Origin of the sequence: Clostridium sp. 1001283B150210_160208_E6 (assembly GCF_015669365.1) — a bacterium.
In the GTDB taxonomy this organism is placed as follows: Bacteria; Bacillota; Clostridia; order Clostridiales; family Clostridiaceae; genus Clostridium; species Clostridium paraputrificum.
The window spans coordinates 230,686-346,028 of record NZ_JADPAA010000001.1; the positions used below are offsets into that span (position 1 = coordinate 230,686).

At 29.7% G+C, this 115,343-nt stretch carries 109 protein-coding genes and 1 tRNA gene (1 of these 110 running past the window's edge); 15 read left to right on the top strand and 95 right to left on the bottom strand.

The genetic code is table 11. From position 1 onward, the window contains the following. Positions 1-5 precede the first annotated feature (5 nt). Both I4V16_RS01260 and I4V16_RS01265 read left to right on the top strand, forming a co-directional pair. A tRNA-Met gene (locus I4V16_RS01260) sits at positions 6-81 on the top strand. A gap of 112 nt (positions 82-193) precedes the next feature. Then, on the top strand, positions 194-1,222 hold the full coding sequence (locus tag I4V16_RS01265; RefSeq protein WP_195966371.1) for a glycoside hydrolase family 18 protein: 1,029 nt from the start codon (positions 194-196) through the stop codon (positions 1,220-1,222). Positions 1,223-2,019: 797 nt separating this feature from the next. On the opposite strand, the gene I4V16_RS01270 is transcribed toward I4V16_RS01265, so the two are convergent. The 10 genes from I4V16_RS01270 to I4V16_RS01315 all read right to left on the bottom strand — a co-directional run bounded on the left by I4V16_RS01270 (position 2,020) and on the right by I4V16_RS01315 (position 12,805). Further along, positions 2,020-2,901, bottom strand: a complete 882-nt coding sequence (locus tag I4V16_RS01270; protein ID WP_111937855.1) for a DMT family transporter — start codon at positions 2,899-2,901, stop codon at positions 2,020-2,022. Positions 2,902-3,027: 126 nt separating this feature from the next. Continuing rightward, positions 3,028-5,139 (bottom strand): cellulose biosynthesis cyclic di-GMP-binding regulatory protein BcsB, encoded by a 2,112-nt coding sequence (locus tag I4V16_RS01275; protein ID WP_195966373.1) that lies wholly within the window; start codon positions 5,137-5,139, stop codon positions 3,028-3,030. A 16-nt stretch (positions 5,140-5,155) separates the two neighbouring features. Beyond that, positions 5,156-6,409 carry a glycosyltransferase family 2 protein gene (locus I4V16_RS01280; protein ID WP_195966375.1) on the bottom strand — a complete coding sequence of 418 codons (1,254 nt, stop codon included), beginning with the start codon at positions 6,407-6,409 and terminating at the stop codon, positions 5,156-5,158. 14 nt (positions 6,410-6,423) lie between these two features. Then, the gene (locus tag I4V16_RS01285) at positions 6,424-7,713 is read right to left on the bottom strand and encodes a DUF2334 domain-containing protein (protein ID WP_195966377.1); all 1,290 of its coding nucleotides are present in this window, start codon (positions 7,711-7,713) and stop codon (positions 6,424-6,426) included. After that, on the bottom strand, positions 7,706-8,554 hold the full coding sequence (locus I4V16_RS01290; protein WP_195572704.1) for a diguanylate cyclase: 849 nt from the start codon (positions 8,552-8,554) through the stop codon (positions 7,706-7,708). The genes I4V16_RS01285 and I4V16_RS01290 overlap by 8 nt, the downstream gene beginning before the upstream one ends. Continuing rightward, positions 8,547-10,022 (bottom strand): hypothetical protein, encoded by a 1,476-nt coding sequence (locus I4V16_RS01295; protein WP_243282778.1) that lies wholly within the window; start codon positions 10,020-10,022, stop codon positions 8,547-8,549. The genes I4V16_RS01290 and I4V16_RS01295 overlap by 8 nt, the downstream gene beginning before the upstream one ends. Positions 10,023-10,061: 39 nt before the next feature. Beyond that, positions 10,062-11,201, bottom strand: coding sequence for a hypothetical protein (locus I4V16_RS01300; protein WP_099329042.1), 1,140 nt, complete (start codon positions 11,199-11,201; stop codon positions 10,062-10,064). Positions 11,202-11,329: 128 nt separating this feature from the next. Next, positions 11,330-12,292 carry an aromatic acid exporter family protein gene (locus tag I4V16_RS01305; protein WP_195542279.1) on the bottom strand — a complete coding sequence of 321 codons (963 nt, stop codon included), beginning with the start codon at positions 12,290-12,292 and terminating at the stop codon, positions 11,330-11,332. 12 nt (positions 12,293-12,304) lie between these two features. Then, positions 12,305-12,571: an iron-sulfur cluster biosynthesis family protein gene (locus tag I4V16_RS01310; protein ID WP_049178668.1), complete on the bottom strand. Its 267-nt coding sequence runs from the start codon at positions 12,569-12,571 to the stop codon at positions 12,305-12,307. A gap of 3 nt (positions 12,572-12,574) precedes the next feature. After that, entirely contained in the window at positions 12,575-12,805 is a 231-nt protein-coding gene (locus tag I4V16_RS01315; protein ID WP_049178666.1) for a DUF1653 domain-containing protein, read from the bottom strand. Positions 12,806-12,976: 171 nt separating this feature from the next. Between I4V16_RS01315 and I4V16_RS01320 the strand changes: the two genes are divergently transcribed. Beyond that, positions 12,977-13,255, top strand: a complete 279-nt coding sequence (locus I4V16_RS01320; protein ID WP_111937850.1) for a hypothetical protein — start codon at positions 12,977-12,979, stop codon at positions 13,253-13,255. 59 nt (positions 13,256-13,314) lie between these two features. Continuing rightward, on the top strand, positions 13,315-13,875 hold the full coding sequence (locus tag I4V16_RS01325) for a hypothetical protein (protein ID WP_099329046.1): 561 nt from the start codon (positions 13,315-13,317) through the stop codon (positions 13,873-13,875). A gap of 43 nt (positions 13,876-13,918) precedes the next feature. On the opposite strand, the gene I4V16_RS01330 is transcribed toward I4V16_RS01325, so the two are convergent. The 4 genes from I4V16_RS01330 to I4V16_RS01345 form a co-directional block, all read right to left on the bottom strand. Next, a complete protein-coding gene (locus I4V16_RS01330; RefSeq protein WP_027097917.1) occupies positions 13,919-14,149 on the bottom strand; it encodes a hypothetical protein in 231 nt (76 codons plus the stop codon). Positions 14,150-14,237: 88 nt separating this feature from the next. Next, entirely contained in the window at positions 14,238-14,660 is a 423-nt protein-coding gene (locus tag I4V16_RS01335; protein ID WP_099329047.1) for a PPC domain-containing DNA-binding protein, read from the bottom strand. 80 nt (positions 14,661-14,740) lie between these two features. Then, positions 14,741-15,148, bottom strand: coding sequence for a PH domain-containing protein (locus I4V16_RS01340; RefSeq protein ID WP_049178658.1), 408 nt, complete (start codon positions 15,146-15,148; stop codon positions 14,741-14,743). Positions 15,149-15,207: 59 nt separating this feature from the next. Then, entirely contained in the window at positions 15,208-15,504 is a 297-nt protein-coding gene (locus tag I4V16_RS01345; RefSeq protein WP_049178657.1) for a hypothetical protein, read from the bottom strand. 141 nt (positions 15,505-15,645) lie between these two features. On the opposite strand from I4V16_RS01345, the gene I4V16_RS01350 reads away from it, so the two are divergent. Beyond that, the gene (locus I4V16_RS01350) at positions 15,646-16,587 is read left to right on the top strand and encodes a hypothetical protein (protein ID WP_111937848.1); all 942 of its coding nucleotides are present in this window, start codon (positions 15,646-15,648) and stop codon (positions 16,585-16,587) included. Positions 16,588-16,634: 47 nt separating this feature from the next. Here the strand turns inward: I4V16_RS01350 and I4V16_RS01355 are convergent, their stop codons facing one another. The 8 genes from I4V16_RS01355 to I4V16_RS01390 form a co-directional block, all read right to left on the bottom strand. Continuing rightward, positions 16,635-18,044, bottom strand: a complete 1,410-nt coding sequence (locus I4V16_RS01355; RefSeq protein ID WP_195966379.1) for a glycoside hydrolase family 1 protein — start codon at positions 18,042-18,044, stop codon at positions 16,635-16,637. A 68-nt stretch (positions 18,045-18,112) separates the two neighbouring features. Beyond that, on the bottom strand, positions 18,113-18,427 hold the full coding sequence (locus I4V16_RS01360; protein WP_099329050.1) for a PTS lactose/cellobiose transporter subunit IIA: 315 nt from the start codon (positions 18,425-18,427) through the stop codon (positions 18,113-18,115). A 21-nt stretch (positions 18,428-18,448) separates the two neighbouring features. Then, positions 18,449-19,810 carry a PTS sugar transporter subunit IIC gene (locus I4V16_RS01365; protein WP_099329051.1) on the bottom strand — a complete coding sequence of 454 codons (1,362 nt, stop codon included), beginning with the start codon at positions 19,808-19,810 and terminating at the stop codon, positions 18,449-18,451. A gap of 42 nt (positions 19,811-19,852) precedes the next feature. Then, positions 19,853-20,155, bottom strand: coding sequence for a PTS sugar transporter subunit IIB (locus I4V16_RS01370; RefSeq protein ID WP_195572713.1), 303 nt, complete (start codon positions 20,153-20,155; stop codon positions 19,853-19,855). 42 nt (positions 20,156-20,197) lie between these two features. Next, on the bottom strand, positions 20,198-21,637 hold the full coding sequence (locus tag I4V16_RS01375; RefSeq protein WP_049178681.1) for a glycoside hydrolase family 1 protein: 1,440 nt from the start codon (positions 21,635-21,637) through the stop codon (positions 20,198-20,200). 206 nt (positions 21,638-21,843) lie between these two features. After that, positions 21,844-22,575 (bottom strand): MurR/RpiR family transcriptional regulator, encoded by a 732-nt coding sequence (locus I4V16_RS01380; protein ID WP_049178645.1) that lies wholly within the window; start codon positions 22,573-22,575, stop codon positions 21,844-21,846. Between the two features lie 85 nt (positions 22,576-22,660). Beyond that, positions 22,661-23,554 (bottom strand): ROK family protein, encoded by an 894-nt coding sequence (locus I4V16_RS01385; RefSeq protein WP_099329053.1) that lies wholly within the window; start codon positions 23,552-23,554, stop codon positions 22,661-22,663. A 195-nt stretch (positions 23,555-23,749) separates the two neighbouring features. After that, a complete protein-coding gene (locus I4V16_RS01390) occupies positions 23,750-28,042 on the bottom strand; it encodes a 2-hydroxyacyl-CoA dehydratase (protein ID WP_111937846.1) in 4,293 nt (1,430 codons plus the stop codon). A gap of 228 nt (positions 28,043-28,270) precedes the next feature. Here I4V16_RS01390 and I4V16_RS01395 point away from each other — a divergent pair, with 228 nt between their 5' ends. Beyond that, positions 28,271-28,624, top strand: coding sequence for a tetratricopeptide repeat protein (locus tag I4V16_RS01395; protein ID WP_049178639.1), 354 nt, complete (start codon positions 28,271-28,273; stop codon positions 28,622-28,624). Positions 28,625-28,754: 130 nt separating this feature from the next. On the opposite strand, the gene I4V16_RS01400 is transcribed toward I4V16_RS01395, so the two are convergent. From I4V16_RS01400 to I4V16_RS01410, 3 genes are read right to left on the bottom strand one after another with little or no spacing between them, the layout of a single operon-like run. Continuing rightward, entirely contained in the window at positions 28,755-29,825 is a 1,071-nt protein-coding gene (locus I4V16_RS01400) for a transglutaminase domain-containing protein (RefSeq protein WP_111937845.1), read from the bottom strand. A gap of 10 nt (positions 29,826-29,835) precedes the next feature. Continuing rightward, complete coding sequence (gene recX / locus I4V16_RS01405; protein ID WP_049178637.1) at positions 29,836-30,474, bottom strand: recombination regulator RecX; 639 nt, start codon at positions 30,472-30,474, stop codon at positions 29,836-29,838. A gap of 7 nt (positions 30,475-30,481) precedes the next feature. Then, positions 30,482-31,729, bottom strand: a complete 1,248-nt coding sequence (locus tag I4V16_RS01410) for a pitrilysin family protein (RefSeq protein ID WP_049178636.1) — start codon at positions 31,727-31,729, stop codon at positions 30,482-30,484. Positions 31,730-31,908: 179 nt separating this feature from the next. On the opposite strand from I4V16_RS01410, the gene I4V16_RS01415 reads away from it, so the two are divergent. The 3 genes from I4V16_RS01415 to I4V16_RS01425 all read left to right on the top strand — a co-directional run bounded on the left by I4V16_RS01415 (position 31,909) and on the right by I4V16_RS01425 (position 36,042). Continuing rightward, positions 31,909-32,580, top strand: a complete 672-nt coding sequence (locus I4V16_RS01415; RefSeq protein WP_049178634.1) for a response regulator transcription factor — start codon at positions 31,909-31,911, stop codon at positions 32,578-32,580. Continuing rightward, positions 32,580-34,076, top strand: coding sequence for a HAMP domain-containing sensor histidine kinase (locus I4V16_RS01420; protein ID WP_049178633.1), 1,497 nt, complete (start codon positions 32,580-32,582; stop codon positions 34,074-34,076). The genes I4V16_RS01415 and I4V16_RS01420 overlap by 1 nt, the downstream gene beginning before the upstream one ends. 358 nt (positions 34,077-34,434) lie before the next feature. Further along, entirely contained in the window at positions 34,435-36,042 is a 1,608-nt protein-coding gene (locus I4V16_RS01425; protein ID WP_099329056.1) for a Na/Pi cotransporter family protein, read from the top strand. Positions 36,043-36,670: 628 nt separating this feature from the next. On the opposite strand, the gene I4V16_RS01430 is transcribed toward I4V16_RS01425, so the two are convergent. From I4V16_RS01430 to nrdD, 7 genes are all read right to left on the bottom strand, one after another. Beyond that, entirely contained in the window at positions 36,671-36,967 is a 297-nt protein-coding gene (locus tag I4V16_RS01430) for a hypothetical protein (RefSeq protein ID WP_049178630.1), read from the bottom strand. Positions 36,968-37,023: 56 nt separating this feature from the next. Next, positions 37,024-37,212 (bottom strand): hypothetical protein, encoded by a 189-nt coding sequence (locus I4V16_RS01435; protein WP_049178628.1) that lies wholly within the window; start codon positions 37,210-37,212, stop codon positions 37,024-37,026. Position 37,213: 1 nt separating this feature from the next. Continuing rightward, on the bottom strand, positions 37,214-37,954 hold the full coding sequence (locus tag I4V16_RS01440) for an SDR family oxidoreductase (protein ID WP_049178622.1): 741 nt from the start codon (positions 37,952-37,954) through the stop codon (positions 37,214-37,216). Positions 37,955-37,970: 16 nt separating this feature from the next. Next, positions 37,971-38,906: a dipeptidase gene (locus I4V16_RS01445; protein ID WP_099327618.1), complete on the bottom strand. Its 936-nt coding sequence runs from the start codon at positions 38,904-38,906 to the stop codon at positions 37,971-37,973. Positions 38,907-38,927: 21 nt separating this feature from the next. Then, positions 38,928-39,839, bottom strand: coding sequence for a metallophosphoesterase (locus tag I4V16_RS01450; protein ID WP_195617440.1), 912 nt, complete (start codon positions 39,837-39,839; stop codon positions 38,928-38,930). Positions 39,840-39,953: 114 nt separating this feature from the next. Then, entirely contained in the window at positions 39,954-40,460 is a 507-nt protein-coding gene (gene nrdG, locus I4V16_RS01455) for an anaerobic ribonucleoside-triphosphate reductase activating protein (RefSeq protein WP_049178617.1), read from the bottom strand. Between the two features lie 12 nt (positions 40,461-40,472). After that, positions 40,473-42,593, bottom strand: a complete 2,121-nt coding sequence (nrdD, locus tag I4V16_RS01460; protein WP_049178615.1) for an anaerobic ribonucleoside-triphosphate reductase — start codon at positions 42,591-42,593, stop codon at positions 40,473-40,475. Positions 42,594-42,964: 371 nt separating this feature from the next. Here nrdD and I4V16_RS01465 point away from each other — a divergent pair, with 371 nt between their 5' ends. Continuing rightward, entirely contained in the window at positions 42,965-43,498 is a 534-nt protein-coding gene (locus I4V16_RS01465; RefSeq protein WP_027097941.1) for a hypothetical protein, read from the top strand. 162 nt (positions 43,499-43,660) lie between these two features. Here I4V16_RS01465 and I4V16_RS01470 read toward each other — a convergent pair whose 3' ends face one another. The 30 genes from I4V16_RS01470 to I4V16_RS01615 form a co-directional block, all read right to left on the bottom strand. Then, positions 43,661-46,048, bottom strand: coding sequence for a DUF2207 domain-containing protein (locus tag I4V16_RS01470; RefSeq protein WP_195259497.1), 2,388 nt, complete (start codon positions 46,046-46,048; stop codon positions 43,661-43,663). A 287-nt stretch (positions 46,049-46,335) separates the two neighbouring features. After that, on the bottom strand, positions 46,336-46,875 hold the full coding sequence (gene rbr / locus I4V16_RS01475; RefSeq protein ID WP_027097943.1) for a rubrerythrin: 540 nt from the start codon (positions 46,873-46,875) through the stop codon (positions 46,336-46,338). Between the two features lie 21 nt (positions 46,876-46,896). Continuing rightward, complete coding sequence (locus I4V16_RS01480) at positions 46,897-47,277, bottom strand: desulfoferrodoxin family protein (protein ID WP_027097944.1); 381 nt, start codon at positions 47,275-47,277, stop codon at positions 46,897-46,899. 142 nt (positions 47,278-47,419) lie between these two features. Beyond that, positions 47,420-47,560 (bottom strand): hypothetical protein, encoded by a 141-nt coding sequence (locus tag I4V16_RS01485; protein ID WP_155849292.1) that lies wholly within the window; start codon positions 47,558-47,560, stop codon positions 47,420-47,422. A 45-nt stretch (positions 47,561-47,605) separates the two neighbouring features. Next, the gene (locus I4V16_RS01490; protein WP_195966381.1) at positions 47,606-47,971 is read right to left on the bottom strand and encodes a DUF116 domain-containing protein; all 366 of its coding nucleotides are present in this window, start codon (positions 47,969-47,971) and stop codon (positions 47,606-47,608) included. Beyond that, positions 47,972-48,736: a hypothetical protein gene (locus I4V16_RS01495; protein WP_195966383.1), complete on the bottom strand. Its 765-nt coding sequence runs from the start codon at positions 48,734-48,736 to the stop codon at positions 47,972-47,974. Positions 48,737-49,263: 527 nt separating this feature from the next. After that, a complete protein-coding gene (gene eutM / locus I4V16_RS01500) occupies positions 49,264-49,551 on the bottom strand; it encodes an ethanolamine utilization microcompartment protein EutM (protein ID WP_027097946.1) in 288 nt (95 codons plus the stop codon). A 60-nt stretch (positions 49,552-49,611) separates the two neighbouring features. Further along, the gene (locus I4V16_RS01505; RefSeq protein ID WP_027097947.1) at positions 49,612-50,265 is read right to left on the bottom strand and encodes a phosphate propanoyltransferase; all 654 of its coding nucleotides are present in this window, start codon (positions 50,263-50,265) and stop codon (positions 49,612-49,614) included. Beyond that, a complete protein-coding gene (locus tag I4V16_RS01510) occupies positions 50,266-51,852 on the bottom strand; it encodes an acetaldehyde dehydrogenase (acetylating) (protein WP_027097948.1) in 1,587 nt (528 codons plus the stop codon). A gap of 30 nt (positions 51,853-51,882) precedes the next feature. Next, positions 51,883-52,524, bottom strand: coding sequence for a BMC domain-containing protein (locus I4V16_RS01515; protein ID WP_027097949.1), 642 nt, complete (start codon positions 52,522-52,524; stop codon positions 51,883-51,885). 24 nt (positions 52,525-52,548) lie between these two features. Beyond that, positions 52,549-53,208, bottom strand: coding sequence for a cupin domain-containing protein (locus I4V16_RS01520; RefSeq protein ID WP_055183788.1), 660 nt, complete (start codon positions 53,206-53,208; stop codon positions 52,549-52,551). A gap of 32 nt (positions 53,209-53,240) precedes the next feature. Then, on the bottom strand, positions 53,241-53,504 hold the full coding sequence (locus I4V16_RS01525; RefSeq protein ID WP_027097951.1) for a EutN/CcmL family microcompartment protein: 264 nt from the start codon (positions 53,502-53,504) through the stop codon (positions 53,241-53,243). Next, the gene (locus I4V16_RS01530) at positions 53,501-53,803 is read right to left on the bottom strand and encodes a BMC domain-containing protein (protein ID WP_027097952.1); all 303 of its coding nucleotides are present in this window, start codon (positions 53,801-53,803) and stop codon (positions 53,501-53,503) included. Before I4V16_RS01530 ends, I4V16_RS01525 begins: the two co-directional genes overlap by 4 nt. A gap of 15 nt (positions 53,804-53,818) precedes the next feature. Beyond that, positions 53,819-54,664 carry an ethanolamine utilization protein EutJ gene (gene eutJ, locus I4V16_RS01535; RefSeq protein ID WP_195966385.1) on the bottom strand — a complete coding sequence of 282 codons (846 nt, stop codon included), beginning with the start codon at positions 54,662-54,664 and terminating at the stop codon, positions 53,819-53,821. After that, positions 54,646-55,320, bottom strand: a complete 675-nt coding sequence (locus I4V16_RS01540; protein ID WP_027097954.1) for an ATP--cob(I)alamin adenosyltransferase — start codon at positions 55,318-55,320, stop codon at positions 54,646-54,648. The genes eutJ and I4V16_RS01540 overlap by 19 nt, the downstream gene beginning before the upstream one ends. A gap of 7 nt (positions 55,321-55,327) precedes the next feature. Next, positions 55,328-55,774 carry a EutP/PduV family microcompartment system protein gene (locus tag I4V16_RS01545; protein WP_027097955.1) on the bottom strand — a complete coding sequence of 149 codons (447 nt, stop codon included), beginning with the start codon at positions 55,772-55,774 and terminating at the stop codon, positions 55,328-55,330. Further along, positions 55,771-56,124, bottom strand: a complete 354-nt coding sequence (locus tag I4V16_RS01550; RefSeq protein ID WP_027097956.1) for a BMC domain-containing protein — start codon at positions 56,122-56,124, stop codon at positions 55,771-55,773. Before I4V16_RS01550 ends, I4V16_RS01545 begins: the two co-directional genes overlap by 4 nt. 38 nt (positions 56,125-56,162) lie before the next feature. Continuing rightward, a complete protein-coding gene (gene cutD, locus I4V16_RS01555; protein WP_027097957.1) occupies positions 56,163-57,116 on the bottom strand; it encodes a choline TMA-lyase-activating enzyme in 954 nt (317 codons plus the stop codon). Between the two features lie 86 nt (positions 57,117-57,202). Continuing rightward, the gene (gene cutC / locus I4V16_RS01560; RefSeq protein ID WP_027097958.1) at positions 57,203-59,743 is read right to left on the bottom strand and encodes a choline trimethylamine-lyase; all 2,541 of its coding nucleotides are present in this window, start codon (positions 59,741-59,743) and stop codon (positions 57,203-57,205) included. Positions 59,744-59,779: 36 nt separating this feature from the next. Then, positions 59,780-61,267, bottom strand: coding sequence for an aldehyde dehydrogenase family protein (locus I4V16_RS01565; protein WP_051195931.1), 1,488 nt, complete (start codon positions 61,265-61,267; stop codon positions 59,780-59,782). A 31-nt stretch (positions 61,268-61,298) separates the two neighbouring features. Further along, positions 61,299-61,613: a BMC domain-containing protein gene (locus I4V16_RS01570; protein WP_027097959.1), complete on the bottom strand. Its 315-nt coding sequence runs from the start codon at positions 61,611-61,613 to the stop codon at positions 61,299-61,301. Between the two features lie 21 nt (positions 61,614-61,634). After that, positions 61,635-61,931: a BMC domain-containing protein gene (locus I4V16_RS01575; protein WP_027097960.1), complete on the bottom strand. Its 297-nt coding sequence runs from the start codon at positions 61,929-61,931 to the stop codon at positions 61,635-61,637. A gap of 271 nt (positions 61,932-62,202) precedes the next feature. Continuing rightward, positions 62,203-62,469: a hypothetical protein gene (locus I4V16_RS01580; protein ID WP_027097961.1), complete on the bottom strand. Its 267-nt coding sequence runs from the start codon at positions 62,467-62,469 to the stop codon at positions 62,203-62,205. After that, complete coding sequence (locus tag I4V16_RS01585; RefSeq protein ID WP_049179076.1) at positions 62,456-63,583, bottom strand: membrane protein; 1,128 nt, start codon at positions 63,581-63,583, stop codon at positions 62,456-62,458. Before I4V16_RS01585 ends, I4V16_RS01580 begins: the two co-directional genes overlap by 14 nt. A 592-nt stretch (positions 63,584-64,175) precedes the next feature. Next, positions 64,176-65,000: a GyrI-like domain-containing protein gene (locus tag I4V16_RS01590; RefSeq protein ID WP_027097963.1), complete on the bottom strand. Its 825-nt coding sequence runs from the start codon at positions 64,998-65,000 to the stop codon at positions 64,176-64,178. A gap of 111 nt (positions 65,001-65,111) precedes the next feature. Next, the gene (locus tag I4V16_RS01595; RefSeq protein WP_027097964.1) at positions 65,112-66,251 is read right to left on the bottom strand and encodes a 1-propanol dehydrogenase PduQ; all 1,140 of its coding nucleotides are present in this window, start codon (positions 66,249-66,251) and stop codon (positions 65,112-65,114) included. 256 nt (positions 66,252-66,507) lie between these two features. Continuing rightward, positions 66,508-67,644 (bottom strand): glycerate kinase, encoded by a 1,137-nt coding sequence (locus I4V16_RS01600; RefSeq protein ID WP_027097965.1) that lies wholly within the window; start codon positions 67,642-67,644, stop codon positions 66,508-66,510. A gap of 65 nt (positions 67,645-67,709) precedes the next feature. Next, a complete protein-coding gene (mngB, locus tag I4V16_RS01605; protein ID WP_055183786.1) occupies positions 67,710-70,313 on the bottom strand; it encodes a mannosylglycerate hydrolase in 2,604 nt (867 codons plus the stop codon). Positions 70,314-70,393: 80 nt separating this feature from the next. Then, the gene (gene mngA / locus I4V16_RS01610) at positions 70,394-72,301 is read right to left on the bottom strand and encodes a PTS 2-O-a-mannosyl-D-glycerate transporter subunit IIABC (protein ID WP_027097967.1); all 1,908 of its coding nucleotides are present in this window, start codon (positions 72,299-72,301) and stop codon (positions 70,394-70,396) included. 137 nt (positions 72,302-72,438) lie between these two features. Then, positions 72,439-73,197 carry a MurR/RpiR family transcriptional regulator gene (locus I4V16_RS01615; protein WP_027097968.1) on the bottom strand — a complete coding sequence of 253 codons (759 nt, stop codon included), beginning with the start codon at positions 73,195-73,197 and terminating at the stop codon, positions 72,439-72,441. An 804-nt stretch (positions 73,198-74,001) separates the two neighbouring features. On the opposite strand from I4V16_RS01615, the gene I4V16_RS01620 reads away from it, so the two are divergent. Next, positions 74,002-74,481, top strand: a complete 480-nt coding sequence (locus I4V16_RS01620; RefSeq protein WP_027097971.1) for a hypothetical protein — start codon at positions 74,002-74,004, stop codon at positions 74,479-74,481. Between the two features lie 117 nt (positions 74,482-74,598). On the opposite strand, the gene I4V16_RS01625 is transcribed toward I4V16_RS01620, so the two are convergent. The 22 genes from I4V16_RS01625 to I4V16_RS01730 all read right to left on the bottom strand — a co-directional run bounded on the left by I4V16_RS01625 (position 74,599) and on the right by I4V16_RS01730 (position 98,265). After that, positions 74,599-75,408, bottom strand: coding sequence for a hypothetical protein (locus tag I4V16_RS01625; protein ID WP_055183784.1), 810 nt, complete (start codon positions 75,406-75,408; stop codon positions 74,599-74,601). 120 nt (positions 75,409-75,528) lie between these two features. Then, on the bottom strand, positions 75,529-76,770 hold the full coding sequence (locus I4V16_RS01630) for a glycoside hydrolase family 3 protein (protein WP_195271181.1): 1,242 nt from the start codon (positions 76,768-76,770) through the stop codon (positions 75,529-75,531). Between the two features lie 192 nt (positions 76,771-76,962). After that, on the bottom strand, positions 76,963-77,553 hold the full coding sequence (locus I4V16_RS01635; RefSeq protein WP_195966387.1) for a thiamine phosphate synthase: 591 nt from the start codon (positions 77,551-77,553) through the stop codon (positions 76,963-76,965). Further along, complete coding sequence (thiH, locus tag I4V16_RS01640; RefSeq protein WP_195966389.1) at positions 77,546-78,697, bottom strand: 2-iminoacetate synthase ThiH; 1,152 nt, start codon at positions 78,695-78,697, stop codon at positions 77,546-77,548. Before thiH ends, I4V16_RS01635 begins: the two co-directional genes overlap by 8 nt. A 12-nt stretch (positions 78,698-78,709) precedes the next feature. Beyond that, complete coding sequence (locus I4V16_RS01645; RefSeq protein ID WP_195966391.1) at positions 78,710-79,486, bottom strand: thiazole synthase; 777 nt, start codon at positions 79,484-79,486, stop codon at positions 78,710-78,712. Between the two features lie 5 nt (positions 79,487-79,491). Further along, a complete protein-coding gene (gene thiF / locus I4V16_RS01650) occupies positions 79,492-80,301 on the bottom strand; it encodes a thiamine biosynthesis protein ThiF (protein WP_195966393.1) in 810 nt (269 codons plus the stop codon). Between the two features lie 2 nt (positions 80,302-80,303). Then, positions 80,304-80,501: a sulfur carrier protein ThiS gene (thiS, locus tag I4V16_RS01655; RefSeq protein WP_195572747.1), complete on the bottom strand. Its 198-nt coding sequence runs from the start codon at positions 80,499-80,501 to the stop codon at positions 80,304-80,306. A 133-nt stretch (positions 80,502-80,634) separates the two neighbouring features. Continuing rightward, on the bottom strand, positions 80,635-82,146 hold the full coding sequence (locus I4V16_RS01660; protein ID WP_195966395.1) for a bifunctional UDP-sugar hydrolase/5'-nucleotidase: 1,512 nt from the start codon (positions 82,144-82,146) through the stop codon (positions 80,635-80,637). A 56-nt stretch (positions 82,147-82,202) separates the two neighbouring features. Further along, positions 82,203-83,468 (bottom strand): ABC transporter substrate-binding protein, encoded by a 1,266-nt coding sequence (locus tag I4V16_RS01665; protein WP_027097978.1) that lies wholly within the window; start codon positions 83,466-83,468, stop codon positions 82,203-82,205. A gap of 18 nt (positions 83,469-83,486) precedes the next feature. Next, complete coding sequence (locus tag I4V16_RS01670; RefSeq protein ID WP_055254291.1) at positions 83,487-84,782, bottom strand: MBL fold metallo-hydrolase; 1,296 nt, start codon at positions 84,780-84,782, stop codon at positions 83,487-83,489. Continuing rightward, complete coding sequence (locus I4V16_RS01675) at positions 84,766-85,584, bottom strand: carbohydrate ABC transporter permease (protein WP_027097980.1); 819 nt, start codon at positions 85,582-85,584, stop codon at positions 84,766-84,768. Before I4V16_RS01675 ends, I4V16_RS01670 begins: the two co-directional genes overlap by 17 nt. Before the next feature lie 8 nt (positions 85,585-85,592). Then, positions 85,593-86,474, bottom strand: coding sequence for a sugar ABC transporter permease (locus I4V16_RS01680; protein WP_027097981.1), 882 nt, complete (start codon positions 86,472-86,474; stop codon positions 85,593-85,595). A 1-nt stretch (position 86,475) separates the two neighbouring features. After that, complete coding sequence (locus tag I4V16_RS01685; RefSeq protein ID WP_027097982.1) at positions 86,476-87,546, bottom strand: ABC transporter ATP-binding protein; 1,071 nt, start codon at positions 87,544-87,546, stop codon at positions 86,476-86,478. Between the two features lie 476 nt (positions 87,547-88,022). Further along, complete coding sequence (locus I4V16_RS01690; RefSeq protein ID WP_055183776.1) at positions 88,023-88,487, bottom strand: hypothetical protein; 465 nt, start codon at positions 88,485-88,487, stop codon at positions 88,023-88,025. Between the two features lie 355 nt (positions 88,488-88,842). Continuing rightward, positions 88,843-89,649, bottom strand: coding sequence for a MurR/RpiR family transcriptional regulator (locus I4V16_RS01695; protein ID WP_055254294.1), 807 nt, complete (start codon positions 89,647-89,649; stop codon positions 88,843-88,845). A 91-nt stretch (positions 89,650-89,740) separates the two neighbouring features. Beyond that, positions 89,741-91,300, bottom strand: coding sequence for a PTS transporter subunit EIIC (locus I4V16_RS01700; protein WP_027097985.1), 1,560 nt, complete (start codon positions 91,298-91,300; stop codon positions 89,741-89,743). Positions 91,301-91,325: 25 nt separating this feature from the next. Next, positions 91,326-92,654: a 6-phospho-alpha-glucosidase gene (locus tag I4V16_RS01705; RefSeq protein WP_027097986.1), complete on the bottom strand. Its 1,329-nt coding sequence runs from the start codon at positions 92,652-92,654 to the stop codon at positions 91,326-91,328. A 181-nt stretch (positions 92,655-92,835) separates the two neighbouring features. Further along, positions 92,836-93,246: a universal stress protein gene (locus tag I4V16_RS01710; protein ID WP_027097987.1), complete on the bottom strand. Its 411-nt coding sequence runs from the start codon at positions 93,244-93,246 to the stop codon at positions 92,836-92,838. 231 nt (positions 93,247-93,477) lie between these two features. Further along, the gene (locus I4V16_RS01715; protein ID WP_027097988.1) at positions 93,478-94,167 is read right to left on the bottom strand and encodes a membrane protein; all 690 of its coding nucleotides are present in this window, start codon (positions 94,165-94,167) and stop codon (positions 93,478-93,480) included. 1 nt (position 94,168) lies between these two features. After that, on the bottom strand, positions 94,169-94,624 hold the full coding sequence (locus tag I4V16_RS01720; RefSeq protein ID WP_055254296.1) for a LytTR family DNA-binding domain-containing protein: 456 nt from the start codon (positions 94,622-94,624) through the stop codon (positions 94,169-94,171). A gap of 198 nt (positions 94,625-94,822) precedes the next feature. Next, positions 94,823-95,536 carry a DUF5131 family protein gene (locus tag I4V16_RS01725; RefSeq protein ID WP_055254298.1) on the bottom strand — a complete coding sequence of 238 codons (714 nt, stop codon included), beginning with the start codon at positions 95,534-95,536 and terminating at the stop codon, positions 94,823-94,825. Positions 95,537-95,553: 17 nt separating this feature from the next. After that, positions 95,554-98,265, bottom strand: coding sequence for an AAA domain-containing protein (locus I4V16_RS01730; RefSeq protein ID WP_195966397.1), 2,712 nt, complete (start codon positions 98,263-98,265; stop codon positions 95,554-95,556). A 223-nt stretch (positions 98,266-98,488) separates the two neighbouring features. Here I4V16_RS01730 and asrA point away from each other — a divergent pair, with 223 nt between their 5' ends. The 3 genes from asrA to asrC are packed head-to-tail and all read left to right on the top strand — an operon-like array spanning position 98,489 to position 101,378. Next, entirely contained in the window at positions 98,489-99,520 is a 1,032-nt protein-coding gene (asrA, locus tag I4V16_RS01735) for an anaerobic sulfite reductase subunit AsrA (RefSeq protein WP_195966399.1), read from the top strand. Position 99,521: 1 nt separating this feature from the next. Beyond that, on the top strand, positions 99,522-100,316 hold the full coding sequence (asrB, locus tag I4V16_RS01740) for an anaerobic sulfite reductase subunit AsrB (RefSeq protein ID WP_195966401.1): 795 nt from the start codon (positions 99,522-99,524) through the stop codon (positions 100,314-100,316). A gap of 12 nt (positions 100,317-100,328) precedes the next feature. Further along, complete coding sequence (gene asrC, locus I4V16_RS01745; RefSeq protein ID WP_099327640.1) at positions 100,329-101,378, top strand: sulfite reductase subunit C; 1,050 nt, start codon at positions 100,329-100,331, stop codon at positions 101,376-101,378. Positions 101,379-101,697: 319 nt separating this feature from the next. On the opposite strand, the gene I4V16_RS01750 is transcribed toward asrC, so the two are convergent. The 6 genes from I4V16_RS01750 to I4V16_RS01775 form a co-directional block, all read right to left on the bottom strand. Continuing rightward, positions 101,698-101,988: an HRDC domain-containing protein gene (locus tag I4V16_RS01750; protein WP_195966403.1), complete on the bottom strand. Its 291-nt coding sequence runs from the start codon at positions 101,986-101,988 to the stop codon at positions 101,698-101,700. A 21-nt stretch (positions 101,989-102,009) separates the two neighbouring features. Beyond that, positions 102,010-102,996, bottom strand: coding sequence for a hypothetical protein (locus tag I4V16_RS01755; protein WP_153061837.1), 987 nt, complete (start codon positions 102,994-102,996; stop codon positions 102,010-102,012). A 138-nt stretch (positions 102,997-103,134) separates the two neighbouring features. After that, positions 103,135-105,000, bottom strand: a complete 1,866-nt coding sequence (locus I4V16_RS01760; RefSeq protein WP_065254681.1) for an ATP-binding protein — start codon at positions 104,998-105,000, stop codon at positions 103,135-103,137. A 1-nt stretch (position 105,001) separates the two neighbouring features. Then, a complete protein-coding gene (locus tag I4V16_RS01765) occupies positions 105,002-105,967 on the bottom strand; it encodes an SIR2 family protein (RefSeq protein WP_207745399.1) in 966 nt (321 codons plus the stop codon). Between the two features lie 243 nt (positions 105,968-106,210). Further along, positions 106,211-106,411: a hypothetical protein gene (locus I4V16_RS01770; protein ID WP_065254683.1), complete on the bottom strand. Its 201-nt coding sequence runs from the start codon at positions 106,409-106,411 to the stop codon at positions 106,211-106,213. Positions 106,412-106,567: 156 nt separating this feature from the next. Next, positions 106,568-109,729, bottom strand: coding sequence for a DEAD/DEAH box helicase (locus I4V16_RS01775; RefSeq protein ID WP_195966407.1), 3,162 nt, complete (start codon positions 109,727-109,729; stop codon positions 106,568-106,570). A 193-nt stretch (positions 109,730-109,922) separates the two neighbouring features. On the opposite strand from I4V16_RS01775, the gene I4V16_RS01780 reads away from it, so the two are divergent. Beyond that, positions 109,923-110,093 (top strand): hypothetical protein, encoded by a 171-nt coding sequence (locus I4V16_RS01780; protein WP_195966409.1) that lies wholly within the window; start codon positions 109,923-109,925, stop codon positions 110,091-110,093. A gap of 174 nt (positions 110,094-110,267) precedes the next feature. Here I4V16_RS01780 and I4V16_RS01785 read toward each other — a convergent pair whose 3' ends face one another. The 5 genes in view from I4V16_RS01785 to I4V16_RS01805 are tightly spaced (at most 36 nt apart) and all read right to left on the bottom strand, a layout consistent with a single transcriptional unit that may run on beyond the window. Further along, positions 110,268-110,555 carry a S24 family peptidase gene (locus I4V16_RS01785; RefSeq protein WP_195966411.1) on the bottom strand — a complete coding sequence of 96 codons (288 nt, stop codon included), beginning with the start codon at positions 110,553-110,555 and terminating at the stop codon, positions 110,268-110,270. Between the two features lie 36 nt (positions 110,556-110,591). Then, positions 110,592-112,739, bottom strand: a complete 2,148-nt coding sequence (locus I4V16_RS01790) for a DUF262 domain-containing protein (protein WP_195966412.1) — start codon at positions 112,737-112,739, stop codon at positions 110,592-110,594. 23 nt (positions 112,740-112,762) lie between these two features. Further along, entirely contained in the window at positions 112,763-113,293 is a 531-nt protein-coding gene (locus tag I4V16_RS01795) for a hypothetical protein (protein WP_195966414.1), read from the bottom strand. Beyond that, entirely contained in the window at positions 113,293-115,281 is a 1,989-nt protein-coding gene (locus I4V16_RS01800) for an AAA family ATPase (protein ID WP_195966416.1), read from the bottom strand. The genes I4V16_RS01795 and I4V16_RS01800 overlap by 1 nt, the downstream gene beginning before the upstream one ends. Further along, positions 115,272-115,343, bottom strand: partial view of a hypothetical protein gene (locus I4V16_RS01805; RefSeq protein WP_195631716.1) — the 3' end only. It continues 90 nt past the right edge of the window; 72 of the gene's 162 nt are visible here — the last part of the coding sequence; the start codon falls outside the window, past its right edge — the gene reads right to left on this strand; the stop codon is at positions 115,272-115,274. The genes I4V16_RS01800 and I4V16_RS01805 overlap by 10 nt, the downstream gene beginning before the upstream one ends.

The following is a 115,343-nucleotide window of genomic DNA, read 5'->3' on the forward strand; positions in this document are numbered from 1 at the left end:
AATAACGCGGGATGGAGCAGTTGGTAGCTCGTTGGGCTCATAACCCAAAGGTCGTAGGTTCAAGTCCTGCTCCCGCAACCATATAAAAGAACTTCTAGAATAACTAGAAGTTCTTTTTTCATTTATAAATACCTATTATTCTCCATAACTGTTATAATAATTACGTATTCTATAAATGGGGAGAGGATTCAATATGAAGAAAAGATATGTAATAGCTTATATGAGAGATGGTGGACTAGAAACAATTACTGAAGAAGATGCTAAGAAACTTACTCATGTTAACTTAGCCTTTGGTAAAATCGATTCTGAAGGAAAAATTTATACTAAATTAAAGAACTTTAATGAATTAGAAAGAATAAGAAAATATAATCCTGAAATTAAATTTCTTATTTCTCTAGGTGGATGGGGAAATGGTGGTTTCTCTGAAGCTGCTATGACAAAAGAAAGTAGAAAATTTTTCAATGAAGAAGCTATAAGATTTATGAAAGAACATAAGTTAGATGGTATTGATATAGATTGGGAATATCCTACTTCATCAATCTCTGGAATTACATCTAGCCCTAAAGATAAAGAGAACTTCACTCTTCTATTAAAAGATTTAAGGGAAGCTTTAGACCAAGAGGGAAAGAAAGATAACAAACACTATCTGTTAACTATAGCAGCAGGTGCTGATGAATATTTTATTAAATTCACTAATATGAAAAAAGCTCAAAAGTACTTAGATTACGTTATGCTTATGACTTATGATTTTAGAGGTGGTTTTCAAATATTAACTGGCCATCACACTAACCTTGGTCCAACATCAGGAGATATATTCCCAAGCAGTATTATGAATTCAGTTAAACTATTCAAGGATGCTGGAGTACCATCAGAAAAATTATTAATAGGTTCTGCCTTCTACTCTAGATCTTGGACAGGAGTTCCTAATGTAAACAATGGATATCTTCAAATGGCTCAATCAACAGGTAATATATCTCAAGACTTTACTGATTTAGATAGAGATTATATTAATAAAAATGGTTATACAAGATATTGGGATGATGAAGCAAAAGCCCCTTACCTATTTAATGGTGATAATTTTATATCCTATGATGATGAGGAATCTATTTCTCATAAATCAAAATATGTTAAGGATAATAATTTAAGAGGAATTATGTTCTGGCTTTATGATGCTGATAAAACTGGTAAACTATTAAATGCAATTCATGAAGGACTTAAATAGGATAATCAAGATAATATAGATAACTAAGATAAGAAAATTAAGGTAAAAGAGCTGTCTCAATAGATAATAAATTTTCCCTATTGAGACAGCTCCTTTTCTTATTAAAATTTAAAACTTCCAATAAGATTTGTTGTTTCTTCAATATATTCATTTTTAGAATTTATTTTAAAAAGTCCTTTCAACCCCGCATGTTTACTATATATTTATATATTTATTTCTTTATATATTTAAAACAATATTTATTTTTGCATATATAATTTATAAAAAAGGTGGGGTGGATATTTATTTTGCTTGTTCCGTCGCAATCTCCAAGTCACATCAAAACAAATATCCACCCCACGCGTACTAAAGGTAAGGAAATTATAAAATTACTATCCTTTATTTTATATTTTTTAATATGAAAATGTAATAAGACCTTTGATTTATAGCTAATTGAAATTTTATACTTTCCTAGACAGTAAGAAATGATTTAGAGATCTGAGATGGCAAGAAGAGAAAAAATATTCAGGCATCTCAATTAACTCTCCTTACCTTCTTACCTCCTTATCTTTATTATCCTTATTCTCTCTTTTAACTCTTTTATCTTAGAATACAATCCTAAGGGATTGCATAAGTTCATCTACCCAAAATATATTTTGGAGATTCACTTAAGAAACTCTAGTGCCAGCAAAGTTTCCTCCTCATCTCATTCCCCCTTTTAACTCTCTTACCTTGTACCTTGTCTCTCTCTTATCCTTCTTATCCCGATTATCCTGATTAACTCTTCTTATCTTTTTACCTTGCCTCTCCTTACCTTCTTACCTTCTTACCTTCTTATCTAGTTTCTTATTATATAAAAACATAAACAACGATGCTCCAAATATTATTAGATATCCAATAACACTTAAGTAATCTGGTAATGCTCCAAAGATAACAAAACTAATTAATGCTGAGAAAATTATATTTGAATAATCAAAAATAGAAATCTCTTTAGCAGGAGCATATTTATATGCTAAGGTTATTCCAAACTGTCCAACGCTTGCAAAGACACCAGCTAATAATAAATATATAAGCTGAGTCATTGTCATAGATTTATATACTGCCATCATAAATGGGAATATTGCCACTAATGAAAAGGCAGAAAAATAAAATACTATTGTATAATGTTTTTCTTTGCCTCCTAAGACTCTAAGGCAAGTGTAAGCTGCTGCTGCAAAAATTGCTCCACCTATACCAGCTAAAGCAGGAATCATTTCAAAATTAAAACTTGGTTTTATAATGAATAAAGCTCCTGAGAAAGCTATAACTAAAGCTAATCCCTGTTTAAAATTAATCTTCTCTTTTAAAAACAAAGCAGAAAATATTATTACAAAGAATGGACTTAATTTATTTAACATATTAGCATCTGATAGAATAAGTCTATCTATAGCATAATAATTTAGCACTATTCCTAATGTACCAAAGGTTGATCTCATTATTAAAGTCTTTTGGTTTTCTTTTTTCCCAAACAAACTTTCCTTATGTTTTAGAATTAAAATTAAAGCAACTATTGCAGATACTAGATTTCTAAAGAAAGTTTTTTGGAAGGATGGTAAATCCCCGGCTAACTTAACAAAGGCAGACATCATAGCAAAGCCAAAGGCTGATAGTATTATGAATATTATTCCTTTTGTTCTATCACTTAAATTATTAAAATTCATCTGTTCCTCCTCATATGACTTTTCAAATTAAAATTCAATATACATTATACTTATTTATTAGTCACTGCACCATACTAAAAGTAAAAAAGCACTTGGAAAAATCCAAGTACTTTTTCATATTTCTATTTACTTTTTCTTACCTTTTAAAGTATCTCTATTCTTATTCAAATACAATACTACAGCTACAATTATAAAGATAAAGATTAATCCTAATATAATCAATAATGTTTTTTCTCCATCTTCTAATCCTTTTATTTGTTCATACATAGGTGCATCTTCTGACTCTTTATACTTAAAACTTCTTACATTACCATCTATATCAACAACTGCTCCATCTCCATGCAACTTATATACCTCTGTTTCTTTTCCTAGATACACCAAGCTTTTAGTTAATAGTTCTTCATTTGGAGATGTTAGAACTAACATAAACTTTCCACTACTGTAGCTAGAGTAATCTAACTGAAAGGTTGCAATGTTTTTAGCGTAGTCATCCATTAAATATAATTTTTCATTAGATAAGAATTTACTCCAATCTTTATCATACTTAAACCATAATGAATTATTTAGATCCTTTATAAGCTTATTATTATTAGGCGTACCATAAACTATAATATTATTATCCTTATGTTCATCCTTTAAATTACCTATACTTAAGGCTCCTATTTTACCAAGATTGTATCTCATACTTTTTCCCATAAGGTTAGCCATATTTCCTAAAGCAGTTAAATCCTTAGATGGAAGGTTATCTGGAATAATAAACAATGTATCATTTATATCCCAATCCTGAACAAATGGCGTAGGATAATTATTAAAATAAAATTCATTTGTGTTTCTACTATTAATTTGTATATATGAATCTCCAGTTACTAATGCCCATGGTTGTTCATACTGATTCTTCTTACAATCTACATCTTTTAAATTTAAATCATAGGCTAATTTTACTTCTACATAGGACGTATTTAAAACATCTTTAGGAATAACTATTGATATATTATCATTATTAGCTTTTTCCCTCTCTAACTTTTTACTACCTATTGGAGTATTATTTATATATACAGTAAATAAAGACCTATCAAAATCGAGATTTTCAGAGTATCTTAGATTTAATTCAAGCTTATCTCCTGGAGATAACTTTCTATTCTTAGGTAAGGCATATCCAATCTTAACTTCTTTTCTGAAAAGTCCTTCTACCTTCATTTCACTTACCCCTAATTCTTCTAGGGTAATTATCGAACTAAGTGGCTTTATCTCTTTATCTAAATTCAGCTTACTATTCACAAAAATTGAACTTGATGAAACTTGACCATATATATCCTTTTTCATCAAAAACTTAATAGCACTTTCTAATTCACTTTCACTATTAGAAATTATAGAAATTAGCTTTAAATCACTTCTTGTAGAAAAAGGTGAATTATTTACTCCTATATAAGCTTCCTTATCTAATTCTAAATCTTTTATATCATTATTTATTATTGAGAGGCTACTTTCTCCTTCTAATTTTGAACCTATAAATATAACATTACTTTTAGATAAGTCCCCCTTATCACTCCATTTTACAATTTCCCCACTACCATTAATCTCTCCTAAAAGAGTTTGGAATTTTAGAGCAGATGATAGTTCACCATCTGTATATTTATCAGGAATTATTATCTTATTATTAGAATCATAGCTTTCTGATAATCCATATGGGAATTCCATAATTTCATTTCCATATATTTTAGCCTTTTCTACTAATTCTATATTGGATTTTCCCCTTAAAACTAGCCAGTTTGCAGTATTATAATCATCAGTGCAGGATTCACTGCTAATTCTTAAATATCCCTCTACTTTAACTTCATTAGATCCCTCTTTTAATAAATAACTAGGTAAATTTACAGTAAGAGCTTGTGGCTCTCCATTTTTCTTTTTTATCTCCATAGAGTAAAATTGAGACCCATTAAGTGAAAATGTTAAATAGCTTTTTATTTTATCACTTAATACATCTGTTACTTCTATCTCTAAGTTTAAAGTTGCTCTTTCAGTTCCTTCTTTACTATTAGAATTAAAAATCCATCTATAACTATCAAATACTCCATCAAAGGAAATATTACTATTTAACTCAATCTTATTTGTATAAGTTTCATTTGTATATGTATAACTCTTTTTAGGAAAAGCTGTAGCAATATTTACTGGTATAATAAAACTTACAACTAAAATCAAACTAATTACCTTTAAAAGTTCTTTTATCTTCTTCTTCATTAGTACCTCCTAGTCCTTATTCAAACCTTTCAGTTTTATACCATTTAACCTCTTGCTTTAAAATTGTGTCCTTTATAAAACTATAAAAACCAAATCCAGCTACTATCCCCCAAAGCTTACAATATGTAAAATACATTATGGCTATAGTAAAGAAATTCTTTAAAGTTAATTCTCCTTTTTCTGTAGATATACACACAAGCAATGATAATATAAAAACAGATACTGCCATAATCCATAGTGTAATACCATATCCCTCAATATTTAATGTAATAAGCTCCATCATGGATAAAATAAATAATAAATCCGAAATAATATTTGCACTTAAAAAGAAGAAATATACCATAACATAATAAGCAATATCAAAGCGTGTTGCTCCTGAATCCCTTGCAAAAATATACTTAACATTCTTTAAAACCACATATATGTTTCCTTTTGCCCATCTTGTCCTTTGCTTAAACCAAACCTTTAAGGTTTGAGGTTCTTGCTCCCAGGTTACAGCAAGCGGCATAAATTTAATTTTATACCCCATTCTATATAATCTAAAACTTATTTCAGTATCTTCTGTAACTGCTTTTGTGTCCCATCCACCCATTTCTTCTATTAAAGACCTTCTTATAATAAAGTTTGTGCCAGGAATGGTACATAAATTAAAGAACTGCCATCTTCCAGCCTGTGACATCCACTGGAAAGCTAAGGTTTCAATATTTATAAAAGCTGTTAGCATATTTACTTTCTTATTTCTACATCTAAACTTCCCAATAACAGCACCTAATTGTTTATCCTCTTCTATGGTTTGAACTAGGTATTTTAATGCTTTAGACTCTGGTGTATTATCAGCATCATATATTGCTAAGTATTCCCCCTTACTTAAGTCTAAGGCAATATTTAATGCATTAGATTTTCCCTTACCACCTGTTATATTATCTGTATTTATTACAATAAAATTTCTATTTGTATACCTATTCTTTACATTTTCTAATATTTCAGCTGAATTATCAGATGAATTATCATTTATAATTATGACTTCATATCTATCCTCTGGATAATCTAAATTTAGCAATGATACTGCAGTCTTCTCTATTACAATTCCTTCATTATGTGCAGGTACCATAATACTTACAAATGGATAATGCTCAAGTTCCTCTTTCATTTTCTTGTCATTTGTTTTTGTATAGTAAATATACCCTCCAATTACTAGGACAATATTTACAGTTATAACAATCCATATGGTCCCTAGGGAGTATAATAAAAGATAGTCAAAAACATTCATATTACTCTTCCCACCTACTTGAAATACTTCTTTTTATCAATTCTTCTACTATTAAAAAAGAAAATTATAAAAATACATATTGCTAATAATGTAATAGTAAATACTCCTTTATTGAAGGCACTTAAACTCACCTTATTTTTTTCTTCTGTTTCTTCATTTACAAAGGCCTTACTATATTCTTTATTAGATATAAACCTTTCAATATATACACTTTTACCATTTAGAAATGTCCCTTTATAATTCCCCTCAATTTTATAGTTACCAAAAGAAATATCCATATCCATTATTTTAGTAGGATTTGAAAAAAACATTCCTGATGATAATATTCCTTCTACTGTTTTTTTGAACAAATCATTTTTTGTGTTTCCATCAATGGCTAGAGCTACTCCATGGTAATATTCCTTATCTAGTTTTTTCCAGTCCTCTTCCACAAGAACATTTTTTATTCCTTTAATATTAAGACTTCTTATATTTAAATTTCCTATATCACTATTATTCCAAAGTATAATTGTATTACTTTTATGTATAAAGTTTTCTTTTTCATAACTATATATCCACTCATTTGGCACTGTAAGTCCCACTGGATATAGCCAATAATTAACAAGTCCTTCATATGCTAAGGTCATTTTATTAATAAGTTCACTATCCTCAATATATTGAGACTGATATATGTATGGTGATGATAGAAATATTGTTCCTCCATTTGTAGCACAATATCTTAAGGCTTCAGTATACCTTTTCATAGATTCAAAATTTTGATTATTAAACACTGGCATAACATCTACAATAAAGTTAACTCCTCTTTCATTTAGATACTTCACTTTTTTAATCAAGTCTTCTAAATTATCATAGGGATAAACATTTTTCAAAACAAGATAAGTACCTTTTTTAGAATTATCTATATTAAATTCCCTCTCTATATATCTTTTTAAAGCAAGCTCATTACCACTATGTAGCATATCTAAATTACTTTTATTAAATGTAACTACATTTGAATTACTTTCTTTTATACTATTAATCTTATTATTTAGCTCATCTTCAATAGCTAAAACTACAACCCCTGAGGCATTAGCTACATCTTCATTTGTATATTCATCCCACTTCTTTATTTTTAAGTCAGAGCCACTTGTTAACATAACTCTTACCAATTTATTTAACAAATTTTCATTAGCTGTAAACTCCTTATAGCTATCAAATATAATAAGGAAATACTTATTTTCACTATCTGCTTTTATAGTTCTAACAGAAAAAGTCATAAATAGCATTATACATAAAAGAAATACTAAGCTCCTTTTTTTAAACATCGTACTCTAATTCCTTCTCTGCTCTTTCAATGAATTCCATGGCGTCATTTATTGATTCATTTATAGTGTAAGAACCTATTTGAACTTCTATATTTAAATCATTATATAGGGTCTCTTTTCCCATCTTTAATTCACCTATAGATTTTTTCAATCTATTTTTTACAATACTAGCTCCATCCTTATCTGAAATTATAATAAAAGCAAATGTATCATCATCTACAATATATTTTCTATCTTCAAACCTTAAGGAATCACTTAATTCCTCTGAACACTTAACTAAAACCTTATTAAAATATTCTTTTCCTACAATTTTTAAAATCCTATTTCCATACTTAATTCTCACAAGTATTAAACTTACATGAACGTTATATCTTTTATAAAGTTTAATATATACAGGCATTTCTTCCATAAAAGCACTTATATTTCTTAAACCAGTTGATACATCTACCTTTATAAACTTTTCATTATATGAGATTATCTTTGTATAACTATTTTCAAGATTATTAATTTCTTCTGATAAGAAAGATACAATAAAAGCAGTTACAGGGATTATAACTATCCAGAAAAAAACTCCTTCTCCTATTTTCACATCAGAAACCACTGAAATAAAAAAGTTATATGAGGTATAGACAAAGTCTATTATTAAGATTATTACTAAAACAAAAGTTCTATTTAAATAATAACTTGCCAAGGCTACAATCATTACAAGTGTAACCATTATATAATTCTCAATGTCAGAACCTAAGTTTAAGTAACTAAAAGAAATGGATAATATTAAAAAATATGCAATAAGTAAGCTTATACATATATCTATTTTGTTATTTGCTTTATACTCATTCATCCTTAGTTAACTTCCTTTCACTATTATTTATCATTTGTATAATAAAATTTATCAACATCAAATCAAAGGTTAAATTAAATAGAAATACATGCTTTGATAAATCTGCATCTCCTGCTCCTATTACAGATGTGAATATTTGAGATAATCCAGCCAAATACACATATATAAAACAATCTTCAATAAGAATTGATTTCTTATCCTTGTTATTAAAAGCATTTTGGTATCTTTTAAAGGAATAAAGAAAATATACTCCTGAATACAATATTGCAAATAAAAGTCCTTTAGGCATTATAAACTTCTTTAATGTACTCCATAATACAAAGAAATTACTCTTTGCTCCAAATTCTTTACCTTCTATCTTTTCAAAGTTTCCCATTGCCTCTGGTCTTATTTCATAAGCCTTACTAAAGCCCATATCTAATACTTTTTTCAAAGCAGATGGGTGAGTTACATAATATTTTATTATTGATCCAACAGAGTATTTATTATAGAAATTTTCCAATAACCTTTCATCATATGGAGAAATTGATGGTGTTTCCTCATAGAATATTTCCCCCCCTAATAAGGAATAACTCCCCTCTATTCCAAAGTACTCTAATATTTTTTCAGGATCATTTTCATATAATAATATTCCTCTATTCATAGCATGAAATCTATTTATAAAATCAAAATCTCCTTTTATAGATTTATAAAAAAACAATGCAGATACTACAAATATTATGGATAATACTATAGAACCTGCTCTTAGGATTTTATCTTTAGTAGAAAATGCTACCCTTAAAATAAGTATTGCTATTAATATACCAATAGGTGCTAATTGTTGTTTAGCCCCAAAAAACAAGAAAGCAATACATGAAAACAAAATAAGATTTAACAGGTTTATTTTATTAAATCTTATAATATATAGGATTATTCCTATACTTAATAAAAACGTAGGGACTACCACTCCTTCTCCATAGAAAGAATTGAAGTAGGATATATATCCAGTATCACAAAATATCACAACATATAATAAAGAAATTAAATATTTTAATCTTTCTTTACTTAAATATGATGTAAATACTTTTACTAATAAATATCCCCCTATGGAGTGTATAAAGAGTAGTAATCCCCCTAAAAATCTTATATCAAATATTTTATTACTATAGAATATTTTATTTATTCCTAAAGCAAGTTGTATAAAAAATGATTGAGTAGATACTAATAAAGTTTCTGATTCATTATTATACTCATAAATGCCATAATCCTTATTAAAATATCCAAGAATTTTATCCTTTTCTTCTATTGGCAAATGATATAAATCGTTTTTGCTCATTATTCTAAAATAATCTCCATTGTCAGCAACACCAATTATAGGTCTAATAAAAAGTGTACTGCCTCCAATAATTAATATCAGAAAAAATGTTAATAATTGCGGACTTATCCTCTGCCTCAAAGGAAATAAAGCTTTTCTAATTATTTTTATCATTTGTAATCACCTAATTATCTTTAGTTGTTTAATTATGTCTTATTTTATATTTGCCCTATTATCATCAACAATATCTAAAGATTTATCAATAATATTAGATAGCATATATACATATTTCATAAATACTTCCTTAAAATCACCAATGGTTGTATCTTGTTTAAAATAGAATTCAGTATAGGCTATGCTATTTGTACCTTCATACTTTTTAATATGAGGGTCCCCTAGTTTATCAATCTCATTATGTACAACTTTTAATACTAAATTTCTTCTTTTTTCAAACTCATTAACATTTTTACTATTTGCAACATTCTTAAGTTTATATCTTGTAATATATGGATTAGGCTCATAATGTACATATAATACCAATTTCTCATTAGTAACATGGAATTCTGCTTCAATATGAATTTCATAAGTTTCTTCTCCAACTTCATACAATCCATATTCCCACTTTGCTTCTTCTCCTATCCACCTATTCTTTACAAGCTTAGATATAAAGCTTAGTTCATCTCTACCTGATCCTTTTCCAAAGAACCTTACAGATAAATTATCTGGGTAATCTAATGAAAGCATCATTGTCCTAAAGTGTATAAACATCCTTTCCTTTTCATTACTATCAAGCAGGATATTTATAGACTGTGTGTTAGCAGGAAGGTCTTTAATGCTATAATATCTAATCATATTAGCTCCAAAGTCTTTATATAGCCTATTTAATCCTTCATCTTCTATTTCTACCCATACATCATTTATTAAATCCTTAAAAGTTTTATTAATATACCTATCATCTTCCTTAAGCTCGTCCTCAATCAATGTTAAATAGATACATTGAAATTTAACCTTCTTTTCATTATTATATCCTTGAATAAGCTCCTCTTTAGCTACTTCTTCAGTATAAATAAAGGTTTGATTATGACCTTCATTTGCTTTTAATTTCTCCTCAATAACAGATATAATAATTTCATCTGCATTTTCAGCAATTACAATAATATCTGGTATCCCTCTTGATGTAGCATTTTTAGTATAAGCTTCTACTTCAAAGTTAGCTATATTAGGTACCTCCAGTATATGTTTACCGAATGCATTTTTGAAATTATTAGAATTATTGATTAAACCCACTATCATATTACCTATTATTTCTTCATTAAAGGTAACTCCTAATAAATCCATAGTATTAATTGGCATTATCTCATCCCCTTTTACCCCATAATATTTTTATCATATTAAGTCTTATTTTACATCATTCTTCTATATTTTGTAAACTTATATCGATTATGGTAAAAACTAGCCATAAAAATACTATACTAAAGTAGTTATCTCTGCATTAATAGGTAATAATCCCTTTTAATTTGCAAGAACTCCTCTAAATCATTTAGGAATTGAAATAATAATGCTCTATTCTCAAATTCATCTCTGCTCTTTGGTAAATCCATTTGTTTATATACATCCCTTAAAAAATTAACCTTATTAATTAACTCAAGGCAGTCATTTTCTTCAGATAAATTATTTGCTACCTCTTTAGTTAAGTCTGAAAGCATTTTAGTTTGCTCATACTTCATATAAAACCTTTGAAAATGCTTCTTCATTCTTTTCATTGTGTCCATCTGCATAATTCTCATATCTATATACTTAATAAATTGTGTCTTTTCCTTAAAAAGATAGTTATTATTTATCTCTAAAGCTAATGCTTTTGTGGCAGCAATATTTTCTTCTATCTCTTCTAAAACCCTCTGTTCATCTATTGGTACAGCATGAGTAATTAAAGTTTCCCCCATGGAATAAAGTATTTTTCTATATCCCTCTTCAATATTTAACTTATTCTCTTCAAACTTATGCTCTAAAGACTCAGTAAATAAATTAAATATAAGAGCTACTCCTATACCAATTAAGGTTAATCCAAACTCATTTATTATCCAATAAATATCTATGGGATTACTAACTAATAGATGGGTAGATAAAACAGACCCAACTACCATCCCCTCTTGCAATGAAAATCTTTTTGTTATTGGAACAAATATTAAAAGAAATAGTCCAAAAACTATTGGATTAGTACCAAGAAGTAAATATAAGAAATAAGATAATAATATTGCTATAGATACTGCAATAAATCTTTTTATTGCAACTAATATAGATTCTACCCTAGTACTTTGTATGCTTAATATTGATATGATTCCTGCAGTAACACTAAATTCTAAGCCTAACTTTGTAGCTATGATAATTGAAATTGTAGCTGATAGTACAATTTTCACTGTATTAGAGTATAGTGTTTTCTTCATAAAACTTTTCCCCTATTTTATATAAAACCCATTTATATAAGTTTCTTTATCATACTTTATTTCTATTCCATCCACCATTTTTTGATCCTCTTTATTATATACAAAAGGAATATCATTAATTTCTGCTAACATATCCTCTTCACCTTTATAACTTGGATAAATTTCATATGCAGGTCTTCCACACCCTCTAAAAACCTTTATTCTTATGTAATTTTCACTACTATTTTTTATTATATCTTCTAAAGCTTTTTTAGTTTTTTCATCAAATGTTATATTCATATTTTAATTCTCCCTTACATATTCAAATCTATATTTTTGTTTAACTTCTGGATATTTGTCATGGTCTACTTCACTTGCAAACATATCTAAAGGTCTTACAAAAGTTCTAAACTCTCCATATAGAGCCTTATATACAACAAACATTTCACCAGTTTCTGTATGCTCTGCTATATCAATTACTTCATATTCATTTCCCTTAAAGTGTCTGTAGATACCAGGTACTATTTTATTCATTTCCTTCACCTCAAATACAATTATACAAACTTTTGCATATAATTAAATACTTTTTCTTCTTTATTTAATTATGATTCTAGTATTTATAATTTTTAAAATTTTATTAATATTTACTTTATAGTATTTATCTATTCTTGTTTAATGGTATCATTAATATAGGAGGTGAAAGATATGACATTATCCAGTAGTGATAACGACTTTAGTGAAGACATAGATTTATACAAAATCATCTTATCTGATGATTTCATGAGTAAGTTTAGTAAATTTGACTCTATAGACGATTTTTTTAACTCTAGTAATTTTGACATTACAACAGAAGAAGATTTAAAAAATATTGATATTGATGAGTTTAACACCTATGTACAAAAAAATACTAAGTTTGGATCTTGGAACGATATGATAGAAACAGCAAGAATTGCATTTAGCAAATATAAACTTGGTTTACTATAAATAATTATATATATTTCTCCACATACTAGATTTGAATTCTACATAAGGAGGAATGAACAATGAAATACGGAAAAATATTAGCAGCAGTTCTTATTGGATCTACATTCTTTATTGGATGTGGTAAAGATACAACTACTGAAAATCCACCAGCTACTTCTCAAAATCCAGCAGACTCAACAGGTACAGAAAGTCCAGATACAATAACTTCACCATCTAAGGTTACTGATGAAATTACTTTAATAGAAGCCTTAAATGAAAAGGGTCCTTGGATTGTTATACCTCAAAACGATATCAAAACTGATAAGGACATAGTTGTTTCAAAACTTACAGCTACTCCTGAAGGAAAAGTAGGACGTAACATTTCACTTTATGCAACTGACGAAAATCAAAAGGTAGTTAAAGAATATACTCTAACTGCACCTAGATTAACAATTGCAGCTGACGACGTTGAATTAAAACGTGGTACTTTTGTTGGAGATATATACGTTCAAGGAAAGAACTTTAAAATATCTAATACAAAGGTACAAGGAAACATATACTTCCAAAACCAAGAAGCTAAAGACACATTTAAATTAGATGGAGATGCTTCAGTTTCAGGTGTACAAGAATTAAAAAAATAAAATAAAAATCACAGAGCATAATCCTCTGTGATTTTTATTTAAATTAATTATTTAAAAGATCGAACATTTCCTTTACTGTTCTCTTTACATTATCAGGTAACTTATCCAAGGCCTTTTTTCTCTTCTTTTCATCTAATTGCATTATTCTCATAACTTCCTGTTGAAGTCCAGGTATGTTATTTAAATCTTGAGTAAGTTGAGCAAATTTTTGTGCGAAAGCAGGATCTTGCTGCATTCTTTGTTGAACCTTTACTATTAGTTCATAAGGATTCATACTAATCCCCCCATAAATTATTTAAATCATATTTTATCTTATTCATTTTTACTTTAAAGGTTCTTAATTTTTGCTCTTTACATACCTTCTAATTAAACTCTATTACATTCAATCCTATTTCATCATCAAATTTTCTACCAATAACTCCATTTATTCTATGTATGATTATTTCACAAGTAGCACTAATTACAGCTTTATTTAAATGACCACCAACTACGCTTCCATCTTCTCTACCAAAGTTTGCATGGAAGTGTAAATAAGGTTCATTATCCTTTACTGATATATTACCTGTAAGGCTTGTCATCTCCATTTCCTCTTTATACTCACTAGAATAATATTTCTTTTCCTTTACTTTATACAAGCCTAAAATCACATTATCTACTGCACCTATAGCTGATACAGAACCTGCACTTATAGCTTTTTCTTTGCATAATTCCGTAATTGCAGAAATTATTTCTTCTCCCTTTTCTAATCTCATTACAATTGTGTCTCCAAATACTTTATAAATCATTATAATCATTCCCTTTCTAGATATAAAGTTGTAGATATACAAAAGAATCCTCTGCCTATTACGGTAAAGGATTCTAATTTTTACTTACATAAATAATTTTGTTTTACTAATTTAATTATTTCTTTAGCTTCATTTGCTTGCTTTTTAGGCACCTTAAAAGAAATAGGCGCACTATAAAAAGCTCCACTTGTAGCCATTACTGTATTTCCATCAACACCAATTTTAACATCAACATCAAGATCAAAATCACCTGCTGTTTCATAAGTAACACTTTTTATATTCTTCGCTGGGAAAAATTTAACCTCTACTTTTTTACCAGTTACACCTTGTACATCAACTAAATATAATCCTAAGTTAGTTAGAATTATAGAATCTCTTATAAATTGAAATGAAGCTAATATTTCCTCTCCATCTAAAATATGATCATTAACATATTTTAAATCTGCTCCCATAGTAGCATTACCAACTAGCTTATCATAAATACCCATTTCATTCCCTCCAAATCATTTATTAATATAATAATATCATATTTTTCTGTAAACCTATACTAATTTATAATATAATCTTCTAAATATTCATTGGCAATATATGAGATTTCACTTCTTAAATTGTTTAGCATATTTAGTTCTCCACTTTTTAAATCTCTTACTTCATTAACTATGGAATTTATATTATTATAAAACTCTTCTATTTCATTTTCACCTAATAAATTCATTTTATCTTCTATAGGCTTAGGTAAATATATCTCTTCATCTATTCCTGAGATCTCATACACCTCAATTTGCTCTATCATAGCCATTACTATAGTAATTATTTCATTTAAAGTAAACTTTACTTTCTCCATTTTCTTCTCCTATTGCTTTATGATAAATCATTATATCCTTAAGATAACCTTATATCAACATTAAATTTATCTCATTTATTGGAAATTAATCTTTATATTGCTATATAATTGTAATGTAATATTATTATTTTGGGGGTAAATATGAAAGATAAATTTCTTAATAATCTAATGGACAAAATAACTCTTAATCCTTTGGATAACAAAAAGGCTGTTATTGGTTCTGTAGAGGGCTATAGTTTTACTATATCTGCTAGCAATAATACCTATATACTTGTATTGCCAGTAAAGCTTTCAGAGAGTTACACAAAGATGAAGTTATTATTCTTCTTAGATAACTTAAAAATTGATTATGACAAAATAAATGATGCACTTTACTCTAACTCAAACATTATTGTTAGTTATACACCTAAAAAGAAAAATGACCTTTTTGCAGATGAATTTCTTGAGATACTAAGTAAAATTACTCATGAACTATCATTTAACAACCTTTCAAGCTGTTGTGGTTTATGTGGGGAAGTTGTTAGTATTTCTCCCTTTGCAATTGATGGCACACTAGTACTATGCTGTGATAACTGCAAAAATAATGTACATGCTGATATTGCTTATAAACAAGAATCTATAAAAGATCTTCCAAACAACATTCCTCTAGGAATAATTGGTGGCTTGCTTGGTTCTTTAATAGGTGTTGCAGCATGGATGTTTGTAAACTATTTAGGATATATCTCTGTACTATGTGCAATACTACTTGTATTTTGTTGTATAGGTGGATATAAGAAGTTTGGAGGTAGGATTAACATTTCAGGGGTTGTAATAACTTCAGTTATTATAATAATTATGGTTTTCCTTGCAAATTACCTTTCTCTTGGAATTTCATTATATTCAGAATTTAAAGATATAGGGGCTTCTTTACTTGATTGTTTATCAGACGTTCCAGCATTGCTACAAGTTGCTGAAATAAAAAGTGCTTTCTTAAAAGACTTAGGTATAAGCTATTTATTCACAGTAATTTCTGCAATATCAATTTTCTCAAAAACTTATAAAGAAGATAATTACAAAATCAATACTGAAGAAATAACTTATTAAAATACAAATAAAGATACTAGATTTATATAAAACCTAGTATCTTTATTTTAAAAACCATTATTTTTACTAACATCCCCATACCAATATCCACTTTTTTTCAATGATCTCTTCAATCCATTTTCTCTATCTACATATACAAATCCATACTTGTTCTTGAAAGCATTAGACATAGACCAGTTATCCATAAGTGACCACATGTGATATCCATAAACATTTGAGCCTTCATTTTGAGCCTTCCAAATCCACTTTAAATGTTCCTTTAGAAATTCAATTCTAGCATCATCATGAATAAAACCTGTATCATCCATATCCTCAATATCACCTTTATATCTTCCAATTCCATTTTCTGAAATATATACTGGAATATTATCATATTCATCCCTTAACATTATTAAAATATCATAAATACCCTTAGGATAAATTTCCCATCTCCTGTCCTTGTTAAAGATTCTATTAGGCATTTCATAATGATCAAAGAAATATTCAGGAGTTTCTACTTCTCCTCCACTTATATGTTCTTTAGCCTTTACCCTTCTTGGAAAATAGTAATTGAATCCTAAAGTTTCTATGGTGTTATTTTTTATTAGCTCCAATTCTTCTTGTGTATAAAACTCTTCTAATAAATTATATTTTTTTAGTAATTCTACTAATTCCCTATTAAATTCTCCCTTTACCATAGGATCAAGGAAGCTATTTGTAAAGAATAGTTTGCAAATCTCTGATGCCTTAACATCTTCCTTATTATTATAATCTCTAGGATATACTGGTGACATACTTAATATTGTTCCAATAGTACTATCACTTTTTAAAACTCCATCTCTTCTAAGTCTTTTGAATACTTCTACAGCTTTAGCACTAGACAATATAGTATAGTATGTAGCTTTCACACCTCTTTTTAAATCTTTTATTATTGGATAATGAAATCCATAAATATATGAACCTTCTATAGGTACTATAGGTTCATTATGAGTAAACCACTTCTTTACTCTATCTCCAAACAATCTAAAAGCGATTTCAGCATACTCTTTATATTTATTAACAACTTCTAGGGACTCCCAGCCACCTTTTTCTTGCATAATCCATGGCATATCAAAATGAAACAAGCAAACAAAAGGTTCTATTCCATTACTTAATAGCTTATTAATTAGATCATTATAATATTTAACTGCTTTTTCATTAACTATTCCATCTCCGTTTGGTATTAACCTTGACCATGCTATAGAAAACCTAAAGGAGTTATGATTCATTTTTTTCATCATCTTTATATCTTCATCATACATATGATAAAAATCTACTGCTACTTTATTTCCCTCTCCACCAAAAAATCTTTCTGGTTCCTTCTTAAACCATACATCAAAAGTAGTATCACTTTTCCCATCACCTTCATGGGTTCCTTCCGTTTGAAGCGCTGAAATAGCAGTTCCCCAATAAAATCCATCATTAAACTTATATTTCATTTATATCCTCCATATCTTCTACTAAAATGACAGGTAGCCTAATATTATAAATCAGGCTACCCTTTTAATTAAGCTTTCTTTAAATCCTTATACATTTCTATCATTTCTTCTGCTAAACTTCTTATAATTTCTGCACTCATCATTTGATCTTCTGCATGCATTAGTATTAGTGAAAAATCCACCTTTTCTCCTGCTGCTTCTTGCTGAATTAATGATGCATGTGCATGATGGCCCTCAGTTAAATACTGACTAGCTCTTTTCAAATTTTCATCAGCATTCTCATAACTGCCTTTTCTAGCTTCTCTAATTGCCTCTATAGATAATGACTTTGACATTCCTACATTACTTATTATTTCAAATGATATAAGTTCTAATCCTTCCATTACTCTTCTCCTGCTTCTACTCTATACGTTTGCCATTTTTGGTTCTAGCTTACCTTCTTCTTCAGCTTGCTTTAGAGCAGATTTACTAGCAGCTATAACGAATGGAGCATAAATTAAAGTACTAACAGCTAAACATATAAATCCACATACAAGTGACATTATATTTGAACCACCTGTTCCTAAGAATGGTATTAATGGTCCTGGAGTTGTCCAAGGCACACCATATGCTACCGGTGGCATTATTTCCAGTACGACGACAAACATATAACCCAGTAATACGTTTACAACTGGAGTAATAATAAATGGAATTATATATATTGGATTTAATACTATTGGTAAACCAAAGATTATAGATTCATTTATATTGAATAATCCTGGAGCTAAAGATAATTTTGCAATACCTCTTTGATCTTGTGCCTTACTAAATAAAAATATAGCTATAATTAAACCTAGAGTACATCCTGATCCTCCATAGTTTGCAAAGGCATCATTCAATCCTCCCCAAGTTACTGGGAATGGAGCTCCCCATGAAGTACCATGTTCTGCAACATATGCTAAGTTTGCATTATTTGCTTCTGCAAACATAGTATCTCTAACTGCTGCAACTGTATTTGGTCCATGAATTCCCATAACCCATAGTAATTGTGATACTAAAGCAAATACAACAACTGAACCAACATTATTTCCAAGTTTAGTTAAAGGTCCTTGAAGAACATCATATACAATTTCATGTACCCCACCTGGAGCAATTTTCATAATAATAAAGTTGATAATAGCAAAGGAAATTGTTACAATCATAATAGGTAGTAAAACTTTAAAAGTTCTTGCTACTGCTGGTGGAACTTGTGGTGGCATTTTAATTTCTAATTTGCTTGTTTTTGATAATCTAGACATTAATTCACCAACAAGTAAACCTACTATAATAGCTACGAATAAACCTTGTGCACCCATATATTTTGTTGCTAAGTGGTTAGCGCCTTCTATAGAAACATAATTTGGGTAGATTATAAAGAATACTGATATAGCAGTTAATCCTGTTAATAAGTCATCAGCTTTCATTAATCTTGCAAGGTTTCTAGCTACTAGGAATACAATTAATACAGCTAGTATGTCTACTGACCCCTTTAATACTGGACTAAATATTGCTTGATAATCAGCTAAATTAGGGAATATTTCTCCTAGCTTAAATATCTTAGCAATAAATCCGTCTGGTGATAACAAAACAAAGTTAAGTAATATCATCAGGGATCCTGCCATGGTAAGAGGGAATGTTAAAATAAATGCATCTCTTACCGCACAAATATGTCTTTGTGCATTTAGTTTTGTAGCGATTGGTACAAGAGCTTTTTCAATTCCTGCTTGGAACTTGTCCATAAAACTCATTTCTTTTCCTCCTTAAATATTATTTATATCATTAAGCTAAGATTAAGAAATCTTAGCCAATGCACCCTCTAATATTGCCTTTCCATTCATTGTTCCATATAACCTCATATCTATTACTTCTACTGGAACTCTTCCTGCAACTAAAGCATCTACTTGTGGCTTTTGGAAACGTACTTGAGGCCCTAATAATACAATGTCAACACTATCTATCACTGCTGAGCATTCTGATATTGGTAATGCTTCTATATCTATTTCTATACCTTTTTCTATTGCAGATTCTTTCATTTTATTAACTAATAAACTTGTTGACATTCCTGCTGCACACACTAATAATATTTTTTTCATAAAAACTCACTCCTTAATTTTAATTTTTTAATTTAGAATTATTTAAATGTCTTTACCATTGTTTTTTATTACATCCTTATACCAATAAAAGCTTTTCTTCTTAATTCTTCTTAAATCCTTTATATCATTTTCATCTCTATTTACATAAACAAAGCCATATCTCTTTTGATATCCATTTAGCCAACTTAATAAATCTGTAAATGACCAAGTACAATATCCCAAAAGTTCTACTCCATCAGTAACAGCTTCTTTACAAGCTTTTATATGATTTCTTAAATACTCTATTCTATAATCATCATTTATAACATCACCCTCTTGAAGCTTATCAAACTCTCCAAGGCCATTTTCAGTAATTAAGATTGGTAATCCATATTTACTTGTTAATCTTCTTAATCCAATTCTTAACCCAGTAGAATCAATTTCCCAATCCCAATTTGTACTATCAAGATGTGGATTTCTTTTATTTCTATATACTCCTGGTATTCCACCCTCTTCTTGAGTTCCTTTTTCACCTGAATTATTCATCTTATAATTTCCAGTTACTCCATCTATGGAATTCATTGCAACTGTAGATGATCTGTAATAATTTATTCCTATAAAGTCTGCCTTACCCTTTTCTAAAAGTTCTAACTCCTCATCTTCAATAACAGGAGCAATTCCTAATTTTTCATAGTTTTTAAGTGCAAATGATGGATAAGTACCCTTACAATAAACATCTAACCACCAACTACAATTTATGTCCTCAGCATCTTCCGCTGCTAAGATGTCTTCTGGATTACAACTATATGGGTATGTTGGTGAAAAAGCAAAGCTTGGCCCTATCATACCATTAGGTACAAATAACCTAAATGACTCTATAGCTTTTGCATTTGCAAGATTAGCTATATGATTAGCTTGGAGCATTCTTTTGATATCCTTTACACCAGGTGGATGCAAACCTTCTTTATAGCCTAATCCTATAAATACATTCTGTTCATTTAAAGTTACCCAATATTTTACCCTATCTCCATATCTCTTATATAAAGTTATACAATAATTATTAAAGTCTTCTATGATATTCTTAGATTCCCATCCTCCATATAAATCTTGAAGTGCTTTAGGTAAATCCCAATGATATATTGTTATTATTGGTTTTATATTATTTTTTAATAATTCATCAATTAAGTCATCGTAAAACTTTAAGCCCTCTTCATTTACTTCTCCTCTTCCTTCTGGATATATACGACTCCATGATATTGAAAATCGATATGCCTTCAACCCCATTTCAGCCATTAAAGCTACATCCTCTTTATATCTGTTATAGTGGTCTACTGCTATATCTCCATTAGTTCCCTTAAATGTTGTACCAGGAATTTTAGTATATATATCCCATATACTTTCTCCTTTGCCACCTTCATTCCAAGCTCCTTCTACTTGATAAGCAGCTGATGCTGATCCCCATAAAAAATCATCTCTGAAAGCATCCAATTTAGTATATATCATTATTTCAACTCCCTTCATTCTGCTTTATAAGCTTATTATACCCCCCTAAAAAAATCTTTGTAACCCAATTAGGTCCTTAAAAAACATGTCCCACTCTTTAATAAATTGATACCAAAAAATAACATCTTGTTTTTTATTTATCTGTCTTTTCTAAAGAAAAAAATAAGGTTCCTTACATGATAGTTCATGTAAGGAACCTTAATATTTTAAATTCTATATTCATTATATAATTTTTTACCTATTCTCTCTATTATATATAATACAGGTAACTGTGTTGTAATATCGCTTTCCCCAACCTTTACTTGTTGAACATAATATGTAAGGTTTAAGTCCGACATTTTGGCAAGAGTGCAATTCTCTGTGTTGGTAATACTAGCAACTGTGCAACCTTCTTTTTTAATTTTGGCAACATGATCAATAGTAGTTGGGGTCTCTCCACAAACAGATAGCGCTATAACCAAAGCATTAGTAGAGTAATATCTAAAATCTGTAGGGAAAAATGGATCATCTATATGCACTGCAAATTTCCCTATGGAAGAAAGATACCTAGCTGCATACTTACCTAATATTCCGGAAGAACCTATTCCAATAAAAATTATTGTATTTGCATTTTTAACCATATTACATAGCCTGTCCAATTTATAGTCTAAATCACTATTATCTATACCCTTAAGGAAGTTTATTATTTCTGAGGCATCATCACTTACTTTTTTTATATTTTCTTCTTCTATATACATTTTAAATCTAACTTTAAACTCAGAAAAGCCTTCACATTTTAGTTTCTTGCAGAATCTTAGAATTGTAGTAGTTGATACATGAGCTTCATCTGCTAACTCTCTAATTCTCATATACATAACTTTTTTTCTATTCATCATTATATAACTGTATAATGAAAGCTCTAACTCATTTAAACTTTGTATAACCTCATAATTAAACATATTATTGTCAACCCCATTCCCAATCAATCGTTTACATAAATATTATAACCAATTATTGTTTGGCATTCCAGTTTTTTATAGGAAATTAGGATTTAACATTTATTATTGCTCCAAATATATTAGCATCGTTATTATATTTGCATGCTCTTATATCAGTAGTAATAACATCTGAGCTTAAAAACTCAATACATTTCTCCTTGTATTTATCTTTTAATAAATTAATAAACCAATCCTCCTCAGAAATACCTCCACCTATGCATATTACTTCTGGATTATAAAATGTCGTTATGGTAAGTAACTGAACAATTATATTATTCATCCAATCTTCAACTGATTCAATTGCCCTCTCCTCACCATTTTTATATTTAGAGGTAACTTCATTTCCAAAATCAACTTTATCTTTTTCATCTACTTTTGAATTATATATTGAAACTAATGCAGTTATTGAGGCATAATCACCTAATCTATCTATTTGTTTAGTCTCTAAGTTCATAAATGCTAAATGATGAAATTCTCCTGCAAAAGAATCTTTTCCATAAACAACTCCATTACTGTCACATACACATCCACCAGTGCCTGTCCCTATAATGAGAAATGCAGATGAGCTACTTCCTTTAGCATTACCAATTTTGAATTCACAAAGCCCTGCTGACTTTGCATCATTTATTGATGCTACAATTTTTCCTGTTCTTTTATTAACTTCATTATTAATATTAGTGCCATACATAATGCGAACGTTAGGTGCCGCATAAGATTTCACATTAGAATTTTTATCTATAAGTCCTGGGGCACTTATCCCAATACTTTCAATTCCATTTAAATCTCCCATATTGGAACAAAGATAATCATAAAATCCATCCTTCTCATTAAACTCAACAGACTTTACCTTCCACTTATTAATAATATTAAAATCTTCATCCACCTTAGCATACTTTATAAAAGTTCCACCTATATCTACCCCTAAATAATGTTTCTTCATCATAAATCCCCCTTTGTACTTCTATTAATATTATTAATGATACTTACTTAAAAATACTACATATTATAGAAAATTAAACCCAATATATTACTTTAGTTACAAACTAATCATATTAGTAATTTGTTTTTTATTAAAAACATCCTGTTTTTTACACACAAAAAAAGGGATTAGATATGTATCTACCCCTTTTTTGTTTTATTCTACTGTTATTAAAGTCTCTTCTGTTATACTAGCTTCTTTATGTGCTGGTAAGTCTATAAACATCTCACCTTCAAGCTTCTTAAATGCTACAGAAAGCATTAACTTAATTCTGTTTAATTGATTTACCTCTGAAGCTCCTGGGTCATAATCTACTGCTACTATATTTGATTCAGGATACTTTTCCTTAAGTGCCTTTATCATTCCTTTACCTGTTACGTGATTTGGTAAACAAGCAAATGGTTGCATACAAATTATATTAGATGTACCACTTTCAATAAGTTCTATCATCTCTCCTGTAAGGAACCATCCTTCACCAGTTTGATTTCCTAAGGAAAGTATTTGTGATGCCATCTTTCCTAAATCTTTAATATGAGATGGAGCATGGAATCTCTTAGAGTCATTTAAAGCCTTCTTCATTGCTTTTCTATAGCTTTCTAAGAACCCTATAGCCATCATATATATATTTCTCTTAATCTTACTGTCACCAAGATATCTATACTTAAATTCTTGATCATATGCTGTGTAGAAGAAGAAGTCCATTAAATCTGGCATCACTGCTTCTGCTCCATTTTCTTCAATTATATCAACAACATTATTATTAGCTGTTGGATGGAACTTAACAAGAATTTCTCCTACTAAACCAACCTTAGGTTTCTTTATATTTAATAACTCTAACTCATCAAATTCTTTAACTATTTGTTCTATATTTTTATTAAATGTCCTCTTGCTACCACTCTTAACATTTTCTTTAGCTATTTCATTCCACTTTTTATATAAAGCATTAGCAGAGCCCTTTACTTTTTCATAAGGTCTTGTAGCATATAAAACTCTCATGAATAAGTCTCCATAAATCAGTCCCATAATAGTTCTGTTTAATAAAGGTAAAGTAATTTTAAACCCTGGTTGTTTTTCAAGTCCTACAGCATTTAAAGATAATATGGGTACTTGAGGAAATCCTGCTTCCTTTAATGCTTTCTTTAAGAACCCAACGTAATTTGTTGCTCTACATCCTCCCCCTGTTTGAGTAATAATTACAGAGGTATTATTAACATCATATTTTCCTGATTTTAAGCCATGTATTATTTGTCCTACAACTATTATTGATGGATAACAAGCATCATTATTAACATACTTTAACCCTTCTTCTACAGCCTCACTATCTATAGCAGGAAGTACTTCTAAATTATATCCACATGACCTTACTGCTTGCTCTATTATATCAAAATGAATTGGAGACATTTGTGGAGCGATAATAGTATGTCTTTTCCTCATTTCTTTTGTAAATGTAGGATTTTTAAACTCTATTTTTTCCTCTACAGGCACATATCCATTTCTTTCTCTTTCTTCCATAGCAGCCTTTAAAGATCTTATTCTTATTTTAGCAGCTCCTAAATTGTTACCTTCATCAATTTTTAGGCATGTATATATCTTTCCTTTAGAAGAAAGAATTTCTGAAACTTGGTCTGTTGTAACCGCATCAAGACCACATCCAAATGAATTAAGTTGAATTAATTCTAAGGAATCATTCTTAGACACAAAACTCGCAGCCCTATATAACCTTGAATGATACATCCACTGGTCAACAACCCTTAAAGGCGAATCTAATTCTCCTAAATGTGCCACACTATCCTCAGTTAATACAGCCATATCAAAGGAGTTAATTATATCAGGTATTCCATGATTAATTTCTGGGTCAATATGGTATGGTCTTCCTGCTAAAACTATACCCTTCTTTCCAGTTTCCTTTAAATAATCTAATACTTCTTGAGCTTTATTTCTTATATCATTATCAAAGTTTTCTCTTTCTTTATAGGCTTCTTCAACTGCCTTTCTTGCTTCATCTATAGTTACATTAAAGTCCTTAAATTCTTCTACAATTCTTTCTGGTAATACATTTCTTTCTTCCAAATTTAAAAATGGTTGAATAAATTTAATATTCTTCTCTTTTAAAACATCCATATTGTTTCTTATTACTTCTGGATATGATGTTACCATTGGACAATTATAGTGATTATTAGCATCCTTAAACTCTATTCTCTCATAAGGAATACATGGGTAGAATATATTTTTTATTCCCCTATTAACTAATGCCATAATGTGTCCATGAGCAATTTTTGCTGGATAACAAGCAGATTCAGATGGTATTGTTTCTATTCCAAGCTCGTATATACTCTTACTTGAAACTGGAGAAAGCTCTACTCTAAATCCTAAATTAGTTAAAAGTGTAAACCAAAATGGGTAGTTTTCATACATATTAAGAACTCTTGGTAATCCTAAAGTTCCCCTTTTTGCTTCATCTTTCTTTAATGGAATATAATTAAAGGTTCTTTTAAATTTATATTTGTACATATTAGGAACTTCTTCTTTAACCTTATCTATTCCTAATCCTTTTTCACATCTGTTTCCAGAAATAAATTCTTCATCTGTAGAGAATTTATTTATTGTTAAAAGGCAATTATTTCCACAACGGCCACATCTTCTAAAGTCAGAAGTCATTTGGAAGCTATCAACCTTTTCCCTTGAAAGAATAGTAGATTTTTCCCCTTCTACATATCTTTCCTTAGAAATAAGAGCTGCTCCAAAAGCTCCCATAAGTCCAGCTATATCTGGTCTTACTGCTTCTCTTCCTGATATAAGTTCAAAACTTCTAAGAACGGCATCATTATAGAATGTACCACCTTGAACTATTATCTTTTCTCCCATTTCTTTTTCATCACGTATTTTAATAACCTTAAACAATGCATTTTTTATTACTGAATATGAAAGTCCAGCTGAAATATCTGCTATTTCTGCACCCTCTTTTTGGGCTTGTTTAACTCTGGAATTCATGAACACAGTACATCTTGATCCTAAATCAACTGGTGATTTTGACTTAATTGCTTCCTTAGCAAAATCCTCTACCTTCATATTTAGCGATTTACCAAAGGTTTCAATAAAAGAACCACATCCTGATGAACATGCTTCATTAAGTAAAATTGAGTCTATAACTCCATTTTTTATTCTAAGGCATTTCATATCTTGTCCACCAATGTCTAGTATAAAGTCAACTCCTGGCAAGAAGTAATCTGCTGCCTTATAATGTGCAATTGTTTCAATTTCTCCTATATCTATATGTAATGCAGCTTTAATTAAAGCTTCACCGTATCCTGTTACTGTTGAGTTAATAATTTCTACTCCCTGTGGCAACTTGGAATATAGGTCTTTTAATATCTCTATAACCTTCTTTAAAGGATTTCCTCCATTACCACCATAAAAATCATAAACTATTTCTCCATCTTTATTAATTAACACCACTTTTGTTGTAGTAGATCCTGCATCTATTCCTAAGAATACACCACCTCTACAATCCTCTAGTTTGCCTCTTTTGGCTTTTGCTTTAGAGTGCCTCTTGTCAAATTCATCATAATCACTTTGTGATTTAAACAGTGGTGATAATCTATCTACTTCTTCTTCATTTATATTTGATATATTTTCAACTCTCTTATGTAATTCTTTAAAGCTAACAACTTCTTTATTTCTTGATAAAAGTGCAGCACCTATAGCTACAAAAAGTTGAGGGTTTTCAGGAAAAATCACTTCATCATCTTTTAATCCTAAAGTTTCAATAAATCTTTCTCTTAATTCAGATAAAAAGTATAGTGGTCCTCCTAAAAATGCTACATTTCCTTTTATAGGTTTTCCACAAGCTAGTCCACTAATAGTTTGATTAACAACAGCTTGAAGTATTGATGCAGCTATATCTTCTGCTTTAGCCCCTTCATTAATTAATGGTTGAACATCAGTTTTAGCAAAAACTCCACATCTAGAAGCTATTGGGTATATAACACTATGTTCCTTTGACAATTTATTTAACCCCATTGCATCTGTGTTCAATAGGGTTGCCATTTGATCTATAAATGCACCTGTACCACCTGCACAAGTACCATTCATTCTCTGTTCTATTCCGCCTTTAAAGTATGTAATTTTGGCATCTTCCCCACCTAATTCGATTGCCACATCTGTTTCTGGTATAACTTCTTCTACTGTTTTAGTACATGCTATTACCTCTTGAATAAAGTCTACACCTAACCACTTTGATACAGAAAGTCCTCCAGAACCTGTTACACCTACTGTAATTTTGCACTCCCCAACAACATCATAAGCCTCTTTAATTAAATTAATTATTGTGCTTCTAATATCGGAAAAATGCCTCCTGTACTCACTGTAAACAATATTCTCATCACCATCTAATACTATTAATTTTACTGTAGTTGATCCCACATCTAGCCCCATATTATATTTCTTCATAAATACACCTACTTTAGTAAATTTTGCCCCAAACTATATTATAAACCCATTGAATCTAATTTCAAGAAAAGCAACGAAAATTTAATAATGATTTAAAGATTTGTAACATTTGTATACTATTGTAATTATTTATTTATATTATGAATATTGATAGAAAAATATGTATATATTATATTGCCAATGTCTATAATCATAATGAACTTTTATTTTATACTTATGGAGGAAACTATGAATTTTTTTAGCGAAGGTAATAAACTTTACAATTCTCAAGATTATTTAAGAGCTATAGATTGTTATAAAAGAGCTGTTTCTAAAAAAGAAAATGAAGCTTGCTCCTACTATAATGCTGGAGTTTGTTTCATTAAGCTTAAAGATTATGATAATGCTATTTCCATGATACAAAATGCTTTAGCTCTTCAAAAAGATAGCAAGTATTACTTTAATTTAGGGTATTGCTATGCCATGAAAGAGGATTCTAATAAAGCTTTAGTTAACTTTAATATGGCTTGGGCATTAAATAATGATGATGATGACTGTGAAAAAGCAATTAAACTAATAACATCTAAAATTAGAAAGAAGTAAATAATATTTCACATAGCTTTAAAGTAAGTATTTATCTTGCTTTAAAGCCATTTTTATATTAACCTACTTAATATTGGGTAAAACAAAAGACACTAAGTTTCTTAAACTTGGTGTCTTGTAATTTTTTAGTTTAAAATTCTCCTGCTATATTTTTAGTTTTGTGTGTTTCCTCAAAGTTTGATGAATCAAAGTAATTACCTGAGATATAAAAAGTTGGATCTACATTTATCCACTTGCCTTCATCTTCAAGATATACCTGATTCCATGAATGACTTACAAACTCGCTTCCATTGTAAGCATCACCTACAATAATTCTATTTTTTAATCCTATAGCATTACACATAGCTGTATAAAGACAAGCATAATCAAAACAAATTCCTCTTTTATCTCTAAAAGTTGGTATTGCTCCACTTTCAAAAGATGATGTATTTTCCATTATGGACTCTGCCTTTTCATCATCATAAATCACATTGCTTCCAACCCATCTATAAAGGCTTCTAGCTTTTGCCCTATCACTAGTATCTCTAGAAACTAATGATTTTGCTTTATTATCTATGCTTTCATTAGATTTAACCCCTTCATCTAAAGTAATACCATTATAATAAATTATTTTATTGCTAGATATATTCTCCTTTAGTCCATTTGAAATAACTTGAACCTTTTTGCTATCTACCATTTCCTCTAGTGCATCATAAGGCTTAAGTCCATCTAATATACCTACCCTATAGTTTGAACTTACTAAATTATTATATAAAACTAAAGGAATACATATTAAAACAATACAAATAATTCCCCTTATAAATCCAAATATAACAGAAAAGATTATAATAAAAGGGCTATTGTGTCTTAGTTTATTTAAAGCAGAATTTAGTGAAAATGAGTGAACTAATTTAAGTATTGAATATATAATAAATTTAACTACAGCAAATATTCCCACTAACAAAACAACATGAACTATTCCATTATCTCTTATTGAATTTTGAAATACTTGAGCTAATAAGTTACCAACCATAACATCAAACTTTTCATAATAATAAAGAATTATAAAAAATGTAACTATAGTTGAACACCCTGATAAAATTGGGTCTACTGCTTCATTTATATCTCTACTATAAACTACTTTTCTAACACATATAATTATAGAAAATATAATTATACCTAAACAGACTAGCTGTTGAATATTTAAGTTAAATAAATCCATAGGCTCACCCTTACTCTAATTCTTCTACATTGACAACTTCCTTAACTATCTCTTTTACTAAAGAATAGTCGTATCCCCTACCTACTAAAAATCTACATAGTTTATTCCAAACTTTATATTTATCACTTTCTCTTTTAGAAATTACTAGGTATCTTTTTCTAGCTAACTCTAATGCTGCTTCTTTTTCTTCATCTTTATCTATTGTTTCTAAAGCACTTTCTATGTCCTCTTGGTCTACTCCTTTTTTCATAAGGGCATATTTTATTTTCCCTCTACCTTGGGTTTTAGACCTATCCTTAACGTACATTTTTGTATAAGCTTCATCATTTATAAACTTGTATTCCCTTAAAAATTCTAAGGTTTTATCTATCTCATCTTTTTCATAGCCTTTTTCAAAAAGCTTTTCTATAATTTCTTTTTCAGTTTTGTAGCTTCTTTCTACTATTCTTAAAGCTGTATTCTTACACTTTATTATATTGTCTTCTTTAACTACTTCTTTTAGCTTTTCTTCATTTATTTCTAAGTCTTTCCTTAATCCCTCTCTATATACAAGTTCTGCACTTACAGAAAAGGCATAGGATTCATCAATATAAATGTTAACTCTATCTTTTGTTCTTTTTTGAGCTTCTATCTTAGTTATTTTGCTCATTTTTAATCTACTCCTTTGGAGATGTTAAAATATGAATTGTAGGATCTTTTAATACCAGCTTTGATACTTTATAAATTTTATCCCTATTTAAATTATTTAAACCTTCCATATCTTTAACAAACTCATAAATATCTTCACCTTCAAGTTCCTGATGTAATATATAGTTACAAAGTTCAGCAGAATCCTCTAAAGTTGATATTACAGCAGTTTTATGGACCTTTTTCATTATAGCTAAGTCCTTATTACCTATTTCTATCTTTCCATTAACCACCTTATCTAATGTTTCATCTATTGCCCTTATAGCCTCTTCCACATCTTCATCAGAAACTGCAGTGTATACATATAAAGTCTTAACATTCTTTGTCATATCTAAATGTGTATAGATATCATAAGCAAGTCCCTTTTTTTCTCTTACCTCTCTAAAAAGTAATGAATTAGAACTTTCACCTAACCTATGATTTAATATTCTAAGTGCTAACTCATCATTCTTATCTAAATGATAAAATGTATATAAATAAACTATAGTACTTTGCTCCATATCATTTTTATAGCTTACTTTCTTTAGTGGAATATTATCTTCACTAATTACAGGATGTTCTACTTCCTCTTCCCCCTGCCAATTAGAAAATTCTCTATTAATTAACTCCTTAGCTTCTTCATGTTCCATAGATGATACCATTGTTATTAAGCTGTTTTTAGGAGTGTAATACTTATTATAAAACCTTTTAATATCATCCCTTTTAAATCCTTTAACAACTTCTTCTAACCCTGTAACATCATATCTTAATGGACTACTATTAAAAGCCACTTCATTTACTCTTTTAAAACTTAAATCTTCTATATCATCCTTGCTTGTTCTCATTTCTGCAAGAATTACTCCTCTTTCCCTCTCTATCTCTTCCTCTGGGAAATTAGATGAAGTAATCATATCTCCTAATAATATACAAGCATTCTCTAATTCTTCACTTAAGCAACTTATTGTATATACTGTGGAATTATAATCTGTGTATGCATTATATTCTCCACCTAGGGCTTCAAGCTCATCATTAAGCTCTTCATTATTTCTTTTATTTGTCCCCTTAAAAAGCATATGCTCGATAAAATGACTTATTCCCTTTTCTTCTAGGGACTCATATATTGAACCCACTTTAACTCCTAAATTTATAGAAGCTATTTGGGTATCCTTCTTTATAGTTAATATTTCTAAACCATTATCTAAATAGTGTTTTTTTACATCAAAATTCAGCTTAAGCATCAATTATCTCCTTATCAATCATTGTATCTATATAATATAAGCTTTTTTACCTAACTTTACAATATATAATTACATTATTCTATTTTATATCCTTGGAATTTTCTATATAATGTACATAAGGTGTATGATAATAACTTTAACTTCTTATAAAGTGAAGAACGAAAGGAGTTTTTTATACTATGAGAAAAAATATTTTAATTGTAGAAGATGAAATAAGAATAAGATTTCTATTAAGAGATTATTTCCAAAAGGAAGGGTTTTTAGTATATGAAGCTGAAAACGGCAAAGAAGCTTTAGAAATCTTTAAGAATAATAAAATTGACCTTATAATTTTAGACATAATGATGCCTGTAATGGATGGATTAACTACCTTAGAGAAAATAAGAGAGGTATCAACAATTCCTGTCATTCTACTTACTGCTAAGGGACAAGAAGAAGATAAACTTCAAGGATATGACTTTGGTGCTGATGATTACATTACAAAGCCATTTAGTCCTAAGGTTTTAGTTGCAAAGGTAAAGGCCTTGTTAAAAAGGACTAGTGAAAAAGTAGATTCAAGTACCCAAGATTTTAATGGATTAGTTATAAATAAACTTTCTAGAGAAGTAAAAATAGATGAAAATATACTTTCATTATCCCCAAAAGAATATGAACTTCTTATATATTTAACCTCTAATGAAGGTATCGCTTTAAGTAGAGATAATATATTAGATAACGTTTGGGGAATTGATTACTATGGGGATATTAGAACAGTAGATACCAATGTTAAAAGATTAAGAGAAAAATTAGGAGATAAAGCTAACTATATAGTTACTGTTAGAGGTAGCGGATATAAATTTGAGGTGAAATAATGAAGCATAACTTATCAAAAAAAATATTCGTCATTACTCTTGGCCTTTTACTTGGGTTAATGATTGTTATATTTATATTTCAAACCTTCTTTTTTCAAAGTTTTTATGAATTGAAGAAAAAGAATAATTTAGTTAAGGATATTAATAGGTTTACTTCCTTATATGCTAATCAAACTCAAGATTATAATAACATTGGCAAAGCATTAATTGTATTAGAAAATGAAACAAATTCAAGAATAGGTATTTTCTCTTCCATTACTGGAGATACACTTTATATCTCTGATCCTTACAGTGAAGATACAGCCTATGTTAGAACACTAAAACAACTATTGAAAAACAATAATTTAAGAAATGAGATTATTGCATCCGGAAAAGCTCAAACAATAGATTTTATAGATCCTAATAGTAACAGTACGAAAATTGGTGTTTTGGCTCCTATGAGTTTATATTCTACTAATGATTCAATATTAATTTCAGTTACATCTATTCAACCTATTGAAGAAGCTTCTGATGTTATAAGAGAATTTTATTCCTACATATTTATAGGTTTCATATTTATATCAATATTACTTTCTACTGTATACACTAATCTTATATCTAAGCCACTTATAAAAATTAATAATGTTGCTAAAAAGATGTCCCAAATGAACTTTAATGAAAAATGTAAAATTGACAGAGAAGATGAAATTGGAAATCTTGCTAGTACCTTAAACTTTTTATCAAGTAACCTAGATGGTGCACTTCAAGATTTAAAAGAAAAGAATAAGAAGCTTGAAGAAGATATAGAAAAGGAAAGAAATCTAGAGATTATGAGAAAAGACTTCGTTGATTCTGTTAGTCATGAACTAAAAACTCCAATAGGTATAATAGAAGGATATGCTGAAGGTCTTAAAGATGGTATTGTTTCTGGGGATAATGCCCTAGAATACCTAGAAACAATAATTGATGAATCAAAAAAAATGAGCATTCTAGTTACAAATATGCTTGAGATATCTAGACTTGAATCAGGTGTTATAAAACCAAACTTAGAAATTTTTAATATTAATAGATTAATTAAAAACTTAGTAAATAAATTTACTATTGAAGCAAATGAGAATGGATTAAGAATAATTTTTGATGAAAAGACTAACTTCTCCTATGTAAAAGCAGATAGATTTAAGATGGAACAGGTTTTAACAAACCTTATAACCAATGCAATAAAATATACCCCTGAAAATAACGATATTGTTGTATCTATCTCCATGAAAGATAGTTTTTATGAAATATCTGTAATAAACTACGGTATTCAAATAGATAAAAATGATATAGATAAACTTTTCAATAAGTTTTATAGAATAGATAAGGCTCGTAGTAGAAATAAAAATAGCACAGGTCTTGGCTTGTCTATAGTAAAAAACATACTAGATATTCACAACTTTAATTACTCTTTAAATAATATTGAAAATGCTGTAGAATTTAAATTCTCATTACCTGTAGAAAATCCACCTGAAGAATAGGTATATAGTAACTTAGTCCCTATTTTAGGGAAAAAGGTCCTAATTTAATCACATTCTGTTGATTTATGTAACTTGGTTATATATACTTGTATTGTAAGATTATTCCTAGCAGATATGGAAGTTTACAAATCGTCACAACTCCCCAATAACCCTATATCAAAAAGATACTACTTTCCCAGGTAGTATCTTTTTTCGTTATTTTTTAAATTCTATGTTATTTGACATAATTTTTGTAACATTTTATTATACGTATTGTTAAATGTAGGTTAAAGCCCTTAGAATTGTTAACTTTTAATTATAAAATAGTGTTGTACATTAAAACTATGTAAAAATTTATAGATTTGAAGGAGCGAAAATTTTGGACACGTTTAATATTTTTATCGAAGTATTTGGTGGTTTAGGTTTATTCCTTTTTGGAATGAAACTTATGGGAGACGGATTAGAAAATGCCGCAGGAGAAAAACTTAAAAGTATACTAGAAAGAGTTACTAGCAATAAATATATTGGAGTACTTGTAGGTACTATTGTAACAGCAGTTATTCAAAGTTCTAGCGCTACTACAGTTATGGTTGTTAGTTTTGTAAATGCTGGACTAATGACATTAATGCAAGCTGCTGGTGTTATAATGGGTGCTAACATTGGGACAACCATTACAGCTCAAATGGTTTCCTTAGATTTAGATAAAATAGCCCCAATATTTATAGGACTAGGTGCTATTGGTTTACTAGCCCTAAAGAAAAAAAGAGCTAGGGATATTTCATCTATAGCCTTAGGTTTTGGTATTTTATTTATGGGAATGGGAGTTATGTCATCTTCATTAAATCCTCTTACCCAATCAGATGCCTTTAGAAATGTAATTTATATAATTGGAAACAATAGATTCTTAGGTGTTTTAGCTGGACTTGGAATGACTGCAATAGTTCAAAGTTCCTCTGCTACTACTGGTATTTTAGTTGCTTTAGCAACAACTGGTTCTATAGATATGAATGTAGCACTTCCAATAATTTTAGGATGTAATATAGGTACTTGTGTAACAGCTTTACTTGCTTCAGCTGGTGCTAATAGAACTGCAAAAAAAGCAGCTCTTATTCACTTATTCTTTAATGTTATTGGTGTAGTTATTTTCATTCCATTTATGACACCATTAATTTCTTTAATTGAAAGTATAGATCCAGGTAATGTTGCTAGACAAGTTGCAAATGCACATACTATATTTAATATTTCTGTAACTATAGTTCTATTACCTTTAGCTAAATACCTAGTTTTACTTGCTAATAAGCTTTTACCAGGTGATGAAATTATCGAAAAAGATGGTGCTATCTATTTAGATAAAAACTTACTTGAAACACCTGTTGTAGCAAGTTCCCAAGTTTTTAAAGAAACTATAAGAATGGGTGAAATAGCTAAGAAAAATATAGAAGAAGCAATGGATGCCTTCTTAAATAATAATGACAAGAATATAGAACAAGTCTATAGAAGAGAAAAAATAATAAATAGCCTAGAGAGAGAAATAACAGACTACTTAGTTGAATTATCATCTTATGACTTACCTGTAACAGATAGCAAGAACTTAAGTGCCACTTTCCATGTTATAAATGACATTGAAAGAATTGGTGATCATGCTGAAAATATAGTTGAATTGGCTACTGATAAAATAAACAATAATATTTCTATTGGTACTGATGCAAAAAATGAATTAATAGCTATGTACGAGAAGACTTTAGAAGCTTTAACTTTAGCCATTGAAAGCTATAAGAATGAAGATAATAAAGAAGCATTAAATATTAAAGAGATAGAAGAATCCATAGATAAATACGAAAAAGATCTTAGAGAAAATAATATTAGAAGATTAAATGAACACTCTTGCTCTGCAAACTCAAGTACAATTTTCCTTGATTTAATAAGTAACTTAGAGAGAATTGGAGACCATTCAAATAATATTGCAGATGCAGTGAGTAAAAGATAGAGAAAAGGGAAGAAGGTAATTGGGTTAATCAAGATAATAGAGATAATCAGGTGAATTAGGTTAATAGAGATAACCAGGATAATCAAGATAATAGAGATTAGGAGGAGAAATTGCTTTGCAATTTCTCTTTTTTTAGGTAAGAGAAGGTACAAGCAGTGCTTCCCACAGTTTGGGTAAGAGAAGGTACTAGGTAAAAAGGTAAGAAGATAATTAAGATAATCAGGATAATCAGGTTAATCAATATAATAGAGATAATCAGGTGAATTAGGTTAATAGAGATAACCAGGTTAATCAGGATAATAGAGATTAGGAGGAGAAATTGCTTTGCAATTTCTCTTTTTTTTAGGTAAGAGAAGGTACAAGCAGTGCTTACCACAGTTTAGGTAAGAGAAGGTACTAGGTAAAAAGATAAGAAGATAATTAAGATAATCAGGATAATTAGGTTAATCAAGATAATAGAGATAATCAGGATAATCAGGTGAATTAGGTTAATTAAGATAATCTGGATAATCAAGATAATTAGGTTAATTAAGATAATTAAGTTAAACGGGTGAATACGGAGGAGGAGGAAACTTTGCTATAGCAAAGTTTCAGACCTCTAAATCCTAATTTTTTAAAATTGTTTACTTTAAGTTAGATAGATTATTCTAGGAATAATATCAAATATTAAAGATGTTGATAATAAAATTATTCCACTTATAATTTGATATTTATAATATTCAGGATACTTATTTTTCATACCAATTCCTCCTAGGATGGCTAAAATGCAAACTATACTAAACATTAGTGTATTAGAAAAACTACCGTTGCTTAAATTTGCTATAAAGCTTTCACCTCTAAAGCTTAAAAACACTATAACTAATGAAGCTATAATTGAAAAGGCCAAAATAAACTTTCCTAAATTCTTATAAGATTTCTGTTCCATATACTCCCCCATTTTAGAATATTCAACAATAAATTATAATACCATTGCTCAATTCTTTATATTCTTATTATACACGCCTCATGGATATTAATTCCAGCAAAAAAAAGAACTTTGCCATAAGCAAAGTTCATCCCTATCTTTATTATCATTATTCTCTCTTTTAACTTTCTTACCTCTCTTATCCCTCTTACCTCTGTTATCTTTATTCTCTCTTCATAAAATAATTTTGCCTTAAGCAAAGTCATTTTAAATATATCCTCCATCCACTCTAAGGATTTGTCCTGTAATATAGCTTGAATCATCTGAACATAAAAATACTGCTGTCTTTCCTATTTCTTCAGGTAGTCCAAACCTTCCAACTGGGATCTCATTTTCTAGTTCTTCTCTTTCCTCTTGACTTAAAAATGAATTCATCTTTGTATCTATAACACCTGGTGCTATAGCATTAACTCTTATATTAGATGGAGCCATTTCCTTTGCTAAGGCTTTTGTGAATAAATTTAATCCACCCTTTGATGTAGAATATAAAACTTCACAGGAAGCTCCTACTTCTCCCCACATAGAAGAAATATTTAAAACTGCCCCACCTTTACCAAGCATATGAGGTATTGCTAACTTTGTAAGATACATTGCTCCTAAAAGATTTGTGCTAATTAATCCTTCAATATCTTCTCTTGTAGCATCCATAAATAATCCTAATGTACTTCTTGCTGCATTATTTACAACTATATCAACCTTACCAAAATGCTCTAAAGTTTTATTAATTATCTCCTCTGCTCCTTCAAAAGAAGAAACATCCCTCTTTATGGCATATGCTACTACCCCTAGTTCTCTTAAAACTTCTAGTGTTTCCTTTGCCCCTTCTTCATCTTTAGAGTAATTAATTACAACGCTAGCTCCCTCTTTTCCTAATTCAATAGCTATAGCTCTTCCTATTCCTCTTGAGGCACCAGTAATAATGGCTACCTTACCTAATAACTTTGACATCTTTCTTTACCCATCCTTACTTTAATGTATCTATTAAAAATCTTAATGCATTCTTATAGTATATTTTTTCTATTTCATCTATTGTAAAACCTTCTTTTTCTAAGGCTTGTGCTAATTTCCCCATTTCAGAAGCATCTTTAATTTCCACTTCATTTCCTATACCATCAAAATCACTACCTAATGATATAACATCTATTCCACCAACATTTTTTATGTGCTTAATATGTGAAACCAAGTCCTTTATTTGAGTAACTTTTTCATAGCCAACAAAGTCTGCACAGAAGTTAATTCCCATAACTCCACCTTTTTCTGATAACTTTTTAATCATATCATCAGTTAAATTTCTTGGGTGTCTTTTTATACTTCTGCTATTTGAATGTGTTACTATAAATGGTTTCTTACAATTTTCCACTAGATCATAGAATCCTCTATCTGAAAGATGCGATGCATCAGGAACTATTCCTAACCTCTCCATCTCCTCCACCATTTCTATACCTTTAGGTGTAAGGCCCTTATCCTTATATAAAAATTCATAGTTAGGGTATCCTAAACTATTTTTATAGTTCCATGTTAATGTAATAAATCTAACTCCATAATCATAGACCTTTTGAAGATTATCTATATTTCCTTCAAGAGTTTCTCCCTCTTCTATTGAAAGAAATGCTCCTATCTTTTTATCCTTTTCAGCCTTTGATAATTCCTCTACATTCCTAACTAAAGTTATATCCTTTTTATTCTTGGCTAACTCTTTTTCTAGGTTTCTATACATAATTTGAAACTCTAAAAATGGATTTTTAACTTCTCCTATGTCTATAAAAAATGCAAATACTTGAGCTAAGGCTCCACCCTTTTTCATCTTTTCAATATCAATTTTAAAACTATTACTTTTTAGTCCACCATTTTCATATAGCATTCTACCAGCTGTATCACAATGTAAATCAATATACTTCATAGCTATTTCCCCTTTTTTTGTTTACTCTTCTACATATTTTAGGTATTCCTCAACTCTTTCTGGACCTCCTAAAATATTTCTTCTTATGTATAAGGTGTTATCATCTCTAACATCTATTATCCATTTAACTAATGCAATAAGTCCACTATTAATTTCTATTGTACTTATAGAATAGGGTAAAACGCAACAGCCATCATTAAAATACAAGCCTTTTCCTAACTTAGGAAACCTACTTTCATGAGTATGTCCACAAATAATAAATTTATTATACTCTTTACTCCACTCCGCTAATTTCTTATCTACTTTACCACCTTTTTTATAGTTATTAGCTGGACTAGTTGGAGCTTTAAACCCTGCAATACCCTCCATATATTTCCAAAGGTGCCTTACTAAAAACTTGCTTACAGGTGCAAATTCATAATTCATAAAATCTAGCTGATGTCCATGGGTTATAAATATCTCCTTCTTACTTGGTTCATGTCTTAAAACTATACTTTCTTTAAATTTAATATTATCCAATAAATATATTAAGTCTTCACCAAAAGCCCTATCTATTTTATGGAGATTTCTTTTTTGCTTTTCTAAATATTCTTTAGATGCTTTCTTACTATCATGGTTCCCATAGAGCATATGAAGTCTCCCAAGTTTATTAAATTTATTTAATATCTGAAAAACATCCCTATAATTATAAGAAATATCTCTATACCATTTATTTTTCCATAGTTCATCTCCATCTCCTGCTTCAATAAGTGTGTATCCTTCTTTATAATAGTAATTTAATGCTGCTACATATATATTTTTATTGTTCATTAATGAATCAGCATAGCTTCCATCTCCTCTATGAACATCGCTAATAACAACTATTTTGGATTCCCTATCAAAGGGTATTCTACCACTTATATTGTATAGCTTTAACAATTTATTAGGAGTCATACTATCCCTTCTTATAATTACTCATTATAGCATTATATGAAAAAACATATAAAGAGTGAGTGTCCATAATGCAAAAGGAGAAACTGCAAAGCAATTTCTCCTTTAAATATTTAACTATTCATCCTTTATTATTAAGCTTATTTCTCCAGTTTCAAGGGTCTTTTTAACATCAATAACTCTTTGATTACTTGATCCTCTGTATTTTAGTTTTATGTCCCTATTTTCTAACTGAAAGCGTCCATCAATAAGAACATCAACTTCCTCAAGAATTCTTCTCTTCTTTTCATCATTAATTATATTTTCATAAATATAACCTGACCAAAGCCAAATATCTTTCCCTGTTTCTTCTTTAACTCTTTTTAAAAGATTTACTAAAGAATCATCCATAATTTGTTCCATTGGCTCTCCACCTAGAATGTTTACTCCCTTAATATTAGGATTTTTAACATAGGATAAAAACTCATCTTCTATCTCTTTTGTCCAAAGCTCTCCACTATTAAAATCTTGAAGATCTCTGTTAAAACATCCTTCACAGTTATTTGTACATCCTGTAACAAAAAGAGTTGTTCTTATATCTGGTCCATTTGCCACATCAAATTTTCTTATCTTTGCATATCTCATGAAAACACCTTCTTATAAATGAAGTACTCTATCTCCTATTTCAGCCGTTCTTCCTTTATTCCAGAAATTGGTACCTATGTAACCACAAGTTCTTCTCATTACTTGCATTTCGCTTTCTTCTCTATTTCCACATGATGGACAGTACCACTCTAAGTTTTCATCCAACTTAATTTCTCCTGTATATCCACAACTATAGCATATATCAGGTTTTGTATTGATTTCGGCATATTGAATATTGTGATAAATGAAGTTAATTAAGCTTTCTACAGCTTCTACATTTCTTGTTAAATCAGGTACTTCAACATATGAAATACAACCACCTAAACTAATACCATGGAATTGAGATTCAAACTTAAGCTTAGAGAAAGCATCTATTTCCTCACATACATGAACATGATATGAGTTTGTATAATAAAGTCTGTCTGTTACATTCTTTATTTCTCCAAATCTAGCTTTATCTAATCTACAGAATCTATAAATTAAGTTTTCTGCTGGTGTTCCATATAAACCAAAACCTAATCCTGTTTCATTCTTCCACTCATCACATGCATCCTTCATATGATTCATAACTTCAAGTGCAAACTCTTCTCCTTCTGGAGTTGTATGGCTTACCCCTAACATTGCTTGAACCATTTCATGGATTCCTACATATCCAAGTGATAATGTTGAATATCCTTCATTAAGAAGCTTGTCTATAGCTTCACCCTTCTCAAGTCTAGCAATTGCACCATGTTGCCAGTGAATTGGTGAAACATCTGAAACTGTACCTAATAACATATTATGTCTTGTTATTAATGCTTCCTTACATAAAGCCAATCTTTGGTCTAAAAGTTCCCAGAATAACTCCATATCACCATTTGCTATAATACCTATTTGTGGAAGGTTAAGGCTTATAACACCTTGATTGAATCTTCCATACCACTTATAATCTCCATTTCCATCCTTCCAAGGACTTAAGTGAGATCTACATCCCATTGGTGGGAATGTATTTCCTTCATAGTTCATTCTCATAATCTTAGCTGATTGATAATCAGGTACTAATCTCTTTGCAGTACATTCTGCAGCAAGCTTAGTTATGTAATCATACTTTCCACCTTCTAGGCAGTTATGCTCATCTAAAAGATATACTAATTTAGGGAAGGCTTCACCTATTTCTTGTCCCTTATAGTTCTTCATACCTTCAAGTCTTTGTTTAATCATTTCTTCACATATTAATGCCATTTCCTCTTCATATTCATTACCTTCTTCAATTTCAAGGTAAATTGTACTAAATGGCGCTTGTCCGTTAGTTGTTTGAAGAGTTGAAAGTTGATATCTTATAGTTTGTACTCCATCTCTTAAGTCTTTCATCTTCATGTCATTAGCTAAATCTTTTGCTAATTCTTCATTATTGTATTTTTCCATATAGAATTTATAATACTTGTCGTATGTAACTCTTAAGAACTTAGCTAAATGCTTAATTGTTATACTTTGACCACCATATTGGTTAGATGCAACTTGAGCAATAATTTGTGTAGTTACTGTACAAGCTGTACCAAATGATTTTGGTGATTCTACTAATTTATCATTTATAACTGTACCATTGTTTAGCATGTCCTCAAGATTTATAAGACAACAATTGAATATTGGTGATAGAGTATAATCCATATCATGCCAGTGAATTGCACCTTCATCATGAGCTTGTACTAGATGTGGTGGAATTAATCTTCTTCTTGATATATCCTTAGATACTTCCCCTGCAATTAAATCTCTTTGAGTTGCAGCTATTACAGAATTCTTATTGGAATTTTCCTTTAGTACATCCTCATTTGTCTTTTGAATTAACCCTAATATACTTTCATCTGTTGTATTAATATTTCTCTTAAATGATTGAACAGCTCTATACCCCTCATATGATTTAGCTGTTATTGATTGACCATAATGCACTAGTCTTTCATAAACATAAGATTCAATTTTATAAATTGTTGGAGTCTCATTTTCATCCTTAAAATAATTCTCTGCATCATTTGCTATTAATTTTGCTATATCTGGTAAATAAATACCACTTCCATGTTTCATAGCCTTTAAAATAGCCTCTCTAATCTTGTGTTTGTTGAATTCAACTATGCTTCCATCTCTTTTTATTACTTCCATGTACATTCCCCTTACAATAAATTACCTCTTATGGTTTAATATGTTTATTTTTATAAATTAACTAAAGCTATTATAACTTATAAAAAAATAGTTTTCAGAAATTAAATTAATAGATATTTATAACTATTTTCATCTTTCTTCGTTTTTCTATTATTTTTGCTAATTATTGCACTATATCGTCATTTGCACAAAATATCGGGTTATGATACGAAAAATTCACTATATATTGTGGTATCCCCTAAACCAGCACTATACATTGGGGGTGAACTAAAAACCTCTATTTTTACCCAATCCTTTAACATAGTTGACTACATTATTTATAGTAGTATAATGTTCTACATTGACTATTTATCATTATGGAGGGATGGCATATGAATTCATTTATAATAATATTACTTGGAATTGTTTTTTTAATGACACTAGGATACTACATAAGCTCTTTATATTCTGTTCATTATAAAACTGTATGGAAAAACAAATCAAATATTAAATATAGAGTAAAAACTAGTTCAATAACTTCTTACGCTCCTTTATTTGGTTTAATCCTAGCAACAATAATATTTGCTTTCTATTTTAGAAATTCTGGGTACAGTCCTATAATTACTGGAGCAATGGTTATAATTACTATTGTAGTTGGACTACTAATAAGATTAAGTATTAAAGAACTTTACTTTTTTGATACTTACTTAGTTTTTAAAAATAACTATATTGAATACTCAGAAATGGTCAACTTATTATTAAAAAGGAATCCTAAAAATGGAGCATATGAAATGGAAGTAACAACTAAGACTGACCTTGTATCTTGTAAGATAAATGTAGAAGATAGTAAATCTACTATTAAAGACATTAAGGTTATACTACCTAAAAACATAAAAATTAAAGAAGTAGATTGTAAAAATAAATAGAAAAAAGCGTCGCATTTTTTGCGACGCTTTTTTAAGTAGGATGAAACACGAAACCAAAGAAATTTTATCAATTGCTTGCTACAACCTTATGATAACATAGCATTGTTAAATCAAATTACATCTTTGTAAACTAATTGTAATATTGAGGTTAAATCCTATAGCCTACCAGCTTGATCCACTTCCACCACCAGTTCCTCCTCCTGAGAAACCTCCACCCGAGAAACCTCCATCAGAAGAACTTGTATTATGAGATCCCACAGTATCAGATACTGAATTCATATTAGTACTAATTATCCTAAGCATACTATAGCTATTTAAATCTGTATACCCTGTATAATATGGTGATTTATCTACTTCTATGCCCTCAAATTTATCAGCCCATTTATCTGTTATATTTAGTACTTGAGCATAAGGAAGTATATTATAAAAATAATTTGGATTTTCTTCTAGTAAGGCTTCTAACCTTTCTTTTTCTGCTGTTTCTAAAAATTTTCTGAATCCTAATATTTTTTCTAATATCTTTCTTCCATATTCACTTCTCTTTGGTAAAAGTCCTGCCATAATAATTATTGAAAAAATACATATAGCTACTACAATATCAGTTATAGCATAGGATCCTATCTTAAAGATTAATACTATAATAAAGGCTGATAATAAATATATAAATAAAGCAATAAAAAATCCTAATTTAGCTTTATTAGTAACAATTCTATTTAAATTATTTACGTTTAAAGCATAAATTATAATATACACAATACTTATTATTCCAGCTGATATTAAAGATAATCCAATTACATCTCCATTAGTTAAATTGCTTGTATACTTGGCAGAGATATAGAACAATACCATTGGAATAAATGATATGAATAATAACAACACTGAAATCTTTCTTGATTTTGCATCTGTTAGCTTCTTTCTTTTACCTTTAAATACTGATTGAACTGAATTAATAGCTGAGGAGATTTTATTTTCTAACTCTCCATTCCTTAGCTTAGCTTCTGTTACCTCATTACTTTTCTTAAATAGCCCTTTAAACAAAGTATGTTCATACTTTTTATGCTCACTATCTAGTTCACTGATTTTTATCAATTTAAACTCATTATTCTCATCAAAATTGATTTCTAAATGACCTTCACTTGCCCAAAGATAAATTAATGAAGTAATATCCTTAGGTGTACAACTATTTTTATAGGCATAAGCCAATTCTGCACTATTCATTCCATCTGGAGGATAAAACTCTAACTCTAGTTCGTATCTCCTTTTTTCTTTAAATACTAAAAATAAAATTCCTGAAATTATTACTACTATAAATGATAAAATAATAGTTTTTATTTCTGACTTATCCATCTCTCTTGTAAATAAACTATTATCACAGTCTATTGATATAAATACCTTTTCTCTTGGATGAATAGTATTTGTATTATTAAATGTAACCTTATTATTCTCTCTAGCTAGGGTATATCTATCCTTATTACTACCAATGCCTCTATCTAAAAAGTTTACCAAAGCATTTTCTATAGGAACCTCTGATTCTACATTTACAATAAGATTATCAACCTTACCTTCGTAATTATTACTCTTTAAACCTAAATAGATATCATCTGCAAGTCTTGGCCTAACCTTATAAGATACCTTAACCTTATATACTCCAACTTCTTTAGGAACATAAATTGAAGAGTATTTTTCTGACACTTTAAATTGGGAATTATCACAGCTTAATTCACTTATCTTATTATATTTATTATCATCCCATATCTTTATTTCATTTGATCCAAAATCATAGTTTTGTGATGTAACCTTTATTTCAAATTCTCTTTCTACCAAGTATTCCTTTTCTTTTGTAATCTTAATATTAACTATTTCATCATTTATATTGAAGGGATATTTTCTTTCTTTTACATTTTTAAATGTCCCTTCTTCTAACCTTGCATTTATAGTTATCCCATTATTTTCTTTAATTTCTTTTGTAGATTCAATTATAATTTCGTTATCTTTAACTGTATATTTAGAAAGCTTATTTTCTTTACTTCCATATTCCCCATCTGTTAAGGTAATATTCTCTAGCTTTCCTCCTTTAGGATACGTTATATTTGATCTAAAGCTTTCAACTCTTGTATCCCAAGTTGGCAATAGATTTAAATAAATATAGTCTCCATCAACTTCTTCATCATCATAATAATTTAGGGTATATTTTATTATATATCTTTTGTCTCCATCTATAGTTTCATCTTCATCACCTATTTTTAAACTTACATTCCCTGATTCCTTAGTTGATTCATAGGGTGCCCCTATTACAGAAATATCTGAAATACTACATTCCTCTGTACCTGATGAAGTAGTTATATCTCTTTTAATGCCATGTCTGTCTTCATTAAAGTAAACATCTATTGTTTCTGTTATAAAAAACTGTCTCTTATCATTAACCTCCACATCCACTTGCATATTTTTTATATAATATCCTTCATCTTCTGCTTTGGGCCTTACTTCTACAATGTTAATGATAAAAATACTAATTAAAACTGATATTATTACCCCTTTTAGCTTTTTCATATCAATCCCCACTTTTTATTATTTTTGACTATATTTTACCACAAAAAAGGTGGAGTGGATATTTATTTCCCTTGTTCCGTCGCAAGCTCCAAGTCACATGGAAACAAATATCCACCCCACGTGTACTAAAGGTAAGGAAATTATAAAATTACTATCCTTGATTTTATATTTTTTTAATATGAAATTATAATAATACCTTTGAGTTATAGTCAATTGAAATTTTATACTTTCCTAGACATCAAAAAAAGAGGAATTGCTTTGCAACTCCCCTCCATTAATTATTTATATTAATAATTTTCTGCTTTTACTTGGAAATATGATTGTGGATGAGCACATACTGGGCATACATCTGGAGCCTTCTTCCCAATACAGATATGTCCACAATTTGAGCATTGCCAAATTACATCTTCATCCTTAGAGAATACTAAATCTCCTTCTATATTAGCTAAAAGCTTTCTATATCTTTCTTCATGTTCCTTTTCAATTGCAGCAACGCCTTCAAAAAGCTTAGCTATATGTTCAAAGCCTTCTTCTCTTGCTTCTTTAGCAAATTTATCATACATGTCTGTCCATTCGTAGTTTTCTCCATCAGCTGCATCACTTAAATTAGTAGTAGTTTGTCCAATTCCATCATGTAATAACTTAAACCAAAGCTTTGCATGTTCCTTTTCATTTTTTGCAGTTTCTTCAAAAATAGATGCTATTTGAACATAACCATCTTTCTTAGCTTTAGATGCATAATACATATACTTATTAGTTGCCATTGATTCGCCTGCAAAGGCTTCCATTAAATTAGCTTCTGTTTTTGTACCTTTTAAATCCTTCATTAAAATCACCTCGTTAATTATTTAAATTTCTTTTTTCCAAAGACCATGTAAATTACAGTATTCATATGCTTCAATTACTTTTTCATCATCACCTATAACAAACTCTGCTTTTGGTTCATCACTTGGTGATAAATATTTCTTTTGAACACCCTTATCAGTTTTTAGATATATCCATTGTATATAATGAGCTTCCACCATTGGATGTAAAGTGCTTCCTACAACTACCTCTACTTTATTACCATCAATATTGACAACAGGAACATGTTTTTCTACTGCACCATCTGTTGTGTTAGCCTTTAACTCACTCATCTTTTCACCACAACAAACTATAGATACTCCTGATTCTCTTATTACTTCAACGATATTACCACAATGTTTGCAAATTAAAAATTTTGTTTCCATAATCTTTCCTCCTTTTTTCTCTATTTCTACTTTATATTACTAATTTTAACACAAAATTCTGAATATTTTATTAATATACTGTTAATTATATTATTCAAGACATAAAAAAATACCTATAGAATTCCTCCATAGGTATTTTTGACTAGATAGTTCCTATTTTAATTGCATCCTTTTGAACCTTATCTGGATCTGTTGGCTTTAAGTTTTCATGTACCTCATCCATTCTAAGTTCCGTCTTAACCACATCTTGAATTTCTTTGTTATACACATTCTTATCATTCATAATTTAATCCCTCCCTAAGGATAGGATGTCCATTTATTTATTCCTTTATCCTTTAAGTATATAACTTAATCTTTTTTCATTTATAGCTGTCATTTTGCTTTCTTTAAGCCAGTGATTATTACAGCCACACTCCTCTAAGATAACACACTGAGGAATAAATCCTAACCTTAATGCCTTCCATCCTCCAGAGATTAAATTTAGCACACAAGCTATTCCTATTATTCCTATCTTATCATTTTTTTCTCTTTTTGCATTTAATAAATTTGTTTCATGTGATATAATATATACCTTAAAATCTAAACTTTTTCCTAAGATTGTTAACTTATTTATATTGCATTCTTTTGAGCATCTTTTACATACATCTCCAAGTTTTTCTTTTGAACTAGGGCATGGCTTTAAAGTTTGTTTCATTCAAGCTGGTGCAAAGACAATTTTTTCTTCACATCTTAAAAATTTTTCTTTATATACCTTATTTAATATTTCAGCACAAACCATATTAAAAATGTACTGTATTTCTCCCTTGCCACAATAAATTATATCCTCTTTGTTTCTATGTATTAATTCATATGTACTTAAATAACTCTTTACACCTGATATATACTCTCCTAAATAATACTGACCTTCCTTTAGAAGATATTCCCCTTCCTTTAAAGCAAACATTAAAACTTTTCCTACATAATTAGAATCTTTTTCACATAAAAAATCCATCCATATGTTAAGCCTAAAGACTTCTTCTTTAAAATCACCTGTACATTCCAACCAAGATAGGATCTTCTTAAATAAATCTAAATCTAATTCTTTAATTTTTTTCTTTTTTAATAAATTCTTAAGTATTGCTCTACCTTTTATAATATCTACTTTTTCTTTTATTCTTTCTTTATCCCTTAAGGAATTTAACCATTTAAAAATTCCACTCCACTTAGGATTGAAACCATAGGCATATTCACTATACTCCATAAGAATTACACCAATAAATAATAATTCTACTGCATATTCCTCTTTAGTCCTTAAAGCTTCTACTTTGTTTTTCACTATATACTCCATAAAGTCTTGTAGATATTCCTTTCCATTTTGAAAAACATCTAAAATTACTTTCTTGCTTAACCTTTCAGCTTTTTCGTAATAGTTATTTGAAGCAGCTTGTCCCCCTTTCAATGAATATGTTATGGAACTCATGATACACCTTCCTTTATATAATATTTAAACTATGTCCTTTAACATATATTACTCTTTTTGAAAACACCCCATGAACTACAGTGATAACCTCCCCCCTCTGTTATAGATAAATAATTTGCTTTAACAAAAAACTTTATTTCACGTTTATTATTAAAACCAGTAGCATATACTGTAAATCTAGTAAATTGATGTTCAGTTTCAACAGTTGCTATCCCTGAACAAACACCTGTTAGACTTGTTTCTATACCAAATAAACATTCAATAAAAAATAATGATATTAAGTAGATAGCATAATATGCGCTTATTCTTCTACATCTTATGATAAACCTTGTTTCCTCGTGAGGAGAAAACCAAATTTTAAATCTCCAATAAAATTAATCTACCAATTTTTTTAATTTCTCTTCTCTACCATATTAATAATCACCCCTTATTTCTAATTAATTCTATAATTAAAAATAAATACCTTTAACTCTAAATATAAAAAAGCCACACTAGTTTACTAGCATGGCTCTTATCTTACAATAATATTATTTTGCTTCTTTTGAAGCAGGTAATATTACTTCTACTTCCACATGTGGTCTTGGAATTACATGTACTGAAATTAATTCTCCAACACGTTGTGCTGCAGCTGCACCTGCATCTGTAGCAGCCTTAACAGCTCCAACATCTCCTCTAACCATTACAGTTACTAATCCTCCACCAACATATTCTTTTCCTATTAAATATACGTTTGCAGCCTTAACCATTGCATCTGCTGCTTCTATTGATCCTACTAATCCTTTTGTTTCAATCATTCCTAATGCATCATATTTCATTTTTAAATCCTCCTAAAATATTAATAAATTTATTTATTATAATTTTTTTATTATAATCTACTAATGTTTAACAATTTCAACCTTTGATTTAGAATTAATTCCCATAGCATTTACTTCTTCAATATCCAAGTGACACTCAAGCTTTGAAGCATCATTGGCTCTTATTGCTACATTATTGAAAATTCCACCTCTTATTGTGTCAAACTTTATTGATACAATTTCGCCATCATGAACTCCTAGTTCTCTTGCATCGCATGGAGTCATGTGTATATGTCTTTGAGCTACTATTAATCCCTCTTTAATTTGTGTTGCTCCCTTTGGTCCTACTAAGGTTACTCCAGGAGTATTTGCTAGGTCTCCAGATAATCTTGGATAAGCAGCTGTTCCTAACTTAACACAATCTCCTGCTAAAACTTCTACTTGTGTTTTGCTCCTTATTGGTCCAAGAATCCTAACTTTCTCTATAGCTCCTTTAGGGCCACAAATAGTAATAGTTTCTTTGCAAGCATATTGACCTGGTTGAGATAAATCTTTAATTTTAGTTAACTTATATCCTTTACCAAATAACATATCTAAGTCTTCTTGAGATAAGTGAGCATGTCTATTAGATACTCCAACAGGTATCTCAAATGCCTTAGGCTCTATTACTTCTTTTCCTTGGTTATTCTGTATAGCTTCAACTAAAAGCTTTAATACAGCCTCGTATTTATCCATCTATTTTGCCCCTTTCATAGCGGCAACGATTTGATTAACTAAATTTCTTATTTCTTCATTATTCTCAGTATCATTTGCAGCTTTACATTTTTCTGTATTGCATTCATTATTAGATAGTCTTTGCGCTGCAGCAAAAATTTCTGCTGGACTCATATTTAAACTTTGATTGTTCACTGAATGGCAATTTTCTTCAGTCTTTATACAATTAAATGTTGGATCTGTTGATGCTAATGTTGCACAATCCTTTAATCCATAAGCTACTCTCTTAACATTAATTAAGTGTCTTGGAGTTACATTCTCAGAAACTGAGCTTCCACCCCATGTTCCACATCCTAATGTAAATGATGGCATAAGTCCTGTACTTGCACCTGTTCCACCTTGTGTACCTCCAGTGTTAACCAAAATACGTGATGCTGGTTTTCTAGCAAACTTCATCACTATATTTCTATCTTCAGTATGAAGACTCATAGTATGACCAATTCCGTTTTGAAGCAACTTAATGCTTAATTCACATGCTTCTTGATCATCTTTAACTGTATAGAACCCAAGAACTGTTGTTAATTTTTCAAATGATAGAGGATATCCTTCTCCAACACCCTTTTGTTCACCAATAAGTACTTTTGTTCCTTGTGGAATACTTATTCCAGCTGCATTAGCTATTACTTGTGGGGATCTACCAACAAATTTAGCATTCATTGCATGTCCATTTTTGAACAGTAGTCTACAAACTTTTTCAGTTTCTTCATCTGTCATGAAGTAAGCACCTTGCTTTTTAAACTCTTCTACAACTAAGTCATGATTACATTCTTCACAAATTATAGATTGTTCTGAAGCACATATTGTACCATTATCAAAAGTCTTACTTGCCATAATGTTTCTTACAGCTTGTTGAACATTTGCAGTTCTTTCTATATAAGCAGGCGAATTACCTGCACCTACTCCTAAAGCTGGTTTACCAGCACTATATGCTGCCTTAACCATTGCAGGACCACCTGTTGCTATAATTAATGACACTTCCTTACTCTTCATTAATTCATTAGTTGCTCCTAGAGATGGCTTAGTTATGCACCCAACAATATTCTTTGGTGCACCTGCCTCTACTGCAGCATCATGCATTAATTGAGCTGCCTTTATAGTACATTTTGCAGCTGATGGATGTGGTGAAAATACTATAGCATTACGTGATTTTATAGCTATTATTGATTTAAATATTGTTGTTGATGTTGGATTAGTTGAAGGAACAATTCCCATTACTAGTCCAACTGGTTCAGCAACTTCAATTATTTTATTGACGTTATCTTCATTTATTACACCTATAGTCTTCATATCTTTAATTGAATCGTATAAAACTCCAGATGCTAAATGATTCTTAAATGTCTTGTCTTCAACTTTACCAAAACCAGTCTCTTCAACAGCCATCTGTGCTAAGCATGCCGCATTTTCCTCAGCTACCCTAACCATATTACATATTATTTTATTAATTTGTTCTTCTGTATAATCTGCAATAATGTCAGTAGCTGCTTTCCCAAGTCTAGCTAAATCTCTTGCTTCTTGTATAGAACATAAATCCTTATCAAAATTTTGCATTTTTCTTCCTCCTTATTTCAGACTCAAATGTTATTTCTTTTCATAGTATAATTTAAACTTCTCAATCAAGACGTTTTTGTTTGCTTTAGAAATTTGTCTTCCTACTATTTCAAACTTGTTATACTCACGTGCTAAGTTTCTTAGCTTCGTAACCTTAAGTTTTCCTAAAGTAGCAATGGTTTCTTCTAACCCATTTTCTTGCACAAGCTTATCTACATCTTCTTTATGAAATTTACTAATATCATTAACTATAATTAAATTTTCATCGTCTACTAATTCGCTTTCTTCTGATATAACAGTTGTGATACTTTCTGTATTATCTTCTAAAGGAGTATCATTCTTAATAATATCTGTATCAGTAGTACTATCTTCTTTTGTTTCTTCTCTCTCTTGTATTGTTTTAGTTTCAATTATCATACCTAATTCATTATGAGGTCTAGGAATTACATGATTTGAAATTAAGAATTCACTACCTAATTTCTTTACAGCAGCAATACCAGCCTCTATGGAAGCTTTTACAGCTCCAACATCTCCTGTTATGGTAATTGTAACTAATCCACCACCTACATATGATTTTTCAAGGATACTTACATCTGCTGCCTTTACCATAATATCGGCACCCTCAACAGCTGCAATTAATCCCTTTGTTTCTAGTAAACCTAATGCCTGCATAGATTAGTCCTCCTTTTAATGCCACTATAAAAGATCAGCCCAGTTTGCAGGATATGTTGCATAGAATATTTTTGCTTTGTCAGGTGAACCCCAAACTACTTTAGATCCTGAAGGTACAAATAACACATCTCCCGCATGGGCAGTATATGTTTTACCATTTAGTTCAACAGTTAATGTCCCTTCAATTACATAATCAATCTCTTCATAAGTTAGTTCCCAATCAAATCTTGATTTTTCAATTACTAAAAAACCAGCACTCATTTTTGATTCTTCTTTACTTACTAATTCTTGATAATGAGCATTTGCATCTGGATTCCCTGTATCAAACACATCCAACTTTACTGTGTTACCTCTAACTATTTTAAGACCATTGACATCGCATTCTGATTCATATGGAAGATTCTCTCCCTTTAAACATTTAAGAACTTCTTGTAAAAGGCCTTTATTCATCATAGCTTTAAACAACTTTAACATGGCTTCAGAATCTAAATCACTATCTGATAAATTTAAATTAATATTTGATTTTAATTCACACCCTTGGCTTTCTGTTGTTAATTCTATGCTCTTATTTTTTGCCAAGTCTTTTGCAGATGGAGTTATAATCATATCACTGGTAACATAAAATTTTGTTTTTCCTGTTTTTATGAACTCTTCCATCTCTTTTACACATATTAACTTTTTCATTTACTCACTTCCTTTCAATGTATAACTGAAATTTATATAAAATCACAGTCATCATCAATGATGCCCACAACTACTGCATCTACCGGAATATTATCATCACCAAGCATTCTACGTGCTGCGGAACCAGTGCTTACAATAACTCTGTCACCAATACCTGCACTAATTATATCCACTACTATTAACCTTCTACCTGCTTCTGTACCACCTATTACCTCAGCAAGCATAAATTTTAATCCATTTAATGATTCGGCCTTTCTAGTAGCCCATACATTGTCTATTAGTTTAGCTGTAATCATATTATCTTTCCCTCTTTCAACTTGAGCTTTATTTCGTTAATGGCAGATTCTACTGATGATATATCTCCAAATATAGCAAGTAGTATCATATGTTGAGGGCAATTTCCTTTAATATCCTCAACTGTAACATCAACTGCTTTATCTGCAATATCTGATGCATAAATCATATCTATAAGTTTTCCTTGTACTAATCCTATTGCACCAATATTATCTAAATCAGTTTTACAACCTGTCCCCATTCTTCTTCTAAGAATATTTTTTGTGCTCTCAGAAGGTGATTTAATAATTCTGAAATCCACTTCTTCACACTCTCCTTATTCAATAATTTCTTGAGTACAGCTTAATGCTATTCCAAGTGGGGTCACAAACATAGGATTCTTAGGCTTATGTGTATATATACCAATTTGTTTTTGTATAACATCCTCAATTCCTGTCAAGCAACATGTTCCTCCTACAAGAGATATTCCATCAACATCATATCCTTTTACATGTTGATTAATTATTGATGCTACTTTTTCAATAACTGGCTTTAAAACTGGTAAAAGTTCTTTATGATTATTATTGTCTCTCTTAAACTCATCTGCTTTAGCAAAAGGCATTCCATAAGCACCTGAAATAACTAATGAAAAATGTGTACCTCCTGTAGGTTCATCAACTACATGAACAACTTTCCCATCCTTCAGAATAGATATTCCTGTTGTTCCTCCCCCTATATCTACAACCGCTCCATTTTGTATTTTTAAAACTTCATTAGCTGCAGTAGGTTCATCAAGAAGGTTTGTTAATTCAAATCCAGCAGCTTGAACAACATTTTTTATAGCTCCAGAATCTAAAGCATCTGTTCCTGGTGGAATAGCAGCAGCTGCATAAATTAATTCTGCATTAATTTTTTCTTCTATTTCTTTTTTCAACTCTCTAACAATTCTTACTGCTCCTAAATAATCTACTACCATGCCATCACGAACAACATCCGCATATCTATATGCACCAGCTACTGGTTTATAATTTTCATCTAAAACTGCTAAAACTATGCAAGCTGTACCTAAATCAACACCTGTATAATACGTAGAAGTTCCCCCTACTTTAGGTGACTCTATTACATGTTCAAACTCTTCAACGAGATTATCACAATATTCAAAAGCTATACTTTTCTCTGACATCTCTCTCCTCCTACTGTTATACAAATCATCTGGGATATACTATTTATAATTGAATTAACATTCTTTATAATTTCATTTCCTGTCTGACTTTCATCATGCTCATAACTTTCACTAATTTCTAAACTTACTTCTCTTAAAGCACATCTTAATAAATGAAGTTTTAATATTTCCTTACCTTTTTCAAGTTGTATATGAAACTCAGTAATTTCAAAACAGTCTTCTATATTATCAAAGAAATTTTCTTTGGATATTCCACTACATTCTTTAACTTCAATTGTTTCTAAAGTAGAGTTACCTTCAACAACTTTTCTAATGTTTGTAACCTTTCTTCCTAAACTAATGATTTTCTGTGCTAAAATAATATCTAAAGTCAATAGCTCTCTACTAGTATCAAAGAATAAAGCTTCAATAGACTTTAATCTATTGCATAGCTTTTCTCTTTTTCTTTTTTGAGATATCTCACCTTCTTTTGAGTCATTGACTTGAGTAACCTTTTTCTTTTCTTGAACGACATCATCTTCCATCTTTATTCCTTTATCAGATAGATATTGTCTTGCTCCAGGTGTAAGGCGTTGTCCTTCAGCTAATTTATATGTATCAAAGGGAGCTTCCTTATAAACATCCCTTAAATACTCTTCAGTAATAAACTTCATCATCTCCTCATTACTCCTCACACTTTTCAAATAAATATTTTTTTAAAACATCAATTCCTGTTCTTTTTATAAAACTAATATCAAAATAAGGTTCATTTACTCCTATTCTCTTAAGCTGATGCAAGCATATATTCCTATTTTCTGGATTCATATCACTCTTAGTAATCACTCCAATCACTGGACAATTAAATAACTTTGCCCATCCTGGAGAATACACATCTACACTATTTGATTGATCAACTAAAATAAGAATTTTTGAAGCATCTTGAGATACTGCAATAACATGTTTATACATCCATGAATTTTCTATATATGCACTTGGTACATCTATAGTATTTTTCCCATAAATAATATCTGATGTTCTTCTTAATGGACCAGTATAACCATTAAGCTCATTAGCCAAAGTTGTTTTGCCACTTTTTGAAGGACCAATAATCATTATTCGTTTTTTTCTCATGTTCGTGTTATTGGAGCAACTGTAAAGCCCAGCATATTTTTTAAAGCATCATTTACTGCACTAAGTGCTGTTTCAACACTTTGAACATCACCATTTATAACTACTGATCCAGTGAAACGATCAAGAAATCCAATTTCAACATCTGCAACTTTAGTTGCTATATCAGCAGCTATTATTGCTGTTTCAAAAGGAGAAAGAGTTAGTATTCCAATAGCTCCCTTATCATCAATTCCTAATCTTTCATATATATCTGGCATAGGTGAGGCAATAATATGAGCTATTGTTATTTGCTTACCTGGTACTGACTCTTGTATAACACGCTGTATATTCTTATTAAGAAAATCCTCCATAACCTTACTTTCCACCTTTTTATTTATTTGAAAATCATTTAGTGACGAACCACTTTAACAGGCAAATCATAATTCTTAATCCAACTTTCAATCTTATCTAAATCCTCATTACTTAAGCTCGGATCACCTTCAATTGGATATGGAACTCCAAGTTGATTATATTTATTAACCCCCATCTTGTGATAAGGTAATAAATCAATGCCTTTAAAATTTTTATAGTCTTTATATGGAAGTAAAAACTTCATAACATTTTCTATATCTTCCTGACAATCATTAACTCCCTTAAGTAATGGCATACGAATTTGCACATTATACTTTCTGCGAAGAAGTTCCTTCAAATTTTCTAAGATTTGTTCATTTCTAACACCTGTCCAATATAAATGTTTGTCAGAATTTATATGCTTAATATCAAACAAGAACAGGTCAGTAAACTCTGCAACTTTAAGGACTGATTCTAGCTTTGCATATCCACATGTTTCTATTGCTGTATTAATACCTTCATTTTTACATGCCATAAGCAAGCTACTTGCAGCCTCAGGTTGCATTAAAACTTCTCCACCACCAAGTGTTACTCCACCACCAGAAACTTCATAGAAAGTTCTATCTTCTTCAATTATTTCTAGAAGTTCAGATATAGTTTTTTCTTCTCCTATTATAGAAATAGCTGACTTTACACATTCTTCCTTACACTTTCCACAACCAATACAGTCAATATTTCTATTTACTTCGTGCTTTAAGGTTTCATTTGAAATTGTGTGTATACCTACTGGACAGGCAGAAACACAGGCTCCGCAATTAATGCACAAATTGCTTTTAAACAATACTCTATGTTTTCTAATCATCCCCTCAGGGTTTGCACACCATTTACACCTAAGTGGACATCCTTGAAAGAAGATTAAAGTTCTTACTCCTGGTCCGTCATACATGTTGTATTTCTGTATATTAAATATAGTTGCTTTTCTTTCCAAGACTCCTAGATTTTCATTACTCATTCTTATTTCTCCACTATTATTTTTTCTGGTTGTGACTATATAAATTAATCCTCTATATAGCCACTTACCAGATTAAATTTTAATTATTAGAAATGTGTTAAGACTGTTCTACTTATAATTTCATCTTGAACATCTTTGCAAAGTTCTACAAAATATGCACTATATCCAGCTACACGAACAATTAAATCTCTATATTGATCAGGATGTTTTTGAGCTTCTATTAATGTCTTATTATCTAAGTAATTAAATTGAACTTCTCCAAGTTGAAGAGCACATGCACTACGTAGTAGTGTAATAATTCCCTCTTCACCTTCCTTAGTTTCAAGTAATCCTGATATAAGCTTGAAGTTATGAACCATACCTATATTCATGTTTTCGCAACTCATTTTTGATACAGATTTTATTATTGCTGTAGGTCCCTTATAGTCAGAACCTTGGCTTGGACTTATTCCATCAGATAATGGCATCCAAGCTCTACGTCCATTTGCTGACGCTCCTGTTAATTGTCCAAATGGAGTATTATTAGAAATTGATAATGTTCCATGACTTAATACTGAATATAAAGTCTTATATTTGCGATGTTCCATTTCTGTAAAGTTGATAAGTTCTGCAGCTATATAGTCCGCATAATCATCGTCATTACCATACTTAGGTGCTTCTAAACAGTCTTTTCTTAGTTTTTCATAACCAACAAAGTCTGCCTTTAAAGCTTCATTTAATTCTCTTAATGTATATTTCTTTTCTTCAAATACTAATTTCTTAATTGCTGCCATAGAATCTGTATATGTTGCAAGTCCACTCCAAACAACTCCTGGTCCAAAGTTATACATTGCTCCACCAGCTTCTACTCCTCTACCATTTTCCATACATCCTTCATACATAATTGACATAAGTGGCTTTGGAGCAAGTTCTCTATGAACACGTTGTGAAATTACTGTTGCTACACTTGTCCATTTAGTAATATATTTTATTTGTTCTTTTACTGCGGCTTCAAATTCCTCATAAGTTTTAAAGCTATCTATATCACCAAGATTTGGACAAACTTGTTTTCCATACCATAAAGGAACACCTTGATTAAGAACAAGTTCTATACATATTGGCCATTGTGTGTATGCTGTAGAAGTCCATTGATATAATCTTCCTGATTTTTGTGGTTCTACGCATCCCATTAAGCAATAATCTCTAGCATCTTCAAGAGAAACCCCCTTTGCTAGCATCATCTTAATATGAACATCATCAAAGTGACATGCTGGGAATCCCATTCCTGCACGGATAACTTGTACTATCTTCTTTAAGAATTTTTGTGGTGACCCTTTATGAATACGACATGCTAATGAAGGTTGATATATTTTTACATGTCTAACAGCATCCATTAATAAGTAAGTTAATTCGTTTGTAGCATCCCTACCTTCTCTAGTTACACCACCAACACACATATTTACAAATGGTTGATATCCTGCAAAGAATTTAGAACCACCTTCACTTGTAATCCACATCATTTCTGACATCTTTATAAGCATACATCCAGCAAGTTCAAAAGCTTCAAAATCAGTCATTCTACCTGATTCAATATCAGCCTTATAGAATGGATACATATATTGGTCAACACGTCCAATAGACATACCAGTTTGATTTTCTTCTACAACTAATAGAGATTCTATTGTCCAAACTGCTTGTATAGCTTCCCAGAATGTAGTTGGCTTATGAGCTGGAACTTTAGCATTTACTTCTGAAATCTTTAATAATTCAGCTTTACGTTTAGGATTTGTTTCCTTTTCAGCTAATTCTGCAGCATAGTCTGACATACGTTTTGCATAAATCATAACTCCTTCTGCAGTATCTATTATTGATTTATAGAAATATATTTTATCTATATCTTCTGGCTTTTCATAATTTAATTTTGCTAATTTCTCTTCTGCCTCTCTCTTGATATCTAACATACCTTTTTTCATCAAGATAACATCATATCCAGGGTTAGAATCTCCACCACCATTTATTGCATGGTATGAACAATCTGAAACAAAAGACTCACCTGATAATTCCCATACACCTGCTTCACGATATTGATCTTCACAATATTCATCAACTGATTTTCCTTTCCAGAATGGGAATATCTCTTCTCTCATATATTTTTTATCTTCTTCTGATATATAGAATGGGTCTTGTGGACGAGTTGCTATAGTATCTAACTCATCTACCATCCATCTCCAAGCTATATCCGGAGAGAATGCACCAGCACGTGGAGCACCATTTGGAGCACCAACTATAAGTTCATTATCTTGAATAACTAACGGTGCAGTTTCACAACAATATTTAAAGCTCTTACCACGTAAAATTGCTTTAGGGGCTCCTGGATTTTCTTTTGCAATCTTTGTAATTGCCTTAGCACGATGAATAGTGATTTTAGGAACTTGCTTTAAATAATTTTCCTTTAACTTCATCAAACGTGTTGTTATTCCATCTGGAATTTGTCCATTATTTTCACATACTACATTAGACTTAGTATCCTCGTCCTTTGTTATCTCATTAGAAACACTCTCAAACATCTCTATCAAAGCTTCACGTTCTGAAGGAGACATATTTTGAGTTGCTTCCATTAATTTATTTGAAAACTCACGAATATCCAATTTACTACCTCACATTCTATTAATTATTTTTATTAGCTATTTTAATTCTTTAAGAATCTTCTTCAGTAGCATCTTTAATAGCTCTTCATTATCATTTTCATTATTATTTAATCTATCATTGCTACCTTGAGGTTCCTCTACATTAGTAATAGAAGTTATTATTTCTTTCATTCTTCTAACGCCATAACCTACTTTTCGAATATATATAAGATTCATAGGTGAAACATTATCAGATGTCATACCCTTTCCTGCTGAACCACTTCCTAGTGTCATAGAAGGGAATAAATTTGTAGTTACTCCCATACTTCCAAATACTCCTGGTGTATTTACAAGTATCCTACCAACAGGTTTTTTTAAAGCAAATTGACGAATTACTTCTTCATCATTAGAGTGAATGACTAAAGTATGTCCTTGTCTTTCACTTAGCAATAATTCAATACATTTTTCACATGCATTCATCCAATCATCTTCTATATACATAGATATAACTGGGCAAAGTTTTTCTTTAGAATATGGATTATTTGCTGAAACATACTTTTGCTGTGAAATTAGAATCTTAATCTCATCAGAAATATTAAATCCTGCCCTTTTTGCTAAGAATTGTGGTGATTTACCTATATAATCTACATCTAAACTTCCATCTGCTTTATACAAAAGTGAACCAAGCTTTTCAGACTCATCCTCACTCATAAAATATCCACCATTCTTTTGAAGTTCACTTTTAACTTCTGATGCAATACAACTATCTACAACAATAGATTGTTCAGCTGCTGAAAGCACTCCATTATCGAAAGTTTTACTATCAATTATGTCTTTTACTGCTTGCTTAATATCTGCTGTACGCTCTATGAATGCTGGTCCATTTCCTGTGCCTCCATATATTAATGGTTTTCCAGACTCATATGCTAAATCCAACATTCCAGGTACACCTGTATTCATAATTAGTGAAGTATCTCTATGGTTCATTAACTCCACAGACCCACTTCTAGTAACAGTATGAAGATAGGAAATAGCTCCTTCTGGCAATCCATATCCCTCTGCTGCCCTAATTAGTATATCAATAGTCTTACTAATAGTTTTTTTACCTCTAGGGTGAGGAGAAAAAATTATAGCATTTCCTGATTTTATAGCAATAAGTGCATTATAAATTGTTGTAGACACTGGACTTGTTGCAGGACAAAAGGCTACAATTACTCCTATTGGAACTCCAACATCCATAGTCTTCTGCTCTTCATCTCGCTTAATAATGCCTACACAATTCATATTCCTTAATCTTTCCCTTAAATAGGAACATATAAAGGTATTTTTTATTCTTTTATCTTCCCATTTACCATATTCAGTTTCTTCATGTGACATTTTCGAAAGCTCAATTATGTGTTTTTCAATTTCCTCAGTCATACGCTCAACTATTTCATCAAGCTTACTTTGAGGAAATGTTGCAAGTTTCTTTTGTGCTTCACGAGCATTTTCAACAAGTATCCTTGCTTCCTGCATAGAGAGTAGATCATTGTCAATAATATTCATTTTTCTCTCTCCTTCTATTTAAAAACTTTCTTTAATTTTGCTCTGGTATAAGATTCTTTATTGCATAACGTTCAATAATCTTTTCAAGATCTTGATGTGGTCTTGCAATAACTACTGAGCTATAAAGATTCCCATCTTCCATTTCTTTAACAACTTTAACTCCAGCATCAACTGCTGTCTTACAAGCACCAACATCTCCACGTACTAATACCGAAATATATCCAGAGGCAACGTTTTCATAACCTACAAGCTCAACATCAGCCGCTTTGCACATAGCATCTGCTGCTTCCAATGCGAAAACTAAGCCGAAAGTCTCAATTAATCCTATAGCTTCATATCTCGCCATATACATCATTTCCTTTCTATATTAACTATCTATATCATGTACTGAAACAATATCTCCTACTTCTCTAATAGGTCTAGGCATAACATTCTTTGCTGTTAATTTACCAATAGCAGCAGCAGCTTCAGCACCTGCTTCAACAGCTGATCTTACGGCAGCTACATCCCCTTTTACTATTATGGTAACAAGGGTTGAACCAATATTTTCATATGAAATCAGCTCAACATCTGAAGCTTTTAACATTTTATCTGCTGCTTCAAGTGCTGGTACTAATCCTATGGTTTCTATAAGACCTAATGCTTCATCTCCATAATATCTCATGAAATTTCCTCCTTCCAAGCTGAGCATATCTATACATACCCTAAGATTTTTTATATTAATAATCTGTTTTATTTTTAATTATGTTCTATTCCCTAAAGTGATTATAGTCCTTTCCCATAAGGGGAAAGTCAATATGTTTTTCTATAAATTTATTTTTTAGGGAATAAACATAATCTAAGTTAATAGCTACCATTCAATGAAAAATTTATATGTTTTATCTCGCTATTAATCCATATAATATATCTTGGAAAATTACCCTAAGGTAAATGTTTTAATCTTTTATATATTTATTAATTGTAGCTGCCCCTTCTTCATGAGCATGATAATAAACTCTTAGTTCTTCATTAGAATCAAGCATATATCTAGTTTCTTCTATAAGCCCATTTGCCTCCGCTGTCATTAAAGCTGTAGTTACATCTTTCTTGTTTAAAGCTTTAAAGCTTCCATATTCTCCTTTTAAAGCTTCAATAATATCTTCTGCACAAGCCTCTTTTACTTTAGTAAAATGTTTTAATATTGCATAATTAAGCGGTTTCATCAATTTCACTCCCTTTTTTTCTTCTAAAAATATCTAATGGATTCATGGCTATTGTTAAAATTCCAACCATCATTATGATAGCTCCAATCCATGCTACAGCTGGTAATGCCCAACCTTCCATTCCTGCAAATACTCCTAATAATAAGAAGCAGAATAAAGGTCCAAAGAAAGAGTATGTCCCATTACATGCAGTACCAAGTCCTGCACCACACATACTATTACCAGCATACCAAGTCATAAAAGTAATGAATGTTAATAATCCGCTAAATACAAACCAAATCATAGCTGGTCCACTTGTAAATGCTTGAAAAGCTAAGTCAATTGAAATATCAACTCCTCCAGCCATTACACCTAATACTGGAACTATAATAAATAAGTTTGCTATTCCTGATGTTACTTGACGTATACATATTCCTATTTCTGGATCAATCATTGCTGTTCCATACCCAGCAACACATCCTTCAAATCCCCATCCTAATGCAGCTATTACTGCAACTAATAAACCTAATACCAATGTTGGAGAAGTTTCCCCTCCAAAGCCTGTACTTCCTATTAAAAAACTTGCAAATACACAAATTAAAATTCCAACGCTCATACGCTTATTTAATTCTTGCTTATAAAGAACTCTACCTAAAATAGCAGCTATAGCTGGACATAGTGCAGATATCGGAACTACGATTGAACCAGCCAATTGGATTGATACAACATAAGCTGTCCCAGCTATTGGACCACCAATTAATGCTGCTAATATCATAATCTTACCTGGCTTTGACTTTAGACACCTTACAAAATCTTTAAACTTTCCTTTAGCTATTGAATTTAATATTGCCCATACGGCACTACAAGTATCATTAATAGCATTTCCTAAAGCTGCAACTAAATATATAACCACAAAAGTAGATAATCCTGCTGTATTTGCCCCTGTCCAATCTTCCCATACACCTTTTCTCATGGCCATTGTTAAGAAAGCTGTATAAAGGCCGTAAGTTACCCCCGAAAACAAAGCTAACGTGATACCTTTTTTAAAAAAGTTACTAGCTAATTTCTTTTTAGCTTCCGTTGCTTTTATGCTAACTTCTTTTATATTGACTTTATCTGTTGAAACTACATTCATGATAAATCTCCCTTCTTTTATTAAATTAATTGTATTAGTGAATATGTTTTTAGATCAGTAAATCGCCAGCTATACTTATCTATCCAAATATAAATCTTAGAAGATTGCTGCTTGATATCCCTCCTATCATCCTTTTATTCAATTTCTGTTTGAGCGTAATTCTCAACACAACTTTAATATAAACCTGAGCTAGCCATCCAAAGAAATATTCCAAATTTCCTTAACAAAACTAAAACTTATATTATATATCGTTTACAACACTCCCCAAGTGTTCTACTAAAATATAATAAAAATTTAAGCCAACTTTTAATAAACTGTTTAAACGTTTAACTCAAGGATATTAAAGCAACAAACTTGTCACATCTCTGCTTAAATAATTTAGAATAACAACTTATTTATTTCTTTGTGGACAACTATATCCTAATTCGAATTATATGCCTTCCCCTTAGGAGGAAGGTCAATAGAAATTTGATATTAATTTAACATTATTTTTATAAGTCCTTTTTTCTCAATTATCTTTTAAAATATGAAAAAGTGTATACTAAAAAATAACTTGATTTTTCAGTATACACTTTCATAATTTCTTTATTATTTATTTTTTTATTTTAAAAATTACTTCTGTCACAAATTTTTCTGGTACTTGCGTTGTCCAATAATCAGTTACATATCTTTCATAACATTCATCCTCACATGTATAACCATGCTTTTTAATCCATTCACTCATCTTTTTGTAAGTTTCATTTATAGTTTCATGTGGACCTATATGATAACAAGATACAACTGTACCGCCACCATATTCCACTTTTATCCCATCATCACACTTTAAAATTGTTTCTTGCATTATCCTCATCTTTTTACAATTACCATTCATCTTATCCTTAAAAGATGGATATGATATTATAACTGGTCCTGTTATTGCATTCTTCTTGCTTTCTATATAATTAGTAAATTCAATATTTATTATTGAATCCATATAATCATATTTAAAGTCTTGATCTAAGAAAATCATTTCTTTCTTTTCTATATATTTCACTCCAACTTGACAAGCATTACATTCCATTATCCCCTCAGCCTCTAGAATAAGCTTGTACCAATCATTTACTGATCTTAACTTTAATTCAAGTTCACTTTGTAATGATATTAATTCATCTATCTTTTTTCTGAAACCATTTTCAATTTTAAAGTAAGATGCCCCTCCAAGATATTCCCTCATCTCATCAAGTTTAAAACCACTTTGTTTATAATATTTTATTAAAGGCACCAACAAAAGATTTCTTTTACTATAGTATCTATATCCACTATCATCTGATATCTTATCTGGTGATAAAATCCCTATTTTATCATAATATCGCAAAGCTTTTTTCGTAATCTTACACATTTCTTCAACTTTACCTATAGAGTACATATCATTTTCCATAAATAAGCCTCCAACTTTTATATTCTCCCCAATTTATTTATAAAAATGATCTATTATATTTATTTTTTATATCTTTCCCCAAAGAAAAAAACCACCATATGGTGGTTTAATTTACTTTAGTTTATCTATTATATTAGATAAATCTTCTCTAGTAACAGCCCTAGGATTTGCTTCTGTGCATACATCCTTTAACGCAGCCTTTAAAATCTCTTCCATAGATTCTTCTAATAGCCCAATATCTACTCCTTGCTTAGTAAGTGTAGTTGGAATCATAAGATTCTTTTGAAGTTCTTCAATCTTCCTAATTAAATTATTAACTCCAATATGGACATTAGGTGCATGAAGTTTCAAAAGCTTTGCTAATCTCTGATACTTCTTAGCTGCTAAACTATAATCCTTATTGTATAAACCACCATTTAAATTTGCATTAAATTTTATTATATGAGGCAATATTATAGCATTGCTTCTTCCATGTGGGATATGCAATTTACCCCCTATAGCATGAGCTAAACTATGTGTAATACCAAGACCTGCTGCATTAAAAGCAATCCCTGCTAGACAAGAAGCATTATGAAGTTTTTCTCTAGCTAATAAATTATTACCATCTTCATATGCTAATGGTAAAAATCTAACAGCAAGAGTTAATGCTTTTTCAGCTAAAGCATCTGAAAAATCAGTAGCTCCATTAGCTACATAAGCTTCAATGGCATGAGTAATTACATCCATTCCTGTATCTGCAGTTATACTTTTAGGAACTGATTTAACAAGTTCCGGGTCTAATATAGCCACATTAGGCAACAATGACTCACTTGTTAAAGCATATTTTATCCCCTCTTGTTTATTAGTAATTACAGCATACTCTGTAACTTCCGAACCTGTCCCACTAGTTGTTGGAATTGCGTAAAATTCTTCTATTTTTTGTATACCGTCATTTAAATTATTATAATACTCTTTTATTGATTTTGCTGCATCAATAGCTGAACCGCCACCTAATGCAATAATTACTTCTGCATTGCATGCTTTAAGAGCTTGAATTCCTGATGCAATAATTTCTACTGCTGGGTCTGGAACAACATCACTGAATATGGATACTTCACAATTAGATAGTTCTTTCGAAACCTTTTCAACCATCCCTGAAGTTTCCATAAACTTATCGCATACAATTAAAACTTTCTTATTTTTAATATCATTGAGCTTATTTAATGATCCCTTACCAAAATAAACTCTTGTACGAATACCAAATTCATTCATTTTATTTTCTCCTTATTGAAAAGTTAAATAAAATAAATAATTTAGTTATTCTATTATTTAAGATTAGATTTGTGACAAGTTATATTTCTTTACTTTCCTAATTATATCATAATATATATTATATTCAAGATTCTTACTTAACTAATATTGACAAAATATCCCCTTTTTCTCTGTACTTATTAGCATTATATATAATAAAATTCAACTAATCATAAAAGAAAAAATGTATTTTTCTTTTAATTTATCATAAATTATATTATACTTTTCTAGTTTCTAATATTCTAACTACATTTTCAGTTGATATCTCTAGGTTCTCTTTCCCTTTGCTTAATGCTTCATCTAAAGAAATTACCCCTGGGGTTATTCCTATTACAGAATCTATTCCTAATGAATATAATTCATCTATTCCTTCCCCAATTCTTCCCCCAAAAGCTATTACAGGAATGTTATACTTTTTAGCTATTTTAGCTACTCCTATAGGAGTTTTTCCAAACTTAGTTTGAAAATCTATACTTCCTTCCCCTGTAAATACAAAATCTGCCTTTCTTACTTTATCTTCCAAATTAGAATGCTTAATTACTAAATCTATTCCCGATTCTAGTTTTCCATTACAAAAACCTATTAAAGCTGCACCAAGTCCTCCTGCTGCACCTGCACCTTCAACCTTATCAATTTCTTTTCCCATATCTCTTTTTACTACTTCTGCATAATGTTTTAAGTTACTATCTAACTCCTCTAATGTTTCTTTATTTCCACCCTTTTGAGCCCCAAATACAAAGCTTGCACCATTCTCTCCTGTTAATGGATTCTTTACATCACAAGCTACTTCTATTTTTACATCATAAATTCTTTTATCAAAACCACTTAAATCTATTGTACATAAATCTTTTAAGACGCCACCACCAAATGCTATCTCTTTTCCATCACTGTCCTTAAAACTTGCCCCTAATGCCTGAAGCATACCAACTCCACCATCATTAGTTGCACTGCCACCTAAGCCTATAATTATTCTTTCTATATTCATATCTAAAGCATATTTTATAAGTTCACCAGTTCCAAAGGTAGTAGTAAGGAGTGGATTTCTATCCTCTAATTTAACTAAGTGAATTCCACTAGCTTCTGCCATTTCTATTACAGCAGTCTTTCCATCACCTAATATTCCAAACTTTGCTTTCACCTTATTTCCTAGTGGAGCTGTTACTTCTACTTCATGCAAATTTCCATTGGTAGATTCTATTAAAGCATCTACTGTACCTTCACCACCATCTGCCATAGGAACATGTATACAGGTAGCATCTTTAAAAACTTTTCTTATTCCATTTTCCATAGATATACAAGCTTCCTTAGCTGTCATACTCTCCTTAAATGAATCTGGTGCTAAAATAAATTTCATATCATTCACCTCTAAATAAAATTATTGTAACTCTCTTAACCTTAGCTAAGAGAGTTACTAACCTTTTATACTAATTCAAAGTATATATTATCTACTTTATTTTTACTACAATTTACTTTGCTAAAATCTTCTATATCCTCTAGTATATCTTCCTTAAGATTAACCTTCTTAAACTTGCTTCCTTTAATGCTAAAATGAACCTTCTTTTCTGAAGCTGTTCCATTGAAATATCTAAGAACTAACCCCTTTTTATTTTCAGCCTTCTTTAATACACTTAAAGTCACATTATCATTCTCTTCTTTTAATAGAGAATAATTATATGGAACTTCAAAGTCTACAGAATTTAGTTTCATAGCATTGTGAGGCATTTTATTGTAAGTATACACTGGAGTTAAGTACTCTTTTGCAACTCTTGATACCTTATCTTCCCTAGATACATATGGATATATTCCAAAGTCTAAGCTTACTTTTCCAAGCATTTGTGAGTCAGGAGTTTCTAATTTTATTCCTGATGGTCTTCCAGGTCTTCTATACATTTCTTCTTTACCAAGGAAGCCTACCCCTCTAAATAAAGTTATAGCTATTGTATCATAATCTTCTCCAATTATTTCATACTCTCTAGTACTATTAGTTAAGACAGCCATTCCTCTTTCTTCATTCTTTAAAGTTACAAATGAAAGCATTGGATAAATAGAATCTGGTCTTTCATCCCAGTTTTCCTCTTCCCATACATCCATAGCACTATCATATACATCTCTTTTTATAACACCAAATTGATTATCAGAGAATGAGAAATTAGATTTTATTCCAGTTGGAATGTATGCTCTTACTCTATGATCTTTTGCTCTATTATCTATATCCATCTTAACATTTAAATATGGGCTACAATTATCAACCTTAACAATTATTGATATATCCATAGAACCATCAATTTTCTTGTTCTTTCTGCTATCTAAATCCTTTGGTACATCTAAAGTATAGTTAATAGCTATCTCACTACTATTTTCATAAGTGCTTATATTATAGTTACACTTAACTAAATCACTCTTAACAATAAAATCATCCTCTAATGGTGAGAAATCATATTCATCTCCGTCATCTGCACCATCTTCTATTAAAAGTACATTTTCATATAATGTGTTTGTATCTTTATGTAGTATGTTTAATGACCCGTTTTCATTTACAGTTATATTAAAATACTTATTTTCAATCTTATCTGTTTTCTTGCCTTCTTCAGAGTTTATAACTCCTTCTGCTCCTTTAATTAAGTAAGTCTTATATCCCATTGAAGGAATAACATCCTTTAATTCAATAGTATATCTTACAAAAGGATCATAGTTTCCATAGTGAACAATTTGTCTATCAATTAACCCTGCATCAACTACTTCTTTATTTATAACTTGGAAATCATATTCTTCTCCATCATCACTAACAAGGTTGAAGTTTTTCATCTTTGTAATGATTTCACCTTTAACTACAGCTTCTCTTTCATATGGAAGAAGGTTAAATGCTGTTAATTTATCTAATGCTATCTCTTTGCTCATAGCATCAACTATAACTCTCATATAGAAATCTATTAATCTATCTACCTTTTCTTCAGCTAAGAAAAATCTATTCATTATCTCTTTATGAACCTTATCAGAACAACAACATCCTATAGAGTCATGAGCATGGTTTTTCATTATCTCTTTCCAAATAAGCTCAATTAACCCTGAATGATATTCAAAACCTAATGAATAAGCAAGTGAAGCTAAAGGTTCTAATATATTAGTTATTTTATTTTCTATCCTTGTATTACTAGCCTTAATATCCATTCTTGTTGAGAAGATACTTCTATGAACTCTCATATACTTTCCATCTAAGAATTCCCCTCTTAATGTTGGTAAATTCTTTTCTTTTTCTAGTTCTTCAAATACCTTTTCATATCTGCTTAAGAAGAAATCTCTTTCTGGATATAATTCCTTTAACTTTTCTAATATCTCAAATATATTCTTTTGTACAGGCATTTGATCATGACCATTTGGAAGTATGATATTTTCTGTTGTAGCTCCCTTATCAAGTACAGGGAAATACTTATCCATTCTCTTCTTAAGATCATCCATATTGCTTGGCAAATACTTTCCTATTGCATATCCTAATGGAAATAATTGAGTTAATACTTTAGAATCCCCTTCACCTTCCCAGTAAAATTCAGTTTTATCTGTTCCCATTCTTTCAGAGACACCTCTCCAGAATATAGAACGATTTATTCCAAATCCATTTAATATTTGTGGCATTTGAGAAGATTGTCCAAAAGAGTCTGGAAGATATCCTATCATCATAGCATCACCAAATTCTTCACAATCCTTTAATCCATATAGTAGATTTCTAGTTATAGATTCTCCACCTACAACCATTTCATCTGTTTGAGTATACCAAGGTCCTATTATTAATCTGCCTTCTTTAACTAATTTCTTTACTCTTTCTTTATTTTCTGGCTTTGCCGCGAAATAATCTTCTAATATAGCTGTTTGCCCATCCAATACATAATTAGGATAGCTAGGATTGTTCTCTAACATATCCATTATTTCTTCCATATTATTAACTAAAAGAATTCTTGACTCTTCCGTTGTAAAATACCATTCTCTATCCCAATGCATATGGGGCACAACATGAACTTTTTTACTCATTTATTACACCTCTTACTCCGATTTAACTTTATATTTTTCCATGATATAGCTTTGCGAGAGGAAATTCCTCTCGCAAAATATTATTTTAAAAGTCCTTGCTTTTTAAGTTTCATTTTTCTTGTTATTACTAATAATATTGCTGATATAATTGCTCCAAGTATTGCTGCTCCAAGCCATACAGTTATATTCATTAACATAGTTGAACCATCTTTAAGCATGAATATTGAGAATATACCTGCTCCTGGAACATCAAGTCCTATGTTAAACATTGCTACTAAAGCACCAGTTACTGCTGAACCTGCACATAATGAAGGAATTACTCTTAATGGGTCTTCTATCATAAATGGAATAGCACCTTCTGTAATACCTGCTAGTCCTAAAATCCAAGTTGACTTACCTATTTCTTGTTCTTCTTTATTGAAATACTTCTTAGCTAATAAAGTAGCAAAGGTTACACCAAATGCTGAAACCATTTTTACTGATGCGAAAGCTGCATATGGCATTATAATTCCATCAGTCATTGCACCTACACAGAATGTATAAGCTGCTTTATTAATAGGACCACCAAGGTCAAATGATACCATGATACCAAGTATTGCACCTAAAAGTGCTGCATTTGTTCCTCCCATAGATCCTAACCAATCAATTAATGTTTGGTTTAATGCTGCTACAGGTTTACCAACTACAAAGAACATAAGTGTTGAAACTAATAATGTACCAAATACAGGGTATACCCAGAAACTAACGAATCCTGCTAATGTACCTTTTGCTGGTATATACTTCTTAAATAATTTAATTGTATAACCTGCTAGGAAACCTCCAAGCATACCACCTAGGAATCCACCATTTATCATATTAGCTGCTATACCAGCTGCAAAACCTGGTGCTAAACCTGGCTTATCAGCAATTGAGTATGACATGTATGCAGATAATACAGGAACCATTATTGTTCCAAGTAAATTACCACCTAGCTTACGATACATCCAAATCCAAGAACCATCTGTTTCATATAATTCTTGTAACCCAAAACCTTGAGATACTAATACTGCGAAAGCTAGAATCATACCTCCTGCAACTATTAAAGGAATTATATGAGATATACCTGTAAGAATTGACTTCTTAGCCTCTTCTCTAAATGAAACTTTTTCTTCATCGTCAGAAGTTTCTACATATTCTCCTTTTCCTTTGTTTTCTGCTGCCTTAAGTGCTTTTTCTATAAGTCCCTTTGCATCCTTTAAAGGAGTAGCAACCTTAGCTCTTACTGTAGGTAAATGCGAATATCTTTCTTCATTTTTTACAGCTACATCTACTGCAAATATAGCAGCATCTGCATTTTTCAATTGTTCTTTTGTATGTCTATCTTCTATACCATTAGCTCCTTGTTTTTCAACATAAACAGCTACTCCCATTTCTTTACCTGCATTAACTAAAGCTTCTGCAGCCATATATGTATGAGCTATTCCAGCAGGACAAGCTGTTACAGCAACGATTGATTTTTTAAACTTACTTATATCTATATCTTCTTTTATAATTTCTTTATCTAAATTATTGTAAAGTTCTTTCTTGCTCTTTGAATTCTTAAGCAAATCTTTATAAGATGGATTTGCTATTCTTGTAGCAAGCTCTGCTAATAGTTGAATATGAGTTGAACCTGCCTCTTCAGTTGGTATAGCTAATAAGAATACTATTTCAACTTCATTATTCTCATCTATACTTTCCCATTCTTTCATAGGTTTATTTAGAATTGCTACTGCAAATGATGCTTCTTTAACAGAACTAGATTTTCCATGAGGAACAGCTAGGCCACCTTCAAAACCTGTAGGAGAAAGTTTTTCTCTTTCTAGTACATCCTTAAAAAATTCTTCTTTAGATGTAATCTTTCCCTCTTCATATAATTTTTCAACTAGGTGTTTAATAACATCCTCTTTTTTGTTTAAATCTAGACCAATTGAAATAAGTTTTTCATTTGTTAGACTTCTTAAATTCATTTTTTATTCCTCCCATTCATATTCAACAAATCCGATTTGCTTAACGTTTACAGTCTTATATTATCAAAAAAAAATAAGAAGATTTAATTCTTCTTATTTTTACACAAATATTTCTTTTTATTTAATACATTGTGTATTTATACACAATTATAATCTTTCCATAAAGCTTCATTTATGATCCTTATAATAAGCATTATTCCTATTCTATCTGGAGCATTATATTTATGTATCTCAACTCTAGGTGCCCAAAAGAAAATATTTATATCAGCAATATCCATAAGTGAATTCTTATTAAAATGAGTCATACTAACTATACTTGCATTTCTTTCTTTTGCAATTTTGCACACATCTAATATCTGTTTGCTTTCACCACTTACACTTATAGCAATAAACAAATCCTTATCATCACAATTTTCTGCTGCATACATCATATCGTGTCTATGATTAAAATACTCAGCTTTTATTCCAATGCATCTTATATTCTTTGCAAACATCTCACAAAAATATATTGAATCTCCTATTCCTACGAAGTATACATTTTTAGCTTCTTTTATTTGGCTTACTAATTTATCAATTATTTTATTATCTAAAATGTCTAAAGTTTTTTTAATTGTATCAGGAATTAATTCTAGATTTTTAAAAGTCTCTCCTTTTAATTCACCAGTCTTTCCTTCAAGTTCTGCACGTAATGAAAACTTTAAATCTGAAAAGCCTTTATAACCTAGCTTCTTAGATAATCTTACTATAGTATTAGGTACAGTAAATAAATCTTCAGCTACTTTCTGGACAGATTGATTTACAAATCTACTATAATCTTCTCGTATATAATCCACCACTTGGTCATCTGTATCTGTTAATCTCAACTCATTTAATAAAACTCTCTCCTCAAAGTTCATGTTCCCACTCCTACTTTTTTCTCTTGTTCACTACTTTGAGAATAGCATTTTTACTTAGCTTTCGCAAGGTTCATAGATATTTATCTCTGTCCTTATATTTTTTTATTTCAAAATATCATTGTAACTCTGAATTATAATATATGAGAAGAATATTTTGCTTATATTTTCTTTTTGAAGTCCTCTTAAAGAGAACTGTCTAAGCCAGCTTATTTACTGCATATTTATATATTTATATATTTATATATTTGTTTCTTTATATATTTTTATATTTAAACAAAACAATTATATGGAATTATAATCCATAACTCATTTATAATAAATTTATAAGGTGTGGTAGATATTTAAAAAGAAGAGTGGAGGTTCTCTTAAATGAAATGTTTAAAATGTAATTCAGATGAAATTAAAGTAGTAAAGGCTCCCCCAGTTCAAATGCAAAAGTGTATTATGCCTAAATTATTAAATCCTTATTATTTATATTTGCTGTAAGTGTGGTTACACTGAAATATGGATAAATTCTAAAGAAGAATTAAACTACTTGACGTAATTGAATAGATATTTATTTTTCTTGTTACGTCACAAGCTCCAAGTCACACCAAAATAAATATACATTTCCCTTCCTACTTAAGGTAAGAAAATTATAAAATTATTATCTTTGTCCTTATAATTTTTTTATTTTAAAATGTCGTCGTAACTCTAGATTGTAACCTATTAGAATTGCAATATATGATACACAAACAGAGATAAAATGTAATATAATATATATATTGTAAAAAACAACTTATTCAACGAAAGGGGAATAATTATTTGAAAAAGAAAATTGCATATATAATATTATTTATAATTTTAATTTGTGAACTTATTGCTTATAAATATCAATATTACTTTATAAACTCTTTTTATTACTTATTTATTAATTCAACTATATTCCTAATATTCTTAAAACTAATAAATAATAAAACCTTTACCAAAGTGGGTGTTATGTTAATAATATTAACGATTCTTTGTTCTGTAGCTCTGAATAATCCTACATATAATTACATTGTACAAAATGATAAGTTAAATTATTCACTAATTGTAACAGAAACTTCATCATTTAATGGTAAATTTCAGTATAGCTTTTTTGAAAAACATTTTCATTTTTTTAAAAAGCCTATACCAAAAGCTTATTTTGTGTCGTCATATAAAATTAATATAGATAAGGATATTCAGTGGTTAGATAAAAATACAATTCAAATTAAATCTGGTCAAGATTTAATTAATAATTTAACACTAAACTTAAACTAAAATTCTATGTTTATTTTCTAAAAATAAAAGGTTGAAGAAAACTTCAACCTTTTATTAGCTTTATGACCTTTAAACAACAACATATTTCATGTTGTTGTTTTATATGTGTTAGTCCCTTTATATATCCATATATTTATCATAAAACTCTTTATATACTCTATACTTGTGAGTGTTTTTAGTATGATCTAATGCTTTTGTTGAAAGCTCCTTCCAATCTAATGAATAGACATTTTTTAAATCCTTCACCTCATTCATTTCTTGGGCTAAATTGTCATTATCATATGGATATAAGAAAACCACATAATCTTTATCCCCTTTTATATATGAAACATTTCTATATAACTGATAATTAGAATAGAACTTGTCCTTATCATTAACTAATTCTTTTAAATGCATGCTTTCCCCTAACTGCTTCATATAAACATCAGTAAATTTGTGTTCATATTTTTCAGGTAGCTTATTAGTTTCTTTACTTTTGCTAATTTTTCCAAAGCCTTGCTCAGTATACTTAACTTCAAAATATATTTTTTCTCCAGTTATAAGCTCTATAAAGAAATCAAAGGTTGTCCCATCCTTTCCTTTTGGAGCTCCATATTCAAATTTTGAAAATATTATCTTTGTGTGATCTGGAATATTAATCTTTAAAGTATCTTTTAAAATATCAATTAGTAAATTATCTTTCATTATTGGCTCAAAAAAGTTTATACACATAATTTGAGATGAATTTAAGTGGTGTGAATGCATGTGATAATGTATATCCTTAGGTTGATTAACTCCTAAAAGAAAATTTAATGGTCTAAATCCACTTGGTAATATGTGTCCATATTCCTTATTTTGATAAAGCCCATTTTTTACACAACCTAAGGAGTTTAACTTGTACTCTTCTAAGTGATTTAATACTTTTTCTTTATAATCTTGATATCTCATAACATCCCCTCTTTCTTAAAGCATAATTCATTGCCTACTTATATCATAACACTTTTTGTAAACGAAATCATCACTGTTTAAATTTAAAATCCATGACTATTTAGCCATGGATTTTTTTATCTATTTATACATTGCTTCAACTACTTTAGAATTATACTTTTGTATGCTTTCATATATGAAGCCATTTACATTATTTATATCATCTTGAGTAGGATTATTTGCCTTGTCAGAAAGTTTATATTGATATTTTAATCTTAAAATTCTTCTAACACTTTCATCTATCCTATTTTCATCAATCTTTCCATCATTAACTCCTTGAACTACAGAATTATATACTTTTTGTTGATTTTCTATTGTATGGCAAACTAATAAAATATCTGCACCTGCCTCAACTGATTTTATTGCAGCTTCTCCTAAATCCCAGTTCTTACTTATAGCTTGCATTTCAAGATCATCAGTAATAATAACTCCTTTATAACCCATTTCATCACGTAACAAGTCTGTTAGTATCTTTTTAGACATAGTTGCTGGGTACTCTTTATCAATTTGTGGAAGCATAATATGTGCTGTCATTACCATGTCTACTCCATTATTTATGGCAGTTTGAAAAGGAACAAGTTCTGTACTTTTTAATCTATTTAAATCATGATTCAATGATGGTAGCCCTAAATGAGAATCCACCTCCGTATCTCCATGTCCCGGAAAATGTTTTACTGTTGGGATTACCCCTTCATTTTGTATTGCTTTTAGTTCATTAATACCAAACTCTGTTACCTTTTCCTTTGTTGAGCCATAAGATCTTACCCCTATAATTGGATTATTTTTATTAGTATTAATATCTAAAACAGTACCAAAATCCGTATTTATTCCTAATAGCTTTAATTTTTTAGCAGTACCAGCTCCTATTCCAGTTGCTAAACTTGAATCATTTGTATTTCCTAACTCTCCTTTAGAAGGTGTTCTCATTAACTCCTGAGGCAATTGTGACATACTTCCTCCTTCTTCATCAAACCCAATAAATAAAGGTATATCACTATTTTGTCTGTTAGCTTTTTTAATTGAATTTACATACTTAACATTATTATCTAAACTACTTCCCCAAAAGTTTCTATGACCATATAAAATAATGCCTCCTGCATGTTGATCTTCAAATAAATTTACTACTTTATCATCTACATTCGTCCCATTAACTCCGTAGAACATCATTTGTCCTACTTTCTCTTCTAATGTCATTGTACTTATTTTATCTTCTACTTTTTTGTTAATACTTTCATTTTTCCCTGTTAAAATAGTAGCCGAACTAGCTGTAACTCCACCAATCATTGTAAGAGTAAGAGCTGCTGAAATTAATAATTTTCTCATAAATCTTCCCCCTAATCTTTATTTAATTAGTTTTTATTATCATTTTTTATTATTCCCCTCCTCCACTTTTAATTATAGATTTTAATTATCTCAATATAATCACATTAATAACTTTAAATATAACTATTTAGTTACAATTAAAGAGATAAATAAAAAAACAAGGTTATATACCTAACCTTGTTTCTTACTATTTTATATTTTTAAAACGCTAATATCTGATATAAAATCATTACTTTGCATAAAGAATGACATTAAGCAAGCACCATTAGCACATGTTTCCTTAACTAAATTTATATTATATTTTGAAATTCCACCAATAGCATAAACAGGTACATCTACCCCTCTACAAATATTCTCTAAAAAGGCTAGTCCCCTTGGTTCTAAGTCCTTTTTGCAGTCTGTTTGAAATATATGACCTGCTGTAAGATAAGTTGCTCCAAGGGTTATTGCTCTTTCACCTTCCTCTAGTGAATGAATAGATACTCCTACCTTTTCAAAATTCTTAACTTCATTGTGGTGTTTTTCTAACATTGGAAGGGATAGATGAATCTTGTTATGATTTAACCTTTTAGCTACACCTACAAAATTATGAAGAACACACTCCTTATTGTACTTTTCACATATTCTAAGTACATTCTTAGCTAAAACATAATATTCCTCTTCACTAAGATCCTTTTCCCTTAAAATAATTGAATCCACCTCTGATTTTGCCAAAGTTTCAATTTGTTCTAAAAAATCAATATGACATAACTTCCTATTGGTAACAGCAATTATCTTAAACATATAAATAATCACTCATTACAGGCTGTAGACCTTTTTCAACTATTGCAGTATAAACCTCATCTACAGTACGTCCATCTGATATTTCAAATTGTTCATCCCCCTTATTTTCTCCTGTGTGGCCTCCAATTCCAACATCAACTCCAGCAGAAATCTTAGTTGCTGCAATATCTATAATATTATCTCTAAACCTTGCACACTCCCTACTTGAAATTGTTATATTTGCTGAAGGAATAAGCAATCTATAGGCAGTTATTATTTGTAATAATTGAGGCTCATGTACATCCTTAGGGTTAATTTTATCGTTATTAATTATTGGACGTAACCTTGGACATGAAAAAGCAATTTCAGCATGAGGATACTTTCTTTGAAGCATATATGCATGCATTCCTGTTGCAAAGGCATCCTTTCTAAAATCTTCTAGCCCTAAAAGTGCTGCAAAACCTACTCCCCTTATTCCACCCATTATTGCACGTTCTTGTGCATTGAATCTATAAGGGAATATTCTCTTATGACCTTCTAAATGTAAGGTTTCATACTTATCAGAATTATAAGTTTCTTGGAATACAGTAACAAAATCTGCACCACATTCATGAAGATAAGCATAATCCTCAGAGTTCATTGGATAAACCTCTAGCCCTATTACCTTAAAGTACTTACGTGCTATATTACAAGCCTCTCCTATATATTTAACATCAGACATTCTTGGACTTTCACCAGTTAAAATTAGGATTTCTTCAAGTCCTGTATCTGCAATTATTTTCATTTCATTTTCTATTTCTTCTGCATTTAATTTAGCACGATGAATCTTATTGTAACAGTTGAAGCCACAATAAATACAGTAATTCTCACAATAATTAGATATATAAAGAGGAGTAAACATATATATTGAATTTCCAAAGTGCTTCTTTGTTTCTATCTGTGCTTTTCTTGCCATTTCCTCTAAAAATGGAAAGGCAGCTGGAGATAGTAATGCCTTAAAATCATCTAAATTAATGCTATCCTTATTTAAAGCTCTTTTTACATCCCCTTCAGTATACGAATTATAGTCATAAGAATTCATTTCGGATATTACTTTATTAAAAATATCATGTTCTATTATTTCCATTCCAGGGGTATATTCCATATGATTTGTTCTTTCTCTCATGTTAATCCCCTCCTACTTTTCCAAAAATCCTGTTAATGGAGATGAAGCAGAAGCCCCCTTATGTAAAACACGTCCAAGGCCTGCTATGTATGCTTCACGCCCTGCTTCAATTGCTTTCTTAAAACTTTGTGCCATTAATGGTATGTTTCCTGAAGTTGCTATTGCAGTATTAGCCATAATTGCATCTACCCCTAATTCCATAGCCTCACAAGCTTGAGAAGGTGAACCTATTCCAGCATCAACTATAATAGGTAAATCTATTTCTTCTACTAAAATTTTAATAAATTCCTTTGTACATAATCCCTTGTTTGACCCAATTGGTGCTGCAAGTGGCATTATTGCTGATGCTCCAGCATTCACTAAATCCCTTGCTACATTTAAATCTGGATACATGTAAGGCATAACTACAAATCCTTCTTTAGCTAAAATCTCTGTAGCCTTTATTGTTTCATAATTATCTGGAAGCAGGTATCTACTATCTCTTATAACTTCAATTTTCACAAAATCTCCACAACCTAGTTCCCTTGCAAGTCTTGCTATTCTTACTGCTTCTTCAGCATTTCTTGCTCCTGATGTATTAGGTAATAAAGTTACTCCCTTAGGAATGTAATCTAAAATATTATCTTTTCCACCACCATTAACACGTCTTAAGGCAAGAGTTATTATTTCTGCACCAGCATTTTCAACAGCTGCTTTAATTAAATCAAGAGAGTATTTTCCTGAGCCTAAAATAAATCTTGAATTAAACTCATGTCCACCTATAATTAATTTATCATCTCTATTTTCCATTTAACTTACACATCCTTTTCCTCTAAAATTAATCTTAAAATCATATTAGCCTGATGGCCTGCACATATACCTACACGTGGCGCCATTAAGCCTCTACCAATCCTTGCTGATGTTTCTCCATCTCCACAAAGATAAAAATCATTAGTTATTTTTCTTGTTTTTATTGTGTTACTACTTTCAAATCCAGCCATTCCAGAGGATGCAACAATCTTTTTCTCTGGGAAATATTGTAAAACACCATTGACTAACAAAGCTTTTCCTTCTGGATTATCAAAGGCCTCACATACTATATCATCATCCTTAAAAAGACTTTCTAAATTTTCTTCTGTTACCTTAACCCTGTCTGTTATTACCTCCACAAAAGGGTTTATTTCTGATATTTCCTTCTTTAAAGCCTCTGTTTTAAACATTCCTAAATGAGATATTTTATACTGTTGTCTATTTAAATTGCTTGGCTCAACTATATCAAAATCAATTAAATGTAAGGTTCCAACCCCAGTTCTAGCTAAACTTATTGCTATGCTAGACCCTAAACCACCAAGTCCTGCAACTGCTACCCTAGCTCTCTTTACTTTTTCATGAACCTTTGGAGTATGTCTTGCACAAAGCATATGTTCAAAAACTTCTTTTGAAGGAAGCTTTCCCTTTTCAATAAATGTTACTTCACTATTTTCATGTAATTCTACATCATCATTTGTGGCAAAGCCCTCAATTATGGTTACAATATTCTCTTTGTCTTCAAAGTACTCTCTTTTTAGTTCATAAAGAGTTTTACAATTAGTATCTATAGCTTGTCCATTTAATACTATTTTCATCTTTAGCCCCCTCCTACAAAGGTTACAACTTCTAAGGTATCATTCTCTTTTAAAATAATACTCTGATAATCCTTTTTTCTTGCTATTTCTCCATTTAATTCAACAGCAATTCTAGTAATTTCATATCCTTCATTAGATAGGAATTCACTTAAAGTCTTACCTTCACATCCATTAATAAGTTCACCATTTACCTTAATCATCTTATCCCTCCTTTTTTTAAACTAAAAAAAGGTATCACGAAGGAATGACACCCTTGGTGGTGTCCCCCTTCGTGATACCTTGATCACTCTGTTAATATAATAACACACTTTGCATTCTATGTAAATATATCCATTATTTGATTATGTAGTTACTTTCTTCTATTGCTTTTACAGTATGATGCTTTTCAAAGTAATCTATTATAAGCTCACTCATCTCTTTTGTAATTTCCTTTACTACTTCTGCCCCTTCATAAGATGGGTAAATTGAAGTATTAGTTGCACGATAGTTATTCATAACCACTGTATAATATTTATCTAACTCTATTTCTTTTCCATCTTTCTTTATAGAAACAACTCTATCATAGAAATCCCTTGATAAATCTATTTCATAAGTTATTCCCCCAAAAGTATCATAGTTATAATTTTGCACCTTTGGAACTAAGAACTCTTCATTTATTTCTACCTTACCATCATTAAGAACAAAGTAAGTAGCGCTCTTTTCCATTGCTTCCTTAAACTTATCTCCTCTTACCTTAAGAACCATCATTGTGTTAGGGTAAGGATAGTTAATTAGTACATCTCTAATGGAAACATTTTTTTTAAATCCAATGGCAGTATCAAATAGTGATAAAACAGAGAAATCAGCACCTGATTCTTCTAACTGTACTTGATGTAAGAAGTTTATAAAAGGATGCCCTTTTAATCTTCCTTCAAATATATCATCCATTAAAATGTCCTTATCAAACTCTCCAATTTCCTTATCTAAGTACTCTTGAAGTTCTCCTTCTACCTCTGTAAAAAGACTTTCTAAATCTGGATTAATATCATCAGTTAACTTACTAACATCCACTAATTCAAAAGTAGCTTCTTTTGTTTCTGTATCAAAAATTATCTTAGTAAAGTTTTGACCATTATTTAAAGGTTGAGTACAAACTACCCCTTTGATTTTAGTAGCGAAGGATCTATGTTGATGTCCACTTAAAATCATATTTATAGAGTCATAAGTTTCTAATAACTCACTTCCTTGATTTTCTTTATTTAACTTCTCAGTAGGAGTCATATTCTCATCTAAACTTTTTTCAAATCCGCCATGATAACAAACAATAATATAATCTGCTTTTTCTTTTAGCTCTTTTTCATATTTTCCATATACCTCAACAGGATTTAAGAATTTAATTCCCTTAATGTTTTTTTCTTGCTCCCAGTTTGGTATAAATGAGGTTGTAAGACCTATACATCCTATTTTAAATCCATTAAAATCAAATATTTTATATGGTTTTGACTTAAATGCTAACCCTTCAATATTAGCATTAATAACTTTTTCTGAAATAGGAGTATAAGCTTTAGTTAAATAATCTAATCCATAGTTAAATTCATGATTACCAAGTACATAGGCATCATAACCTATTTTTTCTAAGCATTGAACTATAGGATTCACCTCAGGATTCTTCTTTGATAAATAATGAGTTAGAGAAGAACCTTGAACTAAATCTCCGCAATCTATAGTTAATGAAGCATCATAATTTTTCTTATCCTTTAATATATAGCTTCCTATTTTAAGTATTCCTAATTGCTTTTCTGTTACATAATTAGTCGGATAAACAAATCCATGTAAATCGCTTGTTTGATATATAGCAATCTTCATAAAAACCTCCTATTTACAAAAGGACTGTATCTCTATTGATACAGCCCTAAATTATTCTATTCCCAGATTGATTTTAAAGTAGTCTTAAATCCTTCTAATGTCTTAGTTACATCTGCATTGCTTGGATTAGCTAATACAGTTTCCATTACTGTACCTGCTTCACGGTATGCAGCATCTGCACCTGAAACAACTGGATTAGTGTAAAGATTCTTAGTTGCATCTGAAAGTATTGGAGCTATTAAGCTTCCTGACTTTTTGTACTCTTCTGAATCAATAGCACTTTGTCTTACTGGCATGTATCCAGTTTCAGAAGCCCAAGTAATTTGGTTTTCTTTAGTTGTTAAGAACTTTAAGAACATGTATGCTGCAGTCTTTTGTTCAGCTGTAGCACTTGAGAACACATATAAATCTGTTCCTTGTTGTAATGAAGCACTTGTTGGGTATGGAGCAGCTGCTACTTCAAACTTATCACCAACACCTTGTTTAACAAAGTTTTCACCAGCATTTGAACCAACGTACATAGCTACAGTTCCATTACCAAATGGTCCTGATAAATAGTTGTCTGTTCCTGCAATTCTGAAGTAACCTTCCTTAACTCCTTCTAAGTAGTAGTTAAGAGCCTTAGCTGATGCTTCACTTGTTACATCAAAGCTTGAATCGAAAGTTTTTCCTTCAGTCTTTAAGAAAGTTGTATAGTAAGTGTTTAATGAATCAAATCCAGCACCAGCTATACCCTTCTTTTCTTTTATAGTCTTAGCAACTTGAACTAATTCGTCATAAGTAGTTGGAGCCTTTAATCCTAGTTCATCAAGTAAAGTCTTGTTGTACCATAAAACTTCTGTAGACTTGTTGAAAGGCATTCCATAGATCTTTCCATCTATTTTAGCTGCTTCTCTGAAACTTGGTAATATATCTTCATAGTTATCAAACTTTAAAGTTTCATTTTCAATATATGGAGTTAAATCTGTAACTAAGTTATCCTTTATTGGATTGAACATCCAGTCAGGATATGCTTGAGTCATTGTTGGTAAATCCTTAGGACTTGCAACTGTTGCTGTTATCTTTTGTTGTAAATCCTTATAGCTTGATTGGTTTTGTAAAGTTACCTTTATGTTTGGATTTTCTGCCATAAACTTTTCAGTTAAGCTTGTAAGAGATTTTTCTAAATCTCCATTCATGGCATGCCAGAAAGTAATTTCTACTGGCTCTTTAATTTCAGTTACGATATCTGCGCTTGATGTGTCATTTCCTTTTGATCCACATCCAACCATAGCAGCAGACATAAATACTAGACCTAAAGCTAATAATCTTTTAAATTTCATGCTCTTCCCTCCGCATAGTTATATTGTTTGTTTTTTCTCTGGTAATAGTCTATCGCCATTTTCATTATAAAGTTTCTCTGGACGATATGAATGTATAGGCACTAAAAGCTTAGGCTTAATTAAGTTAATTATCTTAATCAAGTCATTTGGATGAGCATGACCACTACAAGAAGTTCTGACAAATTCAATTTTGTGTGATTCAAGATTGTCTATGAACTTTTCATAAGCTGGATCAAAATCACCTAATGGAACAGCATTCGAGTGAATATAAATTCCACCTTCCTTAAGTTTATCTATATGTTCTAAGGCAAGAGTATCTAATTGCCAGAAGAAATCACCTTGGTCATTTAAAAGGGTCTCAAAATCAATTTTATAAACTGCATCTAATCCATAATCTTTATCATCTAATTGATAGTAATATGATTGATATCCTGTTGCTTCTTTAACTACATAAGAATAATAAGCATCTAAAACAACCTTTCTTGGATTAGTTTCTATTATCTTTTTAATTCTTTCAATATTAGAAATATAATAATTAAAAGTTATTTGTTTATCTGGATTGTTCTTAACAATTTCATTAATCTTATCTAATAATTCTGGCTCATTAGATATTTCTTTATCACTTACATCTTCATCAAACTCTTGGAATGATACTGAAACACCTTCAATTAAAAGAACATCACAGCCTTCGCTTTCCTTACAGAAGTTTAATGTATCATTTTCTCTATATCCATGTAATCTAATATCACCAGTGTAAGATATAACTAAATCAGGAGTTTTTATAAGTAAGCCACAAGCTCCATAAGCATCATGGTCAACAGGCATTACCTTTACTTCAATTTCTCCAACTTTTATTACTTCATTTTCCTTAACACCAATTATGCCTCTTGTATTCTTTCCTTCTTTAACATGAAGTGGGAATAAGAAATCATCCTTAATATTTAAAGTGTTTAATAAAGACTTTGTTCCTTCTAATGTATATAAAGGAATTGAAGGATTTAAATAGTTAACTATCTTTGAATGGTCTAAGTGAACATGTGATAGGAATACCGCTGTATTCTTAAAACTATCTTCCTTTGATTCATATCCCTTTAAAGGAATTCTTGGGTCATACATATTGTTTAAATAAGGAACTAATCCTTCATCTAATAATCCTTGTAAGTCTGTTGGTTGCACTGGTGCCTTTGGGTTATATTCACTACCAAAGTCAAAGAAGATATGACTATCTTCATATGCAATTTCTATAATTGTTCCACCTATAGTTAAAATACCATTGTGGAAAGTAATCTTAGTTTTCTTATCCTTTAACGCCACTCTTAACAACTCCTCTAATTATCTGCTTTCTAAATACTAAATATAAAATTAGTATTGGAACTATAGCTATAGTTGAAGCAGCCATTTGTAATTGAACATTTGTACCACTTTCAGTAGCAAATGCACTTAATCCGTTACTTAATAATCTCATTTCCTTACTATTTGTAACTAGTATTGGCCATAGGAATGAATTCCACCCATTAATGAAGCTTAATATTCCCATTGTGAATAAAGCTGGCTTACCTAATGGAACTAAAATTCTTCTTATGAACTCTAAATCTCCACATCCATCTACCTTTGCTGCCTTATAATAAGATATTGGAATACTAGTTAAATACTCTTTTAGATAGAATATATAAAATACACTTGCAAGTGATGGAACTATTAAAGCTGTGTATGTATTTAATAATCCAAATTGTGCAATTGTTTGATAATTTGTAAATACTGTAACTTCATATGGAACCATTAATAATGCTGCCATAACTAAAACTAAAAGATTCTTAAATCTAAATTCTAACTTTACTAAAGCAAAAGCTGCTAAAACTGAAGTTAAAACTGTACCTATTGTTGATATTCCTGAAACTAAAATTGTATTAAAGAAATATCTAACAAATGGTGCTTGCTTCATTGCTTCTGAAAAATTGCTCCAGTTGAACTTTTCAGGAATCAATGTTGGCGGTATACTTGTTGCCTCTTGATATGTCATGAAACTTGCTAGAATCATATATACAAAAGGAAATAACGTAATTAATGCCATTATAAGAATGAATGTTTTTGACAAAACTGAATTAAACTTTTTCATCTCTTCACCTACTTAGATATTCTTTTTAATATACGATTTTGAATTAATGTAAACAATAGAATTAGTATAAATAAGATAACTGCTGCTGCCATACCTTGACCATATCTATTTTCTACATAGAACTTATTAAAGATATAGAATACTGCTGTAGTTGCACTATCTGCTATACCTGCTTTTCCGTTGAATATAGAGAATACCTGTGCATATACCTTAAATGCATTAATGAAGTTAACCATTAATAAGAATGTAATAATTGGTATCATTTGAGGTAAAGTTATTCTGAAAAATTGTTGTCTCTTAGTTGCTCCAAACATATCTGCAACCTTGTAATAACTATCATCAATATTTCTTAAACCTGAAAGAAGTATTATTATATTAAATGCAAGTCCTGACCATATACCAAATATAATTAACGTAATCATACTCATAGATGGATCATCTAAGAAATTAAATGGTCCTACATTAAATAATCCTAATATATAGTTAACAAATCCATACTCTCCATTTAATAAAAATCTAAATACAATACCAACTGCTATAATACTTGTTAAGTAAGGTATAAAGAAAATTGTTTCAAACACATCTTTACGCTTAATCTTTTCATATATTGTAACTGCAATAAACATTGAAATAATTAATCCAACAGGTACAACAACAAAGGCATAAAGGGATGTATTACCTATTGCTGTATGGAATTTTGGATCTGATAATACTACTTCAAAGTTCTTAAATCCATTAAACTCTAAGCTATTTAATGTACCTTTTTGAAAGGCCATTATAAATGTTCTAATTAATGGGAATACGCTAAATACTCCTATTATTATTAAGGCAGGAAGTAAGAAAAACCATGCCTGTGGTGAATTCTCCGCTCTATACTTTAACTTTCTCATTTTAATACACTCTAACTCCATTCTCTTGGAATATGTATATACTATTGTAGTCAATTTCAAATCCTAACTCGTCTCCTTCTGATACATTACGAGTAATATCAGTAATTGACTTAGCATGTATACCATTAGCATTGAAATTTACTATACAATCTTTTCCTATTAATTCTATTGATTCAACCTTAGCCTTAAATAATGGATTTTCACTTAATTCAAAGTACTCTGGTCTAATCCCTACAAAGTACTTACTTTCATTTAATTCACCCTTGAATCTATCTTTATTTAGTAAACTTAAATCAATTGTAAAATCTTTTGCTTTAAGGGCATTCCCTTCCTTCTCCATTTCGAAGATATTTATAATTGGGTTACCCATAAACTTTGCAACAAAAAGATTTGATGGTTCTAGGTAAAGATTTTGAGGAACATCAAATTGTTGTACTATACCTTCATTCATTAACACTATTCTGTCACTTATTGATAAAGCTTCTTCTTGGTCATGTGTAACGAATACAGTTGTTATACCAATTTCCTTTACAAGTCTTCTAATTTCTTCTCTAATCTTTAATCTTAATCTTGCATCTAAATTACTTAATGGTTCATCTAGTAAAAGAATCTTAGGATTTTGAACTAGTGCTCTTGTAATTGCAACTCTTTGTTGTTGTCCACCAGACATTTCCCCTGGTTTTTTATTAGCAAGCTCTTCTATACTTGTTACCTTCATATATTTTCTTGCTATTTCCTCAGCCTCTTTTTTAGGCATCTTTTTATTTCCAACTGTAAGAGGGAACATAACATTTTCTAAGACAGTCATATGTGGATATAATGCATAGTTTTGGAATACTAAGCCTATATTTCTATCCTTAGGATGCTTATCAATAACTGATTCCTTGTCAAACTTGATATCTCCATCTGTTGGATCTAATAATCCAGCTAATAAATTAAGGATTGTAGTTTTCCCACAACCACTTGGTCCTAATAAACAAATAAGTTCACCGTCGTTAATTTCGAGATTAATGCTTTTTAAAGCTTCATAACCGTTGTTATAAACTTTTTTTAGATTTTCAATCTGTATCATGTTTCACCTCTAGTAATTTTTAGTTTTCTTTAAGTCTTCCTAGTATGCTTGTAAAATATCATAAAAACTTGTTACCGATTTGTAACAGTTCTACTCATAATATACTAAATTCATCATACTTTTACAAGATTATATCTGTTATTTTAACATTTTATAATTATTATTTAACTAATTAATAACCTTAATACACTTTTTCCGACAAATGCCCACTTCTTTTAATAAATTTATAATTCTTTAATAATTTTAAGTAGCACATATAGATGTTATTTACCAAATAATACTTGTCTGTATACCACATATTGATTAATTAGTATACACTAATCAATCACCTCTCCCAACTTTTATACTTTTTTATAACCTTTAGTATATGAAGTTAATTTTTTTTAATTCAAAAATAAAAAGAAACTAAAATCAAACTTAATATTAGTTTCTTCAAAAAAATAATATATTCATATTTTTTATATTCTCATTACTTTCTAACAGAACTTTTCACATCTATCTCCCACTTGTTTAACCCTTTTCTCAATTAAATTTTTGGGTCTTAACCTCAACAACTGTATATCATCACTTTCATTTATTTCGTTTAATATCTCCATAACTAATGATAAATATCTGTTTTTAGGATTTTCTTCCCTTCTTCTTTCAACTATAGATATAAGGCTTGACCACAATACATATTCTGCCCCTTCATAGGTTGTTTTATATTTTGAATCAATTGTTTCTAATAAATGTCTTGCATCTACCTTTCTTCTTACTCTTAATACAGTATGAATAGTTGAACAATTTATCCAAATAAGTCCTCTACTATCTGTTTTACCATAATTTATTGCATTAGTAATCTTCTTAACAGTAGTTTTATCTAAATCCTTTGCTCTTTCAGGCATCTTATAGTTTATACCTCTTATATCAGAACTAAATACAATCACACTCTTATTATTCATAATATACCATCTTATTATAAATGCTTGTTAGTTCTGCCATTACCTCTTCAGTACCATTCTCTTTACATACATCAGGATGAATCTCTTTTACTATTACCTTATACAATTTCATACATATTACCCCCTCATTAATATATATGAAATAATCTTAACTATTTTTCATACAAACCCCACACAAAAAAAGAAACTGCAAAAATCTAATATAATTGCTATGATGAACTATTCTCATTTGATCTGTTTCATAATAATGTGCTTTATGTTCATATGCAACTATTTCCACCCTTATACAAACCCTTTTCTATTATTCTTATATTTTACCACACTTTATAAAAAAGCTAGAAAACGCCAAGTTGTATCAACTAGTATATAGGTATACACAATAAATATATAATATATCTACAATGCTATTTAGTGCATGATCTTGAATAATTGATGTTTGAAACTCCTCCATTTTTAAAGTACTTACTAATAATCTAATTTCTCTAAAAGAATTCTTAATTTCATTTTGTGATGTAATCCAAATTATCTTTATGTTCTTTTCTTTTAAAAGTTTATTTATTTGCTTAATATGTCGTGTTGTTCCAGAAAATGATATAATTACTGCAATATCATCCTCACTCATACTTTCTATTGCAAGTATCTGGCTTTTTAAAGTTGGAAATGAATAAGCAGTCTTATTTAACCTTGTAAATTTTTCGCTGAAATTTTTAGCAACAATATTAGAAAAAGAGCTACCAAAGACATAAATCCCCTTAGCTTCTTCAATCCAGTGAACAGCTTTAATCAGCTTCTTTTCATCAATAAGTTCTTTTGTTTCTACAAATGACTTATTAAGTGCCTTAAAATACCCATTCAATATAGAATTACTATTCCTATTTTCTTTACCACTTTTAACACTTCTATTGCTTATCTCATCCTGAAGAAACTCATTATAAACAATAACATCCTCTTTTAACTCCTTAAAGCTTGAATTATTAACCCTTTTGCAAAACCTTGTTATTGTAGAAGGTGAGGTGTTACATGCTTTTGCAATATCAAATATAGTCATGTTAGGTATTATTTCATGGTTATGTAAAATGTACTGTGCTATATAGCTATCTGTAGAAGAATACTCTGTTATTTCTTCTACACATCTTTTTAAGTTAGAAAAAAATGAATACATACCTTCCTCCATTTATCTATCTATAACTATTAAATATATATTATAATACAAAAATATAGGATAGCATAAACTACCCTATATCTTTATGTAATTATTCAATACCTAAATATTCTCTCATTTCAGTTTTATAAACAGAAGCTTTATTACCATAAATAATTTGTACACCTTGAGCAACCTTAACTATTCCATTAGCAGATAATTCGTTTTTGAAATACTCATCTTTTTCTATTACCGAGGTGTCTTTTAGTGTTAAGCGTAATCTAGTAAAACATGCTTCTACTTTTAAAATATTATCTTTGCCACCAACAGCTTCTACTATTCTAGGAATTAAATCTCCTGTATTACTTTCACTTACTGCATTTTCTTCTACATCTACAACTTCTCTTCCAGGGGTTTTTAAATTGAATTTAATAATTACAAATTTGAATACATAATAGTAAACTGCAAAATAGACTATTCCAAGTATAGGTAACCAATACCAGTTAGATCCCTTATCAGCATTTAATATTCCATTGAATATCCATGATAATAATGGTCCTCCAAAGGCTGATGGTCCTGCTACATTAAATTGAACTATATATGTTAATACATAAGCTATTCCTGACAATAAAGCATGAACTCCAAATAGCATAGGTGCTACGAAAAGGAAACTATACTCTAGTGGTTCAGTAATTCCCATAAGTGCACAAGGTATAACTGCTGCTATCATAAGAGATGCTACTTTCTTTCTATTTTCCTTCTTTGCAGTCTTATATATTGCAAGTGCCGCACCTGTTAAACCAAACATAGCAAATAATACTTTACCATTCATTACATATCTACTTATATTAATATCAAACATAGCACCAGGAGTATTTAATATTGCATTATATATATTTACAGCTCCCTCTACTGTTTGACCTCCAATTTCCATTACACCACCAAGAGATGTAAAGAAGAATGGAAGATATATAAAGTGATGTAACCCAAAAGGCAATAACATACGCTCTGCAAATCCGTATACAAATGCTCCAAACACACCTGTTGAATTAATAAATTCAGAAGATAGCTCTAAAGCATTTTGTATAGGAGGAAATATAAACGATAACCCAATACCTACAAAACTAGAAACTATAATTGTAATTGCAGGTATAAAACGTGTTCCATTAAAGATACCTAATACTGGAGGTAATTGTATCTTATAATACTTATTATGAAGATAACTTACTATAAGACCAATTATAATACCACCAAATACACCAGTATCTAAAGTAGTTACACCTAAAATTGCTTTTTGCCCAGTTATTAAATTGCTTGTATCTATAACACCTCTAGCAATTAAAAAACTTCCCATTATTGTATTCATTGTCATATATCCTAAGAAACCTGATAATGCTGCTGTAGCTTTTTCAGACTTAGCATATCCATACGCAATACATATAGCAAAAATAATTGAAATATTATTATTTACAACGTTACCTGCATCCTTCATTAATTGGAATATAAGAGAAAAGAAACTATTCCCTAAAAAAGGTGCAACTTCAACTAAGCTAGCATTTGTAAATGCACTACCAACACCAACAAGAATACCTGAAATAGGTAAAAGTAAAACAGGTGCCATTAGAACTTTACCCAGTTTTTGAAATGAGCTAAATATTTTTTTCTTATCCATGAAAATCCCCCTTATCTTTCGTTCTTTATTTTAATGTTGGCCAATAATCACCGTTTGCCTCAATTAAGTCATCTAAAATTTTTCTTGCAACTGTTGTAGATGGTACTGTTTTGTTTATAGCTATAGCTTGTAATGCTTTATCATAAGAATTTTCAAAATAAGCATCTACAGCTAATTTTTCTGAAGCTAATTGATTTTCCATCATTCCTTTATGGAAGGTTGGTATTGCAGGAATTGACACTGGCTCTGGCCCCCATGAACGTATATATGCTGGTACTTCTACCATTGCATCTGCTGGCATATTAGGGATAGCTCCATTATTTTCTACAATTACTAAGAAACGTTCTCCCTTATTGTATGCAATAGATGAAGCTGCATCAACTATAAAATCGCCAAATACTGTAAACTCTTGTAATGGACTCTTGTAGCTTTCTGGTGACTCTAAATATTTCTTGTGTTCTGCAAACATTTCTTGTTCACGTCCTTCTATAACCATATCTGCTCTTGTACGATTTATATCCATTTTGGCTACCATTTCTGATGAATATAAATAGTATTGAAGATAGCTGTTTGGTAAGAAGTCAGGATAATCCTTAACTATCTCTGCATATTGCTTCCATGTTTTTTGCCAATCCTTATCTTTATGATGCTTATCACTGCAAGCCGTCATACCAGAAGTTAATATCATTTCTCTTAATTCTGGTAAACGATCCTTTCCTTCTTTATCATATAAAGCTGTGAACCACCCAAAGTGATTTAATCCAAAATAACATGGATCTAGTGATTGCCAGCTATCTAAGCCTAACATCTTAGAGTAAGATAACAGAATTGCTGTTGGCATATCACATATATTTAGTATTCTTTCATTATTGAACTCTCTTCTTGTAGCCTCTGCAACAACTGCTGCTGGGTTTGAATAATTCAAAATCCAACAATTTGGAGAATACTTCTTTGCCATCTTTATGATATGAATTATAGCTGGAATTGAACGCATTCCATAAGAAATTGATCCTCCAGGACCACAAGTCTCTTGTCCAACTACTCCATATTTTAATGGAATCTTTTCATCTGAACTTCTTAACTTTAATCCACCTTGACGAATTTGAGCAAATACAAAATCTATATCTGTATAAGCCTCTTCTTCATTTGTTGTAACTACAACCTCAAGACCTGGATAAGTCTCATTAATGAATTGCTTCATGATATCATATACTAAATGTAATCTCTTTTCATCGATATCAAATAAAGCTAATTTTCTTAAAGGAAATTCATCCTTCTTTTGTAATAAACTTTGAATTATTCCTGGTGTGTGTGTGCTTCCTGCACCTACTATAACTACTGCATTTTTCTTCATATCCATACCTCTTTTCTGTAAATGTTTTCTTTGGATGTCTATAATATATCACCTTACAGAAAAAAGATTTAAAAATTTCATTTTATGAAATTTTTCTATAATCTTTATACTTTCCTAGACATTAAAAAAGAGATTGTATAAACAACCTCTTTTTATTGACTATTATAATATATATATTTTTTTATTCTGGTACTATCATAACTACACATTTAGCTCCTTTTACTACATGTGATGTTGTTGATCCTATCATTCTTATTAATGCACTCTTAGTTGACTTAGTCATTATTATTACATTTGTTTTATCTTCTTTTGCTTTCTTTAATATTTCATCTCCTGCATATCCAAAGGTAAAGTATGTTGATATGGAATATCCCTGCATTCTTTCAGCTGCTTTATCAAGTATTTGTTGTCCAATTTCCTGAGCATCCTTAAGCTCTTCAGCTACTGCCATACCATTAATAAAAACTAACTCTTTAACATTCATTAGGGTAATGTGAACTGAATCCTTAGGAAATATACCTTTAATAAAATCTAGAGAATGCATACTCCTTTCAGTTCCATCAACAGGTATTAAAACTCTCTTCATTTCCATAAATATCTCTCCCTTCAAAATATTATCTGTTTAAATATATAATTCTATATTGCTATAGAAAATTCCTTTTAGAATTTGAACTTTGCATAAAAAAGGTGGAGTGGATATTTATTTTGTTTGTTCCGTCGCTACGCTCCAAGTCACATGGAAACAAATATCCACCCCACGCGTACTAAATGTAAGGAAATTAAAAAAGCTACCCCTAATTTCTTAGAAGTAGCTTTATTACCTTTAAATATAAATTATTTCTATACCAGAGAAACTAACATTTCCAACTAAAGTTAATATATTTTCTCCATTACCTATTCCTTTATTCTTTTCATCTATTCCACCTAAAGATACATTTGCATTGCTAACAACAGTCCATGTTTTAGGCACATATAATTCTACACCAGCAAAGTTAACATCTAACCTTACAATGGCTTTTCCACCATTTAGCTTTGCATTATCAAAATATACTGTACTACCACCAAAATTACATTTTAGATCTACTTGTTCTAATGAGTCAGAATTTACATATTTAGTACTGCCAGAAAATAAAGTTTCCAACTTAATATGACTATCATCTTCTACATCAATAACATTACAATCATAATCATAGTTTCTACCATACCATTTCTTTTTCTTAGGGAATATAATTGATAGCCCTATACTTCCTAATGTTGCAGCAATTAATACTGTCCATGGAGTAATTGCAGTAATTCCAAGCTGATCATCAAAAAGTATTCCTATAAATGCTAATGGAAATAGAATGCCTGCAAAATTCATCTTAAATACACTTTTTATAATAATTGCAACTAAAAATACTGTAGCAACTAAACTAAACAAATTAACGCCTGCAAAATATCCAAGCTTACTAACAACTAAGACTATTCCAGCTATTACAAGAAATAGACCCCAAAAAACTCTTTCCTTTTTCATTTTATCTCCTCATTTCTAATAACTTAATTTTTAATGGTTTATAATAATATCTTGAAACATAAACCTTTTTATGTGTGTTCTTAAATTCAACAAGACTTGAGGATGTAAGATTTCTAGTTATGGAATAAATATAATTTACATTTAGTATTGTTGATTTGGAAACCCTCATAAAATTATTAGGCAATATTCCCTCTAGCTCATAAAGCTTATATTTAACCTCATAAACATTATTTAATGTGTGTGCACTAATACTTGTTTCTTCTGTTTCAAAAAACAATATTTCATCTAAAGATATATAAAACTGTGTATTATCTTTGTAGAATATTATTCTATTCTTTTTAGATAAAGCATCTTTAATTGCACTTTGAAGATTTTGTATATCTTCATTTAAATTAGCACATCTTATGATAACTTCATCATCTTGAATATTCTCATCAACTTCAATCCTTATTTTCATCTCCTCACACTCCACAATATAAATTATAACTTATGGTATCTTTTTGTAAACAAAAGTAAAACAAGTGGTAATTTTTCAAAAGTAAGTGGTAATTTTTTTACTCTAAACACAAAAAGTATGATAGATATTTATTCCCTTCGCACTAAAGGTAAGGAAATAATAAAAAACTACCTCTAATTTTAGAAGTAGTTTATATTTCTAAGTTGCTTTATAATCTATATTAGCTAATTTGGCTTGTTTACATAAATCCTTTACCTGCAGCTTATATAATTTTTTATCCTTAATAAAGTGTGTGCCACACTGTCTAAATTCAAAGTTCACATTTGCGTCCATACATTGATTTCTAATATTAAGAACCCAATCATAATCTAATGGTCTTGAATTATAATCAGACTCTCCTCCAACTACAACAAGTTCAATATCTTTTAAATATTTTTCAATATGTATTTCTTCCAGTAGTGGCTGGGCAGTAATACATTTGTGCTTTGCAGGGAAATCCCTAAAAATTGAAAGCTTATAATCTACATTCTTCTGGTTTTCAACAGTACAACAAACTACTACATTATCATACCCTTCATTCCAATCATCAGGAATACAATCCTTAAATCTATCTATTCTTTTAGTTAGAAATAAGAAAGTTAAATCACTTCTTTCTTTTATCATATTCCAGCACTCATCTCTCCAAGGATCACCTTCTTCAATAAAGAAGTCTGATGAAAAACATAGATATACTATTCCTGACTTAATCTTATAAGTTCCATTTTTTAATTTCTCTATAGGCTTATAAAAATCTTTTGTTTTAACTATTTTACTAGTATCTACTTTTCTTTTATAATCTCCCTTATGAATATAACAAAACTTGCATCCATCACTGCACTTTTTACATCCACGCCAAGGATTCCACATAGCCATATTATTCACCTCTTATCCTAAGATATTAATGCTTCTCTTATCCTCTTTTCTTCATCACTACCATTAGTCTTCAACCTTAAATAAGGAATCTCATACTTTTCCAAAACAGAATTCTTAATATTATCACGTTCTAGCTGAACTTCATTTTCATCATGATACTTAAAGCCATCAACCTCAATAACTAAAATAGGTGATTTATCAAGCTTATTAAACAATATAAAATCCACATGAGTATTAATATTTTCTACATAGCTTTTCTCTCTATCATTAAGTAAGGAAGTATCCCTTATTAAGTTTCTCAAAGGATAATGCATATCATATCCTATACTTAAATATTTCTCATCCTCCAAAATACCATCTAATAAATTTACCATAAGATTTTCAGAATCATACCTTGACTTATTTGTGTTTTTTAATAACTCTAACCTTCTATCATTATAGGATTTATATAAATAATCAAAAATAGAGTTAACCTTGCTTTCCTTTATACACTCCACATTGTTGTAGCTAATATATCTAATTAAATCTCCAATATTGCTCTCAGTTTCAATAAACTCCTTATTTCCAGAAACCACAAGAATCAACCTATTAACAGCTCTAGAAACTGCAACATTAATTAAATTAGCATTAGAAATAAAGTCATTCATCTCATTAGAAACTGTAGATATTATAATGTTGTCCTTTTCTCTACCTTGAAACTTATGAACAGTGTCTGCTTCAATATCTAAATCACCAATATACTTTCTAATCTCATCAGCTTGAAGTCTATAGGGAGATATTATCCCTATGGATTCATTTAAATTTTGTAGGTTTTCCTTAGGAATTACCTCATCAAAGATAACATCAAGCTCTCTTTGATTAAACTTACCTCTAGCATGATTTCCCTCCACGGTTTTATAAACCATTAGAGGATTATCTATATTATTTTCAGTTAAAGGAATAAGCTCTCCGTTATAAAACTTCTCATTACAAAAGCCTATTATCTTTGGATTGCACCTGTAATGCTCCTTTAAAAGAGTATAAGGAACCTCTGGATACAAGGTTTTTATAGAAGTAAGAAGGCTCTTTTCACTATAATTATAAGCTTCATCTAAATCATAGCTATAAAACACCTCATTTGTTTTAACCTTCAAATCATCAGATACCACATTAGGCAATTGCTTCTCATCTCCAACAATTACAACATTCTTCCCACAAGATAAGGCTAAAGCTCCTGAAACAATATCCACTTGAGAGGATTCATCTATAATTACATAATCAAATAAATAGTTCTCCCCTATGGAATTTCTTAAGGAATGAGTGGTGCTTAAAATTACAGGATACTCCTTAACCACATCCCCAAAGTTTTTCCATAAATCATCCTTAGAAAACTTACTTCTTGCACTTTTGTTTCCCTTTCTTTTATACAAACTAGATTTAAATAACTTCATAGAAAGGTCAGTATATTCCTTCATCTTATCTTCAAACTTATATCTTTCTAGGGACTTGCTTATTTCAGTAATTCTTTTCTCACCCTCTTCAATTTTCATCTCATAATATAAGTTCTGTAATAATAAAACCATCTCTTCACTAGGGTTATCATAAAACTTAAAAGAATATATACCAAACTTAATTAAATACTTAACCTTATCTAAGGTGGTAAAATCCCCCTTATTTTCTATGTGATACTGGATATTATTCCATAAAGTAAGTATTCTATCTGGAGTTTTTCTATACAAGCTCCTATAAGGAAGTATATTAGGCTTTTCACTAGAGCTTAAATAATGCTCTTTCTCCACCTTTATTCCATCTAATTCTTCCTTTAGCTTTGCTAATTCATTTTTTCTATTTAGCATTTGGTTTAAATCCTTTTCTACCTGAAGTAGCTTCTTCTTAAGTTCCTCTTCCTCACTAAAATTAAGACTCCACCCATCCATAGAAGGATAAGTACCATCTTGTCCATCTATAAACTTCTCTCTATTTTCTGTATTTCCAAGAAAGGCAGCTATAAAACCAACACCATATTTATTAAGCTTTTCCATAACATTTGAGGTTGCAGAGTTATTGTTTGATACAACCCCTACAGTTTTATTATTAATTATTGCATTGGATATAATATTTAAAATTGTTTGAGTTTTACCTGTACCAGGAGGCCCCTCAATTATGCTAATTTCACTATTTAGAGCCTTTTCTGTACCATCCTTTTGGCTTATATTAAATCCAAAGGGATATATAAAACTCTCATATTTTTTTCTTTCTTTTGGCTTTTTACCATGAAGATATTTTGACAAAACACTATTAGAACTTATAAACTCCATTTTTTCATATTGTTTTTCTAGGAAATTTGTTTCATCTATTTTTATTAGGGATGATAGATGCTTTAAATACTTGAAACAACTTTTAGATTTTGCACTGTCTAGAGATGACTTTTCTATCCTTATGTATCTTTTTTCATAGGTTTCAATGTAATCATTTTTAAAAAAGAGTTTTATATATTCATTAAAATCTAGGATTTTTAATGCTCCATTTCTTGGTTCTCCTTTGTGGAATACTACATTAGATTTGCAATCTATTTCTGTAGGATCTTTATAACATTTCACGTTACTGTAGTTATGTGGGTATGTCTTTCCATTTGTATATGTAATGTTTTGTTTACCATTTTCATATTTAATCCACTTTATTCCATTGGTTTTATCTTCAAATTCTCCATTTTTATTTTTGACCATTATTAAGTTTTTGTTTATATCCATAATTTCTCCTTAATATAGACTTTATATGTATATTTTACCATTTTAATTTATATTCTACTATACAGTATTATTGATGGAATTAGAGTCTATCCAAATGAAATATTTTTATTATAGGTTTTACTTATGATTACCATATTTTTTTGATATTATATTTTTTTCATATGTAGCTATATAATCAAATTGTAGACATTGTTAAAAAATAAACTATTTTAGGAGGTATCATATGGGATATAATCTATCATTCCAAGAAGTAAATACTTTATTTGAAGACTTAAAGAAAGAATACAAGATTTATGCACCAAAGAGATTTAAAAAACAAGGTAGATACTCAGATACAGACATTATAAAGTATGATGAAGTTTCTACTGTAGAAGAAATTGAGTTTAAGGAAAAATCACACTATCCAGTAAAGGAAGTGATAACTCCTATTACTCAAACCCTTTATTACTTTACAGAAGATGAATTTAGAGAAAGTTCTATAGGTCATAACAAAAAGATATTAATTTTTGCTAGACCTTGTGATATTAATGCACAAAGAAGACAAGATATGATTTATCTTCACAATGGTAACTTTGAAGATACCTTCTATAAGAGGATAAGAGAAAGAGTTAAATTTATTTGTATTGAATGTGTTGATGGATTTGACACTTGCTTCTGCGTATCAATGAACAGTAATAAGACTGATGATTACTCTTTAGCTGTAAGATTTAATGAATCTTCTTTACTGTTTGATGTTAAAGACAAGGAATTCAGTAAATTTTTCAATGATAAAACAGAAGAAGAATTTGAACTAAAATTTATTGAAGAAAATGAAGCAAAGGTAACAATTCCTGAAATTAATGATAAAGAAATATTAATAAAACTTAAAAATCATCCAATGTGGAATGAATACAATAAAAGATGCCTTGGTTGTGGAAGTTGTACAATAGCATGTAGCACATGTTCTTGCTATACTACACGTGATATTGTATATGATTCTTTAGGTAAAATTGGTGAAAGAAGAAGAGTACAAGCCTCTTGTCACATAGATGGTTTTGATGAAATGGCTGGAGGACATAACTTTAGAACAACTAAGGCAGATAAAATGAGATATAAAGTTCTTCATAAAATTCATGATTATAAAGCTCAATTTGGAGATGAGCATATGTGTGTTGGTTGCGGTAGATGTACTGATAGATGCCCTGAACATATTTCAATTACAGCTACAATAAACAAAGTAAATAATGCAGTTAATGAAATTATGGAGGGAAAATAATATGGAAAACAATATATTAACACCTAAATCATATGAAATTATTAGCGTTACTCATGAAACTAAACATGAATACACTTTTAGAGTTGCAACTGATATAGTTCCTGAACATGGACAATTCCTACAACTATCACTTCCTAAAATTGGCGAAGCTCCTATTTCTGTAAGCGGATTTGGACTAGGATATATGGACTTTACAATAAGATCTGTTGGAAAGGTAACTGATGAGCTTTTCAAATTACAATCAGGAGATAAAATCTTCTTAAGAGGAGCATATGGCAAAGGCTGGCCAGTTGAAAAGTTTAAAAATAAAAATTTAGTTATAATTGCTGGTGGTACAGGAGTTGCCCCTGTAAGAAGTATGATTAATAAATTTTATCTTGAAGAAGATTATGTAAAATCATTAAGTTTAATCTTTGGCTTTAAAGATATAGATTCTATATTGTTCAAACCTGAATTAGATAAATGGAGAGAGAAATTTAATACAATATATACACTCGATAAGGGTGAAAAGGATGGTTGGGAGCAAGGTCTTGTAACTAAACATTTATCAAAACTTCCTTTAGACTCTTTTGAAGATAACTATGAAGTTGTTATAGTTGGGCCACCAGTAATGATGCACTTTACAGCTCTTGAAATGCTAAAACTTGGTGTTCCTGAAGAAAAAATTTGGGTATCATTTGAAAGAAAAATGTCTTGTGCTGTTGGTAAATGTGGACACTGTAGAATTGATGAAACTTATGTATGCTTAGAGGGCCCTGTATTTAACTATACTAAGGCTAAATCATTATTAGACTAGGAGGATACTTTTATGAATCATGATATAGATATTAAAAAGGTTAGATTAAATTGTTTTCGTCAATCAAAGATTCCTGGAGAGTTTATGCTTCAAATGCGCGTACCAGGAGGTCTTGTTAATGCTAAATATTTAAGTGATATTCAATATATTGCAGAAACTTATGGAAATGGTACTTTTCATATGGGAATGAGACAAACCTTCAGTATCCCTGGAATTAAATATGAAAACATTCCTTCTGTTAATGAGTATATTTCTAATTATTTAAAAGAAGTTGAAGTTGATGAATGTAACTGTAATATGACAGTAGATGAAAATGGATATCCTACAATAGGTGCTAGAAATGTTATGGCATGTATAGGTAATTCTCATTGTATAAAAGCAAATGCTAACACTAAGGATTTAGCAAATAAAATAGAAAGCCTAGTCTTCCCTTCTCATTACCATATTAAAGTTTCAGTATCAGGTTGTCCAAATGATTGTGCTAAAGCTCATTTCCAAGACTTTGGTGTTATTGGGCAAGCTAGAATGATATATCATCCTGAAAGATGTATTGGTTGTGGAGCTTGTGTAAAAGCATGTGAACATCATGCAACTAGAGTTTTAAGTTTAAATAAAAATGGACTTGTAGATAAAGACCCATGCTGCTGTGTTGGTTGTGGTGAATGTGTTCTAGCTTGCCCTGCAAGTGCATGGACAAGAAGCCCTCAAAAATTCTATAGAGTTGTTATAGGTGGAAGAACAGGAAAACAAACTCCTAGAATGGGTAAAACTTTCTTAAACTTTGTTACTGAAGATGTAGTACTAGGAATGTTTGCAAACTGGCAAAAGTTTTCTGCTTGGGCATTGGATTATAAACCTGAATACTTACATGGAGGCCACTTAATAGATAGAGCTGGATATCATAGGTTTAAAGAAATAATTTTAGATGGAGTTGAACTAAACCCTGAAGCTTTAGTTGCTGAAAATATATACTGGGCAGAAACAGAATACAGATCTAATATAAACGTTAAACCAATTGGAAAACATAAAACTATAGAATCAAATAGAGAAATACAAGATTAATCTTAAAATACTGACTTTTAAAAAAGTGACTCCCCCCTTTAGGGAAGAAGTCACTTTTTTTATCCATACCATTAGAAAGCTCCAAGTAAGATCAAAAGAAATATTCATCCCACTTATACTAAAGATAAAGAAAAAAACTTAACTTCTTATGTTCTTATGTTCTTAACTTCTTAAGAAGTTAAGAACATAAGAAGTTATAGTAAAAATGCGGGTTTGAATGGATTTTTATGAAATAAATTTTGAAAATGTATATGTTTTATTTGAAAATAAAAATCCCTTTAGAATAACTCTAAAAGGATTTTTTTCTCTATTTATATATTTACATATTTATTATGTTTAAAAGGTCATCACCATACTTGTCTACTTTAACTTGTCCAAAGCCTTGAATCTTTAGAAGCTCTTCCTTTGCTTTATTATATCTATACTTTCTTATCTCTTCATATAAATCACTTGCATTATCTACTACCTGCTCTTCAGCTTTCTCTTCTTCCATAACCTCAGTTACTGCTACTTGCTCATTTTCAGCTAAATTTAAAAATCGTTCTTTTTTAACTATTAAGTATACAATTTCTCTTGGATACTCATAAAATCTAGCAAAAAAATAAAGCATATCCTCAAATACGCTTTATTACTATCTACCTTCTAATCTTTGATAATAATCATCAAGTATTTCTTCTGTCACCTTAGTTGCACTAGTTCTCTTAAGCTTATATAATATATGATCCATTCTACTACGATCATATTCTAAACATATATTAATCTTATTATTTAGAAATTCTCTTTTATGTTTTTTTACTTTTCTTTCTATATCATCATATAAAATTTCTATTTTTTTATTAAGCTCTTCTATATTATTTATATCAATTTTTTTTCTATTCATCTTCAATAATATATACATTCTTTTTGATGTATATCCATTAACTTTAAATGGTTTTTTAGACCATGGTATAATATCTTTTAAGTTTGGATCTTTAATAATAATCCCATTCACTAATACATCAAATCCCTTTTTTTCACTAGCCATTCTATATATCTCTACAGAAGTAGTTTCATTAATTTCTTTATCCCCCTCATTTACAAGTATCCCATCTATTTTTAACTTATCACACTTTATTCCAAACAAATTAACATTCGTACCATTATTAATAATATCTCTATAGGAAGCTTTTATCGAAAAAATTATTTTTCTTTTCATTTTTTGAATCTTTTTTAGCGAAGTTTCATGAATATCTTTCTCCAAAATAACTATACTTATAGAAGTAATATCATCTATTTTTCTTTCAGTACTGTTACTTTGAATATCTATATTACCTTTATTAATATTAATAAAATTAAAGTTTGTTTTATAATTACTATTTATTCCTGAAACTTCAATATTACACTCTTTACATAAGTAAGCTAAAGCTGCCAACATTTTATTTTCATTTATATTCTCTATATCTTTAAGTATCGTTATATTTCGTAATTTTTTACCTTTAATTAAAATCCTTACTTTTTCATTATCATGCTCTACCATTATCTTTTCTATGAAATTTCCATGCACAATACAAGCGTTTATTATATAAACAAAGCATTGCTCTATCTTCATATTACTCCATAGATTTTCCGTTCTTTCCATACCGATTACTTTACACTTAACACCCATTTCCTATTCCTTATGAATTAATACAATATATGTCTATGAAATAAGAATAAATGCTATACCTAAATATGATAAAAATCTATACTAGAAATGATATGATAAGATTACTATTTACTATTTACTATCTGCAACAACACTTTCATCTATCTCCTTTGCTACAATTTCTTCTTTATTCCAAAAACTAGTTAACTTAATAGTTCCACTATTTACTTTTGTATTTTTTTCATCAAATTTTACTTTAACAATATTAGGTCTATTAAAAGCAGTCCCTGAAAAAATTGCTTGACCACTAGTTAAAATTTTAAGCATTTCCATACTCATTTCATCAATAAACGGTACTGCATTTTTTATTATATTAATATCATTAGGATTTACTAGTTTATGAATAATATAATTATGTGCTTGAGATATCAAGGTTCCTGATATATCACTTGGTCTTTGTGTAGACATCGTTAAAAACACACTGAATTTTCTTCCTTCTTTAATTATATTTTCAAAAGTCTCTATACAAGTCTTTGCAATTGCATCCTCTTTATCTAGATTTTGACTTGAAAGATAGTTATGAGCTTCATCAATAATTAGATGCAAGGATTTTCTAGCATTTGTTCTACCCATAAATTGACTATATAACTTAGAACAAATAAAAGTAACTATTATTCTTCTTATATCTTTTTTAGCACTAGATACATCACATACTAAAACATTATGCTTTTCAAACAAAGTAGATTCTATATCACTATCCTCTCCATCTTTATAAGGTATAAAAATTCTTCCAAAATCTTTTTTACTGCTATTAAACCTCGCTATCATTGGACTAGTATTATTTTCATTAGTACTATATTTATTTTTTCTAAAGATATGTTCTAGTTCTAATAAAAATCCAAAATCCTCTACGGTGAATTCTTCCTTTTTAAGTGAAATATCTATTTTATTAATCTCCCCTATTATTTCATTCGATCTATCTTCATAAATATCTCCAATATAATTTAACCTATTATTATTAATCTGTATTTTATCAATATAGGATAAGCTTTCACTAATTTTTTTATATAGTTCATCACTATAATATGTCATATCATCTCTTAACGAATTTAATGAATTTAATTTATTTGCAGGTGTATTATTAGAATTAATAATTCCACACATACATACTTTTAAATAATCTAATATTAAAACTGATATACTTTTCTTATACTTACCAGCTTCAAATAATTCTCTTCTTAATGTATTACAAACCTTTTTTATAATTGGATACTGCGTCTTATCAGTTGCCTCTAGTAATAGCTTCCAATCCTCAGCATCAAGTAACTGTATAGGAATATTTATTTCATTGGAATCCTCAAAAGATGTATCTAATCGCTTCACCACTTTTCTATTTGTAAAAGCATCCTTATATTCACCATTAGTATCAATTATAAGAAATAAGCTTTTTGTTACATCTCTATCATTAAATAACTCAGAATATATTGTATTTAAAGTGTTAGATTTACCACTACCTGTATTACCAACAATTAAAGTATGACTAGCAAAAAAAGAATTTATATCAATATTAAAATCTAAAGAATCATTAAATAGAAACGTTCCTACTGATATACTTTCTTCTTGAATAGTTCCAGTATATATCTGCTCTAGTTCATAATCTGTAATAGAATATACATTTTCAAAAATATTAGGAACTTCCCCATTACTACCTTGATAAAATCTACCTTCTTTTATGTATCCAGAAATATTACATATTAAATACTTTTGGCTATTTATTCTTTTTATCTCTTTATCATTCTCACTATCCAATAATACCTTCTCATTTATAATTTCATATACTTTACTTCCAACCTTTACAAAATTGCTTACACCACCAACTCTTATTAACTCGCCATCTACTACTTTATATGGTGTATCCATTTCTCTATTTATTGCTACTTTAATTTGAGAATTAGATATTTCAATTATTTTACCGATTTTTAAACTGACATTTCCCATTTTACTCACCTTTTATATTATTTAATAAATCTGCTAGTACGCTAAAGTCAGCTGATTCATCATACACGTGTACATTTTTCATTTCTTTATACTTTTCTCTCATTTCTTCGATCTCATTAGGTAACGCCATAAATAATATTAAGGTAAATGAGTCTATCGTAAGTGCATTCTCAATAATTTTATTTATATGTGCATCTCCCATACTTGTCCCACTAACTACTAAGGTGGTATCCTTTTTACAAATAGAATCTGCAAACTCACGCATTAATGCAGAGTAGTAAGTAATTAAATTCGTATGTTCAAACTTTGCCACTGATGGATATATGATCTCAGGTAAAAACTCTTTTTCAAATGGATTCTTTTCATATAATTCACCATCTTTTAAACACCAAGATATTGAACCATGCAATTTATACAAATTCATATGGTTGCAACTAACTACTAATTCTTTCTTTCCAACGTTAAAACTATCAACATATTCATAATTATAATAAGCAATATTGAACTTTCGTTTTGTAATCCCATAAAATCCTGAATAATAATGAATATTTAACTCTTCCAAAGCCCTCTCATTTAACATATCATAGTTTGTTGTAAACACTTTTATACTATGTTTATTTTCATAAGCAACATCCCTTAATTCTATTATTCCCCTATAAAAGTTCTTAAATATATCTAAAACAGTATCTTCATCTGAATTCTTTATTCTATCTAATATTAATTTTTTTATATATTCTTGTATTTTCTTAACCTCACCCTTAAATTTATCATCAAAAATATATAAATCTGCCCCCTCTAAAATTGACAAAAATTTTTCTATGTTACTACCATCAGGTATTAAATAATTATCAAATATTTTCTTAACTTGATCATATTGATCATTTTCTATCCTCTTACTATCATCTAACATTTTAATAACTTCTTTTATTTTATCATCACCTGTTATAAACGTTCGAAGATCAGACATAATTGGAAAGTTCAATTTCCCTTCTTCTTTTTTTACCCTATATGAGCATCCTGCTCCCAGCAAAAAATTAACATTAGTATTCTTTATTATTTATTTTATTAATTCCGTATTTCCACTCATAAGTTCTCCCCTATTTCCTATTATTTTAATATGAGGTTTTTACTACTGTCTCTTATTATTGTTGTCTTTTTATATGCGTGTTTGAAAAGGATGTAAAGTAATTATTTACATCCTTCTCTACCATTACCTCGTATGAGCATCTCTGCAACAATGATAACAACCATCTGAATTAGGGTAAATACTCTTAGCTTTTGCTACAGCTTCTTTAGAGTTTGAGTAATACCCTAAATATGTTTTATCATTAGGTAACTTAAAACAACTATCTTTATGTACTTCATGTTGTCCTTCATTATCAACTCCATCATGAACATAATACAAATCCATCTTATATCCTCCTTTCAATTATTCTATCCCCCATTACATTTCTTCTATGATTATCACTCGAAACACTAGTAGTATCATAAAAATAAAAAAACGAAAGATGCCCAACATCTTTCGTATGATTATTAATTCTACACTTTTGCTGAAATTCCTCTTTTATTACAAAATAATACTTTTATTTGCTTTATTAATTAACCATGAAGGAATCTCTTCTTCTAACTCCCAAATAAAACTTATTGGTTTACTACCACTGTGACTTCTATATTCACATAATCCCAAATAAGTAAATGGGCTAGTAATTCCATCTCTATTAGAGTATTCCCTAACAAATAATACCACCTTACTTTTAAACTTCTTATGATTTATATATCTTTGCCCTGTAGGACTTTCTACAGAGGTTGTACTTTGACTTTGCCAATGAAATAGCTTTTCATTAATAGCATAATCCTCGTATAAGGTGGAAGGAGAAAAATCTTTTTCACTTTTATTTAAAGTCACAAAGAATACATCTAATGATTTATCTTTAAAATACTTTGTTCCTTCTCTAAAGGATGGCTTGTTTTCACCATTAAAATAATCAAATGCCGCCATAATCTGATCTCTTGAATATTCACAATGTAAATCTAAAGGGCATGTAAAATCTAAGTTTACATTTTTATCAACAAAGTTCAAATTGCTATAATTATATTTTAGTATTTCACAAACCTCTTCCATCATTGTTTTATTTCTAAGTAACTTTAATACTCCATCTTCTAATGAAGCTAAGCCTTCTTTATCTGGCGCATTATTATAGAATGTATAATACATCATGTTAAGCATTAATTTGTCTTCTTCATTTAATGAATTCAGAGGTATTTCATTATTAATCACCTTAAATATAAACTCAATTAATCTTCTTGAATTTATATGAAATAAGTTCTTAAGTTTCTTAGTTATATCTATTTCATTTTCATCATAAAAATCATCTCTTACCCCTGCAAGAACTAACATCCTTGAAAAACTTCTATCTCCTTGCTTACCATAGAAGTCTATTAAAGATAAATTATTATACTTTAAGAAGTTTTCTAAAGTAAGCTCAGCTAAGGTTTCCTCTTTAAATACTTTAAGTTTATAAATTAATTTTGCTTTATTATTAACTCCTGACTTAATATTTCTTAAAATATACTCTTTTGCTTGCTTTTCTAACTGTATATAACACCCTTTTGGTAGGGTTATAAACCCATTTTCTATATATTCCTTTACCGAATGATTAGATTTTCCAATAAGAGTTCTAAACTTTTCTTCAAAGTTATAATTTTTATGAGCTTGTCCAACGAAGTCTAAAACTGTTAGACACTCCTTACCTTCGCTTAATCTTAATCCTCTACCTAACTGTTGTAAAAATACAGTTAAGCTTTCTGTTGGTCTTAAAAATAAGATTGTATTTATTTCTGGAATATCTACACCCTCATTATATAAATCAACTACAAATATGAATTTAAGCTCTCCGCCTACTAGTCTTTCCTTTGCTAAGTTTCTATCTTCCTTCTTAGTCTCATCCGTTAAGGCTAAAGAAGGAATACCAATATTATTAAAGCTATTAGCCATAAACTTTGCATGTTCCTTACTTACACAGAACCCTAAACCTATTACCTTATCTATATCTGTAACATATTTGTTTAAGCTAGTAACAATTTGGCTTACTCTTAAGTCATTACCTGTATATACTTTATCTAATTCCCTAATATCATATCCTTTTCTTTTCCACTTTAACTTAGATAAATCCACATCATCAGTTACAGCAAAATATTGAAAAGGTGAAAGTAGCTTTCTATCTATAGCTTCTGGTAATCTAATTTCAGCACTAATCCTATCATCAAAATATTTGAATATATCCTCTCCATCATTTCTTTCTGGAGTTGCAGTTAAACCTAATAATATTTTAGGTTTATAATAACTTAATAACCTTTGATATGATGGTGCAGCTGCATGATGAAATTCATCTACTATAATAAAATCATAGTAGTCATCAGAAGTTACATCATAAAGGCTTTTACTATTTAAGCTCTGTATAGATACAAACAAATACTCTAGGCTATCTGGAGTTCTTCCCCCCACCATTAAATCCCCAAAGTTATTGTTTTTAAGTATAGCTCTAAAAGTATCCCTAGCTTGTTTTAATATTTCTTCTCTATGTACTACAAATAAAAGCCTATTAGCTTTTCCCTTATTATCATTACAATAGTTTTTATAATCAAAAGCTGATATTACAGTTTTACCAACACCAGTTGCTGCAATTACTAAGTTTCTATTTTTATTAAATATCTCTCTTTCTACCTTTAGCTTATCTAAAATTTCTTTTTGATAGGAATATGGTCTTATATCAAAGGTAAAATTAGAATCATTCTCTTCAGTTTTTAATTCATTTCTTAGGGACCTCTTTAACCTAATTTTATCTTCATCACTACCCTTATAAGAAATAAACTCTGCATCATTCCAATAACTTTCAAAGGTAGCCTCAAACTTTCTAACAATATCAAAGGAATCTTGTTCAGTAATTTTTATATTCCACTCTAACCCTGAAGTTAATGCAGCATTAGAAAGATTAGAGGATCCTATGTATGCAGTAGTAAAGCCTGTATCTCTTTTAAACATATAAGCTTTTGCATGAAGTCTAGTTCTTTCAGTATCATAAGATATTTTTATCTCTGTATTAGGCAATTTGCTTAGCTCATTAATAGCCTTAAAATCAGTAGCTCCCATATATGAAGTAGTAATAATTCTAAGTTTTTTGCCACCTTTAGTAGCCTCTTCTAAACTATCCATAAGACATCTTATACCACTCCATTTAACAAAGGAGACAAGCAAATCAATGCTATCACAGGATAGTATCTCTTTATTTAACTCACTTAACATATTAGGTTCTAGGGATGCCCCTGTGAATAAAGAGCTTTGAGAAAGAGGTGTTACAGGCCTTATAGCCTTTTCTTTTGTAAGTGCCCTTTTATTATTTATTCTTGAATAGAGAGCTGTTAGCATTTCTCCATTTTCATCTATTTTATATTTTTTTATATCCTCTTCATTGGATATTTCGCTAAGAATATTGATGATTTTATTACAAGCTTCGATTTGTCTTAATAACTTATAGTCTTTTTCTTTCTCTTTATCTCTAATATAGTTTAGGGACCTACGTATTACTGATTCTATATATTGAGATAAAAGTACCTTTGCTTCTTCTTTATCAATGTTTTCTTTATCTATTATGAAATTTTCTTTGTTTATTCTATCTAATTCTTCTAATATTTTAGTGTTTATTATTTGCTCATATAACCCTTGTTTCATAAAACCTCACCTTTTATATTCCTTTCTTAAAAATAAAGTTCTATAAAACATTCTTTTTTCCTTTTTAGTCAAAATAATAGATATTTATTTATGTAAAAATCATATTTAAACTCATATAAATATATACTATTGGATACTTTTGTATTTTATTGTATGATAATGTTAGGTGGGTATAATTTTATGAGGTGATATAATGGCCAAAAATACAGGTAATAACTTTAGACGTGGAGCTGTAGATAATCGCTCTCAAACCTATAATCCCAAAACTGATAGCTGGGTTAAGCGTGATGCTAATACCGGTAAATTTATTGATCAAAAAACATCTAGTAACGAACCCTTTAAAGGTGTTCGTAAAGAAAAATAATATTATATAACTCACCTACTATTAGAGGGAGTAGGTTTTATACTCCCTTTAATATAAGTATAACTTATTTATATTTCTAGGATTATTTGGACTTACCTATCTTCTGTGCTAAATTTAAATAATAAAAACTACTCCTAATTCCTTAGAAGTAGTTCATAATTATGGACACTTTAACTAATTTTCCTTTATAATCCCAACAGCAACACCAATAATACTAAACTGTTCTTCTTCAAGCATAATTGGTTCATAATCATCATTTTCAGGCATTAACAAAATTTTACCACCCATAGTTTTATATGTTTTAAGAGTAGCATCTCCTTCTATGTCAACTGCAACTATATCACCAATATTAGCACAATCCTGTTTATTAATAACTACATAATCTCCATCATTAATACTCTTATTTATCATGGTCTCCCCTTTTATTCTAAGAAAAAAAGATTGTTTAAAGTTCCTAGCCATTCTGAAGAAAGAAAATACTTCCCTTGAAATTCATTATTAATTAATCAATTCATCTAATTCTAATTCCAAACTTTTCTTTATTTCGTTATAACGATTTTTTAATATTCTCTCAAAAAACTCATTTTCATTTTCTTGCGTTTTTCTTGCATAGTATTCCTTAATCGGTGTTGGTATACAATGCTTGTACATCGATAGATTTGAAACATAATCAAAGTATTCTAATGGGGATTTATCACTTATCATCGAATTAGCTTCACTTGAAATATATGTCCTATTTAATGGAGAATTTAACATATGATTTTTACTTTTACCTCGTAGTTCTTTAGCTGATTCACCCATTTTCCTTACTGACCCTAATGGACATATATGGTGATCCTGTATTACTATTCTTTTACTTCTCTTAATGCTACTGAAATAATATTGTTTACCTGAAGCAATATCCCATGCATTAAGATAAATTTCATCATTAATAAAATCTCTTGGAGATTTACTTAATATATATTGTAATATTCCGTGATAAACTGCTGTTGGAATAGATACTTCTTTATTTTTACCAGCTAATGTTTTAAAATCCGAATATTCTTCCAAACTAAATATCTTACTCTTTCTTTCCTCAAATATAGATATATCACCATTTATAAATTTATAAAGCAACTTTATATCTTCAACTGCTCTTGAATTCTGTAACTGTCTATATGTACCCGAAAATAATGAAGTCCAATACCAATATTCAATTCTATCTATAACTTTCTCATCGTTCCAATTTTTATCATCCTTCAGAACATATGCTATAGGAAGCAGCATTAACTGAAACTTTACATTATCGATTTTTACGATTCCACATCTAAATTGTAAAAATGCACAAGCTCTTATAATTGATGTTATTGTTAATCTTGTATTATCATTTATTTGAGTAGATGTTAAACTTAATTGTTCATTTTTTTTAATCCACTCTAATTTAATCTTATTTTCGTCATCAAAATTACCATCAAAATTTGAAAAAATGGATAACATATTTAAATACTGATTCTTAATTATTTCGCTAATTTCATTCTCCTTCATTAATCCCATATCAGCTGGGTTCCAATAAATCACATCTTCACCGCTATTCTTTAATACAGACCTTGGAATTATAATATTCTCATTAATCTGATTTTGTATTCTGGTGGTAAGCGACATTAATTCTCTATCATGAGCAGCCTTTGCTACGATAAGATCATACGTAGATAGCGAAACCCCTCCCTTATTTACATTTTCAAAAGTATATATAGCTCTATTCATTTCTTCTTTTAATAATTCTATAACTGGTATTTCTCTATCTTTCAAATTATTTATAAAACTATCAACATCATTTACCCAGTCAGTAACTAACTCTTCCCATGATTCGTCCATTGTATCTTCACAATAATCAGTTAAAATATCCTCAATTTTAAGGATATTATCATCAACTTGAGTTTTCAACTCTTCCATTCTATTCATAGCAATCTTTTTTAATGTTTTATATTGTATTGTAGAGCTTCTATTAGCAGAACAATTTGCTATTCCATACAAAGGTACTCTTAATTCCTTAGCTGCCTCTTCAGATACTATCTTTATTCGCGTATTTTCTTTAATAACCCCATTTTTGTACCATTCTTCCAATTTAAACTCTGGATGAAACCATAGTTCTTTTTTATTAGGATATATTATTTCATAACTAATAAACTTTTTAATATCTGATGGCGAATAACTATTTATAGAACGTGCTCCTCCAAATTTTAATTTCTTATACCCAAATAAATCTATTCCATCTCTTGGATTAATATTTATAAACCATCTTGTTCTTAGACGATTCTGTAAGCTATAGTAAACATCTTTCCAGCTGCTTACGTCAGAAAAGAAATCAAAGAAAACACTCTTCAATGTTGAAATTCTTTGTTGTCCATCTAACAAATACATAACAGAATCATTTGCTTCTTCTGAACAAGAAGTGTTTTTACATAGTTCTTTAGTTGAAAAATAATTTTTTTCTCCGCTTAATATCAATAAACTCCCTATTGGTATATCAAAAATTAATGATGCTAACAATTCACTTTGTTGCTCTTTTCTATCCCATACAAACTCCCTTTGGAAATTTGGTAGTAATATTTCTTTTCCTTCACTCTTTTCAATTAATTCACAAAGTTTAATTTTAGTATATTTCATAAAACTCTCCCATAATTAACAAACTAAATATTTTCTGCAACTGCTTCATATCTACTATTGAATTCTTCTAAAAAATCATATAAATTTACAGCATAATCATCTAATGTTTTTCCATTAGCAATTATTTTTTCGTATAATACCTCAACCCCTCCTAAAATATAACTATTAAAAATATCATAACACTGCTTTTTAAATTCTTCTTCTTTATTATAATATCTAAATGCTCTATCTAATCTTACATCTTTACTATCTACAGTCCTATTATGCAACATCATTACTGTTTGGTAATTATAAGTAATTAAGTCACTTTTACTTACCATCATATCTGCAAATATAGATGTATTAGTAACCTGTCCACCTTCATTTTTGCTTTTATCAACCTCAGCCTTTCTATTGTAGGTTATTCCTATAATACTAGCTAATAAAAACACATCTATATTCCTATTGAATATATAAATATATTGATCAGAATTCTTTCCATCAGTATGCTTTGCTGTTAACTTATTCACATATTCTGCATGCTTACCATAAAAATAATATTGTTTACTAAACATTACTCTCTCCCCTTTATGTATGATACTAAATACGAATCTCTAATTATTTCATATCTTTTTCCTATATATCTTTCTAAGTACTCCTCTGCAACTTCTCCATCAGTATCTTTAATAAAGAAAATTGATTGGTTTGCTATCTTAGGTAATGTATTGCAAATATTTTTTATTCTCTTTTTATCAAAAGCTGATAATGGTGCATCCATAATAAGTGGATATACTTCTGCTTTACTAAATTCTTTAACTCCGTTATTAGCACCTTTTTCTTTTGCCATATCAATTATTCCTGCTATGAATGCAAATATTACAGAATAATTTTGAGCAGTTGACCTTTCAATATTTTCGTTATTATCTTTTAAATCATCTACTTTTATTGATATATTATAGTTCTCATCAACACTCAGTGATAAACCACCATCTAATATATTTTCAAATATACTATTTATTTTGCCTTCAAGAACTCGCCTTGTCTCTTTCTCTTGAATTTCATAATCCTTATTTAATTTTTCATAAAGTTTTCTAGCATAATTTCTATAAGTTATATACTTTCTATTACTTTCATCTATAGTTATATAGTCCTCTTTCTTCGCTATAGTATTTTTTAATTGTGTTTTTAAACTACCAACTTGTTGATTCTTTAAATCTATTTCATTTTTCTTTTCTCTATATAATTTTTCATAATGTTCCTGTTCAGATTTTAAAGAATTTAATCCTGTTAAATCTATCATTCTATTATAAATCTTTGAGCTTTCCTCTAACTTATCTTCAATTTCTTTTCTTATAGTACGTAACCTTTTAAAAGTAGCATCTTCCATTTCAAAAAATGATTTACTAGTTGTACTACTATTGTGAAGATACTTATTAAAGCTATTTATCATAGTTCCCAATGACTTTGGTGGCAAATACTCCAATAAATCTGCAAGATTTTTTAGTTCTTCTGCTTCTATCTTATTTCCACATATACATGTACCCTTTTTTATTAAATGTTGTATTGTATTAGCATGTATATTCGGAATACCTTTATCTACTTTGCTAACACCATCTAACTCTCCATAACAACTTCTGAAAGCTGGAAGTTGAAAATAGCTTAATCCATTAGTATTCAGATAGTTAAAAAATCTCTTTATAGTATTAGCTTTTTCTTTCTCAAGTAAATGTATTTCTTTTTCAAGAATTCTATACTGTCTTTTTAGCTCCTCCTGTGGTGCAAATTTTAAGATTTCATCCTTTAGTTCTAATCTTTTTTTATTGTAGTTTTCAACTTCATCATTTAAATCAATTAATACATTTTCTATATATCTAATTTTATTTTCTAAGTTATCTATATCTCTATTAAGTCTTAGAACCTCTACAGATGCAGTATCATCTATCTTCTTTTCATATCTACCTAGTACTGTTGTTGTTCCTCCCCTATCTCCAAGGTGATTAAGTGCATTCATAATAGTATTCAATCCAACTAAATTTCTTACTGTATCACCAAATTCTTTACTTCTTCCTTTTTGTATTTCCAAACTCATGTTATCTATTCTTTCACCACTAAATATAAAGAATTTAGATAACTGTTCTGGCAATATATCTTTAACAAAGTAAATACAATCGCTACTTTTTATATATTTGGTTTTTAAATTTTCCTCATATGATATCTCTAACTTTGCTTGTTGATCCTGTATTCTAGTATTCTTTTTAATAAACAACTGTTTTCTTGTAATTTTATAATCTATCCCATCCAATTCTATATTCAGATCAACTCTTGTTGTTATTTCATCATTTGGTAGTGCTTCTTCCTGAGCCACTTTATTTAATACACGCTTTTCCTTAAAATCTGTATATCCATATAGAACCCATAAAAAAGCTTGTGCCAAAGTTGTCTTTCCAGTTCCGTTATCCCCCATAACAACAGTTACATTTTTCTCTTTATCGCATGCAAACTCTATTTTTACCTTATCCTTAAATTGACGAAAATTAAACAACTCAATACTTTTTATAAGCATTCTACTTCCTCCTCAATTGCTTTTTGAATTTCCTTAATCATTTCATTATCAGATAACTGTTT

Excerpts from the sequence above, each read along its gene's own strand:
- I4V16_RS01265 (WP_195966371.1), top strand. The coding sequence starts at position 194 with ATGAAGAAAAGATATGTAATAGCTTATATGAGAGATGGTGGACTAGAA.
- I4V16_RS01270 (WP_111937855.1), bottom strand. The coding sequence starts at position 2,901 with ATGAATTTTAATAATTTAAGTGATAGAACAAAAGGAATAATATTCATA.
- I4V16_RS01275 (WP_195966373.1), bottom strand. The coding sequence starts at position 5,139 with ATGAAGAAGAAGATAAAAGAACTTTTAAAGGTAATTAGTTTGATTTTA.
- I4V16_RS01280 (WP_195966375.1), bottom strand. The coding sequence starts at position 6,409 with ATGAATGTTTTTGACTATCTTTTATTATACTCCCTAGGGACCATATGG.
- I4V16_RS01285 (WP_195966377.1), bottom strand. The coding sequence starts at position 7,713 with ATGTTTAAAAAAAGGAGCTTAGTATTTCTTTTATGTATAATGCTATTT.
- I4V16_RS01290 (WP_195572704.1), bottom strand. The coding sequence starts at position 8,554 with ATGAATGAGTATAAAGCAAATAACAAAATAGATATATGTATAAGCTTA.
- I4V16_RS01295 (WP_243282778.1), bottom strand. The coding sequence starts at position 10,022 with ATGATAAAAATAATTAGAAAAGCTTTATTTCCTTTGAGGCAGAGGATA.
- I4V16_RS01300 (WP_099329042.1), bottom strand. The coding sequence starts at position 11,201 with ATGCCAATTAATACTATGGATTTATTAGGAGTTACCTTTAATGAAGAA.
- I4V16_RS01305 (WP_195542279.1), bottom strand. The coding sequence starts at position 12,292 with ATGAAGAAAACACTATACTCTAATACAGTGAAAATTGTACTATCAGCT.
- I4V16_RS01310 (WP_049178668.1), bottom strand. The coding sequence starts at position 12,571 with ATGAATATAACATTTGATGAAAAAACTAAAAAAGCTTTAGAAGATATA.
- I4V16_RS01315 (WP_049178666.1), bottom strand. The coding sequence starts at position 12,805 with ATGAATAAAATAGTACCTGGTATCTACAGACACTTTAAGGGAAATGAA.
- I4V16_RS01320 (WP_111937850.1), top strand. The coding sequence starts at position 12,977 with ATGACATTATCCAGTAGTGATAACGACTTTAGTGAAGACATAGATTTA.
- I4V16_RS01325 (WP_099329046.1), top strand. The coding sequence starts at position 13,315 with ATGAAATACGGAAAAATATTAGCAGCAGTTCTTATTGGATCTACATTC.
- I4V16_RS01330 (WP_027097917.1), bottom strand. The coding sequence starts at position 14,149 with ATGAATCCTTATGAACTAATAGTAAAGGTTCAACAAAGAATGCAGCAA.
- I4V16_RS01335 (WP_099329047.1), bottom strand. The coding sequence starts at position 14,660 with ATGATTTATAAAGTATTTGGAGACACAATTGTAATGAGATTAGAAAAG.
- I4V16_RS01340 (WP_049178658.1), bottom strand. The coding sequence starts at position 15,148 with ATGGGTATTTATGATAAGCTAGTTGGTAATGCTACTATGGGAGCAGAT.
- I4V16_RS01345 (WP_049178657.1), bottom strand. The coding sequence starts at position 15,504 with ATGGAGAAAGTAAAGTTTACTTTAAATGAAATAATTACTATAGTAATG.
- I4V16_RS01350 (WP_111937848.1), top strand. The coding sequence starts at position 15,646 with ATGAAAGATAAATTTCTTAATAATCTAATGGACAAAATAACTCTTAAT.
- I4V16_RS01355 (WP_195966379.1), bottom strand. The coding sequence starts at position 18,044 with ATGAAATATAAGTTTAATGATGGATTTTATTGGGGAACTGCTATTTCA.
- I4V16_RS01360 (WP_099329050.1), bottom strand. The coding sequence starts at position 18,427 with ATGGAAGGATTAGAACTTATATCATTTGAAATAATAAGTAATGTAGGA.
- I4V16_RS01365 (WP_099329051.1), bottom strand. The coding sequence starts at position 19,810 with ATGAGTTTTATGGACAAGTTCCAAGCAGGAATTGAAAAAGCTCTTGTA.
- I4V16_RS01370 (WP_195572713.1), bottom strand. The coding sequence starts at position 20,155 with ATGAAAAAAATATTATTAGTGTGTGCAGCAGGAATGTCAACAAGTTTA.
- I4V16_RS01375 (WP_049178681.1), bottom strand. The coding sequence starts at position 21,637 with ATGATATATACTAAATTGGATGCTTTCAGAGATGATTTTTTATGGGGA.
- I4V16_RS01380 (WP_049178645.1), bottom strand. The coding sequence starts at position 22,575 with ATGTTTAATTATGAGGTTATACAAAGTTTAAATGAGTTAGAGCTTTCA.
- I4V16_RS01385 (WP_099329053.1), bottom strand. The coding sequence starts at position 23,554 with ATGAAGAAACATTATTTAGGGGTAGATATAGGTGGAACTTTTATAAAG.
- I4V16_RS01390 (WP_111937846.1), bottom strand. The coding sequence starts at position 28,042 with ATGAAGAAATATAATATGGGGCTAGATGTGGGATCAACTACAGTAAAA.
- I4V16_RS01395 (WP_049178639.1), top strand. The coding sequence starts at position 28,271 with ATGAATTTTTTTAGCGAAGGTAATAAACTTTACAATTCTCAAGATTAT.
- I4V16_RS01400 (WP_111937845.1), bottom strand. The coding sequence starts at position 29,825 with ATGGATTTATTTAACTTAAATATTCAACAGCTAGTCTGTTTAGGTATA.
- recX (WP_049178637.1), bottom strand. The coding sequence starts at position 30,474 with ATGAGCAAAATAACTAAGATAGAAGCTCAAAAAAGAACAAAAGATAGA.
- I4V16_RS01410 (WP_049178636.1), bottom strand. The coding sequence starts at position 31,729 with ATGCTTAAGCTGAATTTTGATGTAAAAAAACACTATTTAGATAATGGT.
- I4V16_RS01415 (WP_049178634.1), top strand. The coding sequence starts at position 31,909 with ATGAGAAAAAATATTTTAATTGTAGAAGATGAAATAAGAATAAGATTT.
- I4V16_RS01420 (WP_049178633.1), top strand. The coding sequence starts at position 32,580 with ATGAAGCATAACTTATCAAAAAAAATATTCGTCATTACTCTTGGCCTT.
- I4V16_RS01430 (WP_049178630.1), bottom strand. The coding sequence starts at position 36,967 with ATGGAACAGAAATCTTATAAGAATTTAGGAAAGTTTATTTTGGCCTTT.
- I4V16_RS01435 (WP_049178628.1), bottom strand. The coding sequence starts at position 37,212 with ATGACTTTGCTTAAGGCAAAATTATTTTATGAAGAGAGAATAAAGATA.
- I4V16_RS01440 (WP_049178622.1), bottom strand. The coding sequence starts at position 37,954 with ATGTCAAAGTTATTAGGTAAGGTAGCCATTATTACTGGTGCCTCAAGA.
- I4V16_RS01445 (WP_099327618.1), bottom strand. The coding sequence starts at position 38,906 with ATGAAGTATATTGATTTACATTGTGATACAGCTGGTAGAATGCTATAT.
- I4V16_RS01450 (WP_195617440.1), bottom strand. The coding sequence starts at position 39,839 with ATGACTCCTAATAAATTGTTAAAGCTATACAATATAAGTGGTAGAATA.
- nrdG (WP_049178617.1), bottom strand. The coding sequence starts at position 40,460 with ATGAGATATGCAAAGATAAGAAAATTTGATGTGGCAAATGGACCAGAT.
- nrdD (WP_049178615.1), bottom strand. The coding sequence starts at position 42,593 with ATGGAAGTAATAAAAAGAGATGGAAGCATAGTTGAATTCAACAAACAC.
- I4V16_RS01465 (WP_027097941.1), top strand. The coding sequence starts at position 42,965 with ATGAATTCATTTATAATAATATTACTTGGAATTGTTTTTTTAATGACA.
- I4V16_RS01470 (WP_195259497.1), bottom strand. The coding sequence starts at position 46,048 with ATGAAAAAGCTAAAAGGGGTAATAATATCAGTTTTAATTAGTATTTTT.
- rbr (WP_027097943.1), bottom strand. The coding sequence starts at position 46,875 with ATGAAGGATTTAAAAGGTACAAAAACAGAAGCTAATTTAATGGAAGCC.
- I4V16_RS01480 (WP_027097944.1), bottom strand. The coding sequence starts at position 47,277 with ATGGAAACAAAATTTTTAATTTGCAAACATTGTGGTAATATCGTTGAA.
- I4V16_RS01485 (WP_155849292.1), bottom strand. The coding sequence starts at position 47,560 with ATGAATGATAAGAATGTGTATAACAAAGAAATTCAAGATGTGGTTAAG.
- I4V16_RS01490 (WP_195966381.1), bottom strand. The coding sequence starts at position 47,971 with ATGAAACAAACTTTAAAGCCATGCCCTAGTTCAAAAGAAAAACTTGGA.
- I4V16_RS01495 (WP_195966383.1), bottom strand. The coding sequence starts at position 48,736 with ATGAGTTCCATAACATATTCATTGAAAGGGGGACAAGCTGCTTCAAAT.
- eutM (WP_027097946.1), bottom strand. The coding sequence starts at position 49,551 with ATGAAATATGATGCATTAGGAATGATTGAAACAAAAGGATTAGTAGGA.
- I4V16_RS01505 (WP_027097947.1), bottom strand. The coding sequence starts at position 50,265 with ATGGATAAATACGAGGCTGTATTAAAGCTTTTAGTTGAAGCTATACAG.
- I4V16_RS01510 (WP_027097948.1), bottom strand. The coding sequence starts at position 51,852 with ATGCAAAATTTTGATAAGGATTTATGTTCTATACAAGAAGCAAGAGAT.
- I4V16_RS01515 (WP_027097949.1), bottom strand. The coding sequence starts at position 52,524 with ATGCAGGCATTAGGTTTACTAGAAACAAAGGGATTAATTGCAGCTGTT.
- I4V16_RS01520 (WP_055183788.1), bottom strand. The coding sequence starts at position 53,208 with ATGAAAAAGTTAATATGTGTAAAAGAGATGGAAGAGTTCATAAAAACA.
- I4V16_RS01525 (WP_027097951.1), bottom strand. The coding sequence starts at position 53,504 with ATGATTACAGCTAAACTAATAGACAATGTATGGGCTACTAGAAAGGCC.
- eutJ (WP_195966385.1), bottom strand. The coding sequence starts at position 54,664 with ATGTCAGAGAAAAGTATAGCTTTTGAATATTGTGATAATCTCGTTGAA.
- I4V16_RS01540 (WP_027097954.1), bottom strand. The coding sequence starts at position 55,320 with ATGATGAAGTTTATTACTGAAGAGTATTTAAGGGATGTTTATAAGGAA.
- I4V16_RS01545 (WP_027097955.1), bottom strand. The coding sequence starts at position 55,774 with ATGAGAAAAAAACGAATAATGATTATTGGTCCTTCAAAAAGTGGCAAA.
- I4V16_RS01550 (WP_027097956.1), bottom strand. The coding sequence starts at position 56,124 with ATGGAGGATTTTCTTAATAAGAATATACAGCGTGTTATACAAGAGTCA.
- cutD (WP_027097957.1), bottom strand. The coding sequence starts at position 57,116 with ATGAGTAATGAAAATCTAGGAGTCTTGGAAAGAAAAGCAACTATATTT.
- I4V16_RS01565 (WP_051195931.1), bottom strand. The coding sequence starts at position 61,267 with ATGAATATTATTGACAATGATCTACTCTCTATGCAGGAAGCAAGGATA.
- I4V16_RS01570 (WP_027097959.1), bottom strand. The coding sequence starts at position 61,613 with ATGGCGAGATATGAAGCTATAGGATTAATTGAGACTTTCGGCTTAGTT.
- I4V16_RS01575 (WP_027097960.1), bottom strand. The coding sequence starts at position 61,931 with ATGAGATATTATGGAGATGAAGCATTAGGTCTTATAGAAACCATAGGA.
- I4V16_RS01580 (WP_027097961.1), bottom strand. The coding sequence starts at position 62,469 with ATGAAACCGCTTAATTATGCAATATTAAAACATTTTACTAAAGTAAAA.
- I4V16_RS01585 (WP_049179076.1), bottom strand. The coding sequence starts at position 63,583 with ATGAATGTAGTTTCAACAGATAAAGTCAATATAAAAGAAGTTAGCATA.
- I4V16_RS01590 (WP_027097963.1), bottom strand. The coding sequence starts at position 65,000 with ATGGAAAATGATATGTACTCTATAGGTAAAGTTGAAGAAATGTGTAAG.
- I4V16_RS01595 (WP_027097964.1), bottom strand. The coding sequence starts at position 66,251 with ATGAATGAATTTGGTATTCGTACAAGAGTTTATTTTGGTAAGGGATCA.
- I4V16_RS01600 (WP_027097965.1), bottom strand. The coding sequence starts at position 67,644 with ATGAAATTTATTTTAGCACCAGATTCATTTAAGGAGAGTATGACAGCT.
- mngB (WP_055183786.1), bottom strand. The coding sequence starts at position 70,313 with ATGAGTAAAAAAGTTCATGTTGTGCCCCATATGCATTGGGATAGAGAA.
- mngA (WP_027097967.1), bottom strand. The coding sequence starts at position 72,301 with ATGAATTTAAGAAGTCTAACAAATGAAAAACTTATTTCAATTGGTCTA.
- I4V16_RS01615 (WP_027097968.1), bottom strand. The coding sequence starts at position 73,197 with ATGAACTTTGAGGAGAGAGTTTTATTAAATGAGTTGAGATTAACAGAT.
- I4V16_RS01625 (WP_055183784.1), bottom strand. The coding sequence starts at position 75,408 with ATGAGATATCAAGATTATAAAGAAAAAGTATTAAATCACTTAGAAGAG.
- I4V16_RS01630 (WP_195271181.1), bottom strand. The coding sequence starts at position 76,770 with ATGAGAAAATTATTAATTTCAGCAGCTCTTACTCTTACAATGATTGGT.
- I4V16_RS01635 (WP_195966387.1), bottom strand. The coding sequence starts at position 77,553 with ATGTTTAAGATAATTGCTGTTACCAATAGGAAGTTATGTCATATTGAT.
- thiH (WP_195966389.1), bottom strand. The coding sequence starts at position 78,697 with ATGAGAGAAAGAACAAATCATATGGAATATACCCCTGGAATGGAAATA.
- I4V16_RS01645 (WP_195966391.1), bottom strand. The coding sequence starts at position 79,486 with ATGGAAAATAGAGATGATAAATTAATTATAGGTGGACATGAGTTTAAT.
- thiF (WP_195966393.1), bottom strand. The coding sequence starts at position 80,301 with ATGAAAATAGTATTAAATGGACAAGCTATAGATACTAATTGTAAAACT.
- thiS (WP_195572747.1), bottom strand. The coding sequence starts at position 80,501 with ATGATTAAGGTAAATGGTGAACTTATTAATGGATGTGAAGGTAAGACT.
- I4V16_RS01660 (WP_195966395.1), bottom strand. The coding sequence starts at position 82,146 with ATGAAGATTGCTATATATCAAACAAGCGATTTACATGGATTTGTTTAT.
- I4V16_RS01665 (WP_027097978.1), bottom strand. The coding sequence starts at position 83,468 with ATGAAATTTAAAAGATTATTAGCTTTAGGTCTAGTATTTATGTCTGCT.
- I4V16_RS01675 (WP_027097980.1), bottom strand. The coding sequence starts at position 85,584 with ATGAAAAAGTTTAATTCAGTTTTGTCAAAAACATTCATTCTTATAATG.
- I4V16_RS01680 (WP_027097981.1), bottom strand. The coding sequence starts at position 86,474 with ATGAGAAAGTTAAAGTATAGAGCGGAGAATTCACCACAGGCATGGTTT.
- I4V16_RS01685 (WP_027097982.1), bottom strand. The coding sequence starts at position 87,546 with ATGATACAGATTGAAAATCTAAAAAAAGTTTATAACAACGGTTATGAA.
- I4V16_RS01690 (WP_055183776.1), bottom strand. The coding sequence starts at position 88,487 with ATGAATAATAAGAGTGTGATTGTATTTAGTTCTGATATAAGAGGTATA.
- I4V16_RS01695 (WP_055254294.1), bottom strand. The coding sequence starts at position 89,649 with ATGTATTCATTTTTTTCTAACTTAAAAAGATGTGTAGAAGAAATAACA.
- I4V16_RS01700 (WP_027097985.1), bottom strand. The coding sequence starts at position 91,300 with ATGGATAAGAAAAAAATATTTAGCTCATTTCAAAAACTGGGTAAAGTT.
- I4V16_RS01705 (WP_027097986.1), bottom strand. The coding sequence starts at position 92,654 with ATGAAGAAAAATGCAGTAGTTATAGTAGGTGCAGGAAGCACACACACA.
- I4V16_RS01710 (WP_027097987.1), bottom strand. The coding sequence starts at position 93,246 with ATGGAAATGAAGAGAGTTTTAATACCTGTTGATGGAACTGAAAGGAGT.
- I4V16_RS01715 (WP_027097988.1), bottom strand. The coding sequence starts at position 94,167 with ATGAAAAAGGAAAGAGTTTTTTGGGGTCTATTTCTTGTAATAGCTGGA.
- I4V16_RS01720 (WP_055254296.1), bottom strand. The coding sequence starts at position 94,624 with ATGAAAATAAGGATTGAAGTTGATGAGAATATTCAAGATGATGAAGTT.
- I4V16_RS01725 (WP_055254298.1), bottom strand. The coding sequence starts at position 95,536 with ATGGCTATGTGGAATCCTTGGCGTGGATGTAAAAAGTGCAGTGATGGA.
- I4V16_RS01730 (WP_195966397.1), bottom strand. The coding sequence starts at position 98,265 with ATGGATATAAACAAAAACTTAATAATGGTCAAAAATAAAAATGGAGAA.
- asrA (WP_195966399.1), top strand. The coding sequence starts at position 98,489 with ATGGGATATAATCTATCATTCCAAGAAGTAAATACTTTATTTGAAGAC.
- asrB (WP_195966401.1), top strand. The coding sequence starts at position 99,522 with ATGGAAAACAATATATTAACACCTAAATCATATGAAATTATTAGCGTT.
- asrC (WP_099327640.1), top strand. The coding sequence starts at position 100,329 with ATGAATCATGATATAGATATTAAAAAGGTTAGATTAAATTGTTTTCGT.
- I4V16_RS01750 (WP_195966403.1), bottom strand. The coding sequence starts at position 101,988 with ATGCTTTATTTTTTTGCTAGATTTTATGAGTATCCAAGAGAAATTGTA.
- I4V16_RS01755 (WP_153061837.1), bottom strand. The coding sequence starts at position 102,996 with ATGGAAAGAACGGAAAATCTATGGAGTAATATGAAGATAGAGCAATGC.
- I4V16_RS01760 (WP_065254681.1), bottom strand. The coding sequence starts at position 105,000 with ATGGGAAATGTCAGTTTAAAAATCGGTAAAATAATTGAAATATCTAAT.
- I4V16_RS01765 (WP_207745399.1), bottom strand. The coding sequence starts at position 105,967 with ATGTCTGATCTTCGAACGTTTATAACAGGTGATGATAAAATAAAAGAA.
- I4V16_RS01770 (WP_065254683.1), bottom strand. The coding sequence starts at position 106,411 with ATGGATTTGTATTATGTTCATGATGGAGTTGATAATGAAGGACAACAT.
- I4V16_RS01775 (WP_195966407.1), bottom strand. The coding sequence starts at position 109,729 with ATGAAACAAGGGTTATATGAGCAAATAATAAACACTAAAATATTAGAA.
- I4V16_RS01780 (WP_195966409.1), top strand. The coding sequence starts at position 109,923 with ATGGCCAAAAATACAGGTAATAACTTTAGACGTGGAGCTGTAGATAAT.
- I4V16_RS01785 (WP_195966411.1), bottom strand. The coding sequence starts at position 110,555 with ATGGCTAGGAACTTTAAACAATCTTTTTTTCTTAGAATAAAAGGGGAG.
- I4V16_RS01790 (WP_195966412.1), bottom strand. The coding sequence starts at position 112,739 with ATGAAATATACTAAAATTAAACTTTGTGAATTAATTGAAAAGAGTGAA.
- I4V16_RS01795 (WP_195966414.1), bottom strand. The coding sequence starts at position 113,293 with ATGTTTAGTAAACAATATTATTTTTATGGTAAGCATGCAGAATATGTG.
- I4V16_RS01800 (WP_195966416.1), bottom strand. The coding sequence starts at position 115,281 with ATGCTTATAAAAAGTATTGAGTTGTTTAATTTTCGTCAATTTAAGGAT.